The sequence below is a fragment of the Enterobacter sp. PTB genome (assembly GCF_051130085.1).
In the GTDB taxonomy this organism is placed as follows: Bacteria; Pseudomonadota; Gammaproteobacteria; order Enterobacterales; family Enterobacteriaceae; genus Enterobacter; species Enterobacter ludwigii.
Genome location: NZ_JBDKEE010000013.1, coordinates 57,672 through 162,978, shown reverse-complemented (window position 1 = coordinate 162,978; position 105,307 = coordinate 57,672). Strand labels below are relative to the sequence as shown.

General features: G+C 54.7%; 93 protein-coding genes. 35 read left to right on the top strand and 58 right to left on the bottom strand.

All coding sequences use genetic code 11. The features are described from left to right. Positions 1 to 275 precede the first annotated feature (275 nt). The 10 genes from AAIR21_RS17050 to AAIR21_RS17005 all read left to right on the top strand — a co-directional run bounded on the left by AAIR21_RS17050 (position 276) and on the right by AAIR21_RS17005 (position 10,609). The gene (locus AAIR21_RS17050) at positions 276 to 1,544 is read left to right on the top strand and encodes an S-type pyocin domain-containing protein (protein WP_025203621.1); all 1,269 of its coding nucleotides are present in this window, start codon (positions 276 to 278) and stop codon (positions 1,542 to 1,544) included. 334 nt (positions 1,545 to 1,878) lie between these two features. Next, complete coding sequence (locus AAIR21_RS17045) at positions 1,879 to 3,879, top strand: hypothetical protein (RefSeq protein ID WP_131631876.1); 2,001 nt, start codon at positions 1,879 to 1,881, stop codon at positions 3,877 to 3,879. Beyond that, entirely contained in the window at positions 3,866 to 4,492 is a 627-nt protein-coding gene (locus AAIR21_RS17040) for a hypothetical protein (protein WP_025203619.1), read from the top strand. The genes AAIR21_RS17045 and AAIR21_RS17040 overlap by 14 nt, the downstream gene beginning before the upstream one ends. Positions 4,493 to 4,917: 425 nt before the next feature. Then, positions 4,918 to 5,229, top strand: a complete 312-nt coding sequence (locus tag AAIR21_RS17035) for a hypothetical protein (protein ID WP_025203618.1) — start codon at positions 4,918 to 4,920, stop codon at positions 5,227 to 5,229. Between the two features lie 59 nt (positions 5,230 to 5,288). Next, a complete protein-coding gene (locus AAIR21_RS17030) occupies positions 5,289 to 5,855 on the top strand; it encodes an Ail/Lom family outer membrane beta-barrel protein (protein WP_025203617.1) in 567 nt (188 codons plus the stop codon). Positions 5,856 to 6,078: 223 nt separating this feature from the next. Then, the gene (locus AAIR21_RS17025; RefSeq protein WP_025203616.1) at positions 6,079 to 6,723 is read left to right on the top strand and encodes a hypothetical protein; all 645 of its coding nucleotides are present in this window, start codon (positions 6,079 to 6,081) and stop codon (positions 6,721 to 6,723) included. 283 nt (positions 6,724 to 7,006) lie between these two features. Then, complete coding sequence (locus tag AAIR21_RS17020) at positions 7,007 to 7,585, top strand: hypothetical protein (RefSeq protein WP_025203615.1); 579 nt, start codon at positions 7,007 to 7,009, stop codon at positions 7,583 to 7,585. A gap of 1,001 nt (positions 7,586 to 8,586) precedes the next feature. After that, positions 8,587 to 9,102, top strand: coding sequence for a hypothetical protein (locus AAIR21_RS17015; RefSeq protein ID WP_025203614.1), 516 nt, complete (start codon positions 8,587 to 8,589; stop codon positions 9,100 to 9,102). Positions 9,103 to 9,918: 816 nt separating this feature from the next. After that, positions 9,919 to 10,158: a DinI family protein gene (locus AAIR21_RS17010; protein ID WP_014170944.1), complete on the top strand. Its 240-nt coding sequence runs from the start codon at positions 9,919 to 9,921 to the stop codon at positions 10,156 to 10,158. A gap of 124 nt (positions 10,159 to 10,282) precedes the next feature. Then, entirely contained in the window at positions 10,283 to 10,609 is a 327-nt protein-coding gene (locus tag AAIR21_RS17005; RefSeq protein WP_113656152.1) for an NIPSNAP family protein, read from the top strand. 305 nt (positions 10,610 to 10,914) lie between these two features. On the opposite strand, the gene AAIR21_RS17000 is transcribed toward AAIR21_RS17005, so the two are convergent. The 4 genes from AAIR21_RS17000 to AAIR21_RS16985 all read right to left on the bottom strand — a co-directional run bounded on the left by AAIR21_RS17000 (position 10,915) and on the right by AAIR21_RS16985 (position 14,548). After that, on the bottom strand, positions 10,915 to 11,265 hold the full coding sequence (locus AAIR21_RS17000; protein WP_223862567.1) for a hypothetical protein: 351 nt from the start codon (positions 11,263 to 11,265) through the stop codon (positions 10,915 to 10,917). Positions 11,266 to 11,383: 118 nt separating this feature from the next. Next, entirely contained in the window at positions 11,384 to 12,343 is a 960-nt protein-coding gene (locus AAIR21_RS16995) for a hypothetical protein (protein ID WP_183516138.1), read from the bottom strand. A 621-nt stretch (positions 12,344 to 12,964) separates the two neighbouring features. Further along, positions 12,965 to 14,152: an MFS transporter gene (locus AAIR21_RS16990; RefSeq protein WP_040018014.1), complete on the bottom strand. Its 1,188-nt coding sequence runs from the start codon at positions 14,150 to 14,152 to the stop codon at positions 12,965 to 12,967. A gap of 135 nt (positions 14,153 to 14,287) precedes the next feature. Further along, positions 14,288 to 14,548 (bottom strand): DUF2534 family protein, encoded by a 261-nt coding sequence (locus tag AAIR21_RS16985; protein ID WP_010433451.1) that lies wholly within the window; start codon positions 14,546 to 14,548, stop codon positions 14,288 to 14,290. Positions 14,549 to 14,757: 209 nt separating this feature from the next. Here AAIR21_RS16985 and eco point away from each other — a divergent pair, with 209 nt between their 5' ends. Continuing rightward, positions 14,758 to 15,261 carry a serine protease inhibitor ecotin gene (gene eco / locus AAIR21_RS16980; RefSeq protein ID WP_040018015.1) on the top strand — a complete coding sequence of 168 codons (504 nt, stop codon included), beginning with the start codon at positions 14,758 to 14,760 and terminating at the stop codon, positions 15,259 to 15,261. Positions 15,262 to 15,354: 93 nt separating this feature from the next. Here the strand turns inward: eco and mqo are convergent, their stop codons facing one another. After that, entirely contained in the window at positions 15,355 to 17,007 is a 1,653-nt protein-coding gene (gene mqo / locus AAIR21_RS16975) for a malate dehydrogenase (quinone) (protein WP_014170951.1), read from the bottom strand. 187 nt (positions 17,008 to 17,194) lie between these two features. Between mqo and AAIR21_RS16970 the strand changes: the two genes are divergently transcribed. After that, entirely contained in the window at positions 17,195 to 18,484 is a 1,290-nt protein-coding gene (locus AAIR21_RS16970) for a SulP family inorganic anion transporter (protein WP_183516137.1), read from the top strand. Here the strand turns inward: AAIR21_RS16970 and mgtE are convergent. From mgtE to AAIR21_RS16940, 6 genes are all read right to left on the bottom strand, one after another. After that, a complete protein-coding gene (mgtE, locus tag AAIR21_RS16965) occupies positions 18,447 to 19,883 on the bottom strand; it encodes a magnesium transporter (RefSeq protein WP_020883169.1) in 1,437 nt (478 codons plus the stop codon). The genes AAIR21_RS16970 and mgtE overlap by 38 nt on opposite strands. A 147-nt stretch (positions 19,884 to 20,030) precedes the next feature. Next, a complete protein-coding gene (locus AAIR21_RS16960) occupies positions 20,031 to 21,674 on the bottom strand; it encodes a multidrug ABC transporter permease/ATP-binding protein (protein WP_063156658.1) in 1,644 nt (547 codons plus the stop codon). A gap of 75 nt (positions 21,675 to 21,749) precedes the next feature. After that, positions 21,750 to 22,400 carry a DNA oxidative demethylase AlkB gene (gene alkB, locus AAIR21_RS16955; protein WP_183516136.1) on the bottom strand — a complete coding sequence of 217 codons (651 nt, stop codon included), beginning with the start codon at positions 22,398 to 22,400 and terminating at the stop codon, positions 21,750 to 21,752. Further along, positions 22,400 to 23,458 (bottom strand): bifunctional DNA-binding transcriptional regulator/O6-methylguanine-DNA methyltransferase Ada, encoded by a 1,059-nt coding sequence (gene ada / locus AAIR21_RS16950; protein WP_183516135.1) that lies wholly within the window; start codon positions 23,456 to 23,458, stop codon positions 22,400 to 22,402. Before ada ends, alkB begins: the two co-directional genes overlap by 1 nt. 72 nt (positions 23,459 to 23,530) lie before the next feature. Then, complete coding sequence (apbE, locus tag AAIR21_RS16945) at positions 23,531 to 24,586, bottom strand: FAD:protein FMN transferase ApbE (RefSeq protein ID WP_183516134.1); 1,056 nt, start codon at positions 24,584 to 24,586, stop codon at positions 23,531 to 23,533. 113 nt (positions 24,587 to 24,699) lie between these two features. Next, a complete protein-coding gene (locus AAIR21_RS16940) occupies positions 24,700 to 25,815 on the bottom strand; it encodes a porin OmpC (RefSeq protein WP_020883165.1) in 1,116 nt (371 codons plus the stop codon). Positions 25,816 to 26,558: 743 nt separating this feature from the next. Between AAIR21_RS16940 and rcsD the strand changes: the two genes are divergently transcribed. After that, positions 26,559 to 29,231 carry a phosphotransferase RcsD gene (gene rcsD / locus AAIR21_RS16935; protein WP_020883163.1) on the top strand — a complete coding sequence of 891 codons (2,673 nt, stop codon included), beginning with the start codon at positions 26,559 to 26,561 and terminating at the stop codon, positions 29,229 to 29,231. Positions 29,232 to 29,247: 16 nt separating this feature from the next. Further along, positions 29,248 to 29,898 (top strand): response regulator transcription factor RcsB, encoded by a 651-nt coding sequence (gene rcsB / locus AAIR21_RS16930; RefSeq protein WP_006176468.1) that lies wholly within the window; start codon positions 29,248 to 29,250, stop codon positions 29,896 to 29,898. A gap of 87 nt (positions 29,899 to 29,985) precedes the next feature. On the opposite strand, the gene rcsC is transcribed toward rcsB, so the two are convergent. Continuing rightward, complete coding sequence (gene rcsC, locus AAIR21_RS16925; RefSeq protein WP_014170962.1) at positions 29,986 to 32,832, bottom strand: two-component system sensor histidine kinase RcsC; 2,847 nt, start codon at positions 32,830 to 32,832, stop codon at positions 29,986 to 29,988. 135 nt (positions 32,833 to 32,967) lie between these two features. Next, the gene (gene gyrA, locus AAIR21_RS16920) at positions 32,968 to 35,604 is read right to left on the bottom strand and encodes a DNA topoisomerase (ATP-hydrolyzing) subunit A (RefSeq protein WP_014170963.1); all 2,637 of its coding nucleotides are present in this window, start codon (positions 35,602 to 35,604) and stop codon (positions 32,968 to 32,970) included. Between the two features lie 146 nt (positions 35,605 to 35,750). Here gyrA and ubiG point away from each other — a divergent pair, with 146 nt between their 5' ends. The 4 genes from ubiG (at position 35,751) to yfaE (ending at position 40,548) form a co-directional block, all read left to right on the top strand. Beyond that, positions 35,751 to 36,479 carry a bifunctional 2-polyprenyl-6-hydroxyphenol methylase/3-demethylubiquinol 3-O-methyltransferase UbiG gene (gene ubiG, locus AAIR21_RS16915; protein ID WP_014170964.1) on the top strand — a complete coding sequence of 243 codons (729 nt, stop codon included), beginning with the start codon at positions 35,751 to 35,753 and terminating at the stop codon, positions 36,477 to 36,479. Positions 36,480 to 36,826: 347 nt separating this feature from the next. Continuing rightward, positions 36,827 to 39,112, top strand: coding sequence for a class 1a ribonucleoside-diphosphate reductase subunit alpha (gene nrdA / locus AAIR21_RS16910; protein ID WP_020883162.1), 2,286 nt, complete (start codon positions 36,827 to 36,829; stop codon positions 39,110 to 39,112). Between the two features lie 51 nt (positions 39,113 to 39,163). Then, the gene (gene nrdB, locus AAIR21_RS16905) at positions 39,164 to 40,294 is read left to right on the top strand and encodes a class Ia ribonucleoside-diphosphate reductase subunit beta (protein WP_434681643.1); all 1,131 of its coding nucleotides are present in this window, start codon (positions 39,164 to 39,166) and stop codon (positions 40,292 to 40,294) included. After that, positions 40,294 to 40,548 (top strand): class I ribonucleotide reductase maintenance protein YfaE, encoded by a 255-nt coding sequence (yfaE, locus tag AAIR21_RS16900; protein ID WP_014170967.1) that lies wholly within the window; start codon positions 40,294 to 40,296, stop codon positions 40,546 to 40,548. The genes nrdB and yfaE overlap by 1 nt, the downstream gene beginning before the upstream one ends. A gap of 48 nt (positions 40,549 to 40,596) precedes the next feature. Here yfaE and glpQ read toward each other — a convergent pair whose 3' ends face one another. Both glpQ and glpT read right to left on the bottom strand, forming a co-directional pair. Then, entirely contained in the window at positions 40,597 to 41,649 is a 1,053-nt protein-coding gene (glpQ, locus tag AAIR21_RS16895; protein WP_047356561.1) for a glycerophosphodiester phosphodiesterase, read from the bottom strand. An 11-nt stretch (positions 41,650 to 41,660) separates the two neighbouring features. Further along, positions 41,661 to 43,013 carry a glycerol-3-phosphate transporter gene (gene glpT / locus AAIR21_RS16890; protein ID WP_025203601.1) on the bottom strand — a complete coding sequence of 451 codons (1,353 nt, stop codon included), beginning with the start codon at positions 43,011 to 43,013 and terminating at the stop codon, positions 41,661 to 41,663. Between the two features lie 255 nt (positions 43,014 to 43,268). Between glpT and glpA the strand changes: the two genes are divergently transcribed. From glpA to glpC, 3 genes are read left to right on the top strand one after another with little or no spacing between them, the layout of a single operon-like run. Then, a complete protein-coding gene (glpA, locus tag AAIR21_RS16885) occupies positions 43,269 to 44,897 on the top strand; it encodes an anaerobic glycerol-3-phosphate dehydrogenase subunit A (protein WP_032678599.1) in 1,629 nt (542 codons plus the stop codon). Next, entirely contained in the window at positions 44,887 to 46,104 is a 1,218-nt protein-coding gene (gene glpB / locus AAIR21_RS16880) for a glycerol-3-phosphate dehydrogenase subunit GlpB (protein WP_183516132.1), read from the top strand. Before glpA ends, glpB begins: the two co-directional genes overlap by 11 nt. Further along, positions 46,101 to 47,291 carry an anaerobic glycerol-3-phosphate dehydrogenase subunit GlpC gene (gene glpC, locus AAIR21_RS16875; RefSeq protein WP_183516131.1) on the top strand — a complete coding sequence of 397 codons (1,191 nt, stop codon included), beginning with the start codon at positions 46,101 to 46,103 and terminating at the stop codon, positions 47,289 to 47,291. The genes glpB and glpC overlap by 4 nt, the downstream gene beginning before the upstream one ends. A 33-nt stretch (positions 47,292 to 47,324) precedes the next feature. Here glpC and AAIR21_RS16870 read toward each other — a convergent pair whose 3' ends face one another. From AAIR21_RS16870 to tctD, 4 genes are all read right to left on the bottom strand, one after another. After that, positions 47,325 to 48,524, bottom strand: coding sequence for a nicotinamide mononucleotide deamidase-related protein YfaY (locus AAIR21_RS16870; RefSeq protein WP_183516130.1), 1,200 nt, complete (start codon positions 48,522 to 48,524; stop codon positions 47,325 to 47,327). A gap of 94 nt (positions 48,525 to 48,618) precedes the next feature. Next, positions 48,619 to 49,158: a YfaZ family outer membrane protein gene (locus tag AAIR21_RS16865; RefSeq protein WP_020883156.1), complete on the bottom strand. Its 540-nt coding sequence runs from the start codon at positions 49,156 to 49,158 to the stop codon at positions 48,619 to 48,621. 129 nt (positions 49,159 to 49,287) lie between these two features. Next, positions 49,288 to 50,697: a sensor histidine kinase gene (locus tag AAIR21_RS16860; protein ID WP_050737129.1), complete on the bottom strand. Its 1,410-nt coding sequence runs from the start codon at positions 50,695 to 50,697 to the stop codon at positions 49,288 to 49,290. After that, the gene (tctD, locus tag AAIR21_RS16855; RefSeq protein ID WP_014170976.1) at positions 50,684 to 51,358 is read right to left on the bottom strand and encodes a transcriptional regulator TctD; all 675 of its coding nucleotides are present in this window, start codon (positions 51,356 to 51,358) and stop codon (positions 50,684 to 50,686) included. The genes AAIR21_RS16860 and tctD overlap by 14 nt, the downstream gene beginning before the upstream one ends. A gap of 150 nt (positions 51,359 to 51,508) precedes the next feature. Here tctD and AAIR21_RS16850 point away from each other — a divergent pair, with 150 nt between their 5' ends. The 3 genes from AAIR21_RS16850 to AAIR21_RS16840 are packed head-to-tail and all read left to right on the top strand — an operon-like array spanning position 51,509 to position 54,458. Further along, positions 51,509 to 52,489 carry a Bug family tripartite tricarboxylate transporter substrate binding protein gene (locus AAIR21_RS16850; protein WP_014170977.1) on the top strand — a complete coding sequence of 327 codons (981 nt, stop codon included), beginning with the start codon at positions 51,509 to 51,511 and terminating at the stop codon, positions 52,487 to 52,489. Between the two features lie 11 nt (positions 52,490 to 52,500). Next, positions 52,501 to 52,932 carry a tripartite tricarboxylate transporter TctB family protein gene (locus AAIR21_RS16845; RefSeq protein WP_020883153.1) on the top strand — a complete coding sequence of 144 codons (432 nt, stop codon included), beginning with the start codon at positions 52,501 to 52,503 and terminating at the stop codon, positions 52,930 to 52,932. Positions 52,933 to 52,943: 11 nt separating this feature from the next. Further along, complete coding sequence (locus AAIR21_RS16840; protein ID WP_014170979.1) at positions 52,944 to 54,458, top strand: tripartite tricarboxylate transporter permease; 1,515 nt, start codon at positions 52,944 to 52,946, stop codon at positions 54,456 to 54,458. Here AAIR21_RS16840 and menE read toward each other — a convergent pair whose 3' ends face one another. From menE to AAIR21_RS16800, 8 genes are all read right to left on the bottom strand, one after another. Next, entirely contained in the window at positions 54,459 to 55,820 is a 1,362-nt protein-coding gene (gene menE / locus AAIR21_RS16835) for an o-succinylbenzoate--CoA ligase (protein ID WP_183516129.1), read from the bottom strand. Then, a complete protein-coding gene (gene menC, locus AAIR21_RS16830) occupies positions 55,817 to 56,782 on the bottom strand; it encodes an o-succinylbenzoate synthase (protein WP_149376357.1) in 966 nt (321 codons plus the stop codon). Before menC ends, menE begins: the two co-directional genes overlap by 4 nt. Next, positions 56,782 to 57,639: a 1,4-dihydroxy-2-naphthoyl-CoA synthase gene (gene menB, locus AAIR21_RS16825; RefSeq protein ID WP_014170982.1), complete on the bottom strand. Its 858-nt coding sequence runs from the start codon at positions 57,637 to 57,639 to the stop codon at positions 56,782 to 56,784. Before menB ends, menC begins: the two co-directional genes overlap by 1 nt. Continuing rightward, positions 57,636 to 58,412: a 2-succinyl-6-hydroxy-2,4-cyclohexadiene-1-carboxylate synthase gene (gene menH, locus AAIR21_RS16820; protein ID WP_183516128.1), complete on the bottom strand. Its 777-nt coding sequence runs from the start codon at positions 58,410 to 58,412 to the stop codon at positions 57,636 to 57,638. Before menH ends, menB begins: the two co-directional genes overlap by 4 nt. Further along, entirely contained in the window at positions 58,409 to 60,079 is a 1,671-nt protein-coding gene (gene menD / locus AAIR21_RS16815) for a 2-succinyl-5-enolpyruvyl-6-hydroxy-3-cyclohexene-1-carboxylic-acid synthase (protein ID WP_047356567.1), read from the bottom strand. Before menD ends, menH begins: the two co-directional genes overlap by 4 nt. An 88-nt stretch (positions 60,080 to 60,167) precedes the next feature. Continuing rightward, the gene (gene menF, locus AAIR21_RS16810; RefSeq protein WP_047356568.1) at positions 60,168 to 61,463 is read right to left on the bottom strand and encodes an isochorismate synthase MenF; all 1,296 of its coding nucleotides are present in this window, start codon (positions 61,461 to 61,463) and stop codon (positions 60,168 to 60,170) included. Between the two features lie 95 nt (positions 61,464 to 61,558). Then, entirely contained in the window at positions 61,559 to 61,864 is a 306-nt protein-coding gene (gene elaB, locus AAIR21_RS16805) for a stress response protein ElaB (protein WP_020883147.1), read from the bottom strand. Positions 61,865 to 61,917: 53 nt separating this feature from the next. After that, positions 61,918 to 62,379, bottom strand: a complete 462-nt coding sequence (locus AAIR21_RS16800; RefSeq protein ID WP_014170987.1) for a GNAT family N-acetyltransferase — start codon at positions 62,377 to 62,379, stop codon at positions 61,918 to 61,920. A 70-nt stretch (positions 62,380 to 62,449) separates the two neighbouring features. Here AAIR21_RS16800 and rnz point away from each other — a divergent pair, with 70 nt between their 5' ends. Both rnz and AAIR21_RS16790 read left to right on the top strand, forming a co-directional pair. Beyond that, positions 62,450 to 63,367 (top strand): ribonuclease Z, encoded by a 918-nt coding sequence (gene rnz / locus AAIR21_RS16795; protein WP_020883146.1) that lies wholly within the window; start codon positions 62,450 to 62,452, stop codon positions 63,365 to 63,367. A gap of 64 nt (positions 63,368 to 63,431) precedes the next feature. Then, positions 63,432 to 64,436: a chemotaxis protein gene (locus AAIR21_RS16790; RefSeq protein WP_014170989.1), complete on the top strand. Its 1,005-nt coding sequence runs from the start codon at positions 63,432 to 63,434 to the stop codon at positions 64,434 to 64,436. A 102-nt stretch (positions 64,437 to 64,538) separates the two neighbouring features. Here the strand turns inward: AAIR21_RS16790 and nuoN are convergent, their stop codons facing one another. From nuoN to lrhA, 14 genes are all read right to left on the bottom strand, one after another. Further along, on the bottom strand, positions 64,539 to 65,996 hold the full coding sequence (gene nuoN, locus AAIR21_RS16785) for an NADH-quinone oxidoreductase subunit NuoN (protein WP_183516127.1): 1,458 nt from the start codon (positions 65,994 to 65,996) through the stop codon (positions 64,539 to 64,541). A gap of 6 nt (positions 65,997 to 66,002) precedes the next feature. Beyond that, positions 66,003 to 67,532, bottom strand: coding sequence for an NADH-quinone oxidoreductase subunit M (gene nuoM, locus AAIR21_RS16780; RefSeq protein WP_014170991.1), 1,530 nt, complete (start codon positions 67,530 to 67,532; stop codon positions 66,003 to 66,005). Between the two features lie 76 nt (positions 67,533 to 67,608). Then, positions 67,609 to 69,450: an NADH-quinone oxidoreductase subunit L gene (nuoL, locus tag AAIR21_RS16775; RefSeq protein ID WP_014170992.1), complete on the bottom strand. Its 1,842-nt coding sequence runs from the start codon at positions 69,448 to 69,450 to the stop codon at positions 67,609 to 67,611. Further along, the gene (nuoK, locus tag AAIR21_RS16770) at positions 69,447 to 69,749 is read right to left on the bottom strand and encodes an NADH-quinone oxidoreductase subunit NuoK (protein WP_003861496.1); all 303 of its coding nucleotides are present in this window, start codon (positions 69,747 to 69,749) and stop codon (positions 69,447 to 69,449) included. Before nuoK ends, nuoL begins: the two co-directional genes overlap by 4 nt. Next, positions 69,746 to 70,300 carry an NADH-quinone oxidoreductase subunit J gene (gene nuoJ, locus AAIR21_RS16765; protein ID WP_014170993.1) on the bottom strand — a complete coding sequence of 185 codons (555 nt, stop codon included), beginning with the start codon at positions 70,298 to 70,300 and terminating at the stop codon, positions 69,746 to 69,748. The genes nuoK and nuoJ overlap by 4 nt, the downstream gene beginning before the upstream one ends. A 10-nt stretch (positions 70,301 to 70,310) precedes the next feature. Then, positions 70,311 to 70,853, bottom strand: a complete 543-nt coding sequence (gene nuoI / locus AAIR21_RS16760) for an NADH-quinone oxidoreductase subunit NuoI (RefSeq protein WP_003861491.1) — start codon at positions 70,851 to 70,853, stop codon at positions 70,311 to 70,313. A gap of 13 nt (positions 70,854 to 70,866) precedes the next feature. After that, on the bottom strand, positions 70,867 to 71,844 hold the full coding sequence (nuoH, locus tag AAIR21_RS16755; RefSeq protein WP_014170994.1) for an NADH-quinone oxidoreductase subunit NuoH: 978 nt from the start codon (positions 71,842 to 71,844) through the stop codon (positions 70,867 to 70,869). Further along, positions 71,841 to 74,567 (bottom strand): NADH-quinone oxidoreductase subunit NuoG, encoded by a 2,727-nt coding sequence (gene nuoG, locus AAIR21_RS16750; RefSeq protein WP_047356570.1) that lies wholly within the window; start codon positions 74,565 to 74,567, stop codon positions 71,841 to 71,843. Before nuoG ends, nuoH begins: the two co-directional genes overlap by 4 nt. 53 nt (positions 74,568 to 74,620) lie before the next feature. After that, positions 74,621 to 75,958: an NADH-quinone oxidoreductase subunit NuoF gene (gene nuoF / locus AAIR21_RS16745; protein ID WP_014170996.1), complete on the bottom strand. Its 1,338-nt coding sequence runs from the start codon at positions 75,956 to 75,958 to the stop codon at positions 74,621 to 74,623. Further along, complete coding sequence (nuoE, locus tag AAIR21_RS16740; protein WP_014170998.1) at positions 75,955 to 76,455, bottom strand: NADH-quinone oxidoreductase subunit NuoE; 501 nt, start codon at positions 76,453 to 76,455, stop codon at positions 75,955 to 75,957. The genes nuoF and nuoE overlap by 4 nt, the downstream gene beginning before the upstream one ends. 2 nt (positions 76,456 to 76,457) lie before the next feature. Then, positions 76,458 to 78,260, bottom strand: coding sequence for an NADH-quinone oxidoreductase subunit C/D (nuoC, locus tag AAIR21_RS16735; protein ID WP_014170999.1), 1,803 nt, complete (start codon positions 78,258 to 78,260; stop codon positions 76,458 to 76,460). Between the two features lie 89 nt (positions 78,261 to 78,349). After that, positions 78,350 to 79,024: an NADH-quinone oxidoreductase subunit NuoB gene (nuoB, locus tag AAIR21_RS16730; RefSeq protein ID WP_003861482.1), complete on the bottom strand. Its 675-nt coding sequence runs from the start codon at positions 79,022 to 79,024 to the stop codon at positions 78,350 to 78,352. A 15-nt stretch (positions 79,025 to 79,039) separates the two neighbouring features. After that, positions 79,040 to 79,480 (bottom strand): NADH-quinone oxidoreductase subunit NuoA, encoded by a 441-nt coding sequence (gene nuoA / locus AAIR21_RS16725; protein ID WP_014171000.1) that lies wholly within the window; start codon positions 79,478 to 79,480, stop codon positions 79,040 to 79,042. A 630-nt stretch (positions 79,481 to 80,110) separates the two neighbouring features. Next, a complete protein-coding gene (lrhA, locus tag AAIR21_RS16720; RefSeq protein WP_025203584.1) occupies positions 80,111 to 81,049 on the bottom strand; it encodes a transcriptional regulator LrhA in 939 nt (312 codons plus the stop codon). A 941-nt stretch (positions 81,050 to 81,990) separates the two neighbouring features. Here lrhA and alaA point away from each other — a divergent pair. Both alaA and yfbR read left to right on the top strand, forming a co-directional pair. After that, the gene (gene alaA / locus AAIR21_RS16715) at positions 81,991 to 83,205 is read left to right on the top strand and encodes an alanine transaminase AlaA (protein WP_014171002.1); all 1,215 of its coding nucleotides are present in this window, start codon (positions 81,991 to 81,993) and stop codon (positions 83,203 to 83,205) included. Positions 83,206 to 83,298: 93 nt separating this feature from the next. Next, positions 83,299 to 83,898: a 5'-deoxynucleotidase gene (gene yfbR, locus AAIR21_RS16710; RefSeq protein WP_014171003.1), complete on the top strand. Its 600-nt coding sequence runs from the start codon at positions 83,299 to 83,301 to the stop codon at positions 83,896 to 83,898. 40 nt (positions 83,899 to 83,938) lie between these two features. Here the strand turns inward: yfbR and AAIR21_RS16705 are convergent, their stop codons facing one another. From AAIR21_RS16705 to yfbV, 4 genes are all read right to left on the bottom strand, one after another. Beyond that, positions 83,939 to 85,771 (bottom strand): SLC13 family permease, encoded by a 1,833-nt coding sequence (locus AAIR21_RS16705; RefSeq protein WP_014171004.1) that lies wholly within the window; start codon positions 85,769 to 85,771, stop codon positions 83,939 to 83,941. Between the two features lie 75 nt (positions 85,772 to 85,846). After that, positions 85,847 to 86,506, bottom strand: a complete 660-nt coding sequence (locus AAIR21_RS16700) for a sugar phosphatase (RefSeq protein WP_183516126.1) — start codon at positions 86,504 to 86,506, stop codon at positions 85,847 to 85,849. 11 nt (positions 86,507 to 86,517) lie between these two features. Continuing rightward, complete coding sequence (locus tag AAIR21_RS16695) at positions 86,518 to 87,012, bottom strand: YfbU family protein (protein WP_434681611.1); 495 nt, start codon at positions 87,010 to 87,012, stop codon at positions 86,518 to 86,520. Positions 87,013 to 87,104: 92 nt separating this feature from the next. Then, positions 87,105 to 87,560, bottom strand: a complete 456-nt coding sequence (gene yfbV / locus AAIR21_RS16690; RefSeq protein ID WP_008502875.1) for a terminus macrodomain insulation protein YfbV — start codon at positions 87,558 to 87,560, stop codon at positions 87,105 to 87,107. A 337-nt stretch (positions 87,561 to 87,897) separates the two neighbouring features. On the opposite strand from yfbV, the gene ackA reads away from it, so the two are divergent. Then, positions 87,898 to 89,100, top strand: coding sequence for an acetate kinase (gene ackA, locus AAIR21_RS16685; RefSeq protein ID WP_040018038.1), 1,203 nt, complete (start codon positions 87,898 to 87,900; stop codon positions 89,098 to 89,100). A gap of 76 nt (positions 89,101 to 89,176) precedes the next feature. Next, entirely contained in the window at positions 89,177 to 91,318 is a 2,142-nt protein-coding gene (gene pta, locus AAIR21_RS16680; protein ID WP_014171009.1) for a phosphate acetyltransferase, read from the top strand. Between the two features lie 44 nt (positions 91,319 to 91,362). On the opposite strand, the gene AAIR21_RS16675 is transcribed toward pta, so the two are convergent. The 5 genes from AAIR21_RS16675 to AAIR21_RS16655 all read right to left on the bottom strand — a co-directional run bounded on the left by AAIR21_RS16675 (position 91,363) and on the right by AAIR21_RS16655 (position 95,344). Further along, positions 91,363 to 92,316 (bottom strand): transketolase family protein, encoded by a 954-nt coding sequence (locus AAIR21_RS16675; protein WP_025203581.1) that lies wholly within the window; start codon positions 92,314 to 92,316, stop codon positions 91,363 to 91,365. Then, positions 92,309 to 93,139: a transketolase gene (locus tag AAIR21_RS16670; protein WP_014171011.1), complete on the bottom strand. Its 831-nt coding sequence runs from the start codon at positions 93,137 to 93,139 to the stop codon at positions 92,309 to 92,311. The genes AAIR21_RS16675 and AAIR21_RS16670 overlap by 8 nt, the downstream gene beginning before the upstream one ends. Next, positions 93,136 to 94,527: a PTS ascorbate transporter subunit IIC gene (locus AAIR21_RS16665; protein WP_020883137.1), complete on the bottom strand. Its 1,392-nt coding sequence runs from the start codon at positions 94,525 to 94,527 to the stop codon at positions 93,136 to 93,138. Before AAIR21_RS16665 ends, AAIR21_RS16670 begins: the two co-directional genes overlap by 4 nt. Before the next feature lie 21 nt (positions 94,528 to 94,548). Further along, positions 94,549 to 94,821, bottom strand: coding sequence for a PTS sugar transporter subunit IIB (locus tag AAIR21_RS16660; RefSeq protein WP_183516124.1), 273 nt, complete (start codon positions 94,819 to 94,821; stop codon positions 94,549 to 94,551). 79 nt (positions 94,822 to 94,900) lie between these two features. Beyond that, complete coding sequence (locus AAIR21_RS16655; RefSeq protein ID WP_025203579.1) at positions 94,901 to 95,344, bottom strand: PTS sugar transporter subunit IIA; 444 nt, start codon at positions 95,342 to 95,344, stop codon at positions 94,901 to 94,903. A 238-nt stretch (positions 95,345 to 95,582) separates the two neighbouring features. Here AAIR21_RS16655 and AAIR21_RS16650 point away from each other — a divergent pair, with 238 nt between their 5' ends. Then, entirely contained in the window at positions 95,583 to 96,602 is a 1,020-nt protein-coding gene (locus tag AAIR21_RS16650) for a LacI family DNA-binding transcriptional regulator (RefSeq protein ID WP_014171015.1), read from the top strand. Between the two features lie 3 nt (positions 96,603 to 96,605). Here the strand turns inward: AAIR21_RS16650 and yfcD are convergent, their stop codons facing one another. The 3 genes from yfcD to yfcF are packed head-to-tail and all read right to left on the bottom strand — an operon-like array spanning position 96,606 to position 98,466. Continuing rightward, positions 96,606 to 97,160, bottom strand: a complete 555-nt coding sequence (gene yfcD / locus AAIR21_RS16645) for an NUDIX hydrolase YfcD (protein ID WP_014171016.1) — start codon at positions 97,158 to 97,160, stop codon at positions 96,606 to 96,608. Positions 97,161 to 97,215: 55 nt separating this feature from the next. Beyond that, the gene (gene yfcE / locus AAIR21_RS16640) at positions 97,216 to 97,767 is read right to left on the bottom strand and encodes a phosphodiesterase (RefSeq protein ID WP_063214712.1); all 552 of its coding nucleotides are present in this window, start codon (positions 97,765 to 97,767) and stop codon (positions 97,216 to 97,218) included. 54 nt (positions 97,768 to 97,821) lie between these two features. Beyond that, positions 97,822 to 98,466, bottom strand: coding sequence for a glutathione transferase (yfcF, locus tag AAIR21_RS16635; protein WP_032681959.1), 645 nt, complete (start codon positions 98,464 to 98,466; stop codon positions 97,822 to 97,824). 140 nt (positions 98,467 to 98,606) lie between these two features. On the opposite strand from yfcF, the gene yfcG reads away from it, so the two are divergent. From yfcG to AAIR21_RS16615, 4 genes are all read left to right on the top strand, one after another. Continuing rightward, positions 98,607 to 99,236 carry a GSH-dependent disulfide bond oxidoreductase gene (gene yfcG, locus AAIR21_RS16630; RefSeq protein WP_020883132.1) on the top strand — a complete coding sequence of 210 codons (630 nt, stop codon included), beginning with the start codon at positions 98,607 to 98,609 and terminating at the stop codon, positions 99,234 to 99,236. A gap of 74 nt (positions 99,237 to 99,310) precedes the next feature. Further along, positions 99,311 to 99,679, top strand: a complete 369-nt coding sequence (folX, locus tag AAIR21_RS16625; RefSeq protein WP_020883131.1) for a dihydroneopterin triphosphate 2'-epimerase — start codon at positions 99,311 to 99,313, stop codon at positions 99,677 to 99,679. A 13-nt stretch (positions 99,680 to 99,692) separates the two neighbouring features. Continuing rightward, positions 99,693 to 100,586 (top strand): TIGR01777 family oxidoreductase, encoded by an 894-nt coding sequence (locus tag AAIR21_RS16620; protein WP_014171021.1) that lies wholly within the window; start codon positions 99,693 to 99,695, stop codon positions 100,584 to 100,586. 41 nt (positions 100,587 to 100,627) lie between these two features. Further along, positions 100,628 to 101,137 carry a GNAT family N-acetyltransferase gene (locus AAIR21_RS16615; protein ID WP_079231823.1) on the top strand — a complete coding sequence of 170 codons (510 nt, stop codon included), beginning with the start codon at positions 100,628 to 100,630 and terminating at the stop codon, positions 101,135 to 101,137. 47 nt (positions 101,138 to 101,184) lie between these two features. Here AAIR21_RS16615 and hisP read toward each other — a convergent pair whose 3' ends face one another. From hisP to argT, 5 genes are all read right to left on the bottom strand, one after another. Beyond that, the gene (gene hisP / locus AAIR21_RS16610; protein WP_020883129.1) at positions 101,185 to 101,958 is read right to left on the bottom strand and encodes a histidine ABC transporter ATP-binding protein HisP; all 774 of its coding nucleotides are present in this window, start codon (positions 101,956 to 101,958) and stop codon (positions 101,185 to 101,187) included. A gap of 8 nt (positions 101,959 to 101,966) precedes the next feature. Beyond that, positions 101,967 to 102,683 (bottom strand): ABC transporter permease, encoded by a 717-nt coding sequence (locus tag AAIR21_RS16605; protein ID WP_008502590.1) that lies wholly within the window; start codon positions 102,681 to 102,683, stop codon positions 101,967 to 101,969. Then, positions 102,680 to 103,366, bottom strand: a complete 687-nt coding sequence (locus AAIR21_RS16600; protein WP_020883127.1) for a histidine ABC transporter permease HisQ — start codon at positions 103,364 to 103,366, stop codon at positions 102,680 to 102,682. The genes AAIR21_RS16605 and AAIR21_RS16600 overlap by 4 nt, the downstream gene beginning before the upstream one ends. 88 nt (positions 103,367 to 103,454) lie before the next feature. After that, the gene (gene hisJ / locus AAIR21_RS16595; protein ID WP_020883126.1) at positions 103,455 to 104,237 is read right to left on the bottom strand and encodes a histidine ABC transporter substrate-binding protein HisJ; all 783 of its coding nucleotides are present in this window, start codon (positions 104,235 to 104,237) and stop codon (positions 103,455 to 103,457) included. A 226-nt stretch (positions 104,238 to 104,463) separates the two neighbouring features. Beyond that, on the bottom strand, positions 104,464 to 105,246 hold the full coding sequence (gene argT / locus AAIR21_RS16590) for a lysine/arginine/ornithine ABC transporter substrate-binding protein ArgT (protein ID WP_183516123.1): 783 nt from the start codon (positions 105,244 to 105,246) through the stop codon (positions 104,464 to 104,466). Positions 105,247 to 105,307: the final 61 nt, after the last annotated feature.

Sequence of the window (105,307 nt, the reverse complement as noted above, 5' to 3'; positions counted from 1 at the left end):
GGCCTGCCAACCGCGTGAAAGAGCTGTTGCCCTGGAACGTCAGCCTGCCTGTAAACTAAATTTTACTCTACGTCCTCAACGAGGCGCTTACCCTTCGCGCGTTTCTTCTGCCTGAGAGCCTGCACCATGAAACACCAGGCCTGACCGAAACATCCCTTGCATTGGCTTACAGTTTGTCGCTTCCTGGAGAGCGCTTCCCGTTCGTAGGATTGCGGGTTTACCCGCAGCCTGTACAGGCTGCCCCTGCAAAACAATACGCTATGGAGGCTGATATTATGCCAGGAGCTGCACGCGTTGGTGACATTGCCAGCAGTCACGACTGTTTTCCCGAAACCCCGGCGATATCCGGTAGCCCGGATATCTCCATCAACGGACGGCCCGCCTTACGGGTGGGTGATGAATGTGAGATTCATGCCTGTACCTGTCCGGGCAGCCCGCACGGTGTTCATAAACGTCAGGTGGCGAAAGGTTCATCCACGGTATCTTTTAACGGTAAACCCGCCGCCCGCATTGGTGATGAATCCGGCTGCGGCGGCGTGATTATCTCAGGCAGTAATAACGTCTTCATTGGTGATACGCCGTATCACTCCCCGATTCATGACTGTGCGGCGCAGGCGGTGCTTGCCCGAGCCCCGCTGATTGGCTTAAGCCCACAATTGCATGACCGCGTATTTGCCAAATCCACGCTGCGCGGCGAAGGGTGCACGGATGCCGGAACGGCCCCGGAGTCACAGACGCATTTCGCGCCGTTCGGCCTGTTCCAACAGATAGCTGGCGGTGGCAATAGCGCACAGGCACCGCAGACGCAACATGAACCGTCTGCCGGAGCGTTCTCCCCACAGCCGGATAATGCGCCGTGGTATCAAAAGCTGTTTTCGCCGGAGCAGGCTCCGGGGCCGAATGCGGCCCCATCGGCGGCAACCAGCACGCCACCGGATGATGACGTGTCCGGTAATCATGCCACCGCGCTGATACATTACGGCGGCGCTTTCTGTACGCCGGGGGCGTGGTCAGTCAGCAGCCCTGATGCACATGGCGGGATTTTGATTGGCATGATGCCGGGCAAGCGTGATGCCGCAGAGGCGCGGCGGGATTATCTGGACAAGGAGCAACTGACCCGGCAGGCGGCCAGTCACGAGGCCGCGCCGACGCGCGTTCGCTTCACCTGGCAGGACGGGCGCGACGGTACGACTGTTCCTGTGGGGTATCACACGCCGAAATATTGCGGGCAGGACAGTATTCCCGTTCTGCTGATGCGCCTGAACCCGCAGACCCGCCAGTATGAAGCCACGCTGCCGGGCAGGATACCCCTGACGCTGTACTGGCGTTCTGATAATACCGCCACCAGCGAAAGCACGGCTCCCGGTCAGGCTGACGGGCAGGTTATCCCGCTAAAACCACATCATGATCCCACGGCGCGCAGTACGTTCACCGTCACGCCGCAACCTCTTTTCACCGACTGCATTCTGATTATTCCGGTGGATGACATACCGCCGCTGTACGTCTTTGTGGGTCGCCGTACCGCTTCCGTTTTTTCTCATTAACACCGCCATGATGCAGGAGCACCACGACATGGAGAATATCGCACGACCACAACGCCCCTCCCCGAAGAAACCGCTACGCGTGGCCTTTCCGGTCACGAAGGATGCATGGGGCAGTGAATTTAACAATCTCGAAGAAATGATTGCCCACCTTGGCGCGGAGTCGGGTGGGCTGTTTCTGACGGGCAGCACGGGAGCGTGGCACGGTGGCATTCATATTACCGATAAAACCACGCCGTGGTGCGCACTGAGCGGCGAAGCCAGAGCGGAGCACGACAATAATCCCCGCCCGATGAACGGCGAGCAGTCAATACGCTGTATGGCAGACGGGGAGATAGTGGCGTACCGTCTGCGCCGTAATTATCTGACCCTGCCCCGCGAAAATCGGGAAGATATGGTGTTTTCTGATTCTTTCGTGCTGGTCCGGCACTATGTACAGCCGGGACCCACTGCACTTAGCGGGCTGACGTTTTACACCCTTTACATGCACCTTGCCCCGGTCCGTGCTTACACCGGAAGCGAGAATTTTTCATTTTATAAGGTCCTGAAACCCGCCGAACTGGCACCGGGGCAATACATGCTCGATAACGGTGATTTTTTCGGCACCCTGCCGCCGGGTACGCTGGTGGTCAAGGTCAAAGAAACCACCACGGCGGACGGCAGACACTTTGCCCGCGTGGTGCTGACCCGCGATGTGCATGGCACCGCGCTGAAAGAACATGATGCGGTCTGGCTTGAGGACCTGCCGGGGACGCTTGAGAAAGCCCACATAAGAAAACCCGCCACCCCGCCGTGGTGGGGAAAAACCGGAAAGCCAGAGCCTGATGTGGTACGTGTCGCCGACAGTCCCATCCCGGTCCGTGCAGGTGAAACGCTGGGGCATATGGGGTTTTACCAGACGCCGGGACTGTATGAGCACACATCGGGCTACCAGGTGCATATCGAATGCCTGTCAGCAGATGATAATCTGGTGCCCTTCCTGTCAAACCCCGAGCTGGTGGAGGCTGATGCACCGTCGGTTCTGACATGGAAACAGGGCGTGAAGGCGTACCAGAAGGGCGGTAATGGGGAAATACGCGATACGGGATTCACCGCCATGACCGATGGCGTGGTTCCTCTGACTGATGTACAGGTGGAAACCGTGGAGGGTAAGCCAGCCTATTACTGCGTAACGAACTATGGCATGTGGCTGGCTGCCGGGGATGTGCAGCGGGTATCAAAGTACGATCTCACCGGACAGGGCTTTGAAGCTTTACGGGCCACCAGCGGCACCTTTGATCTGATGTCGGGCTGGCGTCCGGCTGAAAGGCTGACCCGCCTGCTGCTGGTACGTCAGCGCGACGAGGCCGCGCGTGACCATCGGCCCGGTAATGAAAAATTTAAAGGCTGGTATCAGGAACTGATCGACCTGGTTGATGCTGACAACACGCACCCGTATATGTGTGATGATTTTGTGCACAGCATTCACCTGGCGGAATACCGGATGTGGCTGTACAAAACCATCGTGCAGCACCCTGGCGAATGGTATGCGGGTAAGGATGATAAAGTATGGAAGCCCATCATGGACAGGGCGAAGAAATACCCGGAAGAGCAGAAGTATCTGGAGTTTTGCATCGAGAACATGAATTTTATGGCGCAGGTGCCGGGCATGGAGGCGATCTCATGGTACATGCACCCGCTGGTGTTTCTGGACGCGGTGGGTGTGCGTATGGCGAAAAGCTGGGCGCACAGCCCGTTTGCGGATCTGATTGGTCATGCTGAATCGAAAAACGATTACACTACCTATAATAGGACGTATCCGCATCCAAACCCGGTTCATATAGAGGTTTACCGCAATACCACATTAACCTCAATGACAATCGGTCAGGTCATGATTGCACAGAGAAATAACGATATGTTTGCGACCGGACGATTTCAAATAACCACAGATCCATTAAAAGAAGCTGTAAAACACCTGAATTTGGATGTAAATGCTTTGTATGATGAATCAACACAGGACCATATTTTTAATGAGTATATTATCAAAGTCAAACGACCATCTATTATTTCTTATTTAGAGGGGAGTGGCAGTGTGGAGGATGCTGCATATGCCTGTGCACAGGAGTTTGCATCCGTAGGGGTTAAGCAAGGACAACCAATCAGCCCCGATAGGCACGCGATTGAACGCACTCCAGATGGTGAACCGATCAAAGATAAACATGGTCATACTATACCTAAAAAACGTTACGCCATAGAGGATGGTGTAACTTATTATAAAGGTGATGGGCTGAATAAAGCATTTATAATGCCAGATGACATGATTAATTCACTTGAGGAATCGAAAAATGAAAGCAAATAAATCACTATTGAGCTTTTTCTTTTTCTGTGCAATCCCGTTAGCTTATGGAACTCCTCAATCTGATAATTATAAAATAAAGGTTAGTCGTGGCCCCTTTGCCAACGTTCTGCATCTTTCCAATGAACAGAATGGCTATACATCTAAGTGGAAGCACATTATGCAACAGCAACTGGCAAGCGAGGTGAACTATGCTGGACATTATAGAGTGTATGTTGATTACGGTGACAACTTGCCAAATGAGTGCGGAGCTGACGCCCCATTATGTGGCTGGGTTATTGATAAAATTACGGGGATGATTGTATCAAAACTACCTGTATTTATATCAAATGAAAACGATATGAGTCATCCGAGTTTAGCGCAAGGTTGCGCAGTTTATTCACCTGAAGACGAGAATGATCCCCCTCCACCGGGGGCAATGGCCGATTTCCCATTTTTTTATCGTGACAGCACATTGTTATGGATGAACGGTACATCACTTCGGGCACCGAATCCGAACAATGATAAGTGTGAATATAAAATTTATAATTTTAAAAATAATGAATTTAAAGTTATAGGTGATGGTGATCCATCGGATGATCCACATTTTAAAAATAATGGCGTGAATATGGATTGATTTTAACTAAAATGTGATAACGAGTTAACGTTGTTCTTCGAAGCTGAACTCACCGATTTAAGGGTCTTCTTTTAGACCCTTTTCCTTATGCTGTTCTTGTAAATAAAAAGTATCTTTTTTATGTGTAAATATGTGTGTATGCTAAAATAAAAATCTGGTTTTTATATTATATAGATTACGAAAGACTTTATTTATGTTAATGACCAAAACCGCCTACGCCCGGCACAAGGGCATAAGCCGCCAGACCGTCTAAAGTTTAATGCAATAAATAATTTAACGCTCAAACCAATGAAATGATTCGTTACAAAATTTCATTGTCAAAGTAACAAGTCCCGTTATTACGATACCTAATTGCCTTTCAGGCAAGGCATGTATTTATTATTAGCGTTAATTAAACAACCATTAAACCAATAAAGGAATTACAAATGAAAGTTACTGATACATACTACCTTAACTCCGGCGAATCCGTTACTATCCCCGCAATGGCGTTTCGTCGCGCTATCGCCGTACCATTGCTACTTGCTGTTACTCAAAATCTTAAACAGTCTTCAGAGCTACAACTCTATGTTAACGGTGCTGTTGTTGCGAAAGTTAAAGCTGATGCAGGTTCGATCGAGTGTAATAACTGGACCGGATTCATCGAGTCAGGCGCATCACCAACAATTAAAGTAACCAGCAGCTCATCAAGTGGTGGAGAAACTACTCATTGCGTGACTATCCTTGTTGGTAACGCCTGATAATTTAAATTAATTGAAATGGTTGGGAAGCAATTATAACCATTAATGAAGAGGTCATTATGAAAAGCAAAGTGTCATTACTAGTTGTTTTAGTTCTTTTCCCGATCATTTTTTTATCACCTGCTTATGCTGGTACATTAGAATCATCAATAGGTTATTCATTTGGAAATTCAGGCGACATTAACAGCCCAAAAGGTTTTAATGTTAAATACGGTTATAGGTGGGATGATGCCTTAGGTGTAATAACTTCATTTACGTACATGCATTCTGATAATGACTCTTTTTCAACTGATAACAACATAAAATTAAAAAACGAACAAACCACCTCTTATTATTCCTTTGGGGTAGGTCCAAGCTATAAGGTCAGCGACTATATCGGGGTATATGGTCTGCTTGGTCTTAGTCACATTAGCAATGAATACAAATCCACGTATCTGAGTTCTGGCGATAGTTACTGGCACAAAGATAACAATAGCACTAACTTTATGTATGGCATGGGTCTTAACTTTTATCTGCCATATGATATCATGGTTAATGCAGGATATGAGAGAACAAGTTTTGATACCATAAACAGTGACAATAACCACCTGAATACTTTCAACATTAACATTGGATACAAGTGGTAATATATTTCAGTTCAGTTATTCCAGGGACTGCTTCGGCAGTCCTTTTTATATTGGGCTAAAAATAATCACTGGATATTGAGGCTGAACGCTATGACAACCACTCAAGGAGAGGCAAAAACCGAGCATTCAGAAAATAAAATGTAGTGTAATCTTTAATGGTAGTTTATCTGTCCCGGTAACCACAAAAATCACCATTCCAGTATTGAGGATCTCCTGAGTGCTCATGACCAAAACCGCCTATGCCCGGCACAAGGGCATAAGCCGCCAGACCGTTTATGACCGTATCGCCAGAGGTGAGCTTGTGCTGGTGGGGTCAAAAATCGATGTGGAGGCCTCAGAGCAGAAGCTGAAAAATTGCCAGCCCGTTCACCCGTGGCATGATCCGGATAAAAAGCTGGTGATTTCGCCCAGGGCGGCGATGCTCTCAAACGACGGGGATTTATCTGATGCCCGTGACCAGACGCTTACTGTGACGGTGCAGGAGGCGGCGGATATGGTGCGGATGCTCGATGATGTGTATCCACCCGCCGACAACGAGGACGCATTGCGGGAGCGGGTGCTTGACGCATCGGAGGCGCTGGGGCTGGAAGTGCGCACCGTGGATATTGACGGCGACGAAGAGCACATTATCGGCATTGAGCTTTACGACCCGGAACAGGACAAGGTTATCAGCCGCTATGACTCCCCGTTCTTTGAGCTTGAAGCGCTGACCTTTCTCCGCTGGCTGGTGGTCACAAAGCGCCTGGATGATGCTGACCTCACGAACGTCAGCAAGGCCGGGCTGGCGGCGCTGTCAGAGCCATTCGTGACCAGCGTACAGGCAGTCTACGCTGACCGTTTTGACTCCGATGAAGATGACGGACAATAACGCAGCTGCGGAAGGTTGACACTTTTTTGCGCAATCCATTCCGAATTAATGCTATTAAATACAATGTGTTACCCATTAAAGTGTCAGGGAAAAATGCGAATATTCAGAAAACTGCGCAAAAACGAAACGGGCTGCACAGTGTAAACCAGCCGCAAAGCCCCGCCGGGACTGCTCCTGCGGGAAAAGTGTCAGGTGTAAAGTGCGCAGTAAAAGGTCAGAATTGCCATATAATTTCGTATATGTTTTTCTGGCGAACCCGTAAAAGTGTCAACCGGAGGCAGCCTTGCGCAGACAAAGACGGCAGTACACAACGGAACTTCCCTGCACTGGTACGGTGTTTCTGGCCCGCATCCGCTTAAATCTGGAGAACGCCCCGCAGGGGAGGCAGATTTACACGGATACCGCCAGCGGGCGGCTGTATGCTTTCCGCGATGAAGACGGCTATACCCTTTCCATCGGCGGCAAAGCCCACGCTCTGGAGCTGACTGCCACACAGGCGGGTTATGGACTCCGCTACTGGTATGCATGCCCCCGGTGCGCCCGGCGCTGTAGCAAGCTGTATATTGGTCGTCAGGATGTGGCCTGTCGGCAATGCTGGGATCTGCACTATGAAAGCCAGAGCGAGGACGCAGAGCACCGAATGATGCGGGCAGTGCGCCGTAAGCGCCTGGCATTGTGGGGAACGAGTGAGCCTTACGCGGAGTTAATGAACCTCGGACTGTCTGCAAATCTGTTCTTTAAACCAAAGGGAATGCACTGGCGTACCTTTGAAGCGCAGCAGGAAGCGCTGCGTGCGTTTGAAAGCCTGTTCTGGCAGCGTAAGCTGGTTATTCTGCGGAGACGTTTTCCAGGGGCATTCTGAACGGTGTCGTGTTTGTCTCATACCGTCAATGTTGTTCGCCATAGCTGGCACGCCGGGGGGGAATAACCGGGCGTTAACCGCGCCAGCCACAGACACCGCGCCCCCTCTCACGCACAGAAAAAATCCCCTTTTGCAAGATATTAACATGTTAATAGGCTGCGCCCGTGATTTATGCTCTATCCTCATGATTTTGTTTGGTAAAAATGGCATTTCTGATTGTGCTAATGGGGTATTAACATGTTAACAGCCTATAAACATGTTAACAGGCCATCCAGCTACCGACAGACCACCTGAGTGATTAACTGTAACGCCCACCAGCCAACGGAATTACAGAAAGACCATTGAAGCCGTCATAATGCAGATCGCCGCCGCGAGAAAGCGTCACCACGACCACATGACCGCCGGGCCGTTCGAGTGGAAGCGACCAGCAACGCCGCGCCGATGATTTTGAACCTGACTCTAAATTGCTTTGGTTGGTGTATTAATTTCCGAAAATCGCGTGTGGCAAGGGCTGCGGCAAAACAACTAAACAACAACCAGCCTCTGTAAAAGGCTCATAAATCGCGCCAGCTTGCGACGCTGCCGCCCCGCATGAGGCCGACATGTCGGAAAGGACCCGGAAAAAATTCAGGCAGCATCAGGGGCTGTGGTGATGAACATTTTTTGAACGATTAAACATCCTTGTAAAGCGACGGGGAATGATCCACATAGTGGAAATGTCGCAGAAACAGGTTATCCCGCGCCATAGCAGACCTGCGGGCAGGAAATTGCAGTTTTGCCAGAAAAGACGAAATGCCGCATTTTTTCGATCTCTCGGAGAGGTGAAGCGGCAATGTGCGGAATCACGGGAAATAATGAGGAATGAGGCGGCTTACAGCCCGAAAATCTCGGAGTATCATCCGGCTGTAACCCGCATTCCACCGTTCACATACTTCCGCGGACTTTTTGGGGTCTGGTGTCCGCCTGTTAATTTTTGCCATTGACGCGCTGAGAGGTGAAAAATGAAGGCATTAGCCGATGCTGAAAACGGCTTCCGGTTTAAGGGGATCTGGTGGACGGAGGCGACGCTTACCGACGTGTTACGGACGGTGCTGACCCTGCACCGGGCCATGAGTAATCGCCGGGTGGCGTTTCACTTTGGCGTAACGGAAAAAGCCGTCAGAAAATTGCGGGAGCGCAGCCAGGCCGCCGACAGGGTGATTATGCGCCTGACGGCAGAAGCGAAGCGTGGCAAGGAGAAAGCCGCCCGGTACTGTGAGCGGGACTGGTTCTACAGCTACCCGAAGGACCGCGAAGCCCGAAAAACCCTTGTCGCCGCTGAAGCCGAAAGGGACCGACAGCAGGACATCCGGTATGTGCAGAAAAAACGCCGGGCAGCGGCTGGTGCGGCACGTTTCAGGCAGATAAGAGCACAGCGGCGTACTGCTGTGCAGGGCTGCAAGCGTTCAGGGCTAACGCAGGTACTGACGGCGGAAAGCCTAGGGTGTTCGGTGCGTACCGTCCGGCGGTACTGGTGAACAGTCGGTAACCTAACGGCTGCTTATCACGCAGGTAACAGGTTATAAAGGTGGGGCTTCTTTTTTCGGGAAAAACAAATCGCGGGAGGAGATCAAAAATGGGTCCTTCCTGGCTGTTTTTTATTTCACGAGCATTGCGCACCGTGGGACATTCCCAGCTAAAAATTTTGGATTTTGTGTCCCATGTCCCACGCGCATACTTATGCATAATCTTCTGTAAGTATTGTTGCGGCTGGATTTATGCTCTTTAGTCCGTGGGACATTTTACGGAACATGTCCCATAGCAATGTCCCATGCCTCATACAACCGGGGGAGCGAACATCTTTGTTCTGTTAACCTGCCGAGGATACCATTCAGACATTTTTTAACAGGATAATGGGAACCTTTTTCGGGCTAGCGTGTATGTCAAATAATGCTAACTCCTGCGTTGTATTTGTGCAAAAAATGCTTTCTTAAACTGATCGGATCTCTGGTGTTAAGAGACCATTTCGGGCAAGGGTGTTATTGGCCTAAATCATGATGACTTTGAGCTGATGTTATACGTTAAGTTATACGATGCCATTACAAAGTTAATTACATTAAATAAAATCATACACATAACCAATAAATTCAAATCTTCTCGTGCGACCAAAAATACTCTTTAAAACCAGCCGGTTATGGCTGGTTTTTTTATTGCTTCATTTCTGCTGGGAATCATTACCTGTAGTTTCAGCACCAACGGTCGACACCTCCCCCTTAAAACACTCCGCCACGCTTGACGCTGTATATTTTTACAGTAAAAATACCTCCCCCACTTGAAGTTATTACGGAGGTTTTATGTTTGTTGAGTTGGTTTACGATAAGCGAAATGTTCAGGGCCTGGATGGAGCCAGAGAAATTATATTGGCCGAGCTTACGAAGCGAGTGCATAACATCTTCCCTGATGCTGAAGTGAAGGTTAAGCCTATGCAGGCTAACGGACTCAATAGCGATGCCAGCAAAAGCGATCGTGAAAAGTTGAACCGCATGCTGGAGGATATGTTTGAAGAGTCTGATATGTGGCTTACAAATGAATAAATTTCTTTGAAGCCCTCATATCGAATGTACTGGCGCGGACTTTAGCTGATAATTTTCCTTTGTGTAACACAATAACATTGGACAATCGACTTAGTGCGATACACCAACGTCTGGAGCAGTGATGATGAAAACAGTCGAGATACTGCAATACAATTTACACAAAGGCACCGGAGCAGTTTTTCATAACGTCATGGCAGAAATTAGCGTTCCCCTTCATCAACGCCACGGCATCGATGTGGTGTCGTTTGGTAACTCTTTGCACGATCTTGATTGCTACTATCTCATTCGAGCCTTTGAAAGTATTGAAAATATGAATACAGTGCTTAATTCTTTCTACGCGAGCGCAGACTGGCGCTGCGGGCCTCGTGCGTCCATCATTGACTGCATCGAAACAAGCATTAAGACAGTAATTGATCTGCCACGAGTAAGTGTGGATGGGCTACGAGTGTAAGTCCAAATCTATTACGTCGCGATTGAGCGTTTACTGCCATATTAGGTTTGGTTCGGTGCATTGAGACAGCCAAAACAAGTCTGAGCTGATACATATCTAACCCTGCCCTGATCCCCATTGATTAACACACCGCGATGTTTGTAATGTCTTCATAAGCCACATGAGGACATCCCCAAGAAGCGTTTTTCCGACCAACATATTCTTGAAAACCAACCCTTCCGGGTTGTTTTTTTATTTCTGCAAAGAGAAATGGGTGTCATGTCACTCACTGGAAAAAAAGGGGCCCGTTTAGGCCCCCTGATGCGCTACTGTTTCACTTTGGCCTTTTCCTCATTGATGACGTTTAACGCTGCTGCGGTGCAATCACCCTGAGCGATCCTGAGCGTGCCCGCCTGTTGGCGTTGCTCCAACAATGCGGAAAGCGTGTTGTAAACTTTCGTTTCGTGGTGGGCCTGTGCATAGCCCAACGCCTCGCAGATTTGAAAATCTGACATTGCCGCAACACGTTTACCATTCCCCCCCATGAAAGGCCGGGTGCTTAATGCATCCGTTTCGGGTTGGGAAGCAATGCTACATGCTGTTGTAGTCACCGCTGCCAGAATGAATAATATCCACTGAGCCTTTTTCATCAGTAACACTTTTTTTAAGGGTTTCACTTAAAATACTTCCCAAATTCGACATGTTGTCGCCTGATTTCTTTCAGGTTTGCCACTATTCCAGCCATACACCAGCCACTGACAACCCCCAAAAACCACCCCATCAAGAGATTGACTATCACCAGTGACCCACGTTTCTGGAGCCAGACTGAGCGCTACCACCACCAATATGATTGCCACCGCCTAAGCCGTGGGCGCTGTTGCTGTTGGCTGCATTGTTGCTGCCGTTCCCCGTTCCATGCTCATGCCGTGAGTTATTACGGCTATGATCGCTTCCCTGACGCTGAGAGACGATCAACGCGTCTACATGCGGAACTGCGATTTGCACATTCGGATCGACTTTGGCGATCTCCCCTGCGGTGGTGGTAGTGGTGACACCATTAACCGTGATATTCACAGGCGCCCCCGGCTTCATACTGGACACAGCAACGTTAATCGAGCCCGTGTCTTTTGTTATGGCAACACTTGTAACGTTATCAGGTGCTTTCGTGGTGGCTGGAGTATGAGTAAGCGAGGGCGCAGTAACCGCCGTGCCAGCGGGTAAGGCTGGACCTGTTGTCGCTTGCTGCATAGACACCACTGCGGCGCGGTAAGTTGTGCCTGTGATTTGTGGCGCAGCCACTGCAGACGTTTTGGTGGCGTCAGGGGTGTTAACGGCAGTTCCTGCAGGTAAGGCTGGCCCTGTTGTGACTTGCTGCATTGAAATCACAGCGTTCCGGTAAGTCGTGCCCGTAATGTGTGGCGTTTTCTGCTGCAGGGGTTGCGGCGCTCTTTGTGTTACAGGTCGCGGCGCATCGGGAGCCATTTCAGTTGCCTGTACTGCATTAATACGATCGCCTGCAGTGCGTAAGCTGTTTTCGATGTCCCCTAAACGGGCCATATTTTCAGGTGAACGGTCGGCATTGTAAGCCTTTAATGCAGCCTGCTTATCCTCCATGGCCTGATTGGCTTCATTGCGAATCGACTGAATAGCAGTGGCTTTTTCATCCATGGTCATGAAATTAGAAGCGAAGGCGTTCACACTTCCGCATGAAAGCGCAATTATTACGCATAAAGAAATGATTGAATGGCGGTTCATTACAATAATTACCTTTAATTTATGTTAAGGGAAAACAGAAACAACAATTAACTACCCCGGCACATGTCGGGGACTTTTTTCAATAAACGAAACAAGCACTTCAAACCGCGCATAATAACGACTGTAAACGATTACACTTTTGATATTTATCAATATCCCTAATTCAAATCGTAGAAATAACAATCAACTCAACCACTACATTTCCCTGTTAATTCGCTTCAAAACATCTCTATTGTTATCGCAACAAATAATTTTTTAGTGGATGACACTAAGATGGTGAATTTTTCCGGTTCATTATCCTGCATAAAAAAGTGAAATAATGTTTCAGTGCACGTGCATTGACGTAACGAAAGCATCCCTCCTCTGGATAAAGCGCCCTGTCCCTGCATAGCTGGTGTGGCCCCAAGCCAGACACCGTCAGCAATGCAGAGAGGAATACATGCCCGGATTTCACGCGATAAGAGGTGTGATAATTGAACAACGTGGCGGTATAGCAGGGGGGCTAATTACAGAGGCAGGAATTTATTGCAATGGATGACAGGGCTGGTTGAATCAGCATAAATACTGTCCAGCCCAGATTCGTACGACTAAAAAAAGAAAAGCATTTTAATAACCGTATTCTTACCGCACTTCGGCAGGCGTTTTACGCAGATAAAGCAGCGTCAGCAAACAAATCACCGCGCCGGCATAAAAGGTATATTCTGCGCCCCACAGTTCCCAGATAGCGCCGGCACCCACGCTGGCCATCAGTAACCCGACCCCGCTGACCATACTGAAAAGACCAAACGCCGTACCGCGCAAATCCGCAGGTGCTGTTTTGGCCACCATAGCGGCCAGCAGCCCCTGAGTCATCCCCATATGCATGCCCCAGAGCGCAACGCCAATAATAATACCGGTCCAGTGGGTACTCAGGGCCAGAACGATATCAGCGGCAATCAATACGACTAGCCCCCACTGCAGAAGCCGGGTATGGCTCATACCATCAGAGAGTTTGCCAAACGGATAGGCCGAGAAAGAATAGATCACGTTCATCACCACCATCACCAGCGGGATTAAGGCCAGGGGAACGCCAGACTGTTGCGCACGGAGGACAAGAAAAGCCTCGCTAAAACGTGCCAGTGTGAATACCGCCCCCAGGCCAATGACCCACCAGCACGATTTTCCCAGCCGCGTTAAATTCTCTCTTTTGATGGGATTAGTGCGTTTATGTTCAACAGGGGTTTTCGGCTCCTTCAGGCCGAAATACAGCAGCGCAACCGAAAGAAAGCCGGGGATCAGGGCTATCCAGAAAACCGCGCGAAAATCATTATGTAGCAGCAGCATTAACCCCACGGCCAGTAGTGGCCCCAGAAATGCGCCGGTGGTATCCATAGACTGACGCAGGCCATATGCCGCCCCACGCAGTTCCGGCGGGGTGATATCTGCGACCAGTGCATCCCGTGGAGCACCGCGGATCCCCTTCCCCGCACGATCCATCAGGCGCGCGCCTAAAACCATCCCCGAAGAGGATGCGAGGGCGAAAAAGGGTTTGCTCAGCGCACCGAGGCCATACCCGAGTAGCGCCAGCCCTTTACGCTTGCCAAGATAGTCGCTAATCGCCCCCGAAAAGACTTTGATAAAGAGAGCGGTAGCCTCCGCAAGCCCTTCAATCAGGCCGATAACCAACACGCTCGTTCCAAGCGTAGTCACCATAAACAGTGGAAGCAGGCTGTGAATACTCTCTGACGAGATGTCCATCAACATACTGACGCCACCCACTACCCAGACCCCACGAGGGATCCGGCTGAGTACCGTAAATCTGGAAAGCATCTGTAACTCCTGCTCTGAAAATAGTGGCCTGACTGCTTACAGAATAGGATACGACGGATTAAAAACCTGAGGAAGAACAACGAGCCAATAAAAAAGCCAGCGCTCAGGCTGGCTTTTTTATCGCAGGAAAGGCGTTTAGTGTTTATCACGCCCACCCAGGAAGAAAATGCCCAGCGGAATGGCAAGCAGCACGGTGAACACCAGGCTATAAACAAAGATCATCGCTGATTGCAGGACATACATGCTGGTCGTCCAGGCAGAGAGAGGAATGTTGTACTGTTCAATAACGCCAACAATGGTTGCCCGCCCAACGCACGCGGCAGCAATCATAAACACAACCAGTAGCGCCAACAGGAACTTGCGGCCTTCAGGTGTTTTCAGTTTTGCACGTACCATCTCTCTCTTCCCTTCACAGATGAATAACATTATGTGGTACTTAAAATAACACGATCTGCTGCCAGACTCCAACGCAGTACAAACAACCACTCATTGCGCATGAACAGAGTTTTATACGCTGCCAATATTGAAAATGTAAGTAAATTACACTAACCATTCACGAACATTATGTTAACCTGTGCCTGATAGTTTGACATAAAGGAATGACTGTGAAAAAAGCACCTCAATTTGCCATTGCCCTGATTGCCGCCGCATGCGTTAGCACCAGCGCTTTCGCCAGCGACACCCCTAAAGCGCAGCCTCTGGAAAAAGTAGCGCCTTATCCGCAAGCGGAAAAAGGGATGAAACGTCAGGTCATTCAGTTACCCGCTCAGCAGGATGAAGCGAATTTCAAAGTGGAACTGTTAATTGGCCAGACGCTGGAAGTGGACTGCAACCAGCACCGTCTGGGCGGTCAGCTGGAAAGCAAAACCCTGGAAGGTTGGGGCTACGACTATTACGTCTTTGATAAAGTGACGTCTCCGGTTTCGACCATGATGGCCTGCCCGGATGGCAAGAAAGAGAAGAAATTTGTTACCGCGTATCTGGGTGACAACAGTCTGCTGCGCTATAACAGTAAGCTGCCAATCGTCGTTTATACGCCTGCAAACGTGGAAGTGAAATATCGCGTGTGGAAGGCGGAAGAAGAGACGGGCACCGCAGAAGTCCGTTAAGGATAAGCCGGGTCGCGATTTCGCCTGACCCGGCCATGATACTGTGCGGTTTAATAAGCCGGGTAAGCGCTAACGCTACCCGGCTTTATCACATCAGAGTGCGATATCCGCGACCGGTTTGTTTTCCGCCTGAGGCTTCAGCTCTGCCTTCGGTGCTGCGTCAGCAGCAGCTTGCGGCTTCACATATTGCAGCTGCAGAACGCGGCTGGTGTATTCCAGTTCCTGTTCCGTCGCGTCAACGTTACCGTTCAGCTTAGTGCCGTAAGAAGGAATAATGGTTTTCAGTTTTGCCTGCCATTCCGGGCTGGCAACTTTGTCTTTAAACACTTTTTCCATCAGATGCAGCATGATTGGCGCAGCGGTAGAAGCCCCCGGTGACGCACCCAGCAGCGCAGCAACAGTGCCTTCTTTGTCACTGACCACTTCGGTACCCAGACGCAGTACACCGCCCTCTTTCGGATCGCGTTTGATGATCTGTACACGCTGACCCGCCTGCCACAAACGCCAGTCTTCTTTCTTCGCCTGCGGATAGTACTCTTTCAGCGCGTCAAAGCGTTCATCGTCAGAGAGCATCACCTGGCTAATCAGGTATTTCACCAGATCGAAGTTATCGAGACCGACGTCCATCATGGGCTTAACGTTAGAGGTGGTGGTCGCACTCAGCAGGTCCCAGAGGGAACCGTTTTTCAGGAACTTCGTGGAGAAGGTCGCGAATGGCCCGAACAGCACCACACGTTTACCGTCAAGCACGCGGGTGTCGATGTGCGGAACGGACATGGGTGGCGCACCAACGGAAGCCTGACCGTAGACTTTTGCCAGGTGACGATTCACCACTTCCGGGTTTTCAGACACCAGGAACTGACCGCCCACCGGGAAGCCTGCGTAATCGTCCGCTTCCGGAATACCGGTTTCCTGCAGCAGTTTCAGCGCCGCGCCGCCCGCACCAATAAAGACAAACTTCGCCTTGATGACGTGCTCTTCTTCATTGTGTTTCAGATCGGCAACGGTCACGCTCCAGCTGTTATCCGCATTGCGCTTAAAGCCACGCACTTCGGTGCTGAGCTGCAGATTAAAGTTCTCTTTTTTCTGCAGGGAACCTACCAGCTGGCGGGTAATTTCGCCGTAGTTCACGTCAGTACCAATTTCAGTACGAGTCGCGGCGACTTTCTGGTTCGGGTCACGACCTTCCATGACCAGCGGAGCCCACTCTTTAATCTGCGCGTGATCTTCGGAGTATTTCATGCCGCGGAACAGCGTGCTCTGCTGCAGAGCCGCATAGCGCGCACGCAGGAAGTTAACGTTCTGCTCGCCCCACACAAAGCTCATGTGCGGCACGGTGTTGATGAAGGAGTGCGGATCGTGCATTACGCCGCTGTTCACCTGGTGAGACCAGAACTGGCGAGAAATCTGGAATGCTTCGTTGATCTCAACCGCCTTCTCGATACTAATGGAACCGTCCTTTTTCTGCGGTGTGTAGTTCAGTTCCATGAGTGCCGAATGGCCCGTACCGGCGTTGTTCCAGCCATTCGAGCTCTCCTGCGCCACGCCATCGAGGCGCTCGACCATGGTCATAGACCAGTCCGGCTGCAGTTCTTGCAGATAGGTTCCCAGCGTGGCGCTCATAATACCGCCACCAATTAAAAGGACGTCCGTTTCCTGCTCTTTTGGCGTGTCAGCTTTTGCCGCCATTGAGACGGTATTCAGCCCCACGGCCAGAGACAAGAGCATGGCAGTCATTTTTTTCATAATTTATGCCTTAGTGTAAAAGTGCGTGATGCGTGGAAATTGCAGGTGAAAAAAGCTGCGCGGGAACGGTAACAACTTTTAAATGGTGTTTAAAGGTTAAGAAATTATTGTAATTGTGAAATTTAATGATGGATTGTTTGTGAGGGATTACCTATGCGGCTGGCAAAAGGCGGCTTTTCTGGCTAGTATGTTGCGTTTTGTGATCGCGCGCACGGAAGCCTGCCCTAACCTGCGAAGTGTTATGTCATTACCCGATTCTTCTTTACCCCATGAAGGCCATGTCGCCTCGGTGTTACGCTCTCCCCGGCTGCTGATGCGTGAAACGCTGGCAGGCGTGATTACTGCCCTGGCGCTTATTCCTGAAGTGATTTCGTTTTCTGTCGTCGCAGGGGTTGATCCTAAAGTCAGCCTGATTGCTTCCGTGGTGCTGTGTCTTGCCCTGTCCGTGCTCGGCGGCCGCCCGGCAATGGTCACGGCGGCAGCGGGTTCCGTGGCGCTGGTGATTGGCCCGATGGTGCATCAGCATGGCGTGCAGTACATTTTGCCGGCCGTTCTGCTGGCCGGGGCGATCCAGATCCTCTTCGGCGTGCTCGGCATGGCGCGACTGATGCGCTTTATTCCGCAGTCGGTGATGACCGGATTTGTTAACGCGCTCGGTATTTTGATTTTCTTCGCCCAGGTTCCCCATTTCTGGAGCCGAAGCCCGCTGATTGTGGGCCTGTTCGTGCTGACGCTGCTGATCGTCCTCTGGGTGCCCCGCTATATCAAAAGTATCCCCGCGCCGCTTATTGCCATTGTGGTGTTAACCCTGTTTACCGTGACCACCGGGCAAATCCTGCCGACCGTGGGTGACGAAGGCACCATGAGCGGTGGCCTGCCCGGGCTGACGCAGCTGCTTGTCCCGCTGAACACCGATACGCTGAGCATTATCTGGCCATGCGCATTAAGCATTGCATTTGTGGGTCTGCTGGAGTCGCTGCTGACGGCAAAACTGGTGGATGAGCTGACAGCAACCCCGTCCGGCAAGCGCCGCGAAAGCATTGGTCTGGGCATCGGTAACATTCTGGCCGGCTGGTATGGCGGTATCGCAGGCTGCGCCATGATTGGTCAAACCATCGTCAACGTGGAGATGGGCAAAGGCCGCAGCCGCATTTCCACTGTTGCGGCCGGTCTTGTGCTTCTGGTGCTGGTGACGGCGCTGAGTGAAGTGATGGCCCGCATCCCGATGGCCGTGCTGGCCGGGATTATGGCGATTGTCGCCGTCAAAACCTTCAGCTGGCATAGCCTGCAGCCCGCGACGATGAAAAATGCCCCCATTGCGGAAACGGTCGTGATGCTGGTGACCGTTGCAGCCACGGTTTCAACCGGCAACCTGGCCATTGGTGTGCTGGGCGGGATTATCGTGATGGCACTCCTTCCCGCCCGAATTAAGCGTCGGGTTAAAGAAGAAAAAGCGTTGCCAGCCCAAGAAAAATAAAGAAGCCGCCCGTATCGGTGATGGCAGTGATCATTACGCTCGACCCCACTGCGGGGTCGCGCCCGAGTTTTGTCATCGTCAACGGGATGATGACACCCATCATCGACGCAACCAGCAGGTTCAGCACCATCGCCAGCATCATCACGCCGCCTAATGCCATATCGTCGTACAGCCACCAGGTAATGCCGCCCATAATTCCGCCCCACACCAGGCCATTAATCAGCGCCACGCCCATCTCTCTGAAGATCAGGAAGGCAAAGTTACCCGGCTGAATGTTCTCCAGCGCCAGCGCGCGAACAATCATGGTGATGGTCTGGTTGCCGGTATTGCCGCCTATCCCGGCCACAATCGGCATCAGCGAGGCTAACGCGACCAGCTGCGAAATGGTGTGTTCGAAGCCATCAATCACGCGGGAGGCGATAAACGCGGTACAGAGGTTAATGGCAAGCCAGGCCCAGCGGGTTTTGACCGCCTTGCCCACGGAGGCATGGACGTCATCTTCGGCGCTGATCCCACCAAGCGCACGCAGATCGTTATCGGTCTCTTCGTAGACCACGTCAACGATCTCATCGATTGTCAGACGTCCCATCAGCTTGCCGACCGAGTCCACCACCGCCGCACTCACGAGGTCGTCACGTTCGAAGGTACGCGCGGCTTTTTCCGCGTCATCCTCCGGCGAGAAGACCATCGGCTCGTTTTCCATGACCTCGCTCACCCGCCGCTGAGTGCTGTTGAGCAGGATCGTTTTCAGCTCCAGCTCACCGAGCAGGGTTTTATCCCGCGAGGTCACGAACAGTTTATCGGTGTTGTCGGGCATACTCCCCAGGCGGCGTAAATAGCGCTGCACCGTGCCAAGCGTGACGTCCGGGCGCACCGTGATGACGCCAAACTCCATAATTGCGCCAACGCTGTGTTTATCGTAGTGCATCACCTGGCGCACGCGCGCCCGCTCATCGGCAGGCAGCGAGGCCAGCAGTCGGCCGGTCAGGTTACGCGGCAGGTGTTGAACAAGGTAAATCTGTTCGTCGATATCCAGCGTTTGCAGGGCATCAAGAATATCCCGGTCGCTCATCTCATCGATAAGGTCATCCCAGACGTTTTCCGACGCCTCCAGCAGCACCTGCCCGCGCTCGTGATCCTGCACCAGACGCCACAGGGCGTGACGCTCTTCCGAGGGAAGTGCTTCGAGGGTATCCGCCAGGTCGGGCGGAGGCAAATGGGCAACCAGTGCACCTACCTCAGCAATATCGTCGGCTAAAGTGCCGACATCATATTGCTCAGCCAGGGTCAGTTTGCCCAGTAACGCAGAAGTGACCGCTTTATCGGTCGTGAGAAGCCAGATGAGACGCGCACGTTCCTGGTCACGCTGCCGGGCGCTGTTTTTCTTTAATACCGACATCAATCATAAATCCATGAAATGAGATGGCATTAAGCATAGCGCGGGGATATGTAAATAAGAATAAACAACGGGACGGGATGCATAAAAAAGCGGCACATCGGCCGCGATTTTATCCCCTCTCCCGGTCGGAGAGGGTCAGACGAGACATCAGGCCGTGCGCGCTACCGCATCACGAGACGCCGCATCGCGCTCCTCGCCGGTCAACTCGCTGAGCTTGCCGTCGCGCATCTCCAGCAGACGGTCGGCATGAATGAAGTAGTGATCGTCATGGCTGATGGCGAAAATAGTTTTGCCCATCGCCTTCATCAGCGGCAGTAACACCTGATAAAACTCGCGGCGGAAATGCGGGTCCTGGTCTGCCGCCCATTCATCAAGCAGGATGATGTCACGCTCTTCAGCCAGTGCCAGCAGCAGCGCCACGCGCTTTTTCTGCCCCTTCGAGAGTTTCAGGTTCAGGATTTTACCGTCCTGAAGCTCAAGCTTATGGGACATCTGCAGTTGCCCAAGCCATTTCTCCACCAGCGCAGGGTTAGCCTGCTGCCCTTCCGGCCCCAGCAGGTGATCAAAGAGCCAGACATCGGTGAAGACCGCCGAGAAGAGCTTGCGATAATCCTCAGGTTTCTCCGCGCTCAGCGCTTTGCCATCCAGCAAAATCTCGCCCGATTGCGGCTGATATAAACCGGTGAGCAGCATCGCCAGCGTGGATTTTCCGCTACCGTTACCGCCAATCAGGAACAGCAGTTCGCCGCGATGAATCGTCAGGTTTACCGGTCCGACGGCAAAAGCGTTGTCCTGATAGCGGAACATGACGTTACGCAGTTCCAGGGTTTGCCAGTTCGGGAAGGCCTGCGGGCGTGGGAATTCGGCTTTAAACGGTGCGAGATCGAATTTATTGAGCTTGTTAAACGCCACCTGAGCGCTCAGCAACGTTGGCAATGCGCCCACGGCGGAGAGGAGCGGTGTACGTAAAAACAGCAGCGTCAGTGAATAGGTCGCCGCGACGTTGGTATCCGCCCATCCCAGACTGTTCGCCATCCAGAAGACCAGGCCAATGGCGCCCAACATCATAATGTTCGACCAGTTCACCGCGCTCAGGTGGAAGGTATCGGCGCGAATGATGTGATGCCGGTATTCGCGGGCATCGGGAATATAGAGATGGTTAAAGATATGCTCGGCACGCTCGCGATTCAGGGTCAGCTCTTTACGCCCTTCCAGCACGGTCTGGTAATCGTTATAGAGCTTATCCTCGGTTTCACGCAGCACCGCCATGTGTTTATAGACGCGCGACACCAGCAGAAAACCGCCCCAGATGGTGATAACAATCCACAGCGCAGTGACCGCCAGCATTTTTGTGGAGAGCCAGGCGAGATACGCCGCCGAACCAAAGGTCAAAATAATGCCCTGCACCAGCTCCGGCAGACGAACGAAGGCAATGGTAATGGCGCGCACGTCGCTGGTCAGCCCTGCCAGCAGGGAGGCACTTCCAAGCTGCTCAACGCGTTCTACCTGCGTGTCCAGAATACGCTTGATAAATTCACTGCGCAGACGGAAAACGAAATGGTGTCCCAGCGCCGTCAGCGCCAGCTGCGAGCCGAGCGTCACCGCCATCAACAGCAGTAGCAGGCCAAGAAACTCCGGCAGGACGGCGAGTGAGGTATCGACCATTTCAATCAAGCGCACGTTAATAAACGCGATCAGGCCGATACCTAACGCGGCGCTGGCGAGGCTTAACGCCATGACGGCAATGAAGGGCCAGCGATACTGACGCCAGACGAGGAGAAGTAGTTGCATGCAGGCAATCCGGGCAATAAAAATCAGCCAGCAGTTTAAACTGCCGGACGGTTACATCAAGAATAATTCTTATTTTTATTGGCCACGGGATGCCTGCCGGAACGTCAGGTTAAGGCGGAACTCGCCGGTCTGAGGATGTACTCCCGGTTTGAGGGGCTGAATGCCGTGATAAAAAAGCCGCGATTCCCTGCCCCAAACCACCACATCACCGTGCTCCAGCATGAGCCGTTTCAGCGGATCGTTACGGCGTAATCCGCCAAACTGGAAGACCGCGGGCAGGCCTAAGGATACCGAGACGATCGGCGCGCGCAGATCGGGTTCATCCTTGTCCTGATGCAGCGAGAGCTTTGCCCCCACGGCGTAGCGGTTAATCAGACAGGCATCCGGGCGAAAGTCGGCATAGCCCGCTTCAACGGCGGCGTCATGGCAGAGCGCCCGAAAAACGTCAGGCATCGGCGGCCATGGCTGGCCGGTTACAGGATCGCCCGGGGCATATACATAGCCCTGCGCGTTTGTCGCCCAGCCCAGTTCCCCGCAGTTCGTCATCGCCACCGACATGGTGTACCCCCCGGGTGTCACCATGTGTCGAAACGGCGAGACCGCCGCCAGCTCATCGATGCCGGCAAGCAGCGCCGCCGCGCGGGAAAGCGCAAAGCGGCGCAGGATCACCGCGCCGGGCGCAAGGGGCTCCTGCCAGGGTTCCGCATCTGCAAAAAGATCGAGCATTATCCCTCCGGGTTCTTTGCCTCACGTTTCAGTAACAACGCCTTTCGTTCTGTCCCCCAGCGGTAGCCTGAAAGCGCACCGTCGTGACGAACAACACGGTGGCAGGGGATGATAACGGCCAGTTTATTTGCGGCACAGGCTCCCGCCACCGCACGGACAGCGCCTGGGCTACCGATCGTCTGCGCCACCTGGCGATAACTTGCCGTTTCACCGCGGGGAATGTCACGAAGCGCCTGCCACACACGCTGCTGGAAAGCGGTGCCCCGAATATCCAGCGGAAGTGCCAGCGGCACGGTATGGTCATCGATAGCGCTAATCACCCGCTCAATACGCCGGGCGAATTCTCCTTCCAGCGTTTCTCGCTCTGCTTTTGGAAACAGCGTCAAAAGCTCCCTGGTTAATGTCGCATCGTCGTCACCCAGCAGAATTGCGCAGATCCCGCGCTCGCTTTCACCCACCAGGCAACGGCCTAACGAACACTCACCAATCGCATAACGCACCGCCACATCCCCTTTGCGGTACTGCTTCGCCGTCATGCCCAGCGCAGCGTTGGCTTGACGATAATAGCTGCTGCTGTCAGGAAACCCGGCGGCCAGCACGGCATCGGTAATTTTGTCCCCCTGCGCAAGCGCGGTACGCAGGCGTTGTACCCGCGCCGCCTGTTGCCAGGCTTTAGGCGTCATACCGGTAACGGACTTAAACAAGCGGTGGAAGTGGAAAGGACTCATGGCGACCTGCTGCGCCAGCACTTCCAGCGTTAACGCGGGATCGCGCTCCAGCAGACGGCAGGCATGTTCAACTTTTGCCAGCGTCTGTTCCTGCGGATCGCGTTTGTCCGGTTGACAGCGTTTACACGGGCGAAACCCTGCCTGAAGGGCATGATCTACATCGGGGTAGAAGCGGACATTTTTACGTAACGCGTGGCGGGCACGGCAGGACGGACGACAGACGATCCCCGTCGTTTGCACGGCAAAGACAAACTGATCGTCAGCACGCGGATCGCGAGCCAGCACGGCCAGCCAGCGATCGTCATCGGTAGTAAAGGTCGGGTTTTTCATCATCAGCTCCTCTTACAAGCATACATACAGCGTGCCCGAGTGCCACTGATTAAAAACCCGCAACCTTGCTTTTTAATTCTTATCACTCACCAGGAAGCTGTCGAACTGCGGCGAACTCCAGGTTTTGAAGCCATCAGCCTCTTTGGTGATCATATAGACAGCCAGTCCTTCCTGGCGGACCACCTCTTTGGCTTTCTCCGGACCGAGGACCATTAAACCGGTATCCCAGGCATCGGCTTCCAGCGCGGTGGGGGCAATGACCGTCACCGAGACCAGATTATGCGCGATAGGGCGGCCGGTCTGCGGATCGATGACATGCGAAATCCGCTTCCCGTCGAGCTCATAATAGTTACGGTAACTCCCGGAGGTGCTGATACCGTGACCGTTGATATCCACAATCGCCTGTACGGCGTTTTGCTGGTCGGTCGGTTTTTGAATCGCCACCCGCCACGGATTACCGCTGGCATTCATGCCGCGGCTGACTAACGCGCCGCCCACGGACACCAGGTAACACGAAATACCTTCCTGGGCCATCAGCGCGGCCAGATGATCTGCCGCATACCCTTCCCCTACCGTCGACAGATCGACAAACAGATCGGGAATATCTTTTTGCAGGTACTGTTGTCCGTACTGGTTGATCACCGTCAGGTGCTGCAACCCTGTCCGGGCGCGGGCGTCATCTATCGCCGCCTGGTCAGGCGTGGTGACAGGTTGCTTGTTCGGGCCAAACCCCCACAGGTTAACCAGCGGCCCCACTGTCACGTCCATCGCGCCGTTGGTCTTGTAGCCCACGCGCATTGATTCGGTCACGATATCGGCCATTGCTTCGCTCACCGGCCACAGGGAAGTGCTGGTAGAGAGGTTAAAGCGCATCAGCGCAGAGTCATTTTTGTAGGTCGAAAGAAGCTGATCGTCGGCGTCCAGCTGCGACTGAATTTTGCTGCGAAGTTCGTCAGCGCGTGTCTTATCGAGATTCATCACGCTGACACGCCAGAATGTGCCCATCGTTTTGCCTTCCAGCACCGTCGCCGCGGGAGCATCCGTTTTGGCCACAGGCGTGGAAGAGTCACATGCTGTCAGGAAAAAAAGTATAGCCAGGAAGCTGGCGCGTAAAAAAGTCATGTCCATTCATTATTATCCTCATGCCAGGGCGGCAAGAGTACACCAAAAGGGTGAATTGTAAGAACCGAAAAGGCACGAAAAAGGGGCCATAAGGCCCCCTTTGTCACACGATGAAGCGATTAGAACTGGTAAACCAGACCCAGCGCTACGATATCATCAGTACCGATACCCGCCTGACGGGTGAATTCATTTTCATCAACCAGGTTGATTTTGTAATCAACGTAGGTGGACATGTTTTTGTTGAAGTAGTAAGTCGCGCCAACATCAACATATTTCAGCAGATCCTGATCGCCGTAACCTTCGATGTCTTTACCTTTGGACTGCAGGTAAGCCACGGATGGACGCAGACCGAAGTCGAACTGGTACTGAGCAACCACTTCGAAGTTCTGTGCTTTGTTAGCAAAGCCGTAAATGTCGCTGCTGCTCTGAGAGTTACCGAAACGGGTTGCGTTATAGGTCTGAGAGTACTGCGCCGCCAGGTAAATGTTGTTGGCGTCGTATTTCAGGCCACCAGAGTAAACTTCAGCACGATCGCCTTCGCCTTTCAGCGCCAGGTTAGCGGTGTCGTTCTGGTCAGCAGTACGTTTAGAAGAAGACATCGCACCACCGATGCTGAAGCCTTCGCCCAGGTTGTAGGTCACAGACGCGCCGTAACCGTCACCGTTCTGTTTCAGAGTGCTACGACCGGAATCGTTTTCACCGCTTACGCTGCCGTTTTTACCCTGATACTGCAGAGCAAAGTTCAGGCCATCAACCAGACCGAAGAAGTCCTGGTTACGGTAGGTTGCTACGCCGTTAGCACGGGATTGCAGGAAGTTGTCTGCACCGTAGGTGTCGCCGCCAAATTCTGGCAGAACGTCAGTCCAGGACGTTACGTCGTAGATCACACCGTAGTTACGACCATAATCGAAAGAACCCGCGTCAGCGAATTTCAGACCCGCGAACGCTACACGCGTCCAGGACTGGTTGTCGCTTTCAGAGGTGTTGCCCTGAATCTGGTATTCCCACTGGCCGTAACCGGTCAGCTGATCGTTAACCTGGGTTTCGCCTTTGAAGCCAAGACGCATGTAAGTCTGGTCGCCATCATTGCTCTTGTCGTCAGAGAAATAGTGCAGACCATCAACTTTGCCGTACAGATCTAATTTGTTGCCATCTTTGTTATAAATTTCAGCCGCATTTGCTGCGCCTGCCACCAGCAGAGCTGGTACCAGGAGGGACAGTACTTTAACTTTCATTTTATTAACCCTCTGTTATATGCCTTATAATTGCCACTGCTTACTGATTAACCCTCATTAACCAGTCGGCAATTTCATTCTCCGCAAAATTACAGAATAATCCAACGGGAATATGATACGAAAACTTTGAAAATGTTTCATTTCACGATAAACATGTTTCAAAATGTAAATATCAAGGAACTTTTACAAAGCACAAAGAGCTTAAGAATTTAGCACTTATCATCAAGCGAGAAGAAAAAACATTTAAATTCAGTAAACTACATTAAAAATATTTACAGCACTGAATGACAAAACAAGATCGGCCGTTGTCTCTAAAATAACTCTCGCTATCATCATTAACTTTATTTATTACCGTCATTCAGATTTGAATGTCTGTTTATCCCTAATTCTACCGAATGCCTGGCATTCGGTTTTTTTTTACCTTTCTTTACGTAGCATGCGTTTTTTTGTGCTACCGCACTGAAATTGTAACGACTATTAACTAAATTCGTTTCCTCTCTCCTCGAGAACCGCGCCATTACTGCAAATCTCAATTTCTTGTTAATTCGTGCTATTTATCGGTATGTATCGGTTTTTATTTGTACACTCTCACTCGCTTTGTACATGTTTCATGCAATGGCGTTCTCCGATATTGTCAGCCGAAAAAGTGGCGGGTTCAAAGAGCGTGACGCTGGAAATTCAGGTATTACCCTTTATACTGCCCTATCGCCATAGAGCACGACCATTACGGGTTAAAGATATCAATGAGTCAGACTGAAACTACCGCTCCGAGCAAATTCTCCCTCTTACCCGGGAGCATCACCCGTTTCTTTCTTCTTTTGATCGTTGTGCTGCTAGTCACAATGGGGGTTATGGTTCAGAGCGCGGTTAACGCCTGGCTGAAGGACAAGAGCTATCAGGTTGTTGATATCACCCATGCCGTCCACAAGCGCATTGATACCTGGCGCTATGCAACCTGGCAGATTTACGACAACATCGCGGCCGCGCCGGCAACCTCTTCCGGAGACGGGCTTCAGGAGACTCGCCTGAAGCAAGACGTCTATTATCTGGAAAAACCACAGCGTAAAACCGAAGCGCTGATCTTCGGCTCTCATGACAGCGCAACGCTTGAGATGACCCAGCGCATCTCAACCTATCTTGATACCCTTTGGGGTGCCGAGACGGTGCCGTGGTCGATGTACTATCTGAACGGTCAGGACAACAGCATGATCCTGATCTCAACCCTGCCGCTAAAAGATCTCTCTTCCGGTTTCAAAGAGACGACCGTGGGCAGCATTGTCGATTCCCGCCGGGCAGAAATGCTGCAGCAGGCGAACGCCCTTGATGAACGTGAGAGCTTCTCATCTCTGCGCCGCCTCGCCTGGCAGAATGGCCATTACTTTACGCTGCGTACCACCTTTAACCAGCCAGGCCATCTGGCGACGGTGGTGGCCTTCGATTTGCCCATCAATGACTTGATTCCACCGGATATGCCGCTCGACAGCTTCCGTCTGGAGCCGGACAGCAGCACTCAGAATATGCGTGCCGCATCGGACAAAGAGGCCGCAGAGAGCGTATCGATCTCCTTTAACGGCTCGAAAATCGAAATTGCCTCTTCGCTGAACTCAACTGGTATGCGTCTGGTGTGGCAAGTGCCGTTCGGCACCCTGCTGCTTGATACGCTGCAAAATATCCTGCTGCCCCTGCTGCTGAATATCGGCCTGCTGGCGCTGGCGCTGTTTGGCTACAGCACGTTCCGCTTCCAGTCAGGGCGTCAAAGCGATGCCGCCCCGGTCCCGGCAGGAACCAGTAACGAACTGCGCGTGTTGCGCGCGCTGAATGAAGAGATTATTTCCGTGCTGCCGCTTGGGGTGCTGGTTCACGATCAGGAAGCCAACCGTACGGTGATGAGCAATAAAATTGCTGACCACCTGCTGCCTCATCTCAATCTGCAGAACATCACCGCTATGGCGGATCAACATCAGGGCGTGATTCAGGCCACCATTAATAACGAGCTGTATGAGATCCGACAGTTCCGCAGCCAGATCGCCTCCCGCACGCAGATCTTCATCATCCGCGATCAGGATCGTGAAGTGCTGGTGAATAAAAAGCTCAAGCAGGCACAACGTCTGTATGAGAAAAACCAGCAGGGGCGCGCTGCCTTTATGCAGAATATTGGTGATGCCTTCAAGAAGCCGTTAAAAATGCTGGCGACCCAGGCGGCGGCGCTGAATACATCTGAAAGCCATCAGCTTGCCTGCCAGGCCGACTCGCTGGTGCGCATGGTAGATGAGATCCAGCTGGCGAATATGCTCGAAAATGATTTCTGGAAAGGAACGCCGACTCTCTTCTCTATCCAGAATCTGATCGATGAAGTGGTGCCTGAGGTCCTGCCCGTGATTAAGCGCAAAGGGCTGCAGCTGCTGATCAATAACCATTTACCGGCGAATGATGAACGTCATGGCGATCGCGAAGCGCTGCGTCGCATTCTGCTGATGATTATTCAGTACGCCGTCACCACCACCCAGATCGGCAAGATCACCCTGGAAGTCAGTACCGACGAGTCGGCTGAAGATCGCCTGACGTTCCGTATCCTGGATACCGGGGAAGGCGTAACGACAAGCGAAATCGATAATCTGCATTTCCCGTTCCTGAATGACACCCAGAGCGATCATTACGGCAAGGCCAATGCCCTGACCTTCTGGCTGTGCGATCAGCTGGCACGTAAGCTCGGTGGCCATCTGAATATCAAGGCCCGCGAATCACTTGGCACGCGTTACTCGCTGCACGTTAAAATGGCGGCGAATCCACAGGAAGAAGACGAAGAACGCCTGCTGGATGATGTGGTCGTGATGGTGGATGTGACCTCGAACGAGATCCGCAATATTGTGGTTCGTCAGTTAGAAAACTGGGGCGCGGCCTGCATAACGCCGGATGAAAGACTCTCAAGTCAAGAATTTGATCTGTTTTTAACTGATAATCCGTCTAATCTTACTGCCTCCGGCTTGCTTTTAAGCGATGATGAGCCAGGCGTGCGAAAAATCGGCCCAGGCCAGCTGCGCGTCAACTTTAATATAAGCAATGCGATGCAGGAAGCTGTACTACAACTAATAGAAGAGCAACTGGCGCAGGAAGAGATAGCGGAATCACCGTTAGGCGGCAATGAAAATGCCGAGCTTCACGCCAGCGGATACTATTCACTCTTTGTTGATACAGTACCAGATGATGTTAAGCGGTTGTATACTGAGTCCGCTGCGAATGATTTTGCAGCGCTGGCACAGACAGCACACCGGCTTAAAGGGGTGTTTGCCATGCTTAATCTGGTTCCCGGCAAGCAGTTATGTGAAACGCTGGAACATCTAATTCGTGAGAAAGATGCCTCTGGCATTGAAAAATACATCAGCGACATTGACGCCTACGTCAAAAGCTTGCTGTAGCAAGGTAGCCTTATACATGAACAATATGAACGTAATTATTGCCGATGACCATCCGATTGTACTGTTCGGTATTCGCAAATCACTTGAACAGATCGAGTGGGTGAATGTAGTCGGTGAATTTGAAGACTCTACAGCACTGATCAATAACCTCCCAAAGCTTGATGCGCATGTGCTCATCACCGATCTCTCCATGCCTGGGGACAAATACGGTGATGGGATCACACTCATCAAATATATCAAACGTCACTTCCCCGACATCTCGATCATTGTTCTGACCATGAACAACAACCCGGCCATTCTGAGCGCCGTGCTGGATCTGGATATCGAAGGGATTGTATTGAAACAGGGTGCGCCGACCGATCTGCCAAAAGCGCTCGCTGCGCTGCAGAAAGGCAAGAAGTTCACGCCTGAAAGCGTCTCTCGTTTGCTGGAAAAAATCAGCGCCGGTGGCTATGGCGACAAACGCCTGTCTCCGAAAGAGAGCGAAGTTCTGCGCCTGTTCGCCGAAGGTTTCCTGGTCACCGAGATTGCCAAGAAGCTGAACCGCAGTATTAAAACCATCAGTAGCCAGAAGAAATCAGCAATGATGAAACTGGGTGTGGATAACGATATTGCACTGCTGAACTATCTCTCCTCCGTTACGCTGAGCGCGTCGGATAAGGATTGATGTTGACCGGGTGTGCGGCCTGATGGCCTCACCTCCCCCTCCCGGCGTGTGAGGGAAACAACAAAAAAGGCCCTGACGGGCCTTTTTTTATACTCTCGCTTTTCTGACCCGTTCCGCATACACGGAAATCGTCTGTTTCAGGACGTCCAGCGTCACCGGTTTCGACAGACAACTGTCCATCCCTGACTCCAGACAGCGCTGTTTCTCTTCCGCCAGCGCATTCGCCGTCACGCCCACGACCGGCAACGTCAGGCCAAGCTGGCGTATACGCTGCGTCAGACGGTAGCCATCCATATTCGGCATGTTGACGTCGCTAAGAACGATATCAATGTGGTTTTTACTCAGCACGTTCAGCGCATCCACGCCGTCATTGGCGGTTTTGCACTGATAGCCAAGCGAACCCAGCTGGTCTGCCAGCAGGCGACGGTTAATCGGATGGTCATCCACCACCAGAATCATCATATCGTCATTCAGCGATGCCAGCGCATCCGGTGACGGCAACTCCGTCGCCCCGTCGCTATCTTCCAGCTGCACGCTGTAAATACGTGCCAGCAGGCTCATGAGCTCATGCGGCGTCGCCACGCTGTGCACCCATTCACCCGGAGCTCGTTCGACCGGAATACCGATATGACGACGGCAGAAGTGAACCACCCCTCTGCCCTGCCAGGGTTGCTCCAGCACCTCGTCGGTGATCAGCACGTCGTCGACATCCGGCGTTTGCCCTTCATAGCGGGACACGCGCACGCCGCTGTGGGTAAGAAGCGCCGTCAGGTAATCATTCAGTGAGGCATTGTGTACTGCCAGCCAGCAGCGCTTATCGCTTAGCCCATCCACCACCGCTTTTGCCGGGTACTGGGCAGAATAGAGCGGAATGCGGATAGTAAACTGGCTGCCCATGCCTGGCTCGGTATCAACGGAGATATCGCCGTCCATCATGCTCACGAGCTTCTCACAGATCGCCAGACCCAACCCGGTCCCCTGGAAGTTACGCTGTACGCCGGTACCGACCTGGAAGAACGGGTCAAACAGACGCACCACTTCCTTCGCCGGGATACCCACGCCGGTATCACGCACGCGAATACTCAGGTAGTCCCCTGCCCGGCACACATGCAACACAATGCAGCCGATATCGGTAAATTTAATGGCGTTACTGAGCAGGTTAGAAATGACCTGCTGCAGACGCATCGGATCGCCATGCAGCGTCAGCGGCACGTCCGGCTCAATAAAGCAGTAGAGGCCCAGCTGTTTACGCACCACCAGCGGCAGATAGTTGGCGCTGATGTGGTTCATCACCTCGCGCGGAGAGAACTCCCGCGGCTCAATTTTCAGCTGCTCCGACTCAATTTTGGAGAAATCGAGAATATCGCTGATGATTTTCAGCAGCAGGCTGGAGGAGTTATTCATCGCCGTCACCAGGCGATCGACCCCTTTCGGCAGCTCTTTGGTCTGCAGAAGATCAAGGTTACCGATAATCCCGTACAGCGGGGTACGCAATTCGTGGCTGACGGTGGCGAGGAACATGGATTTTGACTGGCTGGCCTGCTCGGCGGCCTGCGCCATCTCCTGCAGGGACTCTTCCATCTTCACACGCGCCGAGACGTCTACCAGGACGCAAATTGCCACGTTCTCATTACGATAGCGGGAGTGCACAAAGCTGATTTGCAGGTTCGTGTGCGTGCTGGTCAGCACGTCAACGAAGTTCACCTGCTGGCCACAGATAATCTGCGTCAGCCTCTGTCGGTCCTCATGCGTCAGCATGTTCAGGTAGTTATGCGCCAGCTCGTTACTGAGGATATTGGTCCCGTCCTGCGTGCGCAGGATGCAGATCCCCACCGGCGCCGAGGCGACAATCTTGCGGTTAAACTGCTCGTGCTCTTCCAGCCGCTGGGCGTCGCTTTCGGCGGGTATAAAGATTTTGCGCTCATACATTCGCGCCAGGGTAAACAGCGCCCCCCCGGCCAGCAGGTTCAGCAAAATCGCGTTCATGATAAGAATGCGGATCCGCTCAAGCACCATATCCACGGGCAGCGAATAGACAATACTCAGCGACGAAGGCGGCAAGCTCTTTTTAAGCACCAGCTCACGGAAGCCTGAGGTATAGCCAAACCACGACCGCTCCTGCATCCAGTGCGGATCGACGTTCAGTCGATTATCCGGACCGGCGAGTGAGATCAGGGTATGTCCGTTTTCATCCAGAATGGTCACGCCCATCGGCAGACTGCCCGGCGTGAAGAAGTTTTCCATGCGAATGGTCTGTTCAATCCCCAGCAGCGCCTGCAGACGATTGCCCAGATAGACCGGCGTGAGGGCGTAGAAATAGCCCACGCCCATGCGTGGCCCCTGGCTTATCCAGAAGATGTTATTCCCGCGCTCGTCCTGCGGCGCATTGCGATATTTCACAATACGTTCGTGCAGGCTTTTCAGCGCATCATCGCGCTCAACGGGCACATCGCGCAGGCCAAAGTCGGCCATGCAGAGATTTTCACTGCCAATCAGGAAGACGCGGTTCAGATCATAGGCGGCGGAAAAGTTGTCACGCCAGTAGCGCATAAACCAGGAGAGCGACTCCAGTGAACCGCGCCAGGTGCTGCCCATCGCAGAGCAATCGGAATCCGGAAACAGCGGCTCGAAATTCGGTACTTCGGTTTTGTCATTACGCCCTCGGATGGCAAGAATGCCGTTTTCCGCGGTCAGGCGATTCTCGGCAATGTACTTCAGCTCCTTCATCACGTCGGACGTTCGCTGAATATAGCGCTGTGCCTGATCGGAGCTTAAGTTAAACTCCTGGCGGATCTCCGCTTCTTTCTGATGAAGGGCGTTAACGATGTAAAACACCGACAATAATGCCACCAGCAACCAAAGCAAGAGCGCCAGCGCCCGAAACAGATAGCGAGAGACTTTCAGCGTGGTACGAAAGGAGACGAGGTATTTCAAAGGGGCGAGGCTCCGCCGTCGGGGTCAAAAAGAATGTGGTTAAGGTAGCGGTAAACGCGCCTTGTCGCAACGTTCACTTATCTGCTTGTGCAAAAGAAAAGGGCCGGAAACCGGCCCTTTTTGCATCAGGAGACATTACTCGTCAGCGTCATCCGCTGCATCATCTTCGGTATCGGCTTCTGGTGCGATTTCATCATCACCTTCTGCGACGCTACCGTCGATGGAGTCGAGCTCTTCGTCATCCACAGGCTCAGCTACACGCTGCAGACCCACGACGTTTTCATCTTCCGCGGTACGGATGAGGATCACACCCTGAGTATTACGGCCAACCACGCTGATCTCAGATACGCGTGTACGCACCAGCGTACCGGCATCCGTGATCATCATGATCTGGTCGGCATCGTCTACCTGTACCGCGCCCACAACGGATCCGTTGCGCTCGGTAACCTTGATAGAGATTACGCCCTGCGTGCCACGAGACTTGGTCGGGTATTCGCTTTCGGCAGTACGTTTACCGTAGCCGTTCTGCGTGACGGTCAGGATAGCACCTTCACCGCGCGGAACGATCAGGGAAACGACGGTATCTTCACCGGCCAGTTTGATACCACGAACACCTGTTGCAGTACGGCCCATCGCACGAACCGCGTTCTCTTTGAAGCGCACCACTTTACCGGCGGCGGAGAACAGCATCACTTCATCGGAACCGGAGGTGAGGTCAACGCCAATCAGTTCGTCACCGTCGTTCAGGTTCACCGCGATGATACCGGCAGAACGTGGACGGCTGAATTCGGTCAGCGCGGTTTTCTTCACGGTACCGCTGGCGGTCGCCATAAAGACGTTCACGCCTTCTTCGTACTCACGTACCGGCAGAATCGCGGTGATACGTTCGTTCGCTTCCAGCGGCAGCAGGTTCACGATTGGACGACCACGCGCACCACGGCTCGCTTCTGGCAGCTGATAGACCTTCATCCAGTACAGACGACCACGGCTTGAGAAGCAGAGGATCGTGTCATGGGTGTTTGCCACCAGCAGACGGTCAATAAAGTCTTCTTCTTTAATACGTGCTGCCGATTTGCCTTTACCGCCACGACGCTGTGCTTCGTAGTCGGTCAGCGGCTGATACTTCACATAGCCCTGGTGAGACAGGGTGACCACCACATCTTCGCGGTTGATCAGATCTTCAATGTTGATATCAGAGCTGTTCGCCGTGATTTCGGTGCGACGCTCATCGCCGAACTGATCGCGGACCAGTTCCAGCTCTTCACGGATCACTTCCATCAGGCGCTCTGCGCTACCCAGGATATGCAGCAGCTCGGCAATCTGTTCCAGCAGTTCTTTGTATTCGTCGAGCAGTTTTTCGTGCTCAAGGCCGGTCAGTTTCTGCAGACGCAGATCCAGAATCGCCTGGGCCTGCTGTTCAGTCAGGTAGTACTGACCGTCACGCACGCCGAACTCAGGCTCCAGCCATTCAGGACGCGCAGCATCGTCGCCAGCGCGTTCCAGCATGGCGGCCACGTTGCCCAGATCCCACGGACGGGCAATCAGAGACGCTTTCGCTTCCGCAGGGGTTGGTGCACGGCGAATCAACTCAATGATTGGGTCGATGTTTGCCAGTGCAACGGCCAGCGCTTCAAGGATATGCGCACGGTCGCGGGCTTTACGCAGTTCGAAAATAGTACGGCGAGTCACCACTTCACGGCGGTGACGCACAAACGCGCTCAGAATATCTTTCAGGTTCATGATCTTCGGCTGACCATGGTGCAATGCAACCATGTTGATACCGAAGGAGACCTGGAGCTGAGTCTGGGAATACAGGTTGTTCAGTACAACCTCGCCCACCGCGTCGCGTTTGATTTCAATCACGATGCGCATGCCGTCTTTATCAGATTCGTCACGCAGCGCGCTGATGCCTTCAACACGTTTTTCTTTTACCAGCTCGGCGATTTTTTCAATCAGACGCGCTTTGTTCACCTGATACGGGATCTCGTGAACAATGATGGTTTCACGGCCGGTTTTGGCGTCCGCTTCCACTTCGGCGCGGGCACGGATATAAATCTTGCCACGTCCGGTGCGGTACGCTTCTTCAATACCACGACGACCGTTGATGATCGCCGCCGTCGGGAAGTCTGGACCCGGGATGTGTTCCATCAGCCCTTCAATGCTGATGTCTTCATCCTCAATATAGGCCAGGCAGCCGTTGATCACTTCCGTGATGTTATGCGGTGGAATGTTAGTTGCCATACCGACGGCGATACCGGACGAACCGTTCACCAGCAGGTTAGGGATTTTCGTTGGCATAACGTCCGGAATGCGTTCCGTGCCGTCATAGTTATCAACGAAATCAACCGTCTCTTTTTCCAGGTCAGCCATCAGCTCATGGGCAATTTTCGCCAGACGGATTTCCGTATAACGCATTGCCGCGGCGGAGTCGCCGTCGATAGAACCAAAGTTACCCTGACCATCTACCAGCATGTAACGCAGCGAGAATGGCTGCGCCATTCGGACGATAGTGTCGTACACCGCGGAATCACCATGGGGATGGTATTTACCGATTACGTCACCAACGACACGGGCAGATTTTTTGTAGGCTTTATTCCAGTCATTGCCCAATACGTTCATGGCGTATAGTACGCGACGGTGTACCGGCTTCAGGCCATCGCGGACGTCCGGCAGCGCACGGCCAACAATGACCGACATCGCATAGTCCAGATAGGAGCTCTTCAGCTCTTCCTCGATGTTAACCGGTGTAATTTCTCTCGCAAGGTCGCTCATCTAACCGCTATCCCTCTACTGTATCCCGGATTCAAAGGTCGCAAATTATAACACAGCCGCGGTGATTGAGGTAAACCAATAAGCTTTATTCAACCGCGCGGGCTGATATACTCCGAAGTCTTGCAAAATAAGGAGTAAAAGCGCCCATGAATGCCGAAAAATCCCCGGTAGCTCACAACGTTGACCATGAAGAGATTGCCAAATTCGAAGCGGTGGCATCCCGCTGGTGGGATCTCGAAGGTGAGTTTAAACCTCTGCACCGCATTAACCCGCTGCGTCTGGGCTATATCGCGGAGCGTTCCGGCGGCCTGTTCGGTAAGAAAGTGCTCGACGTCGGCTGCGGCGGCGGCATTCTGGCAGAAAGCATGGCGCGCGAAGGGGCCACCGTCACCGGTCTGGATATGGGCTTTGAACCGCTGCAGGTTGCCCGTCTTCATGCGCTGGAATCTGGAGTGCAGGTGGAATATGTGCAGGAAACCGTCGAAGAACATGCGGCGAAGCATGCCCATCAGTACGACGTGGTGACCTGTATGGAGATGCTGGAGCACGTTCCCGACCCCCAGTCCGTGGTTCACGCCTGTGCAAAACTGGTGAAACCGGGCGGCCAGGTCTTCTTCTCGACGATCAACCGAAACGGAAAAGCCTGGCTGATGGCGGTCGTCGGGGCGGAGTATGTGCTGCGTATGGTGCCAAAAGGCACGCACGACGTGAAGAAATTCATCAAGCCTGCTGAATTACTAAGCTGGGTTGATCAGACGTGGCTCAAGGAGCAGCACATCACCGGTCTGCATTACAATCCATTGACCGATAAATTCAAACTCGCACCGGGTGTAGATGTTAACTATATGTTGCATACAACCGCCAAAAACGACTGACGTCATCCATTATTCTTATAAAGATTGCGCGACATCATGTTGCGCAATTCTGACCTCCCGTTGAAGAAATCAGCACTCGATCAAATTTTGAATTTTTTTTCTTAATTATTGACATCTCTTCCAGGCCTTACGGTACGAGGACTTAGCCTTTTTTACCCTTTGACAACCTCAATTTAACGTCAAAATCAACCCTTGTGCTGAAAAGATTCGATACTAGAATACTCACCATATAGCGTTTTTCTTATCGCAAACCCCCTATATGTAGTATTTATCCACAGAGTTAGTCACAAGACGGATCTGTGGATAAGCGGGGGATATTTTTTATTTCACGGACAGGTAAAACCCACATGAATCAGAGTCTGCTGGTGACTAAGCGCGACGGTACCACCGAGCGTATCAATCTGGACAAAATCCATCGTGTTCTCGACTGGGCAGCAGAAGGACTGAATAACGTATCTATCTCCCAGGTTGAACTGCGTTCTCACATTCAGTTCTACGATGGCATCAAGACGTCTGATATCCACGAAACCATCATCAAGGCTGCGGCGGATCTCATCTCACGTGAAGCCCCGGATTATCAGTACCTCGCTGCACGTCTGGCGATTTTCCACCTGCGTAAAAAAGCGTACGGCCAGTTTGAGCCGCCAAAGCTTTACGATCACGTGGTGAAAATGGTTGAGCTGGGCAAATACGACACGCATCTGCTGGAAGACTATACGGAAGAAGAGTTCGAGCAGATGAACGGGTTTATCGATCACTGGCGCGACATGAACTTCTCTTACGCGGCGGTGAAGCAGCTCGAAGGCAAATACCTGGTTCAGAACCGTGTGACCGGTGAGATCTACGAAAGCGCCCAGTTCCTCTATATTCTGGTGGCCGCCTGCCTGTTCTCTAACTACCCGCGTGACACCCGTCTGGAATACGTGAAGCGTTTCTACGATGCGGTTTCCACGTTCAAGATTTCTCTGCCTACGCCAATCATGTCTGGCGTGCGTACCCCAACCCGTCAGTTCAGCTCATGCGTCCTGATCGAGTGTGGTGACAGCCTGGATTCCATCAACGCGACTTCCAGCGCCATCGTGAAATATGTCTCCCAGCGTGCCGGTATCGGCATCAACGCCGGTCGCATCCGTGCACTGGGTAGCCCGATTCGCGGCGGTGAAGCGTTCCACACCGGCTGTATCCCGTTCTACAAACACTTCCAGACCGCGGTAAAATCCTGCTCTCAGGGCGGCGTACGCGGTGGTGCAGCCACCCTGTTCTACCCAATGTGGCACCTGGAAGTGGAAAGCCTGCTGGTACTGAAAAACAACCGTGGCGTTGAAGGCAACCGCGTTCGTCACATGGACTACGGCGTACAGATCAACAAGCTGATGTACACCCGTCTGCTGAAAGGTGAAGACATCACCCTGTTCAGCCCATCCGACGTTCCGGGCCTGTATGACGCGTTCTTCGCCGATCAGGATGAGTTCGAGCGTCTGTACACCAAATACGAAAAAGACGACAGCATCCGTAAGCAGCGCGTTAAGGCGGTTGACCTGTTCTCCCTGATGATGCAGGAACGTGCCTCTACCGGCCGTATCTACATTCAGAACGTTGATCACTGCAACACCCATAGCCCGTTTGACCCGGTGGTTGCGCCAGTGCGCCAGTCTAACCTGTGCCTGGAAATCGCCCTGCCGACCAAACCGCTGGAAGATGTTAACGACGAAAACGGCGAAATCGCGCTCTGCACCCTCTCTGCTTTCAACCTGGGCGCTATCAAGAGCCTGGAAGAGCTGGAAGAGCTGGCGGTGCTGGCCGTGCGTGCGCTGGATGCCCTGCTGGATTACCAGGACTACCCAATCCCGGCGGCAAAACGTGGAGCAATGGGCCGTCGTACCCTCGGTATCGGCGTTATCAACTTTGCCTACTGGCTGGCGAAACACGGTAAGCGTTACTCCGACGGCAGCGCGAACAACCTGACCCACGAAACGTTCGAAGCGATTCAGTACTACCTGCTGAAAGCCTCCAACGAGCTGGCGAAAGAGCAAGGCGCGTGCCCGTGGTTCAACGAAACCACCTATGCGAAAGGCATTCTGCCGATCGATACCTACAAGAAAGACCTGGATGCGATTTCTAACGAACCGCTGCATCTGGACTGGGAAGCGCTGCGTGAATCCATCAAGACTCACGGCCTGCGTAACTCCACGCTGTCTGCCCTGATGCCGTCTGAGACCTCTTCGCAGATCTCTAACGCCACCAACGGTATTGAACCACCGCGCGGCCACGTCAGCATTAAAGCGTCGAAAGACGGTATCCTGCGTCAGGTTGTGCCTGACTACGAGCTGCTGAAAGACAACTACGAGCTGCTGTGGGAAATGCCAAACAACGACGGTTACCTGCAGCTGGTGGGGATCATGCAGAAGTTTATCGACCAGTCGATTTCTGCTAACACCAACTACGACCCGACGCGCTTCCCGTCTGGCAAGGTACCGATGCAGCAACTGTTGAAAGACCTGCTCACCGCCTACAAATTTGGTGTGAAAACCCTGTACTATCACAACACCCGTGATGGTGCGGAAGACGCTCAGGATGACATGGCACCGTCAATTCAGGACGATGGCTGCGAAAGCGGCGCATGTAAGATCTAATGAAGGGCGGGGATATCCCCGCCTTTATTTCGTAAGACAGGACTCCAATTCATGGCATACACCACCTTTTCACAGACGAAAAACGACCAGCTCAAAGAGCCGATGTTCTTCGGGCAACCGGTCAACGTGGCACGCTACGATCAGCAAAAATATGACATCTTCGAAAAGCTGATTGAAAAGCAACTCTCCTTCTTCTGGCGCCCGGAAGAAGTTGACGTCTCTCGCGATCGTATCGATTTCCAGGCGTTGCCGGAGCACGAAAAGCATATCTTCATCAGCAACCTGAAGTACCAGACGCTGCTGGACTCCATTCAGGGCCGTAGCCCGAACGTGGCGCTGCTGCCGCTGATCTCCATTCCGGAGCTGGAAACCTGGGTGGAAACCTGGGCGTTTTCTGAGACCATCCACTCTCGCTCTTACACCCACATTATCCGCAACATCGTTAACGATCCGGCGGTGGTGTTTGACGATATCGTCACTAACGAGCAGATCCAGAAACGTGCTGAAGGTATTGCGCACTACTACGACGAACTGATCGAGATGACCAGCTACTGGCATCTGCTGGGCGAAGGCACCCACACCGTGAACGGCAAAACCGTCACCGTGAGCCTGCGCGCGCTGAAGAAACAGCTTTACCTGTGCCTGATGAGCGTTAACGCACTGGAAGCCATCCGCTTCTACGTGAGCTTCGCCTGCTCCTTCGCTTTTGCGGAACGCAAGCTGATGGAAGGTAATGCCAAAATCATCCGTCTGATCGCCCGTGACGAGGCCCTGCACCTGACCGGCACCCAGCATATGCTGAACCTGCTGCGCAGCGGAACAGACGATCCGGAGATGGCTGAGATTGCCGAAGAGTGCAAACAGGAGTGCTATGACCTGTTCGTGCTGGCCGCTCAGCAGGAGAAAGAGTGGGCAGACTACCTGTTCCGCGACGGCTCCATGATTGGCCTGAACAAAGATATCCTGTGCCAGTATGTTGAGTACATCACCAACATCCGTATGCAGGCGGGCGGGCTTGAGCTGCCGTTCAAGACCCGCTCTAACCCAATTCCGTGGATCAACACCTGGCTGGTATCCGATAACGTGCAGGTTGCGCCACAGGAAGTGGAAGTCAGTTCTTATCTGGTCGGGCAGATTGACTCTGAAGTTAATACCGACGACCTGAGCGACTTCCAGCTCTGATGAGCCGCGTAACGCTTAGCCTTTCCGGTACCGAAGTGCTGTGCCGGGAAGAACACCCTTCCCTGTTGATTGCGCTTGAGGCGCATCAGGTTGAAGTGGAGTATCAATGCCGCTCAGGCTATTGCGGCTCATGTCGCTGCCGTTTAGTCGCCGGACAAGTGGACTGGCTGACCGAACCGCTGGCCTTCATCAACGAAGGTGAAATTTTGCCCTGCTGCTGCCGGGCAAAAGGCGATATAGAGATTGAGATGTAAACCGCCCCTCCGGGCGACATAAAAAAGGGCCTTACGGCCCTTTTTCTTTTACTTCAAAAACTGCACGGCTTTATCGGGGAAATCGGTGAACAGCCCGTCCACCCCGGCCTGGTTATACAGCACGTCGTACAGCTGGTTTACGTCCGTCGCATAAGCCGGAAGCTGGTCCGCACGCACCGTATACGGATGAACCTGCATATGACTGGCGTGCGCCTCTTTCACCATTGCCGTCAGCTTAATGTGGCCCGGCGTTGAGCCTTCCGCCACCAGCATATGGTAATCCGGTCCGATACCGTCGGCGTACTGCGCGATCTGTTTCATTGCGCCCGGCTTAAACATCCAGTCGTAGTTGTAATTCACCCACGTGCCGTCGGGCTGTTTCTCCTGAGTTTCATTCCAGTCGGTGTAGGCAATCAGCTGTACCAGATTGAGATCCATCCCTCTCTTTGGCGCCAGCTCGGTTTTGATGCGCTTCAGCTCAGCGGCGTCAAAACACTGCAGATAGACTTTGTCGCGCTTGCTGGTGTAGCCGTACTTTTTCAGCACGTCCAGCGTCTTCGCGGCAATGTCCTTCCCTTCCTGATGGTGGAACCACGGCGCTTTTATCTCCGGGTAGATGCCGATGTTTTTCCCGGTTGAGTGGTTCAGTCCCTGAACAAACTCAATCTCTTCTTCGAAGGTATGAATGCGAAAATCAGATTTACCCATCGGGAAACGTCCCGGATAGACCTGCACCTTCTTGCCGTTTTCAACCTCGAAACCCTCGGTAAACTTCAGCGAACGAATCTCATCCAGCGTAAAGTCAATGGCGTAGTAGCGACCATCTTTGCGGGCGCGGGCCGGGAAACGCTCAGCCACGTCCGTCACGCGGTCAAGATAGTGGTCATGAAGGACGACCAGCTGGTCGTCACGGGTCATCACCAGATCCTGCTCGAGATAATCTGCCCCCTGCGCATAGGCCATCGCTTTTGCCGGGAGCGTGTGCTCTGGCAGATAGCCGCTTGCGCCGCGATGGGCGATAACCATTTTCTCGTTAGCCAGCGCTGAGCCTGTCATCAGGCCCGCCAGCAGCAGGCCCGTTGCTACGTAAGTTAATTTCATCAGCCTTCTCCTTATTGACGACGCGCCTGCATTTCGGCGTGATGACGTTTTTCACCAATCATCACCACAATCAACAGCAGCACCGCCAGCACGCTACCGCCAATCATCACCATAAAGCCGCCGTCCCAGCCGAAGAAGTCAACGGTGTAGCCCACAATGGCGCTCGCCGCGACCGAACCGCCAAGGTAACCGAACAGACCGGTAAAGCCGGCCGCCGTACCTGCCGCTTTCTTCGGCGCCAGCTCCAGGGCATGCAGACCAATCAGCATCACCGGGCCGTAAATCAGGAAGCCGATGACGATCATACAGGCCATATCGATTGACGGGTTACCCGGCGGGTTGAGCCAGTAAACCACGGTGGCAATGGTCACCAGCGTCATAAAGAAGACGCCCGTCGCACCACGGTTACCCCGGAACACTTTGTCCGACATCCAGCCGCAAATCAGCGTCCCCGGGATCCCGGCGTACTCATAGAGGAAGTAAGCCCAGGAGGATTTATCCAGCGCGAAATGCTTCACCTCTTTCAGATAGGTAGGTGACCAGTCGAGGATGCCGTAACGCAGCAGGTACACGAAGACGTTGGCCACCGCGATATACCACAGCAGTTTGTTGGGCAGGACGTACTTCATGAAGATCTGTTTGGCCGTCAGCTCTTCTTCATGCTGCTCGCTGTAATCATCCGGATAGTCGTTTTTGTACTCTTCAATCGGCGGCAGGCCACAGGACTGCGGCGTGTCACGCATCAGGGCGAAAGCGATAACCGCCACCAGAATGGCACCAAAGGCAGGCATATAAAGCGCGGCTTTCCAGTCGTTAAACCACGCCATCCCCAGCAGGAACAGCAGAGGTGGAATACCGCCACCGACGTTATGCGCGCAGTTCCACACCGACACGATGCCGCCACGCTCTTTCTGCGACCACCAGTGCACCATGGTGCGCCCGCACGGCGGCCACCCCATTCCCTGGAACCAGCCACAGAGGAACAGCAGCACGAACATCACGGCGATGCTGGAGGTTGCCCATGGCACAAAGCCCATGAACAGCATTACCGCTGCCGCCAGGATCAGACCCGCAGGCAGGAACACGCGTGGATTCGAGCGATCGGACACTGAACCCATGATGAATTTGGAAAAACCGTAGGCGATAGAGATCCCCGACAACGCGAACCCCAGATCGCCACGAGAAAAGCCCTGCTCCACCAGATACGGCATGGCGAGCGCAAAGTTTTTACGTACCAGGTAGTACGCCGCGTACCCGAAGAAGATCCCCAGGAAGATTTGCCAACGCAGACGACGGTATAGCGGATCAATTTCTGCCTCTGGCAGACGCGCCCGATGCGGCGCAGGTTTGAAGATACTGAGCATGACAGCCTCCGTGGCCAGGTATTGAATTTACAGGGGTTTAACTGCCCCACACTCCAGAGAGGCGGCGATGTTAAGAAATCACGGTGATTGTTACTGTGAATCAACGCACAAATTGTTACAGAAATATGACAATGTGCGCAGAAAAGCGCATGGAATCACGTTTCACTTTCGAATTTCGTTCGTTTATGTTCGAAATCAAACAAACCACAGTTTTGATGTGGCTAAATGGTAAAAAACGAACACAGAGGGATAACAATGACAATTCACGATCCTCGCTACAGCGATGTGATTATCATTGGCGGTGGCGCGACCGGCGCCGGCATCGCACGCGACTGCGCCCTGCGTGGGCTGAGCGTCACGCTTCTGGAGCGCCATGACATTGCGACGGGCGCAACCGGGCGCAATCATGGTCTGCTACACAGTGGTGCCCGTTACGCGGTGACCGACCCCGAATCCGCGCGGGAATGCATTGCTGAAAACCAGATCCTCAGACGCATTGCCCGCCACTGCATTGAACCGACCAACGGTCTGTTCATTACGCTCCCCGAAGACGATCTCTCATTTCAGCCAACCTTTGTGACCGCCTGCCGCGCTGCAGGGATTGAGGCTGACGTCATCGACCCCGAACTCGCGCGTCGTCTGGAACCGTCTGTCAACCCGGCCCTTATCGGTGCGGTGAAGGTCCCGGACGGTACGGTTGACCCTTTCCGCCTGACCGCCGCGAACATGCTGGACGCCCGTGAACACGGCGCACAGGTTCTGACCGGGCAGGAAGTGACCGGGCTTATCCGTGAAGGGAACCGCGTCTGCGGCGTACGTGTTTTTGATACGCAGTATAAGGAGCATGGCGAACTGTACGCCGCCGTGGTGGTCAACGCGGCGGGGATCTGGGGGCAACGCATCGCGGAGTACGCCGAGCTGTCTGTGCGCATGTTCCCGGCAAAAGGCTCGCTGCTGATCCTCGACCACCGCATTAACAACCACGTGATCAACCGCTGCCGCAAACCTTCTGATGCCGACATCCTGGTGCCGGGCGATACCATTTCGCTTATCGGCACCACCTCAACCCACGTGGACTATAGCGAGATTGATTACAACCGCGTGACCGCCGACGAGGTGGATATCCTGCTGCGCGAAGGGGAAAAGCTGGCTCCCGTGATGGCGCAGACCCGAATTCTTCGCGCCTATGCCGGCGTGCGCCCTCTGGTGGCGAGCGATAACGACCCGAGCGGGCGCAACGTCAGCCGTGGCATCGTGCTGCTCGACCACGCCGCGCGCGATGGCCTGGACGGGTTTATCACCATCACCGGCGGCAAGCTGATGACCTACCGCCTGATGGCCGAGTGGGCAACCGATGCCGTCTGCCGCAAGCTGGGTAATAGCGAACGGTGTGTGACCGCAGAGCAACCTCTGCCCGGCTCGCGTCAGTCCACCGAGAAAACGCTGCAAAAAATCATCTCCCTTTCCGCCCCCCTGCGCGGTTCCGCCATCTATCGCCACGGAGACCGCACGCCGGTCTGGCTGGGGGAAGGACGGCTGAGCCGTAGCCTGGTGTGTGAATGCGAAGCCGTCACGGCGGGTGAAGTGCAATACGCCGTGGAGAATCTGACCGTCAACAGCCTGCTTGATTTACGTCGGCGCACCCGCGTGGGCATGGGCACCTGCCAGGGTGAGCTGTGCGCCTGCCGTGCCGCCGGGTTGTTACAACGTTTTCATACCACCACTGCCACCCAGTCGCTGGCACAACTCAGTGATTTCCTGAACGAACGCTGGAAAGGCATTCAGCCTGTCGCCTGGGGTGATGCCCTGCGTGAAAGCGAGTTTACCCGCTGGGTCTACCAGGGGCTGTGCGGTCTTGAGAAGGAGCAACAGGATGAAATTTGATACCGTGATTGTCGGTGGTGGGCTGGCGGGTCTGCTCTGTGGTATCAGGCTAACGAAGCAGGGGCTGCGCTGCGCCATCATCACCCGGGGCCAGAGCGCACTGCACTTCTCGTCGGGTTCGCTGGATCTGCTGGATGAGGCATATCGCGATGCCCTGCCGCCAGAGCATCCCTATAACCTGACGGGCAGAGACACCGTCGACCGCTTCGCCCATGAAGCCGAAACCCTTCTGGCCGAGTGCGGCGCACGGCTGCAGGGTAACGCCCGGAAAAATCATCATCGGGTTACTCCGCTCGGCACCCTGCGCTCTGCCTGGCTCAGCCCGGAAGAGGTGCCTGTTGCCCCCTTCAACGCAGGACGGGTCCTGGTCGTGGGTATTAGCGGTTTTCTTGATTTCCAGCCCCACCTCGCTGCGGCATCGCTCTGTCGCCAGGGCGTGAACGCACAAACGGCTGAGATAGAGCTTCCTGAGCTTGACGTCCTGCGCGACAACCCGAGCGAGTTTCGCGCGGTGAATATTGCCCGTTTTCTCGATAACGACGATAAATGGCCGCTGCTGTATGCCGCGCTCCGGCCGCTTGCCGAAGGTTGCGACACGCTGTTTATGCCCGCCTGCTTTGGCTTAAGCGACAACCGGCTCTGGCGCTGGCTCTCGGATCGCCTGTCCTGCTCGCTTGGCCTGCTGCCGACGCTTCCCCCTTCTGTCCCCGGCATTCGCCTGCATACCCAGCTTCAGCGGCGGTTTATCGCTCAGGGTGGCGTGTGGATGGCGGGTGACGAGGTGAAAAAAATCACCCTGACGGATGGCTCGGTGAGCGAAGTCTGGACGCGTAATCACGCTGATATTCCGCTTCGCGCGCGTTATGCGGTGCTGGCAAGCGGCAGTTTCTTCAGCAACGGGCTGCTGAGCCGTCGGGACGGCATCCAGGAGGCCATTATGGGACTGGATGTCCGGCAAACGCCCTCCCGCGCGGACTGGTATCAGAGTGATTTCTTCACCCCGCAACCCTGGCAGCAGTTCGGCGTGATTGTCGATAAGCAACTGCACCCGCAACTTTCTGGTCAGCCGGTCAGTAATCTCTATGCCATTGGCTCTCTTCTGGGGGGATACGATCCCATCGCTCAGGGTTGCGGCGGCGGGGTCTGCGCCATCACGGCGCTGTATGTGGCAGAGCAAATTGGCCAGCGCATGGAGGCTGAGCAATGAACGATACCCGGTTTGAAAGCTGCATCAAATGCACAGTTTGTACCACCGTCTGCCCGGTCAGCGGTGTGAATCCGCGCTACCCGGGCCCGAAACAGGCCGGACCTGACGGCGAGCGTCTGCGTCTTAAAGACGGTGCGCTGTACGATGAGGCGCTGAAATACTGCATCAACTGTAAACGTTGCGAAGTGGCCTGTCCGTCGGACGTGAAAATCGGCGATATCATCCAGCGAGCCCGCGCGCGTTACAGCACGCAAAAGCCGTCCCTGCGCGATGCGATCCTGAGTCACACCGACCTGATGGGCAGTGTCTCCACGCCTTTTGCCCCGCTGGTGAATGCTGCAACGTCTCTCAAGCCGGTGCGAAAACTGCTGGATGCGACGCTGAAGATAGACCACCACCGCAGCCTGCCAAAATACTCTCACGGTACCTTCCGACGCTGGTATACATCCGTGGCAGCGGAACAGGCGCAGTACACCGATCAGGTCGCGTTCTTCCACGGCTGCTATGTCAACTACAACCACCCGCAACTGGGAAAAGATCTGCTGAAGGTACTCAACGCGATGGGGACCGGCGTGCAGCTCCTGAATAAAGAGAAGTGCTGCGGTGTGCCGTTGATTGCCAACGGTTTTACCGATAAGGCGCGCAGACAGGCCAAAAGCAACGTCACGTCCCTGCGCGAGGCCATCGTTGATAAAGGGATTCCGGTGCTGGCCACCTCGTCCACCTGTACCTTCACCCTGCGTGATGAGTATCCGCACCTGCTGGACGTGGATAACACCGGTCTGCGCGAGCACATTGAGCTGGCGACGCGTTTCCTGTGGCGCAAACTGGACAGCGGGCAGACGCTGCCGCTGCGGGAACTACCGCTGAAAGTGGTGTATCACACACCGTGTCATATGGAGAAAATGGGCTGGTCGCTCTATACGCTTGGGCTGTTGCGGCTCATTCCGGGGCTGGAGCTGACGGTGCTGGACTCGCGGTGCTGCGGCATCGCGGGCACTTACGGCTTTAAGCGAGAAAACTACGAAACGTCACAGGCGATCGGCGCCCCGCTGTTTCGCCAGATTGAAGAGAGCGGCGCAGATATCGTGGTCACCGACTGCGAAACCTGCAAGTGGCAGATAGAGATGTCTACCAGCAAGCGCTGCGAGCATCCGATCACTCTGCTGGCGAAGGCGCTGGGCTAAACCATGCCGGGGCAAAACGCCCCGGCAAAGGCATCACTCAACAAACAGCGATTCGACAACATTAATCCAGCCGTGCTCGCTGGCCACCTCTTTACCCATCAGCCAGCGGCGCAGCATGTTCAGCGCCATCATGGCGCAGACCTCCTGACGTACCGCCAGACTGTGGCGGGTAATGCTCATTTTAACCCGCAAAGCATACGTGCCTTCCGGCGTCGCCAGCGCAAAGTTGAGATGTTCCTCATCCAGCCCCCCCACAAACAGCGCCAGGCCAGCAAAATGTTTCACCCTTCTTTCTGAAGCCCAGCGCGCGGTCTGCGCCAGCGTTTCCTGCTGGAACGGCACCACTTCACTGGCCAACAGCGGCGCACTGGCGCGCGACAGCTGTAGCGCCAGCAGGCCGCCGGTGAACTGTTCGCTTAAGGTCACGCTCAGCTGCCGAGACTGCAGATGCGACGCAATCTGCGCCGGCAGCCCCTCGGTGCCTTCAAAGATCAGGCTTTCACCTGCCACGCGCTGCACCTCCGGCCAGAGCGCCAGCATCGCCGCCTTCTCTGAGGCCGGCCCTGTCAGCTTGAGTTCAATGATGGGCATGGAGGAGCGGTAGCCCATTGAGACACCGGGTGGCAGGGAGAGATGATCAAGACTCTGGGCCAGATCGCTTTCGGAGCGGCCAAACGTGGTCAGACGCAGGCAGAGCGGAGGCTCAGGCAGGGTAAAATGTTCGCGAAGGCGCGGCAGGATCTGCTGCTCGACCATCACTTTAAATTCTGACGGTACGCCCGGCGTGAAGAACATCAGGCATCGGTTCAGCGTAATGGCAAACCCACACGCGGTACCCACGGGGTTATCGACCAGTTCGGCGCTGGCGGGAATTTCCGCCTGCTTGCGGTTGCTGGGTGCCATAACACGGCCACGTTCGGAGAAGAAACGCTCCATCTGCGCCAGCCACTCTTCATGCAGCACCAGCCCTTCACCTTTTGCGGTCGCGGCGGCCAGGGCGCTGAGATCGTCGCTGGTGGGACCGAGCCCGCCATTCACAATCAACACGTCGGCGTGTTCGCTACGCTCACGCAGCACATTCACCAGTGACTCAAGATTGTCGCCCACCGTATTGCGGCGCGTTAACGGTAATCCTTGCTCAAAGAAAAGATCGGCAAGCCAGGCAGCATTGGTATCAATAATTTGTCCATGCAGCACTTCGTCGCCGGTGGATAACATCTCCACGTTAATCATTGTGTTCTCCCGCTTATATGGTCAAAACACTATAGCGCAAATGGATGTCGGGAGAAGAGAGAAACTGGCGCGACAGAATGCCGCGCCGGCGTGATTAGAACCCTGCGCTGACCCCCACGTACGGGCCGTCAGCCAGTGCGTTGTCGCGGTTGCCGTCTTTACCCGCCAGGTTCAGATAGCGATAGCCTGCTTCAATCGTAATCGGACGCATGATGGTCCAGCGCGCGCCCGCGTTGGCTTCTTCATAGCTGTCGATACCGCTGGAGAGCGAATCCGGTGAGTAGTAATACTCGCCAAACAGGCCGAAGCTATCGCCAATTTTCCACTGCAGGCCGCCGCCTACCGCCGCCGCGTAACCTTCATCACCGTCGTTCGGGTTAGTGTAAATCCCCTTACCGCCCACGGTAGCCAGGAACGGGCCAAGCGGAATGTTCAGACCCAGGCCGAGGCTTGCCGCATCGCCATCGTCATCGTTATGTGTCCAGCCGCCGGTCATCGCCAGACCGGAGGTCTCGGTCCCAAGGCCAAAGCCGAGGTGAGTATAATCCTGACCCGCCGAGCCGTTGAAGCTGATGGCGTTCGCCGCCGAAGAAACAACCATCAGGCCTAAGCCCACTAATGCCACTTTTTTCATTGTCGTGATCCCGCACAATTTTATAGAGAAGTCCCAAAACCGCGAGATTTTAACCTGAGTCGCCCGGGGATCAAGCACTCTGCGTGCGGCAGGCGAGTAGTTTGTAACGATTTGATACCCGGTGTTTTTTTACGTGAGCAGCAGAAAACGCATTTTAACGCTCAGGCCACCCAGCGTTTCGCTGCGCGTCAGATGCAAAGGACTTCGGTGCAGACGGGCAATATCAGCGGCCAGCGCCAGCCCGATCCCTGACCCGGCGGCATCTCCGACGTTATCCAGCCGGTGGAAAGGCAGCATCGCCTGCTGGATCTGGTCCTCTTCGATGCCCGGACCACTGTCCTCCACGCTCAGCTCAACGGCGCCCTGGTCCGTTCGCAGGAACACGGTCACTGTCCCTTCTGCAGGGGTATATTTGATCGCATTCTCCAGCAGGTTGGCGCACAACTCCCCCAGCAGCACGTCATCGCCTTCGATCATAACCGGCTGCTGCAGACCGTCATAGCCCAGGTCAATCGCTTTACTGCGTGCCTGCGCCAGCCGGGAGAAGCAGCAGTTTTGCACCACCTGAACCAAATCCACCGGCGCAAACTGGCCCTCCCCCTGCTCCTTACGCTTCACCGCGGAAAGCTGCAGCAGCCGTTCGGTCAGTACAATGGTGTCATCCAGGGTCGCATTCATTGCCCGCAGGCTCTCCTGCCAGAGGGCGGGATCCTGACGCATCAGGGCAACGGAGACCTGGGTTTTCAGCACCGCCAGCGGGGTTTTGAGCTGATGCGAGGCATCCGCGTTGAAGCGTTCCTGACGCGACAGCACGCCGCGCAGCCTGTCGATATAGCGGTTGAATGCCACAATCAGCAGCCGGGTCTCAGACCAGGGCAACAACTCCGGCAGCGGCGCGAGCAGGCCAGGATCACGGCGCACCATCAGCGAAGAGAGCTGGCGCATTGGGCGCAGTACGCGACGCAACAACCACGCGGTCAACACCAGGGTCAGCAGCACCAGCAATCCCTGAGAGACCCATGATGAAAAGAGCAACTGACTGGCGAGATAGCGGCGGGACTGGAGCGTCTCCGCGACATAAATCTCCGCCATGCCGACGATATTCCCTTCATTGACGGGCTGCAGCAGACGCGCGACACGGATCGCCTGCCCGCGGTATTCGGTGTGATAAAACCAGGCCAGCGCCGGATAGAGCGTGGTACGGGATGTTGCCGGGGGCATCCGGGGGAGATCGTCATAGCCGGAGATCACCCGCCCGTCGGGATCGACCACTTTATAATAGAGCCGGTCGTTCATGTTGAGTTCAAAGCTGTCGAGCACCACCCAGGGTACATTCACGCCCAGCCTGCCGTCGTGAACCTCCAGCCGTTCCGATATTGTTCGGGCAGAGGATAACAGCGTGCGGTCGTAAGCCTGCGTGGCCGCCTGCAATGCGCTGACATAGCTGTTAAATGCCGACAATCCCCACAGCAACAGCAACGGAAGCCCAAGAAACAGCAGCAGCTGCAGGTAAAGCGACTGCGGCTTAACCCACCTCATCGCCGCACTCCAGCACATAACCCAGTCCGCGAAGGGTGGTGACCCTCACGCCGCTACCGCTGAGCTTTTTGCGCAGACGATGAATATAGAGATCGATACTCTCCGGGCTGACGTCGTCATTCAGGCTAAACACCTGATCGAACAGCTGCTGCCGGGATACGGGGCGGGTCCGGCGATGCATCAACACCTTCAGCAGCGACAGTTCACGTGGCGTGAGCGACAGAGGCTCGTCGCGCAGCAGGAAAAAGCCTTCGTCGTCATATTCCAGCTCCCCAAGGCGCTGACGCTCCTGCGTTCGCCCTTCGCTTCTGCGCAACAGGGCGCGCAGCCGCGCGTCAAGCTCCTCCAGCTCAAACGGTTTCGGCAGATAATCATCCGCCCCGGCGTTGAGCCCTTTCACCCGGTCCGCCACGTTGCTGCGCGCGGTGAGAAACAGGACGGGCAGCGTCTGACCGCGTTTACGCAGACGATGCACGACCTCCAGACCGTCAAAGCCGGGCATTCCGATGTCCAGGATGGCAACCGCATAGCTTTCTCCCTGCAGCAGATGGTCGGCGGCGCGCCCGTCAGAAACGCAGTCCACGGCAAAGCCCTCCTGCACCAGCGCTTTCTCCAGCCAGTGAGCCAGCTCACGATTATCTTCCGCGAGTAAGAGACGCATATCACATCCTGTAAAGTTGGTGTCGCATTGAAAGGGAAATGAAAGGTTATTGTTTTAACAATCACGCAACGGAACCGCTACAAGGTGGTTCACATAATCAGAAAAAAGACCCGTACCCGTACTCCCGGAACTCCGGCGTGAGGATAAACGATGAAAAAACAACTACTTTCGACTCTTGCTGCAAGCGTATTGATGATAAGTGCCTCTGTCGTTCAGGCGCAGGATGCCCCGTCCCGCACCGAGTGCATCGCGCCGGCGAAACCCGGCGGCGGTTTCGATCTCACCTGCAAACTCATTCAGGTCAGCATGCTGGAGACCGGCGCTATCGCAAAACCCATGCGCGTGACCTATATGCCCGGCGGCGTGGGTGCCGTTGCGTACAACGCGATTGTCGCACAACGCCCTGCGGAAGCCGGCACGGTGGTGGCTTTCTCCGGTGGCTCGCTGTTGAACTTGTCTCAGGGGAAGTTTGGCCGCTACGGCGTGGATGACGTGCGCTGGCTGGCAACCGTCGGTACCGACTACGGCATGATTGCCGTACGCGCGGATTCACCGTGGAAATCCCTGAAAGACCTGCTGACCGCCATGGAAAAAGATCCGAACAGCGTGGTGATTGGCGCCGGTGCCTCCATCGGCAGCCAGGACTGGATGAAAGCCGCCCTGCTGGCACAGCAGGCGAAGGTTGATCCTCACAAGATGCGCTACGTGGCGTTTGAAGGGGGCGGCGAACCGGTGACGGCGCTGATGGGAAATCACGTTCAGGCGGTATCTGGCGATCTCAGTGAAATGGTGCCCTACCTGAACGGCGATAAAATCCGCGTGCTGGCGGTCTTCTCTGAGAACCGTCTGCCGGGCCAACTGGCGAATGTCCCTACCGCAAAAGAACAGGGCTATGACCTGGTCTGGCCGATTATCCGCGGTTTCTTCGTCGGGCCAAAAGTGACCGATGCCGAATATCAGTGGTGGGTCGAAACCTTCAATAAACTCCAGCAGACCGAAGCGTTTAAAAAGCAGCGCGATCTGCGCGGGCTGTTTGAGTTCAACCTGAGCGGCAAGCCGCTGGATGAGTACGTCAAAAAACAGGTCAATGACTATCGCGAACAGGCGAAAGCCTTTGGCCTTGCCAAATAACCGGAGGCGGTATGAGCGATCGTATTTTTGCCGGGATTTGGCTGCTGCTCTGCGTCGGTGGGATGTTCGTCGCCTGGCAGATCCACAGCGAATACAGCTATGAACCGGTGGGGCCGCGCCCCTTCCCGATGGGCATTGTTGGACTGATGCTGCTCTGCTCGGTGGCCCTGCTGCTCCGTCATCCGGATACCGTAGAGTGGCCACCGCGCCGTATTCTGCAGCGTCTGCTGGTGATGGTCATCGTTCTGCTGATGTACGCCTGGGGTTTTGAGTGGCTCGGCTTTCCGGTTGCAACCGCTATCCTGACGATGGTGATCGGCATGCTGTTTAACGCCACCCTCCCGGCGGCGGGGATTTCCGGCGCGGTAATGGGGATCTTGCTGTGGTTTGCCTTTGACCGCCTGCTGGATGTGACCTTACCGCTCGGCGCATGGTTTAATTAACGGAGCACGCTATGGATACCTGGATTTATCTCTCGCAGGGGTTCGCCGTGGCGATGACCCCCGAAAACCTGGTGATAGCCCTGATCGGCTGCTTTGTCGGGACCATTGTGGGTCTACTGCCCGGCCTTGGGCCGATTAACGGCGTTGCCATTTTACTCCCGCTGGCGTTTGCCCTGCATCTGCCTGCGGAATCGGCGCTGATCCTGCTGGCGACGGTCTATATCGGCTGTGAATATGGCGGGCGTATTTCCTCCATCCTGCTGAACGTGCCCGGCGATGCGGCGGCCATTATGACCGCGCTGGATGGCTACCCGATGGCACGGCAGGGTCGCGGTGGCGTGGCGCTGTCCATCTCCGCGGTCAGTTCGTTTTGTGGTTCACTGATTGCCATCGGCGGTATCATTCTGTTTGCCCCAGCGCTGGCCCAGTGGTCGCTGGCGTTTGGTCCGGCAGAGTATTTTGCGCTGATGGTCTTTGCCATCGCCTGTCTCGGCAGCATGATGGCGCAGAATCCGCTGAAATCGTTTTTGTCCGCGCTGATTGGCTTAGGGTTAGCCACCGTCGGCGTGGATGCCAACACCGGGGTTTATCGCTTTACCTTTGACAGCGTGCACCTTTCCGACGGCGTGCAGTTTATCGTAGTCGTGATTGGCCTGTTCTCGGTCTCTGAAATTTTATTGATGCTGGAACATACCAGCAGCGGACAGACGCTGGTGCGTAAAACGGGCCGCATGCTTTTCAGTGCCAAAGAGGGCGCACAGTGTATCGGCGCGACGCTGCGTTCGTCGGTGATTGGCTTCTTCGTCGGCATTCTGCCGGGGGCCGGGGCCACCATCGCCAGCGCCATCACTTACATGACCGAGAAAAAGCTCAGCGGCAACAGTGACAGCTTCGGCAAGGGGGACATTCGCGGGGTAGCGGCCCCAGAGGCTGCGAATAACGCCTCGGCCTGCGGTTCGTTTATCCCGATGCTGACCCTTGGCGTGCCGGGCTCGGGCACCACGGCGGTGATGATGGGCGCGCTGACGCTCTATAACATTACGCCTGGACCGGCCATGTTTACCGAGCAGCCGGATATTGTCTGGGGGCTGATTGCAGCGCTGCTGATCGCCAACGTGATGCTGCTGGTCATGAACATTCCGCTGATTGGTCTGTTCACCCGGATGCTGACAATTCCCCTGTGGTTCCTGGTGCCGGCTATTGCGGCCGTCTCTGCGGTGGGGGTGTATGCGGTACACAGCACCACTTTCGATCTGGTGCTGATGGTGCTGCTTGGCGTACTGGGCTACATCCTGCGTAAGATGCACTTCCCGATGTCGCCGCTGATTTTAGGCTTTGTGCTGGGAGAGATGCTGGAGCAGAACCTGCGCCGCGCCTTGTCCATCAGCAACGGCAATATGTCTATTCTGTGGGACAGTAGCGTGACGAAGGTGCTGTTAGCGATGGCCATCCTGGTGATTGTGGTTCCACCGGTATTGCGTCTGCTGCGTCGCCGCCAGCGCAAACCGGCACCGGATATCGGTTGATTATCCTTTCAACAGACGGGTGACCCACTGTTTTAATGCCTGGCGGGAGATCTTAATCCCGCCATTTTTAAGCTCTGCCGGCAGCATCAGCCAGTGCACCGGCTGCTCAAAGCGCGCCAGTTTACCCTGTACCCATGCTGGGAAGCCGGTGATATCGGTTCCCGGTTCACACTCCACCACCGCCACCGGACGCTGACCGAACTCGGCGTCATCGAGTGGGACGATAAACGCCTGGTTTATCTGCGGATGGCGGGCAATAACCCGCTCAAGGCTTTCCGGCTGGATCCCTTCGCCCCCGCTGAAAAAGAGGTTGTCCATTCGGCCAAGGATCGTCAGGCGCCCGTCATGCCATTCCCCGCGATCGCGGGTGGCAAACCAGCCCTGTGCATTGGTCAGCGGAATCAATGCACCGTCCCGCCAGTAACCTGCGGCCATACTTTGCGCTTTGATCCACACTTCACCGTCAACCACCCGCACCTCTCTGCCCGGCAGCGCAGCGCCGACGTCCGGTTCACCGTCCGCCTCTTTGGCACAAACCGTTGAGGCAAACTCCGTCAGACCGTAGCCACAGAAAGTGCGGATCCCCCGCTGGCTCGCCTGCTGAGTCAGATCAACGGGGATCGCGGCCCCGCCAAGCAGTACGGCTTTCAGCGCGACAGGCTGGTGTGCATTAAGCAGACGCCAGAGCTGCGTCGGTACCAGTGAGGCATGCGTACAGCCCTGCAGGGCCTGCACCAGCGGCTGCTTCTCGCGGACGGTTAAGCGCGCGCCTGCCTGCAGCCAGCGCCACAAAATCCCCTGCCCGGAGACATGAAACAGCGGCAGGGAGAGCAGCCAGTCGTCTTCATCGCCGTAGGGCATCAGCGAAAGCACGCCGCGCGCACTGGCAAGATGGGCGGCACAGGTATGGACCGCCGCCTTGGGTAAACCGGTTGAACCGGATGTCAGCGTCATGGAAGCCAGCCGCGACGGTTGCCACGCCACGCGACACCCGCCCGGCGCCTCGCGCATGCTGAGCGCGACCAGCCCGTCGTAGACGCCGCCCAGCACCAGGGCAAAGCGCAGCGTCATCTGCGGGAGCAACACGTCCAGCAACGGGTGCGGCAGCTGCGGGTTAACGGGAAGAATACGTGCCCCGCACTGAAGCAATGCCAGCCACGCCATCAGGGTTTGCGGGTGGTTATGCGCCAGCAGCAGTACGCCGTCGCCCTCCTGCACACCCTGCAGCTGAAAGCCCGCGGCCAGTCTGTCGATGCGCGCACACAGCTGTTGCCAGCTGAGCGTCTCATCGTTCAGCCTCAGGGCCGGTTTATCAGCATACTGCGCGCACCAGTGTCGCCACGGCCAGTCGGTAAAACTCATAGCAATGGCTCCAGCCCCTCAACGTCAAGGAGCGGCAGCGTGCTGTCTGGCCACGGGCGGATAAGCTGATTTTGCATCAGGTTCAGCGTATCGAGACCGGGGACAGTGTCTGGCGTTAACCAGGCGGCAATGCGCGCCAGTTGGGTTAGCCCCAGGCTGGACTCAATCGAAGAGCTAATGACCGCCGTCAGCCCGGCGGCATGGGCCGCCGCGACCTGCTCGCGTACCTTAGCAAGGCTGCCGGTCAACGTCGGTTTAATGACCACCGCGCGGACACCCGGTTCGGCGACAAACGCAAAGCCGTCTTCACGCAGGCTTTCATCCCACGCGATGGCAATGCCGGTTTCACGGGCAAACGCCCGGGAATCGTCGCGAGTTTTACACGGCTCTTCCAGAAACGCGATACGACTGCGGTACGCCGGGTTTACGTACTTCGCGAACTGCTGCGCCTTCAGCGGCGTCCAGGCGCGGTTAGCATCCAGACGCAGATGCAGGTCGGGCAATGCTTCCAGTAAGAGGTTAGCGACCATTCCATCGCGCACCGCTTCATAGAGACCGACTTTGATTTTCGCCACTTTCTCGCCCGGCATGGCGGCGAGCAGCGCAAACAGTTCATCCGGATCGCCCGTACAGAGCGGTGCCGCGCGGTAATTAGCCTCTGCAGGCAAGCTACCGTCCAGCTCCGCCAGCGCGCAGCTAATACCAAAAGCCGCGGAAGGCACCTCCGGCAACGCCGGGTTCGCGCCCTCACGCCACTCACTGGCCCACGCCAGCAATACCGCCTGCGCGTCCTCCAGCGATTCAAGGCTAAAGCCCGGCAGCGGCGAAATCTCGCCCCAGCCTTCCTGCTCGCCCTGCTGCAGATGCACCAGCATGCCATCACGGGTTTTTAACCGCCGTTCACGCAGCACCACGCCCGCGTCCATCGGTATCTGCCAGCGGTAAACCTGCGCGCGACGCATTACGGATTCCGTTTATATTTGCTGAAGTCAGGCTGGCGTTTTTCGTTAAAGGCGTTGCGACCTTCCTGCCCTTCTTCGGTCATGTAGAACAGCATGGTGGCGTTACCTGCCAGCTCCTGCAGACCTGCCTGACCGTCACAGTCGGCATTCAGGGCCGCTTTCAGGCAGCGCAGCGCCATTGGGCTGTTTTGCAGCATTTCACGACACCAGCGCACGGTCTCTTTCTCGAGGTCGGCAATTGGCACCACGGTGTTCACCAGACCCATATCCAGCGCTTCCTGAGCAGTGTACTGACGGCACAGGAACCAGATTTCGCGGGCTTTTTTCTGACCGACAATGCGAGCCATGTAGGAAGCCCCCCAGCCACCATCGAACGACCCCACTTTCGGGCCCGTCTGGCCAAAGATGGCGTTCTCTGCGGCAATGGTCAGGTCACACATCATGTGAAGCACATGGCCGCCGCCGATGGAGTAGCCTGCCACCATCGCCACCACCGGTTTTGGACAGGTGCGGATCTGGCGCTGGAAATCGAGCACGTTCAGGTGGTGAACGCCAGAGTCATCCTGGTATCCGCCGTAATCGCCGCGCACTTTCTGATCGCCACCGGCACAGAACGCTTTTTCACCTTCGCCGGTCAGGACGATAACACCGATGTTGTCGTCATAGCGCGCGTCTGCCAGCGCCTGAATCATCTCTTTGACGGTCAGCGGACGGAACGCGTTACGCACCTGCGGGCGGTTGATGGTGATTTTGGCAATGCCGTCTGCGGATTTGTGGTAACGAATGTCGGAGTAACCTTCGGAGCAGTCTTGCCATTCAACCGGCGCATAGAGCATGTGTTCATCAGGATAGATCATAGAGAGTCCTTTATTCGAAGACGCAGTATCTGAGCCAGACTCGAAGCAACCGCAGCGGGGTTTTCCCGGTGGGCGTTGTGTCCGGCATGGGGAATCGCATGGCGTACGGCGTGCAGTTCAGCCGCAAGGGCTTTGAACTTCTCATCACGTTCACCATATAAATAATCAAAAGCGACGTTGCAGGCGCTCAGTGCCGGACGTAAATCAGGCTGCATGGCCAGCGAGGTGGCCTCGAGCATCATCGCCAGAGTCGCGCCATTGTTCTGGCTACGCAGGCGAATAAGCGCCTGCCGCTGAACGTCCGTCAGGGAAGCAAATACAGGTTGTCGGTACCAGTCGGTGAAAACCACGTCGAGCGATTCGGTGCGAAAGCGCCGCGCCCAGCGGCGATCGGATGCCAGCCGCGCACTCCGCTCACCGGCATCCTGTAGCCCGGGATGGCCGCCTTCCACAATAATGCCCTTCAGCCCCTCTGGCTGCTGGCAGGCATGGAACATCGCAATGCGGCCGCCGAGGGAGTACCCCACCAGCCAGAAATTCAGTATGTTGTAACTAAGCAGGGTTCGGGTCAGCAAATCGCTCATCTCCTCGAACCCGGTCACGCCAGTATTGCCGGAATCACCGTGCCCCGGCAGGTCGAGATACAGCTGCGGGTAATCGCTCAGCGCCGCCCCGACCGTCTGCCACTCACGGCAATCCCCGGAAAAACCGTGCAAAAAGACCAGCCAGGGATAACCTGGCTTTCCAGCCTGCTGCACGCCCGCGAGGATCACAGGTGGCTTACCTGGGCCAGCAGGCTTTGCAGTTTCTGCGCGCCGTCAGCATCGTTCACCACCAGCTCGATCAGCGTCGCACCGGGCTGTCGCCAGGCGCTGCTGAGGGCCGCATCAAGCGCCTCCCAGCTTTCCGGGCGATGGTATTTCAGGCTGAACATTGCCGCGGCGTGTTCAAACTGCACGTTCTGGGGCATCAGATAGAAACGCTCACGTTCGCTCTGCGGGGTGGGCAGCAGGGAGAAAATCTGTCCACCGTTGTTGTTAACCACAATCAGCACAAACGGTGCCGAAACCTGACGCAGCAGCGCCAGGGCATTGAGGTCGTACAGCGCGGAGAGATCGCCAACGATCGCCAGCGTAGACTTCGCGCTGGCACGCTGTACGCCCGCCGCCGTGGAGATCAACCCGTCAATGCCGCTGGCCCCCCGGTTACTGTAGACCGGGTAACCGGCTGGCAGCTTTGAAAAGGCATCTATCAGGCGAACCACCAGACTGTTGCCGACAAACAGCTGCCCCTGCTCGGGCAGATACTGACGAATACGGTGTGCCAGCCCGGCCTCACTGAACGTTTCGCAGCTCGCCTGGGTTAACGCCCAGGCCTGTTCCGAAAGCGCCGGGATCGCAACGGCCCAGGGCTTGCGTTTTTCAGCCGGATGGAGCGCAAGCCAGGCGTCAATCTCACTGACCAGACGACGACCACGATGGTGTGCCGGGTCGAGCCGCCCGTCCAGCGAGTCCACCAGCCAGTACTCTTCTGGATCACAGGTAGCCTGCCACTGCAGTAACCGTTTACCGGTCAGGCTTGAGCCGAGCTGGACAATAATCTGCGCCTGCGCAAGCTCGGTGACCGCCTTCGCATTCCCCAGCCAGAGATCGGCACACGGCAGCGGCTGACCGGTCTGGGAAAGTACGTCGCCAATCAGCGGCCAGCCAAGGGTTTGCGCCCATTCCGCAACCAGCTTGCCTTGCGCGGCGCTCATGCGCCCGGCAACCACCACGCCACGTTTCTGCCGCCAGAAGAACCAGTCACGTTGTCTGGCGCTTTCAGGATGCGGTTGTGCACGCAGCCACGGCTTTTCACTTTGCCACCACTCACCCAGGGTGCGCTGCCATTCAAGACCGGTGTCATCCATTTCGCCATACAGCGGTTCGGCAAACGGACAGTTAATATGCAGCGCCCCGCTGCGCAGTGTCCCGATGGCATGATCGATTGTCGAGACCAGCCAGCTTGCCGGAATATCCTGAGTAGGACGCGGTAACGCGATTGCCTGTGAAGGATGCGAGGCAAAGATGCCCGGCTGACGAATGGCTTGGTTGGCGCCACAGTCGATAAGCTCGGGGGGACGATCCGCGGTCAGCAGGATCAGTTTCTCCCCGGTTAATCCGGCTTCGATCAGCGCCGGATAGAGGTTTGCCACCGCTGTACCGGAGGTCACAATCACCGCCACAGGCTCGTTGCTGACTTTCGCCAGCCCCAGCGCCAGATGGCCAAGCCCGCGTTCATCAAAATGAGTGTGGTGAATAAATGCCCGGTTTTCAGCGGCCGCCAGCGTCAGCGGGGTTGAACGAGAACCCGGTGCAATACACACGTGCCTGACACCATGGCGAGTCAGGGCTTCAAGGATCACCGCCGCCCAGCGTCGGTTAAAAGAACTTACTGACATGAGATTGTCCGGTATCAAGAATGCGACACAGTATAAATAATAGAAAAAATTGGAATTTTGATATGAATCGGGATTGCGCGAATCAGTCTTAATCCCTTAGGAGCAGAGAGCGCAGTCCGGCCGCTTTGTTTTCTATCTCCTGCCACTCCTGCTCCGGGTCAGAGCCGCTGACAATTCCCGCCCCGGCGTACAGCCGCAGGGCGTCTTCGTAAACACGGGCAGAACGCAACGCCACGCAGAATTCGCTTTGTTCAGGGGATAAATACCCGGCAGAACCGGCGTACCACTCGCGGTCGAACGGCTCGTTGTGGCGGATAAAGTCGCGCGCCGCCTGACGCGGCAGACCGGCGACGGCCGCCGTGGGCTGCAGAACATGCAGGCATTGTGCATCGTCAGCGTGTTTGAGCTCGGTCCAGATACAGCGACGCAGATGCTGTACTTTACGCAGCCGTACAACCTGGGCGGGCAGCACCTCCAGCGTCTGGGTATGGTGCTGGAGCCGCTGGCAAATATCTTCCACTACCAGCATATTTTCACGCTGATTTTTGTCGTCGTTCATCAGCCAGTCGCCCAGCCGTTCGGCCTGTTTATCATCGGTATGGCTGGCGACGGTGCCTGCCAGCGCTTCCGTGCGCAGCAGCTTGCCGCGTCTGCGCCACAGGCGCTCGGGGGTCGAGCCGAGAAACGCGTTGCTGGCATCGAATACCATGCAGAAATGGTAGCAGTTCAGGTTCAGGGCGCGGCTGGCAGCCATCAGTGCGACAGGGTTAACAGAGTGCTTAAACTGCAGGTCGGTTGCCCGGGCGAGCACCACCTTTTCAAAATCACCGCGAGCGATGGTCTGGGTTGCCTTGCGGATAAGGCGCAGCCATTCGGGTTGTTCCGGATGATGCTTTTCCTGCACAACCTCAACGGACAGTGGACGAATGGGTCTCGCCTCACCGAGTTGCTGGAGAAAATCCAGCGCGGCGCGGGCATCATCGTGAAGTGAACTGTCGCTCCACAGCTGCAGGCGTAACGTGGCCTGTCCGGCGGTACGTCGCCACAGCAGACGCGGTAAAAACAGACTGCCCTGCTCGGGATTAAACGCATTCAGGCCGCAGATACGCGTGTCGCGGGCCGCATCATGCGCCTGCAAAAACTGTGAGGCAAATGCCAGAGAGGAGAAATGCGCGACGGCACCAAGCGCAGCAAGTTCTTCATCACCGTTACGCTGTTGCCAGTAAAACTGAGGATAGCAATGCTGAACGCCCAGCCAGGCCAGGGGATCGAAGGCGTCGTTTAACGGGAAAGAGACGTCGAAGTGATGTAAACCGGGTGCAGTGGGTAACGCTTGCGTAAGCTGGCTACGCAGATGCTCCAGCGCGGTGGAAATCGAATTCACGCGAACCTCTCCCTGTTAAAACCGCATATTATACGGGGTACTGACCATAAATAGCAGTACCCACGTATAGGGAGTGGTTAACCGTATAAGGAACGTTAACGGCGGGCTAAAAGCAGCCCCAGCACCAGTCCGACAGCTGCCCCTACCCCGATGCCTTGCCATGGTTTTTCATGGACGTAATCATCGGCACGGTATACCGCCTTTTTCGCGCGGTAATAGTAATTGTCCGAAGCATGGCTGACGCGATTTTTAACATCATCCAGCGCTTTTTCGGCACGGGCTTTCAGCTCAATATATTTCTGATCGGCAGGGTCGCCCGACGAACGTAACACCTCTTCCAGCGTTTCGCTCAGCAAGGCCAGGTCGTCATCGATACGGGTATCCCAGGATTGAAATGACATATTTTTCTCCATGTTAGTACACCAGTCCGCTAACTATAGCCAACGACTCGCCATTACGCCTGTTTCGCTTCCCGCGCCATGCCGATGTGTGGAATACCGTCCTCATCGTACACGTCCGTCACGGGGGTAAACCCAAAATGCCCGTAAAACGGTTGCAGGTGCGCCTGCGCGCCCAGATATAATGCCTTGTCCGGCCACTGTTTTTGGCACGCTTCCAGCGTTTTTTCCATCAGCTGATAGCCCAGTTTTTCACCACGCGCGTTGCCGCTGATAATCACGCGACCAATCACGACAGGCTCAAAATCGTCTTCGCTTTTCAGAATCCTCGCATACGCCACCAGCGCGTTGTCCCGCCAGCCAAGAATATGGCGATTCTCGCCAATAAGATCATCGCCATCGATATCCTGATACGGGCAGGTTTGTTCAACAACAAACACTTCGCAGCGCAGTTTGAGCAGCGCGTAAAGTGACGTTACCGTGAGCTCACTATGGTGTAAATCTTGCCACTGGATCATGTCAGTCTCCTTCCTGGGTTCATCACGTTATACTAAACCCCTCCCCGTTCGGCAAAGGGCTGATTACGTTATGGAACTGATTTTTCTCGGTACGTCCGCTGGAGTGCCAACCCGATCACGAAATGTGACCGCGATTCTGCTGGATTTGCAGCACCCGACGCGGGGTGGATTATGGCTTTTTGACTGCGGTGAAGGGACGCAGCATCAGCTGTTACATACCCCGTATCATCCCGGCAAACTGGATAACATTTTCATTACCCATCTGCATGGCGACCATCTGTTTGGCCTGCCTGGCCTGCTGTGCAGCCGCTCAATGGCGGGCAATGCCAACCCGCTGACGATTTACGGGCCTGCGGGTATTCGGGAATTTGTCGACACCACGCTGCGCCTGAGCGGCTCATGGACAGATTATCCCCTGGAGGTGGTGGAGATAACCACTGGTCTGGTGCTGGATGACGGGGTTTATCGGGTGACAGCCCAACCCCTGAGCCATCCTGTAGAGTGCTATGGTTATCGCATTGAGGAGCAGGATAAACCCGGTGCGCTCAATGCGTCGGCATTACTGGCCGACGGAATCAAACCCGGGCCGCTGTTCCAGCGCCTGAAGCAGGGCGAAACCGTGACGCTGGAAGACGGGCGCATCATCAACGGGCAGGATTATCTCGCCGCCCCGCAGCCCGGGAAAAAACTGGCGATTCTTGGCGACACAGCCCCGTGCCCGGCGGCGTTGCTGCTGGCGCAGGGTGTGGATCTCATGGTGCATGAAGCCACCCTGGAGGCGGCGATGGAAGAGAAAGCCAACAGCCGGGGCCATAGCTCTACGCACCAGGCGGCGCAGCTTGCGCGTGACGCGGGCGTCGGGAAACTGATCGTCACCCATGTCAGCTCGCGCTACGACGCCCGGGGCTGTCAACGCCTGCTGGCAGAGTGCCGTGAACGGTTCCAGGAATGTGAGCTGGCCGAAGATTTCGCTAAGGTCAGCGTTTAGTCCTTCATTTTTCTCTCAGAGTGCCGATAACGATTAAAAGGTCAGCATTTCTCTCGAGGGTAGAATGGATAATTTCCAGAAAGATATTGATGACAGGGCGAATCTCACCCTGTCGAACCGTTTTGAACTGTTGCTGTTCCGTCTTGGCACCTCTCTGAACGCAAATAAATCCGAGCTGTTTGGCATTAACGTCTTTAAGCTGCGTGAAATTGTGCCGATGCCAGAGTTCACGAAACCCGCCGGGATGAAATCACCGCTGATGGGCATGGTGAATATTCGCGATCAGGTTATCCCGGTGATCGACCTGGCCGCCGTGGCGGGCTGTAAGCCAACCACCGGGCTGAACATCCTGCTGATCACGGAATATGCCCGCAGCGTGCAGGCTTTTGCGGTGGAATCCGTTGAGAACATCATGCGTCTTGACTGGAAGCAGGTGCACGCGGCGGAAACTGCCGTCAGCGGGCGGTACATCACCAGTATCGCCTGTCTGGATGAGAAGACCGATACCAATGAGCTGGCGATGGTGCTCGACGTTGAGCAGATCCTGTATGACATCACCCCGGCCAACCACGACCTGCATGCCACGGATCTGAAGACCACGAAATTCCACATCAAGCCCGGTGCCGTCGCGATTGTCGCCGAAGACTCTAAAGTGGCACGCTCGATGCTGGAAAAAGGTCTGCAGGCGATGGAGATCCCGGCGCAGCTGCATATCACCGGCAAAGACGCGTGGGAGAAAATTAGCGTGCTGGCGGCACAGGCTCAGGCTGAAGGTGTGCCGATTACCGATAAGATTGCACTGGTGCTGACCGACCTGGAAATGCCGGAGATGGACGGCTTTACCCTGACGCGTAAAATCAAAACCGACCCACTGTTGAAAGATATTCCGGTGGTGATCCACTCTTCCCTCTCCGGCAATGCTAACGAAGATCATATTCGCAAGGTGAAAGCCGACGGTTACGTGGCAAAGTTTGAACTCAATGAACTGTCGTCAGTCATTGAAGAAGTCCTGGATCGGTCAATGAAGAAGATTGACGGTCCGCTGATTAGCCGTAAACAGCTGGCTTAACTTTCAGCAGGCTCACGCCTTCCCGACAGGGCAAGGCCGCAAGCCAACAAAAAACCCGCCGAGGCGGGTTTTTTTATTCACTGCGGTCAAACAGCAACGTGATTACATCAGCGGCATCGCGTGCTGCACGATGGTGATCAGCGGCTGTGGATAGATACCGAAGATCAGTACCAGCAGCGCGGAGATCAGTACCACGATACCACCGGCGCTGTACTGCCAGTTACGCGGCGCATCGCGGTTCAGTTGCTGAGGTGCACTCAGATACAGACTCACGGCCACACGCAGGTAGTAGTAGAGACCGATTGCAGAGCCGATAACCACGCCCGCCGTCAGCCACCACAGGTGTGCCTGCACACCCACTGCCAGCACGTAGAACTTACCGATAAAGCCCAGCGTCATCGGAATACCCGCCAGAGAGAGCATCATTACGGTCATAACGGCGGACAGAATCGGACGGTGCCAGAACAGACCACGGTAGGAGAACAGGGAATCTGCATCCGGACCACGGTACGGGCTGGACATCAGGCTCACCACGCCGAACGCGCCGAGGCTGCTGAACAGGTAACCGGCCAGGTAAACACCGACGGTCTCCATCGACATCTCACCGCTCTGCAACGCAATCAGTGCCACCATCAGGTAGCCCAGATGGGAGATAGATGAGTAGCCCAGCAGACGTTTAATATTGGTCTGGCTCAGCGCCATCAGGTTACCGAAGATGATGGAAGCAAACGCAATGATGCCCAGCACCACGCGAACCGCTTCGCTGTCACCCACCGGCGCATACAGGAACAGACGCATCACCACCCCGAAGATAGCGATTTTGCTCGCCGTCGCCAGGAAGGTTGAGACTGGAGCAGGCGCGCCCTGGTAGACGTCTGGCGTCCACAGGTGGAACGGAACCAGAGAGAGCTTAAAGCCAAGGCCAACAATCATCATGCCCAGACCCGCCAGCAGCAGCGGTTCGTGCAGCATACCGTCGCCGAGGCTCTTGCCGAGCGACATGAAAGAGAGGTTTCCGGACTGTGCGTACAGCAGCGCGATACCAAACAGCAGGAAAGACGACGCGGCAGCAGACAGAATGGTGTACTTGATGCTCGCTTCCAGAGAACGTTTCTGACGGAAAGCGTAACCAATCAGACCGAACAGCGGCAGAGAGATAAGCTCAATACCGAGGAACAGCGCAGCCAGATGGTTCGCATTCGCCAGCAGAATACCGCCCAACGCGGCAATCAGTACCAGCAGGTAAAACTCTTCTTTGTTGTCGTTGTAGCCTTCCAGCCATGGGTACGCAAACGTACAGGTTGCCAGGCTCGCCAGCAGAACCAGACCCGAGTACAGCATGGCATAGCCGTCAACGCGCATCAGTGGAGTGACGTCCATCGCCCCGCCCTGGCCAACAAACCAGAGAGAGACCAATGCGGCGTTCAGACCGATGACCGACAGCGTGGCATTCAGGAAGTGATTGCGTCGCCACGCAATGGAGAGCATCACAACCACCACCGTCAATCCGACGATCAGCAGCGGTAGCAGCGCGATCAGTTGTTGTGGAGTTATTGTCATGGCGAATTACGGCCTTGTAGTAGAAGCAGAATTAACAAACCACTGCTGGATATTCCCCATCGCGGAGTGCGAGGTATCCAGAATTGGCTGCGGGAAGAAGCCCAACAGCACCAGCAGTACGACCAGCAGCAGGATGATGAACAGCTCACGCAGCGACATCCCCGGCAGTTCTTTTGCAGCAATTTCGCTCTTCGCTTTACCGAAGTAAGCGCGGTGCAGCATCGCCAGCGAGTAAACGGAAGCGAACACCAGACCAAAGGTGGAGATCACGGTAATGACCGGCACCACTTTGAAGCTGCCGAACAGAATCATAAATTCGCCGACGAAGTTACCGGTGCCTGGCATACCCAGCGTGGCCACCGCGAAGAACATAGAGAGCGCTGGCAGCCATTTAATTTTGCTCCACAGACCGCCCATCATACGCATGTCACGGGTGTGAAGACGTTCGTACAGCTGACCACACAGGATGAAGAGACCGGCTGCGGACAGACCGTGCGCAATCATCTGGATAACCGCCCCCTGGTAAGCCAGCTGGCTGCCGGTGTAGATGGCAATCAGTACAAAGCCCATGTGGGAAACGGAGGTGTACGCAATCAGACGTTTAATGTCGTACTGCGTGAAGGCCATCCAGGCACCGTAGAAGATACCGATCACACCAAGCCACATCGCAATTGGCGCGAACTCAGCGGACGCATTCGGGAATAGCGGCAGAGCGAAACGCAGCAGACCGTAGGCCGCGGTTTTCAGCAAGATCCCCGCCAGGTCAACGGAACCCGCCGTTGGCGCCTGTGAGTGCGCGTCTGGCAGCCAGCCGTGCAGGGGAACCACCGGCATTTTCACCGCGAAGGCAATGAAGAAGCCCAGCATCAGCAGGTATTCCACACCGTGAGACATCGGGGTCTTCAGCAGGTCTTCATAGTTGAAGGTCCAGATACCGGTCGCCGTGTGGTGAACAAACACCAGCGCCAGAATCGCAATCAACATTACCAGACCGCTCGCCTGGGTATAGATGAAGAACTTGGTTGCCGCCGTGATACGCGTTTTACCGTCGGACGCCTTATGGCCCCATAGCGCGATCAGGAAGTACATCGGCACCAGCATCATCTCCCAGAAGAAGAAGAACAGGAACATGTCGATGGCAAGGAATACGCCGATAACGCCGCCCAGGATCCACATCAGGTTCAGGTGGAAGAAGCCCTGGTATTTTTCAATTTCTCGCCAGGAGCAGAGTACCGCCAGAACGCCGAGCAGACCCGTCAGCACCACCATCAGCAGCGACAGACCGTCGATAGCCAGGTGAATGGTTATCCCAAAACGCGGGATCCACGGCAGAATAAATTCAGACTGCCACTGCGGAATCCCCGCAGACTGCGTCAGAGAGTAGCCACCCTGCAACCACAGTTGCAGACCAAGCGCGAGCGTCAATCCCATGGTGATCAGCGCGATCCAGCGCGGCATCTTCACGCCAAAGCGTTCAGTCTGCCAGCACAGGAAGCCGCCGATGAAGGGAATTAATATTAGCCAGGGTAGTAACATGGCGATTTACATTCCTTTTTAAGGCCCCCAGCAGGGGCCTGATTTTCAACGAATTCGAATAAAATTCACTTAACGATCAACGCAACACCATCAGCAGCGCCAGCACGACAACCGCACCGATGCTCATGGACGCCACATACCAGCGCAGGTAACCGTTCTCGCTGAACAGCAGGCCTTTACCTGCAAAGCGGGAAAGGATCGCCGGGATATTCATCAGGGAGTTCAGCGGATCGCGTTTCAGCAGCCACGCAATGCCCAGGAACGGCTTGACGAAGATCATGTCGTACAGCCAGTCGAAGCCCCACGCGTTGTACCACCAGGTCCCCAGCAGGCGGCCTGGCGCACTGTTGGCAACGGCAGTCACCAGCGTACGTTTGCCCAGCCACAGCCATGCTGCGATCAGGATGCCCGCGATAGCGACCACACCCGAGGTGATTTCAAGCGTCAGAACGCGACCGTGCTCAAGCTCGGTGGTGTCCGGCAGTACGCCCTGCAGCGGTGGCACAATCAGTGCGCCAACGAAGGTGGAGAGTACCAGCAGCACAATCAGCGGCAGGTGATGAGTAATCCCCTTCCCTGCGTGAGCGTGAATTTGTTCTTTACCGTGGAATACGATGAAAATCATACGGAAGGTATACAGGGAGGTCATGAACGCACCGACCAGACCCGCAACCATCAGATTGATATGACCATTCGCCATGGCACCGGCAAGGATTTCGTCCTTACTGAAGAAGCCCGCGGTAATCAGCGGCAGTGCCGCCAGCGCCGCGCCGCCCACCAGGAAGCAGACATAAACCAGCGGAATGGACTTACGCAGTCCGCCCATCTTGAAGATATTCTGCTCGTGGTGGCAGGCCAGAATCACGGAACCGGATGAGAGGAACAGCAGGGCTTTAAAGAACGCGTGCGTCATCAGGTGGAAAATGGCTGCGTCCCATGCCTGAACACCCAGTGCCAGGAACATATAACCAATCTGGCTCATGGTGGAGTACGCGAGAACGCGTTTGATGTCGGTTTGAACCAGCGCGGCAAAGCCTGCCAGCACCAGCGTTACCGCACCAACGATACCCACCAGATGCAGAATTTCCGGCGTCATCAGGAACAGACCATGCGTACGCGCAATCAGGTAGACCCCAGCGGTAACCATGGTTGCGGCGTGGATCAGCGCGGAGACAGGCGTTGGACCTGCCATCGCGTCGGCCAGCCATGTCTGCAACGGCAGCTGCGCGGATTTACCCACGGCACCACCCAGCAGCATCAGCGTTGCCCACCACAGCATGTCATTGCCGGCAGCGAAGTGCGCTGGCGCCAGTTCCACCATTTCGCGGAAATTCAGCGTACCCAGTTCGTTGTAGAGAATGAACAGCGCGAAGGCGAGGAAGACGTCACCCACACGGGTCACGACAAACGCTTTCATGGCCGCTGCGCCATTCTTCGGATCGGTATAGTAGAAGCCGATCAGCAGATAAGAACAGAGACCCACGCCTTCCCAGCCGAGATACATCAACAGCAGGTTATCGGCCAGCACCAGAACAACCATGCTCGCGATAAACAGGTTGGTGTAGGCGAAGAAGCGGGAGTAACCCTCTTCACCGCGCATATACCAGGAGGCAAACATGTGGATCAGGAAGCCCACGCCGGTCACCACGGAGAGCATGGTCAGAGAGAGACCATCCAGCACCAGGTTGAAACCGATGTTGAAATCACCGACCGACATCCAGGTCCACAGCGGTACGCTGAAGGCCTGACGCCCGTTATTAAAGAAGTCGATACCCGCATACGCTGTCACCAGCGCAGCCAGACCCACAGAGCCCATGCCGACGGTGGCGGACAGATTCTCAGACCAGCGGCCACGAGAAAACGCCAGCAGCACGAAGCCAATCAGCGGAAAAATAATGGTTAAGGCAAGCATGTTCATCCACGCAACTCACTTACTGAATCGATGTTCAGGTTCTGGCGGCGACGATGGAGCTGCAGTAGCAGCGCCAGGCCAATACTCGCTTCGGCAGCCGCGAGGCTGATGGCGAGAATGTACATCACCTGACCATCGGTCTGGCCCCAGTAGCTTCCGGCGACCACGAAGGCCAGCGCGGAGGCGTTAATCATGATTTCCAGACCGATCAGCATAAACAGCAGATTGCGGCGGATAACCAGACCGGTTAAGCCCAGAACGAATAAAATCGCAGCGAGGATCAGTCCATGTGTTAAGGGGATCATGCGCGTTCCTCCGTTTTTCTTTTCGCGCGGTCGTCAGTGCGGTTGCTCAGCAACTCACCAGCACGCTCTTCGCGGCCAACGTGGAAGGCAACAACCAGGCCCGCCAGCAGCAGCATAGAGGCCAGTTCAACCGCCAGGACGTATGGGCCAAACAGCGTAATACCCACCTCTTTAGCGCCGATTGGCGTGCCGTCGATGCCCTGATCATTCACACCCAGAATGGCGTAAACAATGACCACCAGCATGATGGCCGACAGGATCGCCGGGCCAATCCAGACCTGCGGTTTTAACCACTGACGTTCCTGCTCAATTTCAGAGCCGCCCAGGTTCAGCATCATCACCACGAAGACGAACAGCACCATGATGGCCCCGGCGTAGACGATGATCTCCAGCGCACCAGCAAAGTGCGCACCCAGCGCAAAGAACACCCCGGAAATAGCCAGCAGCGAGATAATTAAGTACAGCAGCGCATGCACCGGATTGGTGTGCGTAATCACTCGCAGCGTAGCCAGGATGGCGATAAGGCCACAGATATAAAAAGCGAATTCCATTGCCCTCTCCTTACGGTAACAGGCTCTTGACGTCGATAGGCTTAGCTTCGTTCTCTGCTTCGCCCTTATCTTTGCCGTCGATTGCCATACCCGCCATCCGGTAGAAGTTATATTCCGGGTATTTGCCCGGACCGGAAATCAGCAGATCCTCTTTCTCGTACACCAGGTCCTGACGCTTATACTCACCCAGTTCGAAGTCCGGGGTCAGCTGAATCGCCGTGGTTGGGCACGCTTCTTCACACAGACCGCAGAAAATGCAGCGTGAGAAGTTGATGCGGAAGAACTCAGGATACCAGCGGCCATCTACCGTCTCTGCTTTCTGCAGAGAGATACAGCCCACCGGACACGCTACCGCACACAGGTTACAGGCAACGCAGCGCTCTGAACCGTCCGGATCGCGCGTCAGCACGATACGGCCACGGTAGCGCGGCGGCAGATATACCGGCTCTTCCGGGTACATCCGGGTTTCGCGTTTGGCAAACGCGTGCAGGCCGATCATCCAGATACTGCGTACCTGAGTGCCGAAACCTACCAATAATTCTTTTAAGGTCATGGTCTATAGCCCCTTATGGCTGCTGCCAGAGAATGACAGCCGCCGTTACCAGCAAGTTGATGAGCGTAAGCGGCAGGCACACTTTCCAGCCGAAGGACATTACCTGGTCATAACGCGGACGCGGTAACGCTGCGCGAATCAAAATGAACATCATCATGAAGAACGCGGTTTTCAGCGCGAACCAGATGAACGGCGGTAAGAACGGGCCATGCCAGCCACCAAAGAACAGCGTTACCATCAACGCGGAAATGGTGACAATACCGATGTACTCGCCCACGAAGAACAGACCGAATTTCATACCGGAATATTCGATGTGGTAACCGTCGGCCAGTTCCTGTTCGGCTTCTGGCTGGTCAAACGGGTGACGGTGACACACCGCCACGCCCGCGATAGCAAAGGTAATAAAACCAAAGAACTGCGGGATAACGTTCCAGATGTCAGCCTGGTTGTTGACGATGTCGGTCATGTTGAATGAACCGGCTTGCGCCACCACACCCATCAGGGAAAGCCCCAGGAATACTTCGTAGCTCAGCGTCTGCGCAGAAGCACGCATCGCACCCAGCAGGGAGTATTTGTTGTTACTGGACCAGCCCGCGAACAGCACCGCATACACGGCGAGGCCTGCCATCATCAGGAAGAACAGAATGCCGATGTTCAGGTCAGCCACCACCCAGGTCGGGCTGACAGGAACAATCGCGAACGCCAGCAGCAGCGAGGTAAAGGCGATCATCGGTGCCAGAGTAAAGATCACGCGGTCAGAGAAGCGCGGGATCCAGTCCTCTTTAAAGAACATCTTGATCATGTCCGCTACCAGCTGGAGTGAACCACCCCAGCCCACGCGGTTCGGTCCGTAACGGTTCTGGAACAGACCGAGCAGACGACGTTCACCAAAGCTCATGAACGCGCCGCAGGTGACGACCACCAGCAGGATAACTATCGCTTTCAGAATGCTCAGCAGGATGTCGATAAGATCCGGCGTTAACCAACTCATGCTTTTGCCTCCTGCAGATTATCAAGACGCGCACCCGCCAGTACCGGCGCGATGCCAGGCATACCCATCGGCAGACCCACCTGCCCTGCTGTCAGACTTTCAGAGATAATCAGCGGCAAGCTGATTGTCTGGCCATCATAGCTAAAGGCGATGTTCGCACCCGCGTTAACGCCAAGCTTCGCGGCATCTGCCGGGTTAAGCTTGATGTACGGTTGCGGCATGCGGCTCTGGAATACCGGAGAACGCTGGGACAATTCGTCACTGCCGAACAGATGGTAGTACGGCGCAATACGCCAGTTCCCTTCCTGCGCCTGGAAGCTCGCCGGCACGGTGGTGAAGAAGTCCAGACCGGTGTTTGAAGCTTCAATCAGACGCACGCCCGGGTCACCGTGGCGCAGAGAGCCGCCCACTTCAGCCTGGAATTTGTTCCATGCCTGCGGGGAGTTCCAGCCTGGTGCCCATGCGAACGGAACCTGAGAGCGCGGTGCAGACGGCTGGTTGTTCCCTTCCATTGAGAAGGCAAACATCGTGTCTTTATCCTGCGGCTGACGAGGTTCGTGAACGCTGATGTTGGCACGCATCGCGGTACGACCGCTGTAACGGTGCGGTTCACGCGCCAGTTTCTGGCCACGAATACGGAAGCTTGCGTCAGGAGCCGCATCTTTGATGCCAGCCAGCTGAGGCAGTTTTTCCACGACCGCGTCGATAACATGGTCGAGCTGCGTCCAGTCCACTTCACGGCTCTGAACGGTGCTGTGCAGAGAGTGCAGCCAGCGCCAGCTTTCCAGCATTATGGTGTTGCTGTCGTAGTACGCCGGGTCATACACCTGGAAGAAACGCTGTGCGCGGCCTTCGTTGTTGATAACCGTACCGTCGCTTTCCGCGAAGCTTGCCGCAGAGAGCACCAGGTGCGCTTTGTCCATGATCGCAGTGCGCTGATGGTCAATTACCATCACCAGCGGCGCTTTGGAGAGCGCTGCGTCAACGCGTGCGGCAGAAGCATGGCGATGCAGGTCGTTTTCCAGCACCACAACGGCGTCAGCAGCACCGGATTCCAGTTCGCTTAACGCAGCTTCCAGAGAGCCACCGCCAATCATTCCCAGACCAATGCTGTTCACCGCACGGGCAATCATGGTCACGCCAACGTCTGCACCACGGCCTTTCAGCGCTTTAGCCACGTTCGCGGCAGCCTGAATGATCTCCGCGCTACCGGCGTTAGTCCCGGAAACAATCAGGGGTTTCTTCGCACCCGCCAGGGCCTGAACAATCACATCAACTTTGTTCTGCAGGTCGCGATCGAGACCTTCAACGGCCGGAGAATTGCTGTCCAGCGCATGAGCAATCGCAAAGCCAAGACGGGCCTGGTCTTCAACCGGCGCGCAGTAGGTCCACGCCGCGATATCGTCCAGACGCGTGTTGTCGACGTTGGTCACAAACAGAGGATGCTTCGCACGCTGACCGATATTGAGGATTGCCGCAATCTGCCAGTCAGCCACTTTTTGAGCCGCCGCCATTTCACGAGCTTTACCTTTGACAGCCTGACGAACCGCCAGGGCAGCGCGAGCGCCGGTCTGCGTCAAATCTTCACCCAGCACCAGAACCGCATCATAAGATTCAATTTCACGCAGCGCTGGGGTATGAATACCGCCTTCACGCAGCACTTTCAGTACCAGCTGCAGACGTTCCTGCTCGCCCTGAGCGATACCGGTGTAGAAGTTTTCCGGCCCAACCAGCTCACGCAGCGCGAAGTTACTTTCGATGCTGGCGCGCGGGGAGCCGATACCGATCACTTTCTTCGACTGGCGCAGAATATCTGCCGCGCCCTGCATCGCCTGTTCAGCGTTCAGGGTGATGAAGTCATCACCACGGCGTTGAACGGGCTGACGTGGACGGTCTTTCAGGTTCACGTAGCCGTAGCCGAAACGACCGCGGTCGCACAGGAAGTAATGGTTAACGGTACCGTTATAACGGTTTTCAATACGACGCAGTTCGCCATAGCGCTCACCCGGGCTGGTGTTACAGCCCAGCGAACACTGCTGGCAGATGCTTGGTGCAAACTGCATGTCCCACTTACGGTTGTAACGCTCGGAGTGGGTTTTATCGGTGAAGACGCCGGTTGGACAAATCTCGACCAGGTTACCGGAGAATTCGCTTTCCAGCGTACCGTCTTCCGGACGACCGAAGTAGACGTTGTCATGCGCGCCATACACGCCCAGATCTTGTCCGTCTGCGTAATCTTTGTAGTAACGCACGCAGCGGTAGCAGGCGATGCAGCGGTTCATTTCGTGAGAGATGAACGGCCCCAGATCCTGGTTGCGGTGGGTACGTTTGGTAAAGCGATAGCGACGGAAGCTGTGACCGGTCATTACGGTCATATCCTGAAGGTGGCAGTTACCGCCCTCTTCACAGACCGGGCAATCGTGCGGGTGGTTGGTCATCAACCATTCCACAACGCTTTCACGGAACTGTTTGGCTTCTTCGTCATCAATCGAAATAAAAGTGCCTTCGGTGGCTGGCGTCATACAGGACATCACCAGGCGACCACGCGTGTCTTCCGCGTTTTGATATTGCTTCACCGCACACTGGCGGCAAGCACCGACGCTGCCCAGCGCCGGATGCCAGCAAAAATACGGAATATCAAGGCCGAGTGACAGACAAGCTTCCAGCAGGTTGTCCGCCCCGTTGACCTCATACTCTTTGCCGTCTACATGAATCGTAGCCATTAGCATGCTTCCAGTTGGCTCAGTCGTAACTGAGCGTTAATCAAAATTCTGTTTTACCAGCGCGCTTTCAGCAGGTTCGGCTGAATCCCATTGATGGCATGGGTATTGCTGAACGGCTGCTTGATGCCTGCTTCGAATTCGTCGCGGAAATATTTAATCGCGCTCTGCAGTGGCTCAACGGCGCCTGGTGCGTGGGCACAGAAGGTTTTCCCTGGACCCAGGAATCGACACAGTTGCTCAAGTGTCTCGATATCGCCAGGCTGGCCTTCGCCACGTTCGATAGCACGCAGGATCTTCACGCTCCACGGCAGACCATCACGGCACGGTGTACACCAGCCGCAGGACTCGCGGGCAAAGAACTCTTCGAGGTTACGCACCAGCGATACCATGCCGATCTCGTGGTCGACGGCCATCGCCAGCGCCGTACCCAGACGGCTGCCTGCTTTACCAATGCTTTCGAATTCCATCGGCAGATCAAGATGGGCCTCGGTCAGGAAGTCGGTCCCTGCACCGCCTGGCTGCCAGGCTTTGAATTTCAGGCCATCACGCATGCCGCCAGCGTAGTCTTCAAGAATTTCACGTGCGGTGGTGCCAAACGGCAGTTCCCAGACGCCAGGGTTCTTCACACGACCGGAGAAGCCCATCAGCTTGGTACCGGCATCTTTACTGTTCGAGATGCCCTGATACCACTCCACGCCATTGGCGAGGATTGCCGGGACGTTACACAGGGTTTCGACGTTGTTTACACAGGTCGGTTTACCCCAGACGCCAGAGCTTGCCGGGAACGGTGGCTTGGAACGTGGGTTCGCACGGCGGCCTTCAAGGGAGTTAATCAGTGCGGTCTCTTCACCACAGATATAACGCCCTGCCCCGGTGTGCACGAACAGCTCGAAGTCAAAACCGGTGCCAAGGATGTTTTTACCCAGCAGGCCCGCTTCAGTGGCTTCGGCAATCGCGCGACGCAGGTTTTCAGCCGCTTCGATGTATTCACCGCGCAGGAAGATGTAACCCCGGTACGCTTTCAGCGCGAACGCGGAGATCAGCATGCCTTCCACCAGCAGGTGCGGCAGCTGTTCCATCAGCAGGCGGTCTTTATAGGTGCCCGGCTCCATTTCATCAGCGTTACACAGCAGGTAACGGATGTTCATAGATTCGTCTTTTGGCATCAGGCTCCACTTCAGACCGGTGGAAAAGCCTGCGCCGCCGCGCCCTTTCAGGCCAGCGTCTTTGACCGCACTGACAATGTCGTCCGGCGCCATGCCGCCCAGGGCTTTACGCGCACCGGCATAGCCGTTTTTGCTCTGGTATTCGTCGAGCCATACCGGCTGTTTGTCATCACGCAGACGCCAGGTCAGTGGATGAGTTTCAGCAGTACGAATTACAGTTTTCATTTGTACTGCTCCAGCAGGTCAGGAATGGCTTCCGGCGTCAGATAACTGTGAGTATCCTCATCAATCATCATGGTCGGCCCCTTGTCGCAGTTCCCCAGGCAGCAGGTTGGCAGCAGCGTAAAGCGGCCATCGAACGTGGTCTGGCCTGGCTTGATATTGAGCTTTTTCTCAATCGCTGCCTGAATGCCCTGATAACCGGTAATGTGACAAACCACGCTGTCACAGTAGCGGATCACATGGCGACCCACCGGCTGACGGAAGATCTGGCTGTAGAACGTGGCTACGCCTTCTACGTCACTTGCCGGAATGCCCAGCACTTTTGCGATCTCATAGATCGCCCCATCCGGCACCCAACCACGCTGTTTCTGTACGATTTTCAGCGCTTCAATGGACGCCGCACGCGGGTCTTCGTAGTGGTGCATCTCGTGCTCAATAGCGGCACGTTCTGCTTCACTCAGCTCAAAAGCCTCGGTTTGTGGTTGTTGATTCTCGTGCATAATTAGCGGTCCACATCTGACATAACAAAATCGATACTACCCAGATACACAATCAGGTCGGAGACCAGACTGCCGCGGATGGCGGACGGGATCTGCTGCAGGTGCGCAAAGCTTGGTGTACGCACGCGGGTACGGTAGCTCATGGTGCTGCCGTCACTGGTCAGGTAGTAACTGTTAATACCCTTGGTCGCTTCAATCATCTGGAAGGATTCTTGCGCCGGCATGACCGGACCCCAGGAAACCTGCAGGAAGTGGGTGATCAGGGTTTCGATATGTTGCAGCGTGCGCTCTTTCGGCGGCGGCGTCGTCAGCGGGTGATCCGCCTTGAACGGGCCTTCCGGCATGTTGTTGAGGCACTGCTCAAGGATGCGCAGACTCTGGCGCAACTCTTCAACTTTCAGCATCACGCGGGTGTAGCAGTCGGAAACACCGCCGCCAACCGGGACTTCGAAGTCGAAGTTTTCATAGCCAGAGTAAGGACGGGCTTTACGCACGTCGAAATCAATACCGGTTGCGCGCAGACCCGCACCTGTCGTACCCCACTCCAGCGCTTCTTTCGCACCGTAGGCTGCAACGCCCTGGGAACGGCCTTTCAGGATGGTGTTACGCAGTGCGGCTTTCTCGTAAGAAGCCAGACGTTTTGGCATCCAGTCGAGGAATTCACGCAGCAGACGCTCCCAGCCGCGCGGCAGATCGTGTGCCACACCGCCGATACGGAACCAGGCCGGGTGCATACGGAAACCGGTGATGGCTTCTACCAGATCGTAGATTTTCTGACGATCAGTAAAGGCAAAGAAGACCGGGGTCATCGCGCCAACGTCCTGAATGAACGTGGAGATATACAGCAGGTGGCTGTTGATACGGAACAGTTCGGAGAGCATCACGCGGATGACGTTAACGCGATCCGGTACGGTGATACCTGCCAGTTTCTCAACGGCCAGCACGTAAGGCATTTCGTTTACGCAACCGCCGAGGTACTCGATACGGTCGGTATACGGAATGTAGCTGTGCCAGGACTGACGCTCGCCCATCTTCTCAGCACCACGGTGGTGGTAACCGATGTCCGGTACGCAGTCGACAATCTCTTCGCCATCAAGCTGAAGAATAATACGGAAAGCACCGTGCGCAGAGGGGTGGTTTGGACCGAGGTTGAGGAACATGAAGTCCTCGTTTTCCGTCCCGCGTTTCATGCCCCAGTCTTCCGGCTTGAAGGTCAGCGCTTCCATCTCCAGATCCTGCTTGGCTTTCGTCAGCTCAAACGGGTCGAATTCAGTCGCACGTGCCGGATAGTCTTTACGCAGCGGGTGGCCGGTCCACGTCTGCGGCATCATGATGCGCGTCAGATGCGGGTGGCCGTCGAAGGTCATCCCGAACATTTCCCAGGTTTCACGCTCATACCAGTTAGCGTTCGGGAAAAGTTTAGTGATCGTCGGCAGATGCATGTCGTTTTCAGACAATGCCACCTTGAGCATGATATCCGTATTACGGTCTATTGAGATCAGGTGGTAGAAAACGGAAAAATCCGCAGCAGGGAGACCCTGGCGGTGCGTACGCAGACGTTCATCCATGCCGTGTAAGTCAAACAGCATGACGTAAGGTTTTGGCAATTTCTTGAGGAAATCGACCACTTCCAGTAATTGCTCACGCTTCACCCAAACAACGGGTACCCCGGTGCGGGTCGCCTGAACAGTAAAGGCATCCGGCCCAAAACGGTTGCGCAGTTCGCCAATGACAGGATCATCCAGATGATCCCGTGTTTGCCAGGCGGCTTCTTGCGCGGTTAAGTCGGTCATATTGTTCACCATTGCAAATGGTCCGTGGTGACTGTAGGGCGTGGCTTCGCGCTATTTGAGTAGTGATATGCGAAGGTTTACTCCATGCCCACAGGCGCAAATTAAATTTCGTCAGGCGTACGCAGATTGGTTACTGCAATACGTTCGCCGCGTTTACGCTCGCGCTCAGACTGCATGTTGGCGCGGTAAACACCCTGATCGCCAACCACCCAGGAGAGCGGACGACGTTCTTTACCGATAGACTCCTGCAGCAGCATCAGCGCCTGCATGTAAGCTTCCGGACGCGGCGGACAACCCGGGATGTAAACATCCACTGGAATAAACTTATCTACGCCCTGTACGACGGAATAAATGTCGTACATACCGCCAGAGTTTGCACATGCGCCCATGGAAATAACCCATTTTGGCTCCAGCATCTGGTCATACAGACGCTGAATAACAGGTGCCATCTTGGTAAAGCATGTACCTGCCACCACCATCAGGTCAGCCTGACGTGGGGAAGCACGCAGTACCTCTGCCCCAAAACGCGCAACGTCATGCACCGCAGTGAATGACGTCACCATTTCAACGTAGCAGCAAGAAAGGCCAAAGTTGTAAGGCCAGATGGAGTTCTTACGACCCCAGTTGACCATATCGTGCATGGCATGCTCGAGTTTGCCCATGTACACGCTTTTATTGACTTCTTGCTCCAGGGGGTCGGTTACGATCTCCTGTTTTTGCAGGGGGTAACGGTCATTCTCACCGTTAGGATCTATGCGGGTGAGCGTATAATCCATCTTATTGCCTCGCTGTTACTGCTGACGATTAGAGATACTGTTTTCCGGGTTGATGTGTTCACGACGTGAACGCGCAGGCGTCCAGTCAAGCGCGCCAATACGCACCAGATAAACCAGACCGGCCAGTAACACTAAAATGAAAATTGCGGCCTCGACAAAGCCCACCCAACCACTTTCGCGGATGGAAGTTGACCATGCGAAAAGGTAAAGCGCTTCCACGTCAAAGATGACGAAGAACATGGCTACCAGATAGAACTTGGCAGACAGGCGTAAGCGAGCGGAACCTACTGAATCAATACCTGATTCGAAAGGTGTGTTCTTGTGCCTTGCACGGGCGCGACCGCCCAGGAACCAGCCGCCGACTAACATCAGGCAGCACAGGCCAATGGCTACAATAAGAAAGATTGCGAATGCCCAGTGATGAGCGATGACTTCTGTGGATGTTGACATACTCATTGCTTACTCATCAAAAGTGATACCTACGACACTGCTCTTGCTGGCAGATGGGCATCACATCGATTCATGGGGAGGAACGAAAAACCTTACACTAACTGTCAGAAATGAGACGTAGACAGCAAAATGATGGGGTTTTTTACTCCTTTCTATAACCTTTTGTCAACTTTAACAAAGGTTTCTTCACATTAAATTACATCGAGCGATTCTCATTAACATTTGGTGCCCTTTAACCCTGGTGGGTACCTGAGTTTACGTCAAATGCATGTTGTTGAATCGTGTCCGTTTTGGAAGTAAAAAAAATAACCCTCCTATTTTGACAGGATTTGCCAACGATTCCTCCCCCCAAATAGGAGTATTTTCTTGATCTGAGACACGCTTTTGTTAATTCACCCAAAAAACCAGCAACATATTTCCTGTTTTATTAACATTGAGGCGAGCTGGAGGGAGACTGAACGGGAAATGCACAACATTTGAACAAAAGCATTTATCTTACTGATAAATAGCGACTATCCTGAAAATCCACGCGGTGATCGCGGGTATTACTGCCAAAAAAAAGCCACTGCAGGCGAAAATCGCGTGAGTGGCTTTTTTTTACATTTACAAATTGTTACCAGAATTTTGAGCTGTCGATCACTCAAAGTCCCCTTCAACGATCAGGGAATCATCCCCCCCTTCGGAGGTAACATGTTCGAACTGCCATGGATTATGGTAGTTTTCCATCGCCTCGAACACGACTTTCGCCAGTTCGTTATTGCTGGACGTATTGTGGCAGAGCAGATACTCCGTATCAGGCAAAGCAGGAAGACCATCTGATTTACCCAGTACGCGCAGATCCGGGCTCATCATTTCGACCGGACGGGCCGTTACCCCAAGCCCCGCTTTCACGGCAGCACGTACCGCTGGCAATGTGGAAGCCACATAAGCCAGACGCCATGGAATATTGGCCTCATTGAGCGCCGCCAACACCATATCGCGGAACGGACTCGGATCATCCAGTAATACCAATGGAATTGGCTCACCTTTTTGCAGCACATATTCAGCGGCACAATACCAATGCGTCGGAGACGTGCGCAACGTCAGGCAATTAAATTGCCCTGGACGGTGCGTGGTCACCACCAGATCGACCTTATTCTCATTTAGCATCTCAATCATAAAAGCATTTCGTTTTACGCTAACGTCCAGCGCAAGCTTCGGATAAACCGAACTAATTCGATTGAGAAGAAATGGCAATATTGTGTCTGCTGACTCATCAGACGCACCTAACGTTAGCACCCCTTGCAGGTTGCTATACATTAATGACATACATGCTTCGTCATTAAAGCGAAGTATTTTCCTGGCATAACCCAGAAGCTGAATACCGTGTTCCGTTAAGAGCTTATTACGCCCGTGACGGGCAAAGAGCTCTTTACCAACCAGTTGTTCCAGCCGTTGCATTTGCTGGCTAACGGCGGACTGGGTTCGGCAAACGGCGGCAGCAGCAGCTGCAAAAGTGTTGAGATCGGCGACCGCAACAAACGTTCTCAGCAGATCGAGGTCGAGATTCATTATCGGACGATTTGCATTTATCATATCTTTTCACTTTCAGGTTGCTCGTGCGGAGCTGCCCGGGTTGAAGCTGTGTGTGTAACAGTTAAGCAATTCCCTCTGAAGGTTTTCCCTCGCATCCCGGCCCGGCAGACTGCCTGACAGATAGTTATTGTGCTGTTTTAATATCAACAGTCAGAAAGCACGTTTCATGACGTTATTTTTATTCTCTTAAACGTTCAGGATATTTAGATGTTTGCAGGTTTATGTAAATTCCATTAAGGGTGATACACCCTTTCTGCCATCTTTCTCGCAGTGCTGTCAACGTAGCAGGAGATGTTTAACCCATTCCGGCCAGAGATAACTCTAACAATAACAATCAATTAATACAGAAAACCTGTTCCACAAATACAAAACATATGTATCTGTGCCCAGCTTTCCTGAAAGACATCTTAACCCAAATCCACTTTATTTATAAGTCTTATTGCAATATTGCGGATTTATGAGGGTTGTTAAGCTTCTCAACTAATTTTATTAAAATTAACTAAAGTTGCATTTTGTTGGTTAATAATAAATAAATTTTAATTTAGATTAAGGCCATTCATTAATAACACTTAACATTAATTTCACATGAGTAACTTTTAGCCAATGCACACTATTACAACGCCACGTAACGAAGCATTCAGGTTTTACGAAAGGTCACTCAGCGTAACTGCCACGCAGGTTGCGGATATTATTTATTTTTTCCAGCACAATATACAACTTTTATATTATTTAACAGCATAATAAACCTATTACCACACCATTAACCTTACTTTACGTCAGTTAAATTGTTCGTTGATAGCGAAAAAGATTCACTCCATTTTCATTCACTCCACAAAATCTTCTCCTGCCCGCCCTTCAAAACGAAGCGAGGGGGGAGTACATTATTCCGTGCTGACTTCCACGGCAGGGAGTGGCAACAATCGCGAAAAGGTTAAAGGTTCATGTCCCCTATCGAAAAATCCAGCAAGCTAGATAACGTCTGTTACGACATCCGTGGCCCGGTTCTGAAAGAGGCTAAACGCCTTGAAGAAGAAGGCAATAAGGTTCTGAAACTCAACATTGGTAACCCTGCGCCATTTGGTTTTGAAGCGCCGGATGAAATTCTGGTTGATGTGATCCGCAACCTGCCCACTGCGCAAGGCTATTGCGATTCGAAAGGACTTTACTCCGCACGAAAAGCCATCATGCAGCACTACCAGGCGCGCGATATGCGTGATGTTACCGTTGAAGATATCTATATCGGCAACGGTGTCTCTGAGCTGATCGTGCAGGCCATGCAGGCGCTGCTGAACAGCGGCGACGAAATGCTGGTTCCCGCGCCGGATTATCCGCTGTGGACGGCGGCCGTATCCCTGTCCAGCGGTAAAGCCGTGCACTATCTTTGCGATGAGTCCTCTGACTGGTTCCCGGATCTCGATGATATTCGCGCGAAAATTACCCCACGCACGCGCGGCATCGTCATTATTAACCCGAACAACCCAACGGGCGCGGTCTACTCAAAAGAGCTGCTGATGGAGATCGTGGAGATCGCCCGCCAGCACAACCTGATCATCTTTGCCGACGAAATTTACGACAAGATCCTGTATGACGCGGCGCAGCACCACTCTATCGCCGCACTGGCTCCGGACCTGCTGACCGTGACTTTTAACGGCCTGTCTAAAACCTACCGTGTGGCCGGTTTCCGTCAGGGCTGGATGGTCTTAAACGGCCCGAAAAAACATGCGAAAGGCTATATTGAAGGGCTGGAAATGCTCGCCTCTATGCGTTTATGTGCCAACGTGCCGGCGCAGCATGCTATCCAGACCGCACTCGGCGGCTATCAGAGCATCAGCGAGTTTATCGTGCCAGGCGGGCGTTTATATGAGCAGCGTAACCGCGCGTGGGAGCTTATCAACGATATTCCAGGCGTCTCCTGCGTGAAGCCGAACGGCGCGCTCTACATGTTCCCGAAAATCGACGCGAAACGCTTTAATATTCATGACGACCAGAAGATGGTGCTCGATTTCCTGCTGCAGGAAAAAGTGCTGCTGGTTCAGGGTACCGCTTTTAACTGGCCGTGGCCGGATCACGTGCGTATCGTTACCCTGCCGCGTGAAGATGACCTCGAGATGGCCATCAGCCGCTTTGGACGTTTCCTCTCAGGTTACCACCAGTAATCTTAAAATCAGGCTACTTCGGTAGCCTGATTTGCATCTTGCCTCCCCTCCCCGCACAATGAAGTCTGTCGCAGTGAAGACAAAAGGTAACCTATGAGTCAGAGTCATTTCTTTGCCCACCTCTCCCGCCTTAAACTGATCAACCGCTGGCCGCTGATGCGCAATGTCCGCACTGAGAATGTGTCGGAGCACAGTCTGCAGGTTGCGATGGTCGCTCACGCTCTGGCTGCCATTAAAAACCGTAAATTCAACGGGCAGGTTAACGCTGAGCGTATTGCCCTGCTGGCGATGTATCACGATGCCTCGGAAGTGCTGACCGGGGATTTACCGACACCCGTGAAATATTTCAACTCGCAGATAGCCCAGGAATATAAGGCCATTGAGAAGATTGCTCAGCAGAAACTGATCGACATGGTGCCGGACGAGCTGCGCGATATTTTTGAGCCGCTGATTGATGAGCATCAGTACACGGAAGAGGAAAAATTACTGGTTAAGCAGGCGGATGCGCTATGCGCTTACCTGAAATGTCTGGAAGAGCTGTCCGCGGGGAATAACGAATTTCTGCTGGCGAAAACACGTCTGGAAAAAACGCTGGAATCACGCCGCAGCGAAGAGATGGATTATTTCATGCAGGTGTTTGTGCCGAGCTTCCATTTGTCGCTGGACGAGATCAGTCAGGACTCCCCTCTCTGACGGTATGCCGGGTCGCGACATCGCTACCCGGCATCAGGGTTTAAAACGGGAACAGTACGGGAATCAGTATCACGCACACCACCATCACCAGCACGGTGAAGGGCACGCCTATCTTCACAAAATCACTGAATTTGTAATTTCCCGGGCCAAGCACCAGCGTATTGACCGGTGACGAGACCGGAGTCATAAACGCTGCAGATGCCGCCATAGCGACGATCATGGCAAACGGGTACGGCGAAACCCCCATTGATTTCGCCATCGCCAGTGCAATGGGTGCCATCAGGACGGCCGTGGCCGTATTGGAGATAAACAGGCCTATCGTGGCGCACATGATAAACAGGCAGACCAGCATCATGTAAGGCCCGTATCCACCGCCTGCGTCCATGAGTCCCTTGACGATCAAATCCACCCCACCGGTTTTTTGTAACGCCAGGGCAAAGGGCATCATCCCGACAATCAGAATGATGCTCGGCCAGTGAATGGCTTTGTAGGCGCTTTCGGCATCAATACAGCGGAATTTCCCCATCAGAAGACAGGCGATAATGGCCGCAATGGGGTTTGGAATTTCGTCAGTCAGCATCAGTGCGACCATCAACACCAGGCAAAAAATCGCATGCGGTGCCTGGCTGTGCGCCGGAGAAGCATCGCTCTCTTCAACCGGCATATTGAGTACCACAAAGTCGCGGCCTTTCTGCCCGAGCTGACCGATCAGTTTCCAGTTGCCGACGACCAGGAAGATATCACCGAGCAGGATAGGCTCATCCACTACCGCCCCTTCCATCGCCACGCCATCACGCTTTAAACCCACCACATTCAGCCCATAGCGGGTCCTGAAGCCGATTTCGCGCACGGTTTTACCCAGTAATTCTGATTCCGGGATCAGCGACACTTCGGCCATGCCGACATCCAGCGCCTGGTCTGAGAAATACTCCCCACGTAGCACCATGGGTTCCAGCAACTGTTCACTGCAAAACTCGCGCAAATCGACATCGGCGGTGGACATATCAATCAGCAAAACGTCGCGTGCACGGAATTCCGACACCCCGTTGACGTTAACAATCACCCGCCGAAAACGACGCCAGCGCTCTACACCGATCACGTTCGCGCCATAGCGCTCGCGCAGCTTCAGGTCGTCAAGACGCTGGCCAATGAGGGGCGAGCCGGGGCGGATAGCCAGACGGCGCGCCCGCCCGGTCAGACGGTACTCTTTGATCAGATCGCGGAAGGTCCGTCGTTTCCAGCCGTCTTTGCTTTTATCCTGTTTTTCCCCCTTCAGGGCAAAACGGGTTAACAGCATGTAGACCACGCCCAGCACCAGAATCACCAGTCCAAGTGGGGTCACGCTGAAAAAGCTAAAGCCTTCAAACCCTTCGCGGATTAGCTCACTGTTGACGACCAGGTTCGGCGGGGTCGCCACCAGCGTCATCATCCCGCTGATAAGACCGGCAAAGCTCAGTGGCATCATCAGGCGCGACGGCGAGGTTTGCATCCGCATGGAGACGCTCAGCACCACCGGGATAAAGATGGCGACGACGCCCGTGGAGCTCATAAACGCCCCCAGCCCGGCAACCGTCAGCATCAGGTAGATCAACATTTTGGTTTCGCTGTTGCCGGCCACCTTGACCAGCCACGACCCCATAATGGTCGCCACGCCGGTGCGCACCAGCCCGTCGCCAATAATAAACAGGGCGGCAATCAGGATAACGTTGGGATCACTAAATCCGGAGAAAGCTTCCGGCAGCGTGAGCGTACCGCTCAGCACAAAGGCAACGATGACAAACAAGGCGATGGCATCCATGCGCACCTTGCCTGAGGCAAAGAGAAGGATGGCGATTAAAAGCAGGCTCAGGACCCAAATCAGTTCACCGTTCACAACATATCCTTGTCAGTGGAGGAGACAAAATTTTGCCATAAAAAAACCCCAACAATGTGGGGCTATATCATGGGATTACATTTTAAGCGAGACGGTTACAACTCCGTCCGGTGCCTTCGCAACGTTAATGGCCGTCAGCGTGTTAAGCACCAGATCCGCCTCATTCAGGCGGGGTGAACCCGCCGGAACGTTAACGGCGATGACGTGGCTTCCGGCGTTCAACCCCGCCAGGACGCCTGCCGCCGCATCCTCCACCACCACACAATCGGCTGGTGCCAGGCCAAGCAGTTCGGCACCGAGTAAAAAGGCATCCGGTTCAGGCTTGCCGCGCTTCACGCGCTCTGCCGTGATAAACACTTCGGGCGTCGGTAACCCTGCGGCCTTGTGGCGGGCATGGGCAACGGGCACCGAGCCGGAGGTGACGATCGCCCACGGGATGTGGGCTTCGTTCAGATGTGCAAGCAGTTCACGCGCCCCCGGCAGCGCTGTGATGCCATCCGTGTCGGTGGCTTCAATGTGCTCAAGATAGCTGAACTCCGCCTGAATCTCTTCCTCAGAACGTCCTGCTAAGAAGTGCCGTAATGAGGTTATGGCCTGTTTGCCATGGATAAAATTCAGTACTTCCTGATGGTCAATGCCATGTCTGTCCGCCCAATGGCACCATGAACGCTCCACAACCGGCAGCGAATCCACCAGCGTACCGTCCAAATCAAACAGAAAACCTCTACACTGCACAAGCACCTCCGTCAGGCATTAATAATTTGTTGAATCTCATTGTTACTTAAATGGTACTGGCGCGGGCAGGCGTGCCAGACGCTCAGCATGCGCTGATATTTTTCCCGCATTGGGGTCTGCGCATTGAAGCCGTGTGTGCCCGCGTCAAAATGGGTATAGCGCCCTTCCGTGTTCACCATAAAACGCACATAGCTCAGATAACGCGCTTCCGTTGCGGCATCAAAGCCCAGGAAGGTGACGCGACGTTCATCAATGGACTGCTGACCTTTGAGATTGGTCCAGGAAACATGCAGGGCGTGATACATCTCCATAATGTCGATCACGGTGCGGCAGGTTTCTTCTTTCATCTCACCAAACTCGCGGTCCAGTTCACGCATCTGCAAACCAAAGCCACGTTCGACGATTGTCTGCAGGCGGCTGTAGCGCTCAGCGTTATCGGGATCAAGCATAGTCATCATTTTGTACTGGTTGGACAAAATCAGACGTTGAGCATGGGTCATTTCCATCTTTCGACTCCTGTAGCGCATTGCACTGTAAAAAAAAGACACGGTAACGGTGAGTTACTGTGCCTTCTTTTATTCGTCGTTTCGATGATCAATCACAAGTCATCGAGGAATGTTTTGTCGAGTTGCTTAAAAGCGCGCTTGAGCGTGTCAGCCAGCGCCTGGTAATCGGGCTTGCCTTCGACCGGGGCAAGCGCCTGCCCGGCTTCCTCCAGTTTCCCGCGAACTTCATAAAACCAGTGTAAAATAGAAGGCGGGAGTGGCGTGATAGAACGTTTACCTAACCACCACAGACCCTGCATCGGCAGACTTAACGCGAAAAGTGCCGTCGCAACGGCCGGGCCAAGCTGCCCGCCCAGCGCGATTTGCCAGCAGAGCGTAAAGATGGCGACAGGTGGCATAAAGCGAATCGCATAGCGCGTGGCGCGGATCGTGCGATTCTCAATAAACATGGGCGCAAGGCGCTTTTCCATTGGCCACGTCTTTGCGTAATGCTGTCCCCGACGAAACAGACTGAAAAAATTCACGGACGGGTTCTCTGGTGTCGACATGGCTGTACCTCAACTTCACATATAAAAATTAAAATTTTCGTGCAAAACCACAACAGGCTATGACAACGTTCAAAATATTTTGTCATCAGCACCCCGTATCGGGTATTCTGTGCCAGCCTGATAGGCCCTTAGACGAGAACCATTAACTCGTCAAATTATCGCATATTATGCCATTGGCTGAAAAATGTTCAAAATGGCATAAAATCATATGTATTTCTTCCATCATGCCACAATGTTCGTTTGGCATGATGTTAATCATAAATGTCTGAGTCATTATGCGTTACGCTTTTAGACTCCCTGACGTTTTTTTAGCCACGTATCAATAATAGGTACTTCCATGTCGAGTAAGTTAGTACTGGTTCTGAACTGCGGTAGCTCCTCACTGAAATTCGCCATCATCGATGCGCTCAATGGTGACGAATACCTCTCTGGTTTGGCCGAATGTTTCCATCTGCCTGAAGCACGTATCAAGTGGAAGATGGACGGCAGCAAACAGGAAGCGGCTTTAGGTGCAGGCGCCGCTCACAGTGAAGCGCTGAACTTTATCGTTAACACTATTCTGGCACAAAAACCAGAACTGTCTGCTCAGCTGACTGCGATTGGTCACCGTATCGTCCACGGCGGCGAAAAATACACCAGTTCCGTCGTTATCGACGAAACGGTTATTCAGGGCATTAAAGACTCTGCCTCTTTCGCACCGCTGCACAACCCAGCTCACCTGATCGGTATCGCTGAAGCGCTGAAATCCTTCCCGCAGCTGAAAGACAAAAACGTGGCTGTGTTCGACACTGCGTTCCACCAGACCATGCCGGAAGAATCTTACCTCTATGCCCTGCCGTACAGCCTGTACAAAGAGCACGGCGTTCGTCGCTACGGCGCGCACGGCACCAGCCACTTCTATGTGACTCAGGAAGCCGCTAAAGTGCTGAACAAGCCGGTTGAAGAAGTTAACATCATCACCTGCCACCTGGGCAACGGTGGTTCTGTTTCTGCTATCCGCAACGGTAAATGTGTTGATACATCCATGGGTCTGACCCCGCTGGAAGGTCTGGTGATGGGTACCCGTTCCGGTGACATCGACCCGGCGATCATCTTCCACCTGCACGACACCCTGGGCATGAGCGTTGATCAGATCAACAAAATGCTGACCAAAGAGTCTGGCCTGCTGGGTCTGACCGAAGTCACTAGCGACTGCCGTTATGTTGAAGACAACTACGCAGAAAAAGCAGACGCTAAACGTGCAATGGACGTTTACTGCCACCGTCTGGCGAAGTACATCGGCTCTTACACTGCGCTGATGGACGGTCGTCTGGACGCGGTTATCTTCACCGGTGGTATCGGTGAGAACGCGGCAATGGTTCGTGAACTGTCCCTGGGTAAACTGGGCGTTCTGGGCTTCGAAGTTGACCACGAGCGTAACCTGGCTGCCCGCTTCGGCAAGTCTGGCTTCATCAACAAAGAAGGCACCCGTCCGGCTATCGTTATCCCAACTAACGAAGAGCTGGTCATCGCGCAAGACGCGCACCGCCTGACTGCCTGATTCCACACCGCCAGCAATGCTGGCGGTGCTGTTTTGTAGCCCGCCCCCTGTCGGCGGTAACGAAAGAGGATAAACCGTGTCCCGTACTATTATGCTGATCCCTACCGGAACCAGCGTCGGTCTGACCAGCGTCAGCCTTGGCGTTATCCGTGCTATGGAACGCAAAGGCGTTCGTCTGAGCGTCTTTAAGCCTATCGCCCAGCCTCGTGCCGGTGGCGATGCGCCAGACCAGACCACCACCATCGTGCGTAAGAACTCCAATCTGCCAGCGGCTGAACCGCTGAAGATGAGCCACGTTGAATCTCTGCTGTCCAGCAACCAGAAAGACGTGCTGATGGAAGAGATCATCGCCAACTACCACGCTAACACGCAAGATGCGGAAGTGGTGCTGGTTGAAGGCCTGGTCCCGACCCGCAAACACCAGTTCGCTCAGTCTCTGAACTTCGAAATCGCGAAAACGCTGAATGCGGAAATCGTGTTCGTCATGTCCCAGGGTACCGATAACCAGGAACAGCTGAAAGAGCGTATCGAACTGACCCGCAGCAGCTTTGGCGGCGCGAAAAATACCAACATCACCGGCGTTATCGTTAACAAACTGAACGCACCGGTTGATGAACAAGGTCGTACCCGTCCTGACCTGTCCGAAATCTTCGATGACTCTTCTAAAGCGAAAGTGGTTAAAGTTGATCCGGCTACCCTGCAGGATTCCAGCCCGCTGCCAGTACTGGGCGTGGTGCCATGGAGCTTCGACCTGATTGCTACCCGTGCAATCGACATGGCGCGTCACCTGAACGCTACCGTGATTAACGAAGGCGACATCAACACCCGCCGCGTGAAGTCTGTGACCTTCTGTGCGCGTAGCATTCCGCACATGCTGGAACACTTCCGCGCAGGCTCTCTGCTCGTGACCTCCGCTGACCGTCCTGACGTGCTGGTTGCTGCGTGCCTGGCCGCGATGAACGGTGTGGAAATCGGTGCCATTCTGCTGACCGGTGCTTACGAGATGGATCCACGCGTAAGCAAGCTGTGCGAGCGTGCGTTCGCCACTGGCCTGCCAGTCTTTATGGTGAACACCAACACCTGGCAGACCTCTCTGAGCCTGCAGAGCTTCAACCTGGAAGTGCCGGTTGATGACCATGAGCGTATCGAGAAAGTGCAGGAATACGTTGCGGGCTACATCAACGCAGACTGGATTGAATCCCTGACGGCGACCTCCGAGCGCAGCCGTCGTCTGTCTCCTCCGGCCTTCCGTTACCAGCTGACCGAGCTGGCGCGTAAAGCGGGCAAACGTGTTGTTCTGCCAGAAGGCGACGAACCACGTACCGTTAAAGCGGCTGCCATCTGTGCAGAGCGCGGCATCGCGACCTGTGTGCTGCTGGGTAACCCGGATGAAATTAACCGCGTTGCTGCCTCTCAGGGCGTTGAGCTGGGTGCAGGTATTGAAATCGTCGACCCGGAAGTGGTTCGCGAAAGCTATGTTGCGCGCCTGGTTGAGCTGCGTAAGAGCAAGGGCATGACCGAAGCCGTAGCGCGTGAGCAGCTTGAAGACAACGTTGTGCTGGGCACGCTGATGCTGGAGCAGGACGAAGTTGACGGTCTGGTTTCCGGTGCGGTTCACACCACAGCGAACACCATCCGTCCACCGCTGCAGCTGATCAAAACGGCGCCAGGCAGTTCTCTGGTGTCTTCCGTGTTCTTCATGCTGCTGCCTGAACAGGTTTACGTTTACGGTGACTGTGCGATCAACCCGGATCCAACTGCAGAGCAGCTGGCTGAGATTGCTATTCAGTCTGCCGATTCCGCGATTGCCTTCGGTATTGAACCTCGCGTGGCAATGCTCTCCTACTCCACCGGTACTTCTGGTGCAGGTAGCGATGTAGAGAAAGTCCGTGAAGCGACGCGTCTGGCGCAGGAAAAACGTCCTGACCTGATGATCGACGGTCCACTGCAGTATGATGCCGCGGTTATGGCTGACGTTGCGAAATCCAAAGCACCGAACTCACCGGTTGCGGGTCGCGCTACCGTGTTCATCTTCCCGGATCTGAACACCGGTAACACCACCTACAAAGCGGTACAGCGTTCTGCAGACCTGATCTCCATCGGGCCAATGCTGCAGGGTATGCGCAAACCTGTGAACGACCTGTCCCGTGGCGCGCTGGTTGACGATATCGTCTACACCATCGCTCTGACCGCGATCCAGTCTTCACAACAGCAGTAATACGTTACTGACTAAAAAGGCGACCCGAGGGTCGCCTTTTTTATTTACAACAACTCCCTCGCCGCCGACACAATGTCGTGTGCCGTCAGGCCATACTCCTTCTGCAGGAAGTCCTGTGTCCCCACCTGGCCGTAACGCTCCTTCACGCCCACCCGACGCATCGGCACCGGACAGGTTTCCACCAGCACTTCCGCCACTGCCGATCCCAGCCCGTTATGAATGCTGTGGTTTTCGCAGGTCACGATACGTCCGGTTTTCTCGGCGTAGTTTTTCACCAGCATCCGGTCAATCGGCTTAAGGGTAAACATGTCGATCACCGCGGCGCTGACGCCCTCCTGTTCGAGCTGACGCGCCGCTTCAAGCGCTTCCGCCACCATAATGCCGTTGGCAATCAGGGTGATGTCACTGCCTTCGCGCAGTACGTTGCCCTTGCCAAGCGTAAATGTCGAACCCGGCGCATACACGCTCGGGGCCTGCTTACGGATGGTACGCACCCAGTAGAAACCTTCGAGGTCAATAAGCTGGCGCAGTACATCTTCAAACATCACCGCATCCGTTACCTCCAGCACCACCGAATGGGCAAGCCCCCGCACGATGCCCATATCTTCAAACGACATATGCGTGCCGCCGTTATGACAGGCCGTCACGCCGGCATCTGAAGCAATGACCTTCACATTGTTACGCTGGTAGTCCAGGGACATAAACAGCTGGTCGAAACAGCGACGGCTGGCGAAGGCGGTAAAGGTATGCACGAACGGCTTGCGTCCGGTCAGCGACAGCCCCGCCGCCGTCCCCATAACGTTAGCTTCCATGATGCCGCAGTTAATCACATGCTGCGGATAATCACGTGCCACGCCATCCATCGCCATTGAGCTCATCAGATCCGCCTCGAGGGCGATAATGTCGCTCCCGGCTTCAATCTGCTGTGCCACAAACCCCGCGTAGACTTTACGCATCTCGACGGCGTCTTTCTGACCTGCAGGTGCAACCTTAATCATGTGAAGCCTCCAGTTGGCGAATCGTCTCGTTGAGGGCCGCCTTGCTCTCGGCGGTTAATCGCAGATGGTGCGAGTTACTCAGTTGCTCCAGATACGGCACGCCCTGCCCTTTGATACTGTCGAGGATCACCACCAGCGGGCGAGCATCCGCCGCCGGAACCAGCGATGTCACCTCCAGCAGTGCCGGAATGTCATCTCCTTTCACCGTCACCACGTCAAACCCGAAGGCACGGAATTTTCCTTCCAGATCGAACGCACAGATAATGTCGTCGAGTTCGCCATCAAGCTGCTGTTTGTTCCAGTCAACGAATACCGTCAGGTTATTCAGGCGATGGTGTGCAATAAACTGGAACGCTTCCCAGCACTGCCCTTCGTTCAGCTCGCCGTCGCCGACGATACAGAAAACCCGGTTGGGGCGTCCCGCCAGCTTATGCGACAGCGCCATTCCACCGGCGATGGAAATCCCCTGCCCCAGCGAGCCGGTGGTGGCATCCACGCCGCGCGTTTTTAGCCGGTCCGGATGGCTCGGCAGACGCGTACCGTTCTGGTTCAGCGTGCTCAGCTCTTCCATCGGGAAGTAGCCTTTGATCGCCAGGGTGCTGTACAGCGCCGGACCAGCATGTCCTTTTGACAAGACAAAGTAGTCACGCTCTGGCCAGTCCGGGTCGGCTGGGTCAATTTTCATCACTGCGCCGTACAACACGGCCAGGGTTTCAACAACCGACATACTGCCGCCGTAGTGACCAAAGCCCAGCTGGGTCAGCATTTTCAGCGTTTCAAGGCGGATCTGACGCGCCAGATGGGTTATCTCATTCTCATTCATGATTTGGCTCCGGTGTTTTCCTGCGCGTTATCGCCCGCAGATTTGTTTTTAGCGAACACGTTGTAGGCCACCAGCAGTGCGAACAACGCCACAACAAGGCCGGTAATGGCAAGCGGCGACAGGAAGCGCGCCAGGTTACCCAGCACGATCCCGACAGCGCCAAAGTCAGCGTCTGAGAACGTGGTATTGGCAAATCCAATTGCCCCCAGCACCGGCAGCAGCAGAACCGGCAGGAAGGTGATCAGCAGGCCGTTGGCAAACGCACCAATCATCGCTCCACGACGCCCCCCGGTGGCGTTACCAAACACGCCCGCGGTAGCACCGGTGAAGAAGTGCGGCACCACGCCAGGCAGAATCAGCACCCAGCTGAATTGCCCACAGATAAACAGACCCACCAGCCCGCCAAGGAAGCTAAACAGGAAGCCAATCAGCACCGCATTTGGCGCATACGGATAGACAACCGGGCAGTCCAGAGCCGGACGTGCATTCGGCACCAGTTTTTCAGAAAAGCCGGTAAAGGCCGGGACGATTTCCGCCAGAATCAGGCGCACACCCTGCAGGATAATGAACACCCCCGCGGCGAATGTGATGGCCATGATGATGGCATAGACCAGGTAGTTCTGACCGCCGCTAAAGGTCGCCTCAACGTAGTCACGCCCGGCGCTCACCGCCATGATCAGGTAGATGATCATCATGGTCAGCGAGATGGAGATAGAGCTGTCGCGCAGGAAGCTCAGGTTCTTCGGCAGGTTCATCTCTTCAGTCGAGCGAGAGCCTTTGCCGAACTTGCTGCCAATCCAGCCGGAGAGAACATAGCCCAGGGTACCGAAGTGACCAAAAGCGATGTCATCGTTGCCGGTAATGCGCTTCATGTAACGCTGCGCCAGCGCCGGGAAGAAGGCCATTACCAGACCGAGGATCAGCGACCCGGTAAAGACCAGACCAACGCCCTCAAAGCCCGCCACGGTGAGGATGACCCCAATCATGCATGCCATGTAGAAGGTGTGATGCCCGGTCAGGAAGATATACTTCAGACGCGTAAAGCGGGCGACAATGATATTTGCCACCATACCGAATGCCATAATCAGCGCGGTAGAGGCACCGTATTTCTCCAGCGCAATGGAAACAATTGCCTCGTTATTGGGAATAATGCCCTGAATATTAAAGGCGTGTTCAAACATTCCGCCTAACGGATTTAATGACCCAACCAGCACCGTGGCCCCACCGCCAAGCACAATAAAACCGAGTATGGTTTTAATGGTCCCTTTCACCACATCAGAAAAAGATTTCTTTTGAGCGACCAGGCCAATTAAGGCTATTAAGCCAACCAGCACCGACGGGACTTTTAATATATCAACAACGAAATTCAGCGTTTCAAGGATAAACATATCCACCTCGCCTTATCAGGATTATTGTCTGTCGAACCAGGCGCGGAGCTGCGCTTCGAGTTCGTTGATATCAATGATGTTGTTGATCACCACCAGCTGGCTTTCCGGCACGCTGGCACTGGTGGCAATGTCCTTCGCCATCACGAAAAGATCGGCGGCACCCGGCGTTGCCGAGGAGAGATCGGAGTGTTCAACGTCGGCGTCAATGGCCAGCTTCTTGAGCACCTTTTTAATATTCATTTCGACCATAAAACTACTGCCCAGGCCTGAACCGCAAATAGCCATAATTTTCATTGTTGTCCCCTTTTTTTGAGTAGAGCACGCCCCATCACGCTAAACGTAATGTTGTGATAAATCGGATGAGAGAATTAAATCAGAAGCGGTCAATAATCGTTTTAATATCCTCCAGGGTATTCGCCTGATGCAATTCAGCCATATCGTCGTCGCTGGAAAATAATTCAGCGAGGGCAGAGATCATGTCGATGTGACTGTGTTTATCCGGCGCCGCGAGCATAATAATAACATCCACGGGATCGAACTCACCGGCACCAAAAGAGACTCCCTTTTTCAGTTTTAATAATGAGAGGCCTAATCCTTTGGCCCCCTCTTCCGGCCGCGCATGCGGCATGGCCAGCCCTGGTGCCAGCACATAATAAGGTCCTAATGCATGATGCTGCTCAATGATGGCCGTCACGTATTCCGGGCCAATCACCTGCAGATCCAGCAACGGTTTCGCGCATATTTCCAGCGCCTGCGGCCAGCTTTCCACGCTCTCCTGGAGCGTGATGGTTGTATCATATATCCACTTTTTCAGCATTTCTCGGTCCCGCCACAATGCAAAAGATGAGCAAACTTTATTCAACACATCCCATATTGACTGCGATCGGGATCACAAAGATAGCGCTACCAATCGCTAACATTCAGAAGTGTGATAGCGCTATCAAATTGTAATCATGGTGTGAATTCACAGCAAAAAAAGGGATTTAAGGCGTATACTGCGTTTCACGTGAAACGAAGGATGATAATAAAAACGCGTCTGGTCAGCAGGAAGGTGTATGTCTCTAACCCGAAAACGGCGCAGTACCGGTAAAGTGACACTCGCCGATGTCGCACAGCTTGCCGGGGTGGGCACGATGACCGTGTCCCGTGCACTCCGCACGCCTGAACAGGTTTCCGATAAACTGCGAGAAAAAATAGAAGCCGCTGTACAGGAATTGGGTTACATGCCTAATCTTGCTGCCAGCGCGCTGGCCTCGGCATCGTCATGGACGATTGCGATGGTCGTTCCTAATCTCTCCGAATCCGGTTGCTCGGAGATGTTCGCCGGGCTTCAGCAGGTGCTGCAGCCTGCCGGATACCAGATCATGCTGGCCGAATCACAGCATCGACTCGAGCAGGAAGAAAAATTGCTGGAGACGCTGCTGGCCTCGAACATTGCCGCTGCGATTTTGCTCAGCGTTGAACACTCCGATACTGTCCGCCACTGGCTGAAAAACGCCTCCATTCCGGTCATGGAAATGGGGGCCATGCGCGCCGATCCTATTGATATGAATATCGGGATTGATAATGTCGCGGCGATGTACGAACTGACGGAGATGGTTATTAAGCGCGGCTACCAGAATATTGGCCTGCTGTGTGCTAACCAGGAGCAGTGGATTTTCCAGCAGCATTTACAGGGCTGGTACAAAGCGATGCTTCGCCACCATATGTCACCAAACCGGGTGATTAACGCCGCCATGCCACCGAGTTTTTCCACGGGTGCGGCGCAACTGCCGGAGTTCCTGCTGGCGTGGCCAGAGCTGGATGCACTGGTGTGCGTGTCGGATGAACTGGCCTGCGGGGCACTTTATGAATGCCAGCGTCGGCGTATAAAAGTACCGGACGATCTGGCCGTGGTGGGTTTTGGCGATAGCGACGTGAGCCGGGTCTGTCAGCCACCGCTGACGACCATGGCAGTGCCACATCGTAAGATTGGGATTGAAGCGGGACGCGCGTTACTGGAACGTCTGAATGATGGAGACTGGCGCGATCATAAACCCATCGCGTCCAGCCTGTGTCTGCGGGAGAGCTGTTGAGGCTTACTCCGCCTCTTCCTCTTTTTCCGCTTTCGTGGATTCGTTTTTAGCGTTGCGGGTCATCCACAGCGCCAGCGCTTTTAACGAATCCGGGGTGAACTCGTCGCAACGCGCGGTAATTTCTTCCGGCGTCATCCAGTTCACTTCGCTCACTTCTTCTTCCTGCAGGGCGAACGGGCCATGGGAAACGCAGCTAAACAGCCCGCCCCAGACGCGGCAATGTTCGTCCTCGAAATAGAACTGACCATGCTCGGCAAACGGCACGCCGGCAATCCCTAACTCTTCTTCCGCTTCACGACGCGCGGAGTCCAGCAGAACTTCATCCGCCTGAACAACGCCGCCTGCAGTTGCATCCAGCATACCAGGGAGAAAATCTTTGGTGTCCGTGCGGCGCTGGACCAGAATTTTGCCCATCCCGTCATGCACAACGATGTATGTCGCACGGTGACGCAGACGCTCCGCGCGCATTTGTTCGCGGCTGGCCTGCGCGATCACTTCATTCTCTTCGTTGACAATGTCAACCCACTCTGTACTTGCCAAATGACTCTGCTCCACCATCGGGAAACCTTCTCGTCTAAGCGCTCTTTCGGCGCGTTTGCAGTTGAGGTGTAACTTACGGATTAATCGCTATTTGCGCAATAACTTGCTGATCATTAAGTGCGATTACGCTTAACGTATTCTCATCGAGCATGCCATAGCTTGCTGGATTTCCACCTTTCGGTATGCTGACCGAACCGGGGTTAAAGTGATACATCTCGCCGCGTTTTTCTGCCACCGGAATATGAGTATGACCGTAAACCAGGACATCGCCAGCCGCCAGTGCCGGGAGATTTTCCGGGCTAAAAAGATGACCATGGGTCAGGAACAGACGGCTATTTTCCATCAGCACCTGTTGCCAGGGGGCAGTGATGGGAAAATCCAGCAGCATCTGGTCCACTTCACTGTCGCAGTTACCGCGAACGGCGATAATGCGCGAAGCATACTGGTTGAGTTTTTCCGCTACCTGCGCCGGTGCATAGCCTTCCGGCAGCGCATTGCGCGGACCATGATTTAACACATCCCCCAGAATCACCAGCCATTGCGCCCTGCTTTGAGCAAACAGAGAAAGAACACGCTCGGTCGCGGGCAGCGAACCATGGATATCAGACGCAAACATCAGTTTCATCAGTCACTCCCTGGAAATCAGACTGCCCTATCATACCTGAAGCGTCAGGCTATATCAGCCCGCCCGCTTAGCGGAGAGTGCCACATAGCGCTGCACTGAGGCGCGTTGCCACTGAAACGCGGCATAATCCACCAGCAGCTGAGGCACCTCATCTCCATTGAGGATCAGACGGTTCAGCATCAGCGCCAGATCGGTATCGGCAATACACCACTCGCCGAATAAATTTGGATTACCATGAGCCAGCAGAGAAGTCGCGGTATCGATCAGTTTTTGGGCACTGGCCGCACCGTCTTTACTCAGCGCCGGTTTTTTCACCCCGGCAAACACCACATCCGTGGAGCGTTCCACGCGAATCGGCACCAAATCGCTGCGCAGCCACGCCTGGATCTGACGTGCGCGGGCACGTTTTTGCAGATCGTGAGGGTAGATGCGCTCCCACTCAGGTGGTGCGAACCGATCTTCCAGATACTCATCGATCGCCGACGATTCACTCAGCGCGAAGCCATCAATGTCCAGCACCGGTACGCGACGGGTCAGGGCGTAGCCCTGCCACTGGGGTTTCAGATGTTCACCGCCGCCCAGATCCACCGTCTTTAGCGTAAATGACAGTCCTTTTTCGGCCAGCGCCACATACGCGCTCAGAACATAGGGAGAAAAGAAATCTGCATCGGACCATAACGTGATTACGGGCTGGTTCATAACATCCTCATCGGCTGATCGGTTTTCATTCAACATATAATCTCTTTGCCTCGCTGTCACTTGATGAAAACTCACGATTTACAACAACCACCTATACTCATTTTTCATGGCGTCACTATTTTCACTGACAGGAGTTGAGAATGATCGACCTTTATTATGCCCCCACCCCGAACGGCCATAAGATCACCCTCTTTCTTGAGGAAGCCGAACTGGATTACAGGATCATTCGCGTGGATATCAGCAAAGGCGATCAGTTCAGTCCTCTCTTTCTGGCTATATCGCCAAACAATAAAATCCCGGCCATTATTGATAACCATCCTGCCGATGGGGGCAAGCCGTTGAGCCTGTTTGAATCCGGAGAAATATTGCTCTATCTGGCAGAGAAGACAGGCAAATTGCTGAGCGGAGAGTTGCGCGAGCGTCACCACACGCTGCAGTGGCTTTTCTGGCAGACGAGCGGTCTGGGGCCAATGCTCGGACAAAACCACCATTTTACTGCCTACGCGCCGCAGCCGATTCCTTATGCTATCGAACGCTATCAGGTGGAAACCCAGCGGTTATACGGCGTTCTGAACCGTCGGCTGGAGAAAGCACCGTGGCTCGGCGGGGATCATTACAGCATCGCCGACATTGCCTGCTGGCCCTGGGTGAATACCCATGAAAAGCACCGCATTGACCTGGCGTCTTACCCGGCGGTGAACAACTGGTTTGAACGAATCCGCACGCGTCCGGCCACCGAACGCGCCATGCAAAAAATCCAGCAAATTTAAGCCGGTGGCTGGTGTGTGCCGGAGAGGCTCTCATGTATTATGTGAAGGAAATTCTGACACGGAGAAGACCTGCAATGTCACAGCATGACGCTATTATTCGTATAAAAAATTTACGCCTACGCACCTTCATCGGAATCAAAGAGGAAGAGATCGCCAACCGTCAGGATATCGTGATTAATGTGGTTATCCACTACCCGGCTGAGAAAGCGCGGGCCAGCGAAGACATTAATGATGCGCTGAACTACCGCACGATAACCAAAAAAATCATCCAGTACGTGGAAAACAACCGCTTCTCTTTACTGGAAAAATTAACTCAGGATGTGCTCGACATCGCACGCGATCATCACTGGGTCACTTATGCTGAAGTAGAGATCGATAAACTTCACGCCCTGCGTTACGCCGATTCCGTCTCGATGACGTTAAGCTGGCAACGCCAGGCGTAACCCTGGAGGTTGTATGAAGATTTTGCTGACCGGCGGTACCGGCCTGATTGGTCGCCATCTCATTGCGCGTCTGCAGGCGTTGCATCACGACATTACCGTGGTGACGCGCAGTCCAGAGAAAGCGCGACAGGTGCTGGGCGCAGGTATCGACATCTGGAGAAATCTGGCCGAGCAGCAGAATCTGGACGGATTTGACGCCGTCATCAACCTGGCAGGCGAACCGATCGCCGATAAGCGCTGGACGGAAGAGCAAAAACAGCTCCTGTGCAGCAGCCGGTGGACCCTTACCGAGAAGCTGGTTGAGCTTATCCGTAACAGTCATACCCCGCCGTCGGTTCTCATTTCGGGTTCCGCCGTAGGGTATTACGGCGATCTCGGCGAGGTGGTGGTAACGGAAGAAGAGCCGCCCCACAACGAGTTTACCCATAAACTTTGCGCCCAGTGGGAGCGTATCGCCTGTGCTGCGCAAAGCGATCATACCCGCGTCTGCCTGCTCCGCACCGGTGTGGTCCTTGCCCCAAAAGGCGGCATTCTGGCGAAGATGCTCCCCCCTTTCAGGCTCGGTCTTGGCGGGCCAATCGGCAATGGCCGTCAGTATCTGGCGTGGATCCATATCGACGATATGGTCAACGGTATTCTCTGGCTGCTGGATAACGATTTGCGCGGGCCGTTTAATATGGTTGCGCCCTACCCGGTGCGAAACGAACAGTTTGCCCATGCTCTCGGACATGCCCTGCATCGCCCGGCGATTTTGCGCGTGCCTGCTACGGTGATCCGCCTGATGATGGGTGAAGCATCCGTGCTGGTGTTAGGCGGGCAACGGGCCCTGCCAAAACGGCTGGAAGCGGCCGGGTTTGCGTTCCGCTGGTATGACTTAGAAGAGGCGCTGGGGGATGTGGTGAGATAATGTTACAGTGATATGCCATGTTCCGACCAAATGGCATATCTATGGCAACCATTACCACTCCCCGGCTCCACCTCACGCCCTTCGAACCCACTGACTGGCCTTTTTTCCGTGCCCTGCGTGAAGATCGTGCCATCATGCAGTATATGGCCGCTATCGCCCCGGAAAAAGAGACCCGACGCCTGTTTGCCGCACGACTGACGGCAGCGCATGTATTCGTTATCCGCTTACGCGATGAAGAGACCCCGCTGGGCGATATCGGCCTGCAAATCAGCGCTGAAAATCGTGAAGAGGCGGATATCGGCTATACGGTCGTGCCTGCCGTGCAGGGACAGGGCATCGCCAGTGAGGCACTGCGCGCGGTGTGTGACTACGCATTTAACCAGACGGGCGTAAAGGCGATTAACGCATATGTGCTGGCAGACAACGGTGGGTCAGTCCGGGTACTGGAGAAAGCAGGTTTTGTGCGCACGCAGGTGCTGGAAAAAGCGTATGAGATTAACGGTGTGCGGTATGACGACTGGGTGTATCGACTGGAGTGTGGTGCGGTCTGATGCCCACACTCCGGCCCTCTCCCACAGGGAGAGGGGAAAGGCAAAACCTACTTCAAAGATCCCTTCAGGAACTGCTGCAGACGCGGGCTTTGCGGGTTCGCTAACACCTCATCGGGATGCCCCTGCTCTTCGATTTTACCCTGATGCAGGAAGATGACGTGGTTAGAGACGTTCCGGGCAAAGCCCATCTCGTGCGTCACCACCACCATCGTTTTGCCCTCTTCGGCGAGCTTCTGCATGATGCGCAGCACTTCGCCAACGAGTTCCGGGTCCAGCGCGGAGGTCGGTTCGTCGAACAGCAAGACTTCCGGCTCCATCGCCAGCGCGCGGGCAATGGATACACGCTGCTGCTGCCCGCCGGACAGATGTACCGGATACTTCATCTGCTGGCGCTCATCAATACCCACTTTCGCCAGGTATTTCACCGCACGGTCGCGGGCGTCCTGTTTGCTGAGACCCAGCACCTGGATTGGCGCTTCCATTACGTTCTCCAGTACCGTCATATGGCTCCAGAGATTAAAGTGCTGGAAAACCATCGTCAGGCGCGTACGCAACAGACGCAGCTGATTTTTATCCGCCACCTTCAGCTGGCCGTCTTTGTCACGCACCAGATTGATGTTCTGCCCGCTCACCACAATTGAGCCTTCGCTCGGTTTTTCGAGGAAGTTAATGCAGCGCAGGAAAGTACTTTTACCGGAGCCGGATGAGCCGATAATACTGATGACATCGCCCGCGTTTGCCTGCAGCGACACCCCTTTCAGCACTTCATGTTCGCCATAGCGTTTGTGCAGATCAATAACGTTTAATTTGTTCTCAGCCATCATCATTCTCAGTGCGTCGAAGAAGGTTTTATATGCTGCAACCAGCGTTTTTCTGCCTTACGGAACAGGCTAATCAGGACGTATGAAATTATCAAATAAAGCACTGCCGCAATACCGAATGCGGTAAACGGCTGATAGGTTGCCGAGTTAATATCCCGGGCAATCTTCAGTAAGTCCGGCACCGTGGCGGTAAAGGCCAGCGCCGTGGAGTGCAGCATCAGAATCACTTCGTTACTGTACGCCGGTAACGCAATACGCAGCGCCGACGGCAGAATGATGCAACGGTAAAGCTTCACGGAGGAGAAGCCGTACGCACGCGCCGCTTCAATCTCACCGTACGGGACAGAGCGAATCGCCCCTGCGAAAATCTCGGTGGTATAGGCGCAGGTATTGAGCGTCAATGCCAGCACCGTACAGTTCAGACCGCTGCGGAAGAACGCATTGAGCATTTCAGTGCCTTTTACGATCTCAAGCGTGTACATCCCCGAATAGAACACCAGCAGTTGCACGTATAGCGGCGTACCGCGAAACACATAGGTAAACAACCAGATTGGGAACTGGATAAATTTATTGTTCGACACACGACCAATGGCGAGAAATACCGCCAGAATGCCGCCCATCACCACGGAGGAGATCAGAAGCCAGAGCGTAATGGCGACGCCGGTGAAGCGATAGCCATCTGTCCACAGCAGCGATTTCCAGTATTCCTGAATAATCTCAATCACAGATCAGCCCTCTTCACACCCACGGAGTAGCGACGTTCGAGCAGAAGCAGCACACCATTGGAGGCGGTCGTAAAGACCAGATAGATTACGCCACATACCACCGCAAAGTAGAACGGCTCCCAGGTGCTTTTGCCGGCAAGCTGGGTCGCTTTCACCACATCTTCCAGGCCAAGCAGAGAGACCAGCGCGGTTGCCTTAAGAATAACCTGCCAGTTGTTACCGATACCTGGAAGCGCATAGCGCATCATGGCCGGGAACATGATTCGACGAAACGTCTGTGAGGAGGTGAAACCGAATGCGGTTGCCGCTTCAATGTGGCCTTTCGGCACAGCCATATACGCGCCGCGGAAGGTTTCGGTGAAGTAGGCCCCGTAGATAAAACCGAGTGTAATGATACCGGCCACCATCGGGTCGATATCGATTTGTCCCATACCCATTGCGTCCGTCACGCTGTTAAGCGCAATCTGCAGACCGTAAAAGATCAGAAGCATCAGCACCAGATCGGGAACACCGCGAATCAGCGTCGTATAGCCTTCAAAAATCAGCGCCAGCGGCTTGTTAGCCGAAAGCTTCGCCCCTGCGCCCGCCAGACCTATCAGCACCGCCAGCACCACGGAACTGAGAGCCAGCTCAAGGGTGACAAGCGCGCCCTGTAAAATAACGCCAGAAAATCCGTACAGCATACCGCGAGCCCTGTCGTATCGTGAGTGGTGGAACCGTGTCTTTTCCCCTCCCACAGTGGGAGGGGCTGCACGTTATTTGACGGGGCGATTAGCCGCCGTAAACATTGAAATCGAAGTATTTTTTCGCAATTTTCTCGTACGTGCCGTCAGCGCGCATTTCGGCAAAGGCTTTGTTCAGCGCTTCACGCAGTTCGTTGTCTTCCTTGCGCAGGCCCATACCGGTGCCTACACCAAACAACTTCACATCCTTGATGGATGGACCGCCAAACTTATAGTCTTTGCCGACCGGCTGCTTCAGGAAGCCTTCGCTCGCCGCGACTTCATCCTGGAATGCCGCGTCAATGCGGCCTGCCGTCAGGTCAGCGTAGATATTTTCCTGTCCCTGATAAGAGACGATTTCAATCCCTTTCGGCGCCCAGTGTTCATTACCGTAGGTTTCCTGAGTAGTCCCCTGCAGCACGCCCACGCGTTTGCCTTTCAGCGACTCGAGAGTGGGCTGAATGTCGGAAGATTTGGCGACGACCAGACGTGAATCTGCCGCGTAGAGTTTGTCCGTGAAAGCAATCTCCTGCTGGCGTTTTTCAGTGATGGAGAGCGAGGACATAATTACGTCGATTTTTTTCGCTTTCAGCGACGGGATCAGCGCGTCCAGTGGGTTCTCAACGTAGGTACACTGCGCTTTGATGCGTTTGCACAGTTCGTTGGCCAGATCGATGTCAAAACCAACCAATTCACCTTTAGAATTCTTCGATTCGAACGGTGCATAGGTAGGATCGGTACCGATTCGAATTTTCTGCGGAATTGCTGCGAATGCCGCGGTGGCGCTGGAAAAGGCCAGCACCAGAGAAAGTGACAATACTAGTTTTTTCATATCTGTCCTCAACAAACTGTCTACATACGGGATTTTTACGACGACGGGGTGGTGCTAATGTGCCATCAATCCCCTCCGTCAGGCAAAGAATAATGCCTTTGAGCCGGGATTTTTTGCATTATAAATGCGTAAGTATGCACACAGCGATCCAATACAGTGCATTAATTGCACCATATTGGATCATCCCGCCAGTCAATGCACCTCAGCAGTGCATTGCCGTCAGGTATTAGTCACCGTAGACGTTGAAGTCGAAGTATTTCTTCGCCAGTTTGTCGTAGGTACCGTCTTTACGCAGCTCAGCAAACGCTTTGTCGAAGGCGGCTTTCAGCTCGGTATCGTCCTTACGCAGGCCGATACCCGTACCGTCACCAAAGTACTTTTTGTCTTTCACGGACGGGCCAGCAAAAGCGTACTCTTTGCCCGCTGGCTGTTTCAGGAAGCCTTCGCTCGCGGCGACTTCATCCTGGAATGCCGCATCCAGACGGCCTGCCGCCAGGTCAGAGTAGATCAGATCCTGGTTCTGGTACGCCACTACGTCGACGCCCTTCTCACGCCAGTTCGCATTGGCAAACCCTTCCTGCGTTGAGCCTTGAAGCACGCCGACATGCTTACCTTTCAGCGAGTTGATGGTGGGTTGAATCGGGGAGCCTTTAGCGGCAATCAGACGTGAATCTGCAGCGTAAAGCTTGTCAGAGAAGGCAATCTCCTGCTGACGTTTTTCGGTGATAGAGAGAGAAGAGATAATGGCGTCGATTTTCTTGGCTTTCAGCGACGGGATTAACGCATCAAAGTCGCTGCCCACCCATGTGCATTTCACCGCAATGCGTTTGCACATTTCATTTCCCAGATCGATATCAAACCCAACGAAATCGCCTTTCGCATCCTTGGAAGAGAATGGCGCGTAGGTTGCGTCTGTACCGATACGAACTGTCTGTGGAAGCGCTGCGTAGCTACCTGCTGCCGCACTTAACCCCACCAGCAAAGACAGAGCCAGAACCGTCTTCTTCATACATTTACCCTCAAGTACCGTGATTTTATTATGTATTGTGTTGTGTGTTGTGTTGCAGGCT

Excerpts from the sequence above, each read along its gene's own strand:
- nuoH (WP_014170994.1), bottom strand. The coding sequence starts at position 71,844 with ATGAGTTGGTTAACGCCGGATCTTATCGACATCCTGCTGAGCATTCTG.
- yfcG (WP_020883132.1), top strand. The coding sequence starts at position 98,607 with ATGATCGACCTTTATTATGCCCCCACCCCGAACGGCCATAAGATCACC.
- AAIR21_RS16670 (WP_014171011.1), bottom strand. The coding sequence starts at position 93,139 with ATGAATGAGAATGAGATAACCCATCTGGCGCGTCAGATCCGCCTTGAA.
- nrdB (WP_434681643.1), top strand. The coding sequence starts at position 39,164 with ATGGCATACACCACCTTTTCACAGACGAAAAACGACCAGCTCAAAGAG.
- AAIR21_RS17025 (WP_025203616.1), top strand. The coding sequence starts at position 6,079 with ATGACCAAAACCGCCTATGCCCGGCACAAGGGCATAAGCCGCCAGACC.
- AAIR21_RS16870 (WP_183516130.1), bottom strand. The coding sequence starts at position 48,524 with ATGATTAACGTGGAGATGTTATCCACCGGCGACGAAGTGCTGCATGGA.
- AAIR21_RS17010 (WP_014170944.1), top strand. The coding sequence starts at position 9,919 with ATGTTTGTTGAGTTGGTTTACGATAAGCGAAATGTTCAGGGCCTGGAT.
- nuoF (WP_014170996.1), bottom strand. The coding sequence starts at position 75,958 with ATGAAAACTGTAATTCGTACTGCTGAAACTCATCCACTGACCTGGCGT.
- nuoB (WP_003861482.1), bottom strand. The coding sequence starts at position 79,024 with ATGGATTATACGCTCACCCGCATAGATCCTAACGGTGAGAATGACCGT.
- AAIR21_RS16655 (WP_025203579.1), bottom strand. The coding sequence starts at position 95,344 with ATGCTGAAAAAGTGGATATATGATACAACCATCACGCTCCAGGAGAGC.
- AAIR21_RS16620 (WP_014171021.1), top strand. The coding sequence starts at position 99,693 with ATGAAGATTTTGCTGACCGGCGGTACCGGCCTGATTGGTCGCCATCTC.
- lrhA (WP_025203584.1), bottom strand. The coding sequence starts at position 81,049 with ATGATAAATGCAAATCGTCCGATAATGAATCTCGACCTCGATCTGCTG.
- AAIR21_RS16800 (WP_014170987.1), bottom strand. The coding sequence starts at position 62,379 with ATGATCCAGTGGCAAGATTTACACCATAGTGAGCTCACGGTAACGTCA.
- apbE (WP_183516134.1), bottom strand. The coding sequence starts at position 24,586 with ATGGACATGACTTTTTTACGCGCCAGCTTCCTGGCTATACTTTTTTTC.
- hisP (WP_020883129.1), bottom strand. The coding sequence starts at position 101,958 with ATGGCTGAGAACAAATTAAACGTTATTGATCTGCACAAACGCTATGGC.
- AAIR21_RS17005 (WP_113656152.1), top strand. The coding sequence starts at position 10,283 with ATGAAAACAGTCGAGATACTGCAATACAATTTACACAAAGGCACCGGA.
- AAIR21_RS16650 (WP_014171015.1), top strand. The coding sequence starts at position 95,583 with ATGTCTCTAACCCGAAAACGGCGCAGTACCGGTAAAGTGACACTCGCC.
- yfcD (WP_014171016.1), bottom strand. The coding sequence starts at position 97,160 with ATGGTGGAGCAGAGTCATTTGGCAAGTACAGAGTGGGTTGACATTGTC.
- elaB (WP_020883147.1), bottom strand. The coding sequence starts at position 61,864 with ATGTCATTTCAATCCTGGGATACCCGTATCGATGACGACCTGGCCTTG.
- rcsD (WP_020883163.1), top strand. The coding sequence starts at position 26,559 with ATGAGTCAGACTGAAACTACCGCTCCGAGCAAATTCTCCCTCTTACCC.
- AAIR21_RS16960 (WP_063156658.1), bottom strand. The coding sequence starts at position 21,674 with ATGCAACTACTTCTCCTCGTCTGGCGTCAGTATCGCTGGCCCTTCATT.
- AAIR21_RS16600 (WP_020883127.1), bottom strand. The coding sequence starts at position 103,366 with ATGCTGTACGGATTTTCTGGCGTTATTTTACAGGGCGCGCTTGTCACC.
- rcsB (WP_006176468.1), top strand. The coding sequence starts at position 29,248 with ATGAACAATATGAACGTAATTATTGCCGATGACCATCCGATTGTACTG.
- AAIR21_RS16845 (WP_020883153.1), top strand. The coding sequence starts at position 52,501 with ATGAGCGATCGTATTTTTGCCGGGATTTGGCTGCTGCTCTGCGTCGGT.
- mqo (WP_014170951.1), bottom strand. The coding sequence starts at position 17,007 with ATGAAAAAAATGACTGCCATGCTCTTGTCTCTGGCCGTGGGGCTGAAT.
- AAIR21_RS17015 (WP_025203614.1), top strand. The coding sequence starts at position 8,587 with ATGAAGGCATTAGCCGATGCTGAAAACGGCTTCCGGTTTAAGGGGATC.
- AAIR21_RS16840 (WP_014170979.1), top strand. The coding sequence starts at position 52,944 with ATGGATACCTGGATTTATCTCTCGCAGGGGTTCGCCGTGGCGATGACC.
- AAIR21_RS17030 (WP_025203617.1), top strand. The coding sequence starts at position 5,289 with ATGAAAAGCAAAGTGTCATTACTAGTTGTTTTAGTTCTTTTCCCGATC.
- glpT (WP_025203601.1), bottom strand. The coding sequence starts at position 43,013 with ATGCTCAGTATCTTCAAACCTGCGCCGCATCGGGCGCGTCTGCCAGAG.
- alkB (WP_183516136.1), bottom strand. The coding sequence starts at position 22,400 with ATGCTCGATCTTTTTGCAGATGCGGAACCCTGGCAGGAGCCCCTTGCG.
- rnz (WP_020883146.1), top strand. The coding sequence starts at position 62,450 with ATGGAACTGATTTTTCTCGGTACGTCCGCTGGAGTGCCAACCCGATCA.
- nuoC (WP_014170999.1), bottom strand. The coding sequence starts at position 78,260 with ATGGTGAACAATATGACCGACTTAACCGCGCAAGAAGCCGCCTGGCAA.
- menD (WP_047356567.1), bottom strand. The coding sequence starts at position 60,079 with ATGTCAGTAAGTTCTTTTAACCGACGCTGGGCGGCGGTGATCCTTGAA.
- gyrA (WP_014170963.1), bottom strand. The coding sequence starts at position 35,604 with ATGAGCGACCTTGCGAGAGAAATTACACCGGTTAACATCGAGGAAGAG.
- yfcE (WP_063214712.1), bottom strand. The coding sequence starts at position 97,767 with ATGAAACTGATGTTTGCGTCTGATATCCATGGTTCGCTGCCCGCGACC.
- AAIR21_RS17035 (WP_025203618.1), top strand. The coding sequence starts at position 4,918 with ATGAAAGTTACTGATACATACTACCTTAACTCCGGCGAATCCGTTACT.
- mgtE (WP_020883169.1), bottom strand. The coding sequence starts at position 19,883 with ATGTCGGTATTAAAGAAAAACAGCGCCCGGCAGCGTGACCAGGAACGT.
- AAIR21_RS17040 (WP_025203619.1), top strand. The coding sequence starts at position 3,866 with ATGAAAGCAAATAAATCACTATTGAGCTTTTTCTTTTTCTGTGCAATC.
- nuoI (WP_003861491.1), bottom strand. The coding sequence starts at position 70,853 with ATGACCTTAAAAGAATTATTGGTAGGTTTCGGCACTCAGGTACGCAGT.
- menC (WP_149376357.1), bottom strand. The coding sequence starts at position 56,782 with ATGCGTCGCGCGCAGGTTTACCGCTGGCAGATACCGATGGACGCGGGC.
- ackA (WP_040018038.1), top strand. The coding sequence starts at position 87,898 with ATGTCGAGTAAGTTAGTACTGGTTCTGAACTGCGGTAGCTCCTCACTG.
- nuoE (WP_014170998.1), bottom strand. The coding sequence starts at position 76,455 with ATGCACGAGAATCAACAACCACAAACCGAGGCTTTTGAGCTGAGTGAA.
- AAIR21_RS16660 (WP_183516124.1), bottom strand. The coding sequence starts at position 94,821 with ATGAAAATTATGGCTATTTGCGGTTCAGGCCTGGGCAGTAGTTTTATG.
- nuoG (WP_047356570.1), bottom strand. The coding sequence starts at position 74,567 with ATGGCTACGATTCATGTAGACGGCAAAGAGTATGAGGTCAACGGGGCG.
- AAIR21_RS16985 (WP_010433451.1), bottom strand. The coding sequence starts at position 14,548 with ATGGTACGTGCAAAACTGAAAACACCTGAAGGCCGCAAGTTCCTGTTG.
- AAIR21_RS16970 (WP_183516137.1), top strand. The coding sequence starts at position 17,195 with ATGTTGCGTTTTGTGATCGCGCGCACGGAAGCCTGCCCTAACCTGCGA.
- nuoM (WP_014170991.1), bottom strand. The coding sequence starts at position 67,532 with ATGTTACTACCCTGGCTAATATTAATTCCCTTCATCGGCGGCTTCCTG.
- menE (WP_183516129.1), bottom strand. The coding sequence starts at position 55,820 with ATGAGTTTTACCGACTGGCCGTGGCGACACTGGTGCGCGCAGTATGCT.
- nuoL (WP_014170992.1), bottom strand. The coding sequence starts at position 69,450 with ATGAACATGCTTGCCTTAACCATTATTTTTCCGCTGATTGGCTTCGTG.
- AAIR21_RS16990 (WP_040018014.1), bottom strand. The coding sequence starts at position 14,152 with ATGCTTTCCAGATTTACGGTACTCAGCCGGATCCCTCGTGGGGTCTGG.
- glpC (WP_183516131.1), top strand. The coding sequence starts at position 46,101 with ATGAACGATACCCGGTTTGAAAGCTGCATCAAATGCACAGTTTGTACC.
- AAIR21_RS16615 (WP_079231823.1), top strand. The coding sequence starts at position 100,628 with ATGGCAACCATTACCACTCCCCGGCTCCACCTCACGCCCTTCGAACCC.
- hisJ (WP_020883126.1), bottom strand. The coding sequence starts at position 104,237 with ATGAAAAAACTAGTATTGTCACTTTCTCTGGTGCTGGCCTTTTCCAGC.
- tctD (WP_014170976.1), bottom strand. The coding sequence starts at position 51,358 with ATGCGTCTCTTACTCGCGGAAGATAATCGTGAGCTGGCTCACTGGCTG.
- AAIR21_RS16860 (WP_050737129.1), bottom strand. The coding sequence starts at position 50,697 with ATGAGGTGGGTTAAGCCGCAGTCGCTTTACCTGCAGCTGCTGCTGTTT.
- nuoN (WP_183516127.1), bottom strand. The coding sequence starts at position 65,996 with ATGACAATAACTCCACAACAACTGATCGCGCTGCTACCGCTGCTGATC.
- AAIR21_RS16675 (WP_025203581.1), bottom strand. The coding sequence starts at position 92,316 with ATGATTAAGGTTGCACCTGCAGGTCAGAAAGACGCCGTCGAGATGCGT.
- argT (WP_183516123.1), bottom strand. The coding sequence starts at position 105,246 with ATGAAGAAGACGGTTCTGGCTCTGTCTTTGCTGGTGGGGTTAAGTGCG.
- AAIR21_RS16850 (WP_014170977.1), top strand. The coding sequence starts at position 51,509 with ATGAAAAAACAACTACTTTCGACTCTTGCTGCAAGCGTATTGATGATA.
- AAIR21_RS16790 (WP_014170989.1), top strand. The coding sequence starts at position 63,432 with ATGGATAATTTCCAGAAAGATATTGATGACAGGGCGAATCTCACCCTG.
- AAIR21_RS16995 (WP_183516138.1), bottom strand. The coding sequence starts at position 12,343 with ATGAACCGCCATTCAATCATTTCTTTATGCGTAATAATTGCGCTTTCA.
- menB (WP_014170982.1), bottom strand. The coding sequence starts at position 57,639 with ATGATCTATCCTGATGAACACATGCTCTATGCGCCGGTTGAATGGCAA.
- folX (WP_020883131.1), top strand. The coding sequence starts at position 99,311 with ATGTCACAGCATGACGCTATTATTCGTATAAAAAATTTACGCCTACGC.
- yfbR (WP_014171003.1), top strand. The coding sequence starts at position 83,299 with ATGAGTCAGAGTCATTTCTTTGCCCACCTCTCCCGCCTTAAACTGATC.
- AAIR21_RS16665 (WP_020883137.1), bottom strand. The coding sequence starts at position 94,527 with ATGTTTATCCTTGAAACGCTGAATTTCGTTGTTGATATATTAAAAGTC.
- nuoK (WP_003861496.1), bottom strand. The coding sequence starts at position 69,749 with ATGATCCCCTTAACACATGGACTGATCCTCGCTGCGATTTTATTCGTT.
- alaA (WP_014171002.1), top strand. The coding sequence starts at position 81,991 with ATGTCCCCTATCGAAAAATCCAGCAAGCTAGATAACGTCTGTTACGAC.
- glpB (WP_183516132.1), top strand. The coding sequence starts at position 44,887 with ATGAAATTTGATACCGTGATTGTCGGTGGTGGGCTGGCGGGTCTGCTC.
- yfbV (WP_008502875.1), bottom strand. The coding sequence starts at position 87,560 with ATGTCGACACCAGAGAACCCGTCCGTGAATTTTTTCAGTCTGTTTCGT.
- nuoJ (WP_014170993.1), bottom strand. The coding sequence starts at position 70,300 with ATGGAATTCGCTTTTTATATCTGTGGCCTTATCGCCATCCTGGCTACG.
- AAIR21_RS16695 (WP_434681611.1), bottom strand. The coding sequence starts at position 87,012 with ATGGAAATGACCCATGCTCAACGTCTGATTTTGTCCAACCAGTACAAA.
- AAIR21_RS16865 (WP_020883156.1), bottom strand. The coding sequence starts at position 49,158 with ATGAAAAAAGTGGCATTAGTGGGCTTAGGCCTGATGGTTGTTTCTTCG.
- AAIR21_RS17050 (WP_025203621.1), top strand. The coding sequence starts at position 276 with ATGCCAGGAGCTGCACGCGTTGGTGACATTGCCAGCAGTCACGACTGT.
- nuoA (WP_014171000.1), bottom strand. The coding sequence starts at position 79,480 with ATGAGTATGTCAACATCCACAGAAGTCATCGCTCATCACTGGGCATTC.
- glpA (WP_032678599.1), top strand. The coding sequence starts at position 43,269 with ATGACAATTCACGATCCTCGCTACAGCGATGTGATTATCATTGGCGGT.
- yfcF (WP_032681959.1), bottom strand. The coding sequence starts at position 98,466 with ATGAACCAGCCCGTAATCACGTTATGGTCCGATGCAGATTTCTTTTCT.
- nrdA (WP_020883162.1), top strand. The coding sequence starts at position 36,827 with ATGAATCAGAGTCTGCTGGTGACTAAGCGCGACGGTACCACCGAGCGT.
- yfaE (WP_014170967.1), top strand. The coding sequence starts at position 40,294 with ATGAGCCGCGTAACGCTTAGCCTTTCCGGTACCGAAGTGCTGTGCCGG.
- AAIR21_RS16940 (WP_020883165.1), bottom strand. The coding sequence starts at position 25,815 with ATGAAAGTTAAAGTACTGTCCCTCCTGGTACCAGCTCTGCTGGTGGCA.
- glpQ (WP_047356561.1), bottom strand. The coding sequence starts at position 41,649 with ATGAAATTAACTTACGTAGCAACGGGCCTGCTGCTGGCGGGCCTGATG.
- ada (WP_183516135.1), bottom strand. The coding sequence starts at position 23,458 with ATGAAAAACCCGACCTTTACTACCGATGACGATCGCTGGCTGGCCGTG.
- ubiG (WP_014170964.1), top strand. The coding sequence starts at position 35,751 with ATGAATGCCGAAAAATCCCCGGTAGCTCACAACGTTGACCATGAAGAG.